Source organism: Halocola ammonii, from assembly GCF_049334165.1.
In the GTDB taxonomy this organism is placed as follows: Bacteria; Bacteroidota; Bacteroidia; order Flavobacteriales_D; family Sanyastnellaceae; genus JBEGHD01.
Map to the genome: position 1 here is coordinate 57,672 of NZ_JBEGHD010000010.1, position 105,814 is coordinate 163,485.

General features: G+C 44.5%; 95 protein-coding genes (1 of these 95 running past the window's edge). 49 read left to right on the forward strand and 46 right to left on the reverse strand.

From position 1 onward, the window contains the following. The 8 genes from ABHV44_RS11220 to ABHV44_RS11255 form a co-directional block, all read left to right on the forward strand. Positions 1-827, forward strand: the 3' portion of a protein-coding gene (locus tag ABHV44_RS11220) for a helix-turn-helix domain-containing protein (protein WP_459074785.1). 955 nt of this gene lie to the left of the window's left edge; 827 of the gene's 1,782 nt are visible here — the last part of the coding sequence; the start codon falls outside the window, past its left edge; its stop codon occupies positions 825-827. A 25-nt stretch (positions 828-852) separates the two neighbouring features. Beyond that, positions 853-1,020 (forward strand): hypothetical protein, encoded by a 168-nt coding sequence (locus tag ABHV44_RS11225; RefSeq protein ID WP_459074786.1) that lies wholly within the window; start codon positions 853-855, stop codon positions 1,018-1,020. A 588-nt stretch (positions 1,021-1,608) separates the two neighbouring features. Next, positions 1,609-2,601 carry an NAD(P)-dependent alcohol dehydrogenase gene (locus ABHV44_RS11230; protein ID WP_459074787.1) on the forward strand — a complete coding sequence of 331 codons (993 nt, stop codon included), beginning with the start codon at positions 1,609-1,611 and terminating at the stop codon, positions 2,599-2,601. A gap of 15 nt (positions 2,602-2,616) precedes the next feature. After that, complete coding sequence (locus ABHV44_RS11235) at positions 2,617-3,336, forward strand: DUF4386 domain-containing protein (RefSeq protein WP_459074788.1); 720 nt, start codon at positions 2,617-2,619, stop codon at positions 3,334-3,336. Further along, positions 3,333-4,028: a DUF4386 domain-containing protein gene (locus ABHV44_RS11240; protein WP_459074789.1), complete on the forward strand. Its 696-nt coding sequence runs from the start codon at positions 3,333-3,335 to the stop codon at positions 4,026-4,028. The genes ABHV44_RS11235 and ABHV44_RS11240 overlap by 4 nt, the downstream gene beginning before the upstream one ends. A gap of 29 nt (positions 4,029-4,057) precedes the next feature. Further along, the gene (locus ABHV44_RS11245) at positions 4,058-4,471 is read left to right on the forward strand and encodes a VOC family protein (RefSeq protein WP_459074790.1); all 414 of its coding nucleotides are present in this window, start codon (positions 4,058-4,060) and stop codon (positions 4,469-4,471) included. Positions 4,472-4,591: 120 nt separating this feature from the next. Next, a complete protein-coding gene (locus tag ABHV44_RS11250; protein WP_459074791.1) occupies positions 4,592-5,248 on the forward strand; it encodes an outer membrane beta-barrel protein in 657 nt (218 codons plus the stop codon). Between the two features lie 39 nt (positions 5,249-5,287). Next, positions 5,288-5,944, forward strand: coding sequence for a hypothetical protein (locus ABHV44_RS11255; protein WP_459074792.1), 657 nt, complete (start codon positions 5,288-5,290; stop codon positions 5,942-5,944). Between the two features lie 52 nt (positions 5,945-5,996). On the opposite strand, the gene ABHV44_RS11260 is transcribed toward ABHV44_RS11255, so the two are convergent. Then, positions 5,997-6,860, reverse strand: a complete 864-nt coding sequence (locus tag ABHV44_RS11260; RefSeq protein ID WP_459074793.1) for a winged helix-turn-helix domain-containing protein — start codon at positions 6,858-6,860, stop codon at positions 5,997-5,999. Between the two features lie 163 nt (positions 6,861-7,023). Between ABHV44_RS11260 and ABHV44_RS11265 the strand changes: the two genes are divergently transcribed. The 4 genes from ABHV44_RS11265 (at position 7,024) to ABHV44_RS11280 (ending at position 10,317) form a co-directional block, all read left to right on the forward strand. Further along, on the forward strand, positions 7,024-8,256 hold the full coding sequence (locus ABHV44_RS11265) for a ligand-binding sensor domain-containing protein (RefSeq protein ID WP_459074794.1): 1,233 nt from the start codon (positions 7,024-7,026) through the stop codon (positions 8,254-8,256). 169 nt (positions 8,257-8,425) lie between these two features. Then, on the forward strand, positions 8,426-8,776 hold the full coding sequence (locus tag ABHV44_RS11270; RefSeq protein ID WP_459074795.1) for a hypothetical protein: 351 nt from the start codon (positions 8,426-8,428) through the stop codon (positions 8,774-8,776). Positions 8,777-9,343: 567 nt separating this feature from the next. Continuing rightward, positions 9,344-9,715: a hypothetical protein gene (locus ABHV44_RS11275; protein ID WP_459074796.1), complete on the forward strand. Its 372-nt coding sequence runs from the start codon at positions 9,344-9,346 to the stop codon at positions 9,713-9,715. A 113-nt stretch (positions 9,716-9,828) separates the two neighbouring features. Further along, positions 9,829-10,317: a hypothetical protein gene (locus ABHV44_RS11280; protein ID WP_459074797.1), complete on the forward strand. Its 489-nt coding sequence runs from the start codon at positions 9,829-9,831 to the stop codon at positions 10,315-10,317. Between the two features lie 71 nt (positions 10,318-10,388). Here the strand turns inward: ABHV44_RS11280 and ABHV44_RS11285 are convergent, their stop codons facing one another. After that, the gene (locus ABHV44_RS11285) at positions 10,389-11,408 is read right to left on the reverse strand and encodes a sodium:calcium antiporter (protein ID WP_459074798.1); all 1,020 of its coding nucleotides are present in this window, start codon (positions 11,406-11,408) and stop codon (positions 10,389-10,391) included. A gap of 770 nt (positions 11,409-12,178) precedes the next feature. Here ABHV44_RS11285 and ABHV44_RS11290 point away from each other — a divergent pair. From ABHV44_RS11290 to ABHV44_RS11335, 10 genes are all read left to right on the forward strand, one after another. Then, positions 12,179-13,723: a T9SS type A sorting domain-containing protein gene (locus ABHV44_RS11290; protein WP_459074799.1), complete on the forward strand. Its 1,545-nt coding sequence runs from the start codon at positions 12,179-12,181 to the stop codon at positions 13,721-13,723. Positions 13,724-13,902: 179 nt separating this feature from the next. Further along, positions 13,903-14,295, forward strand: a complete 393-nt coding sequence (locus tag ABHV44_RS11295) for a hypothetical protein (protein ID WP_459074800.1) — start codon at positions 13,903-13,905, stop codon at positions 14,293-14,295. Between the two features lie 125 nt (positions 14,296-14,420). Next, positions 14,421-15,782: an alpha/beta hydrolase family protein gene (locus ABHV44_RS11300; protein ID WP_459074801.1), complete on the forward strand. Its 1,362-nt coding sequence runs from the start codon at positions 14,421-14,423 to the stop codon at positions 15,780-15,782. A 196-nt stretch (positions 15,783-15,978) separates the two neighbouring features. Next, a complete protein-coding gene (locus ABHV44_RS11305; protein WP_459074802.1) occupies positions 15,979-17,505 on the forward strand; it encodes a lipopolysaccharide biosynthesis protein in 1,527 nt (508 codons plus the stop codon). Positions 17,506-17,559: 54 nt separating this feature from the next. Continuing rightward, positions 17,560-18,300, forward strand: coding sequence for a DUF4476 domain-containing protein (locus ABHV44_RS11310; protein WP_459074803.1), 741 nt, complete (start codon positions 17,560-17,562; stop codon positions 18,298-18,300). Between the two features lie 116 nt (positions 18,301-18,416). Continuing rightward, positions 18,417-19,493: a 3-phosphoserine/phosphohydroxythreonine transaminase gene (gene serC, locus ABHV44_RS11315; RefSeq protein ID WP_459074804.1), complete on the forward strand. Its 1,077-nt coding sequence runs from the start codon at positions 18,417-18,419 to the stop codon at positions 19,491-19,493. A gap of 28 nt (positions 19,494-19,521) precedes the next feature. Beyond that, on the forward strand, positions 19,522-20,496 hold the full coding sequence (locus ABHV44_RS11320; RefSeq protein WP_459074805.1) for a D-2-hydroxyacid dehydrogenase: 975 nt from the start codon (positions 19,522-19,524) through the stop codon (positions 20,494-20,496). A 107-nt stretch (positions 20,497-20,603) separates the two neighbouring features. Then, positions 20,604-21,842, forward strand: a complete 1,239-nt coding sequence (locus ABHV44_RS11325; RefSeq protein ID WP_459074806.1) for a DUF1015 domain-containing protein — start codon at positions 20,604-20,606, stop codon at positions 21,840-21,842. A 45-nt stretch (positions 21,843-21,887) separates the two neighbouring features. Continuing rightward, positions 21,888-22,562 carry a YggS family pyridoxal phosphate-dependent enzyme gene (locus tag ABHV44_RS11330; RefSeq protein WP_459074807.1) on the forward strand — a complete coding sequence of 225 codons (675 nt, stop codon included), beginning with the start codon at positions 21,888-21,890 and terminating at the stop codon, positions 22,560-22,562. Next, positions 22,555-22,809, forward strand: coding sequence for a hypothetical protein (locus ABHV44_RS11335; RefSeq protein WP_459074808.1), 255 nt, complete (start codon positions 22,555-22,557; stop codon positions 22,807-22,809). Before ABHV44_RS11330 ends, ABHV44_RS11335 begins: the two co-directional genes overlap by 8 nt. 1 nt (position 22,810) lies before the next feature. On the opposite strand, the gene ABHV44_RS11340 is transcribed toward ABHV44_RS11335, so the two are convergent. The 3 genes from ABHV44_RS11340 to ABHV44_RS11350 form a co-directional block, all read right to left on the reverse strand. Continuing rightward, the gene (locus ABHV44_RS11340; protein ID WP_459074809.1) at positions 22,811-23,740 is read right to left on the reverse strand and encodes a GSCFA domain-containing protein; all 930 of its coding nucleotides are present in this window, start codon (positions 23,738-23,740) and stop codon (positions 22,811-22,813) included. 68 nt (positions 23,741-23,808) lie between these two features. Further along, positions 23,809-24,810 carry a glycosyltransferase family 9 protein gene (locus ABHV44_RS11345; RefSeq protein WP_459074810.1) on the reverse strand — a complete coding sequence of 334 codons (1,002 nt, stop codon included), beginning with the start codon at positions 24,808-24,810 and terminating at the stop codon, positions 23,809-23,811. A 6-nt stretch (positions 24,811-24,816) separates the two neighbouring features. Next, positions 24,817-25,635: a 2,3,4,5-tetrahydropyridine-2,6-dicarboxylate N-succinyltransferase gene (locus tag ABHV44_RS11350; protein WP_459074811.1), complete on the reverse strand. Its 819-nt coding sequence runs from the start codon at positions 25,633-25,635 to the stop codon at positions 24,817-24,819. 86 nt (positions 25,636-25,721) lie between these two features. On the opposite strand from ABHV44_RS11350, the gene ruvX reads away from it, so the two are divergent. After that, complete coding sequence (ruvX, locus tag ABHV44_RS11355; RefSeq protein WP_459074812.1) at positions 25,722-26,132, forward strand: Holliday junction resolvase RuvX; 411 nt, start codon at positions 25,722-25,724, stop codon at positions 26,130-26,132. Between the two features lie 53 nt (positions 26,133-26,185). On the opposite strand, the gene bshC is transcribed toward ruvX, so the two are convergent. The 8 genes from bshC to ABHV44_RS11395 form a co-directional block, all read right to left on the reverse strand. Continuing rightward, entirely contained in the window at positions 26,186-27,772 is a 1,587-nt protein-coding gene (gene bshC / locus ABHV44_RS11360; RefSeq protein WP_459074813.1) for a bacillithiol biosynthesis cysteine-adding enzyme BshC, read from the reverse strand. A gap of 43 nt (positions 27,773-27,815) precedes the next feature. Then, a complete protein-coding gene (locus tag ABHV44_RS11365) occupies positions 27,816-28,859 on the reverse strand; it encodes a T9SS type B sorting domain-containing protein (RefSeq protein WP_459074814.1) in 1,044 nt (347 codons plus the stop codon). Between the two features lie 92 nt (positions 28,860-28,951). Then, positions 28,952-29,896, reverse strand: a complete 945-nt coding sequence (locus tag ABHV44_RS11370) for a hypothetical protein (RefSeq protein WP_459074815.1) — start codon at positions 29,894-29,896, stop codon at positions 28,952-28,954. Between the two features lie 79 nt (positions 29,897-29,975). Then, positions 29,976-30,674 carry a hypothetical protein gene (locus tag ABHV44_RS11375; RefSeq protein WP_459074816.1) on the reverse strand — a complete coding sequence of 233 codons (699 nt, stop codon included), beginning with the start codon at positions 30,672-30,674 and terminating at the stop codon, positions 29,976-29,978. 3 nt (positions 30,675-30,677) lie between these two features. Beyond that, the gene (locus ABHV44_RS11380) at positions 30,678-31,223 is read right to left on the reverse strand and encodes an RNA polymerase sigma factor (RefSeq protein WP_459074817.1); all 546 of its coding nucleotides are present in this window, start codon (positions 31,221-31,223) and stop codon (positions 30,678-30,680) included. A gap of 459 nt (positions 31,224-31,682) precedes the next feature. Further along, on the reverse strand, positions 31,683-32,693 hold the full coding sequence (locus tag ABHV44_RS11385; RefSeq protein ID WP_459074818.1) for an amidohydrolase family protein: 1,011 nt from the start codon (positions 32,691-32,693) through the stop codon (positions 31,683-31,685). Between the two features lie 92 nt (positions 32,694-32,785). Beyond that, positions 32,786-33,487, reverse strand: coding sequence for a LytR/AlgR family response regulator transcription factor (locus tag ABHV44_RS11390; protein WP_459074819.1), 702 nt, complete (start codon positions 33,485-33,487; stop codon positions 32,786-32,788). Further along, a complete protein-coding gene (locus ABHV44_RS11395; protein WP_459074820.1) occupies positions 33,480-34,508 on the reverse strand; it encodes a sensor histidine kinase in 1,029 nt (342 codons plus the stop codon). The genes ABHV44_RS11390 and ABHV44_RS11395 overlap by 8 nt, the downstream gene beginning before the upstream one ends. Positions 34,509-34,700: 192 nt before the next feature. Here ABHV44_RS11395 and ABHV44_RS11400 point away from each other — a divergent pair, with 192 nt between their 5' ends. From ABHV44_RS11400 to ABHV44_RS11410, 3 genes are all read left to right on the forward strand, one after another. After that, complete coding sequence (locus tag ABHV44_RS11400; RefSeq protein ID WP_459074821.1) at positions 34,701-36,473, forward strand: FG-GAP-like repeat-containing protein; 1,773 nt, start codon at positions 34,701-34,703, stop codon at positions 36,471-36,473. A 109-nt stretch (positions 36,474-36,582) separates the two neighbouring features. After that, positions 36,583-38,046: a T9SS type A sorting domain-containing protein gene (locus tag ABHV44_RS11405; RefSeq protein ID WP_459074822.1), complete on the forward strand. Its 1,464-nt coding sequence runs from the start codon at positions 36,583-36,585 to the stop codon at positions 38,044-38,046. Between the two features lie 45 nt (positions 38,047-38,091). Next, a complete protein-coding gene (locus ABHV44_RS11410; RefSeq protein WP_459074823.1) occupies positions 38,092-38,958 on the forward strand; it encodes a DUF5694 domain-containing protein in 867 nt (288 codons plus the stop codon). Here the strand turns inward: ABHV44_RS11410 and ABHV44_RS11415 are convergent, their stop codons facing one another. Together ABHV44_RS11415 and ABHV44_RS11420 are read right to left on the reverse strand one after the other, a co-directional pair. After that, positions 38,959-40,605, reverse strand: coding sequence for an ABC transporter substrate-binding protein (locus tag ABHV44_RS11415; protein ID WP_459074824.1), 1,647 nt, complete (start codon positions 40,603-40,605; stop codon positions 38,959-38,961). Between the two features lie 67 nt (positions 40,606-40,672). Beyond that, entirely contained in the window at positions 40,673-41,098 is a 426-nt protein-coding gene (locus ABHV44_RS11420; protein WP_459074825.1) for a toxin-antitoxin system YwqK family antitoxin, read from the reverse strand. A gap of 99 nt (positions 41,099-41,197) precedes the next feature. Here ABHV44_RS11420 and ABHV44_RS11425 point away from each other — a divergent pair, with 99 nt between their 5' ends. Together ABHV44_RS11425 and ABHV44_RS11430 are read left to right on the forward strand one after the other, a co-directional pair. Continuing rightward, positions 41,198-43,612: a TonB-dependent receptor gene (locus ABHV44_RS11425; RefSeq protein ID WP_459074826.1), complete on the forward strand. Its 2,415-nt coding sequence runs from the start codon at positions 41,198-41,200 to the stop codon at positions 43,610-43,612. A gap of 70 nt (positions 43,613-43,682) precedes the next feature. Next, positions 43,683-45,602 carry an ABC transporter ATP-binding protein gene (locus ABHV44_RS11430; protein WP_459074827.1) on the forward strand — a complete coding sequence of 640 codons (1,920 nt, stop codon included), beginning with the start codon at positions 43,683-43,685 and terminating at the stop codon, positions 45,600-45,602. Here the strand turns inward: ABHV44_RS11430 and ABHV44_RS11435 are convergent, their stop codons facing one another. Further along, complete coding sequence (locus ABHV44_RS11435) at positions 45,603-47,426, reverse strand: choice-of-anchor B family protein (protein ID WP_459074828.1); 1,824 nt, start codon at positions 47,424-47,426, stop codon at positions 45,603-45,605. It lies immediately after the preceding gene. A 149-nt stretch (positions 47,427-47,575) separates the two neighbouring features. On the opposite strand from ABHV44_RS11435, the gene ABHV44_RS11440 reads away from it, so the two are divergent. Together ABHV44_RS11440 and ABHV44_RS11445 are read left to right on the forward strand one after the other, a co-directional pair. Next, positions 47,576-47,950 carry a hypothetical protein gene (locus tag ABHV44_RS11440; protein WP_459074829.1) on the forward strand — a complete coding sequence of 125 codons (375 nt, stop codon included), beginning with the start codon at positions 47,576-47,578 and terminating at the stop codon, positions 47,948-47,950. A gap of 76 nt (positions 47,951-48,026) precedes the next feature. Next, positions 48,027-49,061 (forward strand): TQO small subunit DoxD, encoded by a 1,035-nt coding sequence (locus tag ABHV44_RS11445; protein ID WP_459074830.1) that lies wholly within the window; start codon positions 48,027-48,029, stop codon positions 49,059-49,061. A 58-nt stretch (positions 49,062-49,119) separates the two neighbouring features. Here the strand turns inward: ABHV44_RS11445 and ABHV44_RS11450 are convergent, their stop codons facing one another. After that, a complete protein-coding gene (locus ABHV44_RS11450; protein WP_459074831.1) occupies positions 49,120-49,674 on the reverse strand; it encodes a hypothetical protein in 555 nt (184 codons plus the stop codon). A 49-nt stretch (positions 49,675-49,723) separates the two neighbouring features. Here ABHV44_RS11450 and ABHV44_RS11455 point away from each other — a divergent pair, with 49 nt between their 5' ends. The 4 genes from ABHV44_RS11455 (at position 49,724) to ABHV44_RS11470 (ending at position 56,827) form a co-directional block, all read left to right on the forward strand. Next, positions 49,724-50,692, forward strand: coding sequence for a TIGR01777 family oxidoreductase (locus tag ABHV44_RS11455; RefSeq protein WP_459074832.1), 969 nt, complete (start codon positions 49,724-49,726; stop codon positions 50,690-50,692). A gap of 108 nt (positions 50,693-50,800) precedes the next feature. Next, on the forward strand, positions 50,801-54,355 hold the full coding sequence (locus ABHV44_RS11460; RefSeq protein WP_459074833.1) for a DUF4397 domain-containing protein: 3,555 nt from the start codon (positions 50,801-50,803) through the stop codon (positions 54,353-54,355). An 84-nt stretch (positions 54,356-54,439) separates the two neighbouring features. Then, a complete protein-coding gene (locus tag ABHV44_RS11465; protein ID WP_459074834.1) occupies positions 54,440-55,741 on the forward strand; it encodes a cryptochrome/photolyase family protein in 1,302 nt (433 codons plus the stop codon). A gap of 9 nt (positions 55,742-55,750) precedes the next feature. Next, on the forward strand, positions 55,751-56,827 hold the full coding sequence (locus ABHV44_RS11470; protein WP_459074835.1) for a CaiB/BaiF CoA transferase family protein: 1,077 nt from the start codon (positions 55,751-55,753) through the stop codon (positions 56,825-56,827). Here the strand turns inward: ABHV44_RS11470 and ABHV44_RS11475 are convergent. Together ABHV44_RS11475 and mqo are read right to left on the reverse strand one after the other, a co-directional pair. Next, a complete protein-coding gene (locus tag ABHV44_RS11475; RefSeq protein WP_459074836.1) occupies positions 56,821-58,473 on the reverse strand; it encodes a T9SS type A sorting domain-containing protein in 1,653 nt (550 codons plus the stop codon). The genes ABHV44_RS11470 and ABHV44_RS11475 overlap by 7 nt on opposite strands. Positions 58,474-58,517: 44 nt before the next feature. Further along, complete coding sequence (gene mqo / locus ABHV44_RS11480; protein WP_459074837.1) at positions 58,518-60,023, reverse strand: malate dehydrogenase (quinone); 1,506 nt, start codon at positions 60,021-60,023, stop codon at positions 58,518-58,520. A gap of 246 nt (positions 60,024-60,269) precedes the next feature. Here mqo and ABHV44_RS11485 point away from each other — a divergent pair, with 246 nt between their 5' ends. Further along, entirely contained in the window at positions 60,270-61,913 is a 1,644-nt protein-coding gene (locus ABHV44_RS11485) for a carboxypeptidase-like regulatory domain-containing protein (protein ID WP_459074838.1), read from the forward strand. A gap of 7 nt (positions 61,914-61,920) precedes the next feature. Here the strand turns inward: ABHV44_RS11485 and ABHV44_RS11490 are convergent, their stop codons facing one another. The 6 genes from ABHV44_RS11490 to ABHV44_RS11515 are packed head-to-tail and all read right to left on the reverse strand — an operon-like array spanning position 61,921 to position 66,663. After that, positions 61,921-62,448 (reverse strand): hypothetical protein, encoded by a 528-nt coding sequence (locus ABHV44_RS11490; RefSeq protein WP_459074839.1) that lies wholly within the window; start codon positions 62,446-62,448, stop codon positions 61,921-61,923. 54 nt (positions 62,449-62,502) lie between these two features. Continuing rightward, positions 62,503-63,153 (reverse strand): DsbA family oxidoreductase, encoded by a 651-nt coding sequence (locus ABHV44_RS11495; protein ID WP_459074840.1) that lies wholly within the window; start codon positions 63,151-63,153, stop codon positions 62,503-62,505. 60 nt (positions 63,154-63,213) lie between these two features. Then, positions 63,214-64,209 (reverse strand): lytic transglycosylase domain-containing protein, encoded by a 996-nt coding sequence (locus ABHV44_RS11500; protein WP_459074841.1) that lies wholly within the window; start codon positions 64,207-64,209, stop codon positions 63,214-63,216. Positions 64,210-64,214: 5 nt separating this feature from the next. Further along, the gene (locus ABHV44_RS11505) at positions 64,215-65,282 is read right to left on the reverse strand and encodes an MraY family glycosyltransferase (RefSeq protein ID WP_459074842.1); all 1,068 of its coding nucleotides are present in this window, start codon (positions 65,280-65,282) and stop codon (positions 64,215-64,217) included. A 25-nt stretch (positions 65,283-65,307) separates the two neighbouring features. Then, entirely contained in the window at positions 65,308-65,859 is a 552-nt protein-coding gene (gene rfbC, locus ABHV44_RS11510) for a dTDP-4-dehydrorhamnose 3,5-epimerase (protein ID WP_459074843.1), read from the reverse strand. 33 nt (positions 65,860-65,892) lie between these two features. After that, entirely contained in the window at positions 65,893-66,663 is a 771-nt protein-coding gene (locus tag ABHV44_RS11515) for a polysaccharide biosynthesis/export family protein (protein WP_459074844.1), read from the reverse strand. A 288-nt stretch (positions 66,664-66,951) separates the two neighbouring features. Between ABHV44_RS11515 and ABHV44_RS11520 the strand changes: the two genes are divergently transcribed. From ABHV44_RS11520 to mltG, 3 genes are read left to right on the forward strand one after another with little or no spacing between them, the layout of a single operon-like run. Beyond that, a complete protein-coding gene (locus ABHV44_RS11520; RefSeq protein WP_459074845.1) occupies positions 66,952-67,311 on the forward strand; it encodes a CoA-binding protein in 360 nt (119 codons plus the stop codon). A 2-nt stretch (positions 67,312-67,313) separates the two neighbouring features. Beyond that, entirely contained in the window at positions 67,314-67,838 is a 525-nt protein-coding gene (locus ABHV44_RS11525) for a GNAT family N-acetyltransferase (protein ID WP_459074846.1), read from the forward strand. Further along, positions 67,835-68,857, forward strand: coding sequence for an endolytic transglycosylase MltG (mltG, locus tag ABHV44_RS11530; protein WP_459074847.1), 1,023 nt, complete (start codon positions 67,835-67,837; stop codon positions 68,855-68,857). Before ABHV44_RS11525 ends, mltG begins: the two co-directional genes overlap by 4 nt. 14 nt (positions 68,858-68,871) lie before the next feature. On the opposite strand, the gene ABHV44_RS11535 is transcribed toward mltG, so the two are convergent. After that, a complete protein-coding gene (locus ABHV44_RS11535; RefSeq protein ID WP_459074848.1) occupies positions 68,872-70,887 on the reverse strand; it encodes a PAS domain-containing hybrid sensor histidine kinase/response regulator in 2,016 nt (671 codons plus the stop codon). A gap of 290 nt (positions 70,888-71,177) precedes the next feature. Between ABHV44_RS11535 and ABHV44_RS11540 the strand changes: the two genes are divergently transcribed. Then, on the forward strand, positions 71,178-71,969 hold the full coding sequence (locus tag ABHV44_RS11540) for a DUF2279 domain-containing protein (protein ID WP_459074849.1): 792 nt from the start codon (positions 71,178-71,180) through the stop codon (positions 71,967-71,969). A 1-nt stretch (position 71,970) separates the two neighbouring features. Here ABHV44_RS11540 and ABHV44_RS11545 read toward each other — a convergent pair whose 3' ends face one another. Continuing rightward, positions 71,971-73,035, reverse strand: coding sequence for an endonuclease/exonuclease/phosphatase family protein (locus ABHV44_RS11545; protein WP_459074850.1), 1,065 nt, complete (start codon positions 73,033-73,035; stop codon positions 71,971-71,973). 530 nt (positions 73,036-73,565) lie between these two features. On the opposite strand from ABHV44_RS11545, the gene ABHV44_RS11550 reads away from it, so the two are divergent. Beyond that, positions 73,566-74,276: a cell division ATP-binding protein FtsE gene (locus ABHV44_RS11550; RefSeq protein ID WP_459074851.1), complete on the forward strand. Its 711-nt coding sequence runs from the start codon at positions 73,566-73,568 to the stop codon at positions 74,274-74,276. A 5-nt stretch (positions 74,277-74,281) separates the two neighbouring features. Continuing rightward, positions 74,282-75,001, forward strand: a complete 720-nt coding sequence (locus ABHV44_RS11555) for a glycosyltransferase family 2 protein (protein WP_459074852.1) — start codon at positions 74,282-74,284, stop codon at positions 74,999-75,001. Positions 75,002-75,006: 5 nt separating this feature from the next. Here ABHV44_RS11555 and ABHV44_RS11560 read toward each other — a convergent pair whose 3' ends face one another. The 8 genes from ABHV44_RS11560 to recR all read right to left on the reverse strand — a co-directional run bounded on the left by ABHV44_RS11560 (position 75,007) and on the right by recR (position 85,580). After that, positions 75,007-75,402 carry a response regulator gene (locus ABHV44_RS11560; protein WP_459074853.1) on the reverse strand — a complete coding sequence of 132 codons (396 nt, stop codon included), beginning with the start codon at positions 75,400-75,402 and terminating at the stop codon, positions 75,007-75,009. Further along, entirely contained in the window at positions 75,389-76,870 is a 1,482-nt protein-coding gene (locus ABHV44_RS11565; RefSeq protein ID WP_459074854.1) for a sensor histidine kinase, read from the reverse strand. The genes ABHV44_RS11560 and ABHV44_RS11565 overlap by 14 nt, the downstream gene beginning before the upstream one ends. A gap of 154 nt (positions 76,871-77,024) precedes the next feature. Next, positions 77,025-78,140: a glycosyltransferase gene (locus ABHV44_RS11570; RefSeq protein WP_459074855.1), complete on the reverse strand. Its 1,116-nt coding sequence runs from the start codon at positions 78,138-78,140 to the stop codon at positions 77,025-77,027. After that, positions 78,137-78,961, reverse strand: coding sequence for an exonuclease domain-containing protein (locus ABHV44_RS11575; RefSeq protein ID WP_459074856.1), 825 nt, complete (start codon positions 78,959-78,961; stop codon positions 78,137-78,139). The genes ABHV44_RS11570 and ABHV44_RS11575 overlap by 4 nt, the downstream gene beginning before the upstream one ends. Positions 78,962-79,158: 197 nt before the next feature. Beyond that, the gene (locus ABHV44_RS11580; protein ID WP_459074857.1) at positions 79,159-81,342 is read right to left on the reverse strand and encodes a hypothetical protein; all 2,184 of its coding nucleotides are present in this window, start codon (positions 81,340-81,342) and stop codon (positions 79,159-79,161) included. Between the two features lie 101 nt (positions 81,343-81,443). Continuing rightward, positions 81,444-82,817 carry a dihydrolipoamide acetyltransferase family protein gene (locus ABHV44_RS11585; protein WP_459074858.1) on the reverse strand — a complete coding sequence of 458 codons (1,374 nt, stop codon included), beginning with the start codon at positions 82,815-82,817 and terminating at the stop codon, positions 81,444-81,446. A 108-nt stretch (positions 82,818-82,925) separates the two neighbouring features. Then, complete coding sequence (locus tag ABHV44_RS11590) at positions 82,926-84,872, reverse strand: glycosyltransferase (protein ID WP_459074859.1); 1,947 nt, start codon at positions 84,870-84,872, stop codon at positions 82,926-82,928. Positions 84,873-84,959: 87 nt separating this feature from the next. Next, the gene (gene recR / locus ABHV44_RS11595; protein WP_459074860.1) at positions 84,960-85,580 is read right to left on the reverse strand and encodes a recombination mediator RecR; all 621 of its coding nucleotides are present in this window, start codon (positions 85,578-85,580) and stop codon (positions 84,960-84,962) included. 139 nt (positions 85,581-85,719) lie between these two features. Between recR and ABHV44_RS11600 the strand changes: the two genes are divergently transcribed. Beyond that, positions 85,720-87,204, forward strand: a complete 1,485-nt coding sequence (locus ABHV44_RS11600; RefSeq protein ID WP_459074861.1) for a sodium:solute symporter — start codon at positions 85,720-85,722, stop codon at positions 87,202-87,204. On the opposite strand, the gene ABHV44_RS11605 is transcribed toward ABHV44_RS11600, so the two are convergent. Next, positions 87,154-88,041 carry a diacylglycerol/lipid kinase family protein gene (locus ABHV44_RS11605; RefSeq protein WP_459074862.1) on the reverse strand — a complete coding sequence of 296 codons (888 nt, stop codon included), beginning with the start codon at positions 88,039-88,041 and terminating at the stop codon, positions 87,154-87,156. The genes ABHV44_RS11600 and ABHV44_RS11605 overlap by 51 nt on opposite strands. 75 nt (positions 88,042-88,116) lie before the next feature. Continuing rightward, complete coding sequence (locus ABHV44_RS11610) at positions 88,117-88,971, reverse strand: T9SS type A sorting domain-containing protein (protein ID WP_459074863.1); 855 nt, start codon at positions 88,969-88,971, stop codon at positions 88,117-88,119. A gap of 206 nt (positions 88,972-89,177) precedes the next feature. On the opposite strand from ABHV44_RS11610, the gene ABHV44_RS11615 reads away from it, so the two are divergent. The 5 genes from ABHV44_RS11615 to aroA are packed head-to-tail and all read left to right on the forward strand — an operon-like array spanning position 89,178 to position 95,220. After that, positions 89,178-90,395 (forward strand): pyridoxal phosphate-dependent aminotransferase, encoded by a 1,218-nt coding sequence (locus tag ABHV44_RS11615; protein WP_459074864.1) that lies wholly within the window; start codon positions 89,178-89,180, stop codon positions 90,393-90,395. Between the two features lie 12 nt (positions 90,396-90,407). Beyond that, entirely contained in the window at positions 90,408-91,397 is a 990-nt protein-coding gene (locus ABHV44_RS11620) for a bifunctional heptose 7-phosphate kinase/heptose 1-phosphate adenyltransferase (protein WP_459074865.1), read from the forward strand. Position 91,398: 1 nt separating this feature from the next. Further along, positions 91,399-93,225 (forward strand): TrkH family potassium uptake protein, encoded by a 1,827-nt coding sequence (locus ABHV44_RS11625; protein ID WP_459074866.1) that lies wholly within the window; start codon positions 91,399-91,401, stop codon positions 93,223-93,225. Positions 93,226-93,234: 9 nt separating this feature from the next. Further along, positions 93,235-93,969, forward strand: a complete 735-nt coding sequence (gene ubiE, locus ABHV44_RS11630; protein ID WP_459074867.1) for a bifunctional demethylmenaquinone methyltransferase/2-methoxy-6-polyprenyl-1,4-benzoquinol methylase UbiE — start codon at positions 93,235-93,237, stop codon at positions 93,967-93,969. A gap of 6 nt (positions 93,970-93,975) precedes the next feature. After that, positions 93,976-95,220 (forward strand): 3-phosphoshikimate 1-carboxyvinyltransferase, encoded by a 1,245-nt coding sequence (aroA, locus tag ABHV44_RS11635; protein ID WP_459074868.1) that lies wholly within the window; start codon positions 93,976-93,978, stop codon positions 95,218-95,220. Between the two features lie 88 nt (positions 95,221-95,308). Here aroA and ABHV44_RS11640 read toward each other — a convergent pair whose 3' ends face one another. The 8 genes from ABHV44_RS11640 to ABHV44_RS11675 form a co-directional block, all read right to left on the reverse strand. Continuing rightward, positions 95,309-96,868 (reverse strand): T9SS type A sorting domain-containing protein, encoded by a 1,560-nt coding sequence (locus ABHV44_RS11640; RefSeq protein WP_459074869.1) that lies wholly within the window; start codon positions 96,866-96,868, stop codon positions 95,309-95,311. Between the two features lie 72 nt (positions 96,869-96,940). After that, the gene (locus tag ABHV44_RS11645) at positions 96,941-97,762 is read right to left on the reverse strand and encodes a hypothetical protein (RefSeq protein WP_459074870.1); all 822 of its coding nucleotides are present in this window, start codon (positions 97,760-97,762) and stop codon (positions 96,941-96,943) included. Beyond that, on the reverse strand, positions 97,755-98,660 hold the full coding sequence (locus ABHV44_RS11650) for an ABC transporter ATP-binding protein (RefSeq protein ID WP_459074871.1): 906 nt from the start codon (positions 98,658-98,660) through the stop codon (positions 97,755-97,757). The genes ABHV44_RS11645 and ABHV44_RS11650 overlap by 8 nt, the downstream gene beginning before the upstream one ends. Positions 98,661-98,663: 3 nt before the next feature. Next, positions 98,664-99,176 (reverse strand): DUF4252 domain-containing protein, encoded by a 513-nt coding sequence (locus ABHV44_RS11655; RefSeq protein ID WP_459074872.1) that lies wholly within the window; start codon positions 99,174-99,176, stop codon positions 98,664-98,666. Beyond that, a complete protein-coding gene (locus ABHV44_RS11660; RefSeq protein WP_459074873.1) occupies positions 99,157-99,684 on the reverse strand; it encodes a DUF4252 domain-containing protein in 528 nt (175 codons plus the stop codon). The genes ABHV44_RS11655 and ABHV44_RS11660 overlap by 20 nt, the downstream gene beginning before the upstream one ends. Then, a complete protein-coding gene (locus ABHV44_RS11665; protein ID WP_459074874.1) occupies positions 99,681-100,208 on the reverse strand; it encodes a hypothetical protein in 528 nt (175 codons plus the stop codon). Before ABHV44_RS11665 ends, ABHV44_RS11660 begins: the two co-directional genes overlap by 4 nt. Further along, positions 100,189-100,707: an RNA polymerase sigma factor gene (locus tag ABHV44_RS11670; RefSeq protein ID WP_459074875.1), complete on the reverse strand. Its 519-nt coding sequence runs from the start codon at positions 100,705-100,707 to the stop codon at positions 100,189-100,191. The genes ABHV44_RS11665 and ABHV44_RS11670 overlap by 20 nt, the downstream gene beginning before the upstream one ends. A gap of 54 nt (positions 100,708-100,761) precedes the next feature. Beyond that, positions 100,762-101,583 (reverse strand): EI24 domain-containing protein, encoded by an 822-nt coding sequence (locus ABHV44_RS11675; protein WP_459074876.1) that lies wholly within the window; start codon positions 101,581-101,583, stop codon positions 100,762-100,764. Between the two features lie 136 nt (positions 101,584-101,719). On the opposite strand from ABHV44_RS11675, the gene ABHV44_RS11680 reads away from it, so the two are divergent. After that, entirely contained in the window at positions 101,720-103,567 is a 1,848-nt protein-coding gene (locus ABHV44_RS11680; RefSeq protein ID WP_459074877.1) for a PAS domain-containing sensor histidine kinase, read from the forward strand. Here ABHV44_RS11680 and ABHV44_RS11685 read toward each other — a convergent pair. Further along, entirely contained in the window at positions 103,564-103,998 is a 435-nt protein-coding gene (locus tag ABHV44_RS11685; RefSeq protein ID WP_459074878.1) for a hypothetical protein, read from the reverse strand. The two genes, ABHV44_RS11680 and ABHV44_RS11685, sit on opposite strands and share 4 nt — an antisense overlap. A gap of 158 nt (positions 103,999-104,156) precedes the next feature. Between ABHV44_RS11685 and ABHV44_RS11690 the strand changes: the two genes are divergently transcribed. After that, positions 104,157-105,515: a UDP-N-acetylmuramate--L-alanine ligase gene (locus ABHV44_RS11690; RefSeq protein WP_459074879.1), complete on the forward strand. Its 1,359-nt coding sequence runs from the start codon at positions 104,157-104,159 to the stop codon at positions 105,513-105,515. The last annotated feature ends 299 nt before the right edge of the window (positions 105,516-105,814 follow it).

Consider the following 105,814-nt stretch of genomic DNA (forward strand, 5'->3'; position numbering starts at 1 on the left):
TTCTGAACGACATCCTCGATAAAAACGACAAGAACATTCCGGCAATAGTCGTCAAGTCGTACTGCCTGCTACAATTGCAGCGATTTGATGAAGTTATCGAGTTGTTGAACAGCATCCCGGAAGAAATGGTAATTCCAAACGAAGATCTTGGAAGCCGTTGTCTGACTTACATCCTGAGTGGCGAAAGCAGAACTGCATCTGAGTTTTTGGTAAAACTCGAAAAGGCAGCAGAAGATCCGATGGCATTTCAGGCTCACTCTTACTTGTTTTGGGCTTATGCCAACCTGGGAGAAAATGACAAAGCTTTTGCCTGGGTGGAGAAAGCGATGAAGATCAAATCATCAATTTTCCTGCTTGCTTTCAGCGATCCGCTTGTGAATGACCTGAAGGAAGATACACGCTACATGGAGTTTCATAAAAAGCTCTACCCTCCGATCTCTCCCAAGCAGCGAGTTGCTGAAGAGAAATCTTCTTTGTTGGACGATGAAACGGCAGCGGCTTACGCTAAAAACCTGGAGCAGTTGATGACAGACGAGGAGCCCTACCTTAACCCCGGTCTGACACTGAGGTCGCTGGCAGCTCAGGCGGAAATTCATCCAAATCAGTTGTCGTGGTTGCTCAATGAGCGCTTTGGGAAAAACTTCAACTCTTTCGTGAATGACTACCGAATCGAGCGCTTCAAGCAACTCGCTAAAGACGACTCCAACAGTCACATCTCCCTGATCGGCCTGGCTTACGAAAGCGGCTTTAACTCCAAAACGGTTTTCAATACCTATTTCAAAAAAACAGAGGGAATTACTCCGCGAGAGTATTTGAAGAGAAGCTAGAGGCTCAATTTTGAATGGTTCAATTATGAATTCTTTCAGCTACGGAAACGTGCAGCCACAGATGTTTCTCACAGAGATCACAGAGCACACAGAGAGCTTACAGCTATGGGAACTTCCAGCTACGGATTTTTCTCGCAAAGACGCGAAGGCGCTAAGGCAAACAGCTACGGGATCTTTCAGCTACGTTCTTTAACATTAAGTCATTAAGATTTTCATTAAGAGCTTAATGCTCTCAATCTCTTCATGTCCTTAATGTTTCAAAGTCCACTGTTGTAAAGAAAAGCGTAGCTGCACGCTGTCCTCCTTTGGAGGAGGTGCCCGCAGGGCCGGGGAGGACTCAGAGATTACTTTCGAATTTATTTTTGATTGAACGATGGCCACTGTTTTCCCTCCCTCCTTCGAAGTACTCCCTCACGCTGTCGCCATAGCTTTAGCGCAGGCGCCCAGAGGGAGACTGCAAACAGCTACGGGATCTTTCAGCTACGTTCTTTAACATTAAGTCATTAAGGTTTTCATGAAGAGCTTAATGCCCTCAATCTCTTCATGTCCCTAATGTTTCAAAGTCCACTGTTGTAAAGAAAAGCGTAGCTGTACGCTTAGCGGTCTTTGCGCCTTTGCGCGACCCAACACTAGCTGCACGCATTCGTCACTCGTAATTCGCAATTCAACTCGTTCTCTTTTATAATTCCGAACTCCTTCCACAAAAACCCGAACTCCAGAGCGAATAAGCTGGCGTTCATTTGCAGTGTCAATCATTCATAAACCACTAAAAACAAACAAGATGACAGCAATAAAAATGAACGCAGTGGTAGCTCTGAGTTACGGAACTTCGGAGGTGCTCCAATTCGCGCAGGTCAAAAGACCAACAGCAAAAACAAATGAAGTTTTAGTAAAGGTACACGCGGCTTCAGCAACACGAGCTGACCAACAAATGCTAACCGGCAAACCTTACATTGCAAGACTTTTTGTGGGACTCACAAAACCAAAGCACAACATTCCAGGAACTGGGTTTTCGGGTGAAGTTGTTTCTGTTGGCAGCGAAGTCACAGACTTCAAAATCGGAGATGAAGTTTTTGGAGAAACCACTCTTGGATTTAGCACCAATGCCGAATTCGTAGCCGTGCCCGAATCTAGAGTTATCCTCAAGAAACCCGAAAACCTCAGTCACGCTGAGGCCAGCACACTGGGTGATGGAGCAATCACTTCTCTAAACTTTCTAAGAGAGATCGCTCAGGTAAAGGCCGGTCAGAAAGTGCTGATCAACGGAGCTTCAGGAAGTCTCGGTACGGCCGCAGTGCAACTAGCCAATTATTTCGGAGCTGAAGTCACTGCCGTTTCCAGCACTAAAAACATCGGACTGGTTCGATCGCTGGGAGCACATCACGTGGTGGATTACACGAAGTCAGACTTCACTCAATCACATGAAAAATACGATGTGATCTTCGACACCATTGGCAAAAGCTCCTTTGGAAAAACCAAAAAAGTGCTCACTCAAGATGGGCAATACATCTCTCCTGTGATGAAATTCCCGCTCCTTATGCAAATGATGTGGACTTCTATGTTCGGCAGCAAAAAAGCAAAATTTGCCGCCACCGGACTGAAAAAAGACCACGAGCTAAAAGCCATGGCCAGCGACCTTTTGGAAATCATCAAAGAAGGAAAGCTGAAAACAGTTATTGATCGCCAGTATCCACTTGAGAAAGCAGCCGATGCGCATCAGTACATCTCTGCCGGTCACAAGAAAGGCAATGTGGTAATTATAGTTCATAACTAAAAAACGAAGACAACGATGAAAAACATGAATACAACAGCCCGACTTACAGGTCTTGGATACCTGATCATTTTCCTCACCGGTTTTTTCGCCAACTTCTACACCCTCGAAAGTTTGGTGGTTAGCCGTGATGCAACTACTACAGCACTGAACATAGCCTCCAATCAGTCGCTATACGAAATGGGAGTAGCCGCTTTTACGCTAATGGTTTTGGTGGATATCATTCTCGCTTTTCCGCTTTACCAGCTACTAAAAAGCGTCAATGAAAAACTAGCAAGGCTTTCGTCAGCTTTGCGATTGATCAACGGAGCTGTGTTTGCAGTGGCCCTAATCAGCCTTTATCGAATTGCACTACTAGCAAAAGGAGGAGCTGAAACTCTCGAAACGACCGTGATGCCTCTAATCCAAAACTTCGATGCGATCTGGAATCTGGGTCTGCTCTTCTTTGGGGTTCACCTCCTGCTCCTCGGATGGCTGATTTTTAAAGCAATCAACTTCCCAAAAATCATCGGTCTCTTTCTGCTCGTTGCAGGAGCCGGTTACCTCATCGACAGTGGAGCGCGACTTTACTTGCCGAGCTATGACCAGTTCAAGGACATATTCGAAATGATAGTTGTCATCCCCGGAGTTGTTGGAGAATTCTCGCTCACACTCTGGCTCTTGATAAAAGGCACTGACAGAAAGAAGGTAAAAGCTTCAAAAACACGATCTTTCAACCTCCAAAACCAAAAAGCATGAAACTGACTTCTCAACGTAAATCAGCTCTCACAGCCGGGCTTTCACTTATAGTGATGGCCCTGGCTGCGGGCTTTTCCTTCGGATTTGTCTACAACGAACTGGTAGATCCCGAAGATGCAAAAGCGACCTTCGACAACCTATCTCTGAACACTGGTTTGTTTGCTGCAAGTGTTGGCAGCTGGATTTTGATATTCATTCTCGATTTGATCGTGAGTATTGCTTTGTTGCGCTTTTTCAAACCCGTGCACAGAGTTGGCTCCATAATAACGGCAGGCATCAGAATCATTTATTCTATCGTGCTGGCTGTAGCAATTTTTCATTTGTGGAAAGCGCTTGAACTTTCTGTATCGGCAACGAGACCCTCAGAATTGGCAAACAATTCCGTCATGGGTTTTCTAAATCAATTCGAACTCATCTGGTCCAACGGACTAATAATTTTTGGAATCCATCTCATCGGCCTTGGACTCCTCGTCTGGCGAGCTGAGTTGATCCACAAAATCTGGGGAGTGCTTTTGCTACTGGCCGGAGTCAGCTACACTTTTGTCCACACGGGACGATTGTTTCCGGAGTTCACCTCAACAGTAGATTTGATTGAACCTTATCTGGTAATCCCGATGACCGTTGGCGAGCTGGGTTTTGCAATTTGGTTGATTGTGAGAGGCGGCAAACAAAAGTCGAATCAGAAGAGCTAACTTTATCAAACACCTTTAAGACCAAAACCATGACCAACAAAAATGGAAATCCGTTTGAAGACTCGGCATTGACGACCATTCTGGTTGTTTCCGACATGACTAAATCAAAAGCTTTCTATGTCGATGTTCTGGGAGCTAAAGTTTTCCGTGAGTACGGTGGCGACTCTCTAGTACTGGAGTTTTTAGGAAACTGGCTTCTCCTGGTCACTCCAGGAGAGCCAACTGAAGACAAGCCAGATACTCACTTTCTTCCGCCTGAGGATCCAAACAAGGTCAGCCATGCCTACACCATTCGCGTGAAAGACTGCAGAAAATCTTACGAAATATTGAAGTCCCGAGGAGCTAAGTTTATCACACCTCCTTTTGAAAGAGGAGCCGAAACCAGATGCTTCTTTCGCGACCCTGACGGACATTTGTTTGAGATCAGCGAGTACAGAGGATAGGCTTTTCTCAAAGATAGCTGATCTCTCAGGTTGCACTCTATCGCAAAGGGAAAAGAGAAATCCACATATTGCAAGAAAATTCTTACATTTCTTATAATTTGACATTCAAAAACACCAGCTATGAGATTAGTACTTCTGATCGCAGCAATCCTCTTCTCCTTTTCACTTTGTGCGCAAAATCACCTTTTAGGTATCAAAGGTGGATTGAATTATATGTTTGTTGAAACCGATCACATCCTGGAACCTGATGAATACAAACCTGGAGCTGTCTGTGGCATCTCTTACGAATACCAGTTCAAAAAGCCATTTCAAGTTGGTATCGACTTGCTTTATTCTCAAAGGGGCGCTAAAATGGATCTTCGACTTAGCGATCAAACCGGAGCGATAATCGGAGAGACTTCACTGAGCTATAATTTTGATTATTTGGCAATGCCTGTTAAAGGAGGTATGCACTTTGGCGACAGACTAAAAGGCCTGGTTAATATTGGTGTTATTCCTGCGTTCATTTTGAAAGCCGAGAGGGTACTACCAGAAATTGATTCGGATGGTGATGAGTTTAATTCGCGATCGGAGTTTACTGACGAGGTAAATCAATTTGACCTTGCTGGCTTATTCGAACTGGGCGCTAACTACGGACTAACCGACCGACTTTATCTGTCGGCTAATCTTTCGTACCAATACAGCTTCACTTCTCTCAGCAATGATGAGTTCTTTCCAAACAGCGAATCCTACCACAATGGAATGAGACTTTTACTGGGAGTCACCTATTCTCTTTAAAACTTGACTAATAAGGACATTATAACTATTTTACAGAAAATGAAAGAACAATTCGAAATAAACAAGGTCAGAAACAATCTCATCTTCATTTTCATGATTCTTGTCGTTTTGCTCTCATGTGGTAAAGAAGAGGATTACACTCCGTATCCTGTTATCAAACCTTTGGAGTATTTTCCTGTTTATCCAGGTTCCTGGTGGCGGTATGTAGATTCAAATAACGATACCACAACTATAAAAACCGCTCCTGAATATCAACTGGATGCTTACAAAATAACCTCTGCAGCCTTTGAGTCCGATTCATTTTATGTCCCTGTTTATGACGGTACACCAATTTGGCAATATCACGCTCATGTTGGACCAATTTCTCACTCAGGTTCAACGCCACTCAGACGCATTTTGTATGATACTACTGCTATAGGATACAATTGGTCGGTTTACAACTGGGGCGGCACAGCCAAAAGAAGAAAATTAGTTGCCAGGGATACTTCAATCTCCATTTCTTCAACAATCTATCATCCAACTATCCTGATTGAGGAGTACTATACTCAAGGACCACCGAATTACTATCCCGGTTACATTTGGGTAGCAAGAAGATACTATACGAAAGACATAGGGCTGATTAAAGAAGACCTCTATGACTATCAAAATGATTCCGTAACTACTAAGGAAATTATTGATTTTCATATTAATCAATAGCAAATTGGCAGCTTCAAAAGCTGATATGGACTAAAGCTTCTGGTTCAAAACGTCAGTTCTTGTTCAAAACCAACTTATACCCAACTCCGCGAATATTTACAATGCGAATGTTTTGATCGCCTTCTAGCTTTTTGCGAAGTTTAGAAATGAATACATCCAAAGTTCTGCCGATGTAGTCGCCTTCATCGCCCCAAACGTTTTTCAAAATCTCATCTCTCTCCAGCGTGCTATTGGCCGAAGAGTGAAGTAAAAAGAGCAAGTCGGCTTCTTTCCCAGTGAGTTCAATCTTGCGATTGTCGAACGACAATTCCATGTTACGCTGGTCAAACTCGTAGTTGCCGATTTTTATCAGATGTGACGAGTCGGGACTTTTAGTCTTTCGCTTTCTGAAATAAAGCAGCAAGGCAATCACAATTGCTACGAGTAGCATCACCAGAACAATCACTTCGGTTTTTGCAGTTTTAGTTTCTGTAGGGTCACCTCCTGCTCCATTAGTCTCTGCAATTAGCGACTCGCCTCCATCGTCCATCACTGTGACCACAATGCTGTAACATCCTTTTGGCTGAATGCGCCCTTTGCAAGGCAGCAGATCGGCATTTTCTCTCTTCTGCATTTCGAAGCTGTAGACTGTCTTATCGGATTCGCAGCTGTCGACTGCTACATGGTAGCTTTCCAGTATTTCGCTCCTGTCGGCAACGTTGTTGATTGTTGCAGCCAAAAATCCTGGATCAAACTCAAAGTCATTCTCAAACTCAATGCGGTACTGATTGCCATTTGCCTGAATGGGTAAAACCCGCGAAGAACTGTCACCTGAAAGCAACAGGAGCTCGTGGCCAATGGTGCGCATCACCACTTTGAGGTGATCTTCGTTGCTTCCCACCTGCGCACTTGTCGAAAGCACTGAGAAAGCCCACAACAACAGAAAGCAAAAACTTTTGAAAATGACTTTAGCCACCATCTAACAAATCTACGCGATCGAAGCTTAGCCTGAAATGATTTTCAATCAATTTACACTAATTTACATTCTGTAACTCAGTGATGGCGAGCCTCCAGCTACTTTTCGGGAAAAACAAGAAACCATGAAAAAGTCAATTCTTATTCTCGGGTTTATAGCAACTGTAGCCATCACTTTTGCTATTAGCTCTTTTACTAGTAAAGAAAAAACAAACGACCTCGGTAAATGCCAGGTGAAGAAAACGCTATCCGCACAAGAGACGCAAGCAAATGCAGAGTTTGTCAGAAGCGTCTTCCCGGATCTCGAGGAACCGCAGGTCACCGATCCGCCCAGAATGCAGGTCGATAAGTACGTGCGTGAAATTTTTGAAGACAGCAAAGGGAATGTTTGGTTTGGAACCCTCGGAAGAGGAATTGCCAGACTCAATGCGGATAAACTGAACGATTACCAAAACCACCCTCTGAAGTACTACACCGAAGGACATGGACTTGCCGCAAATCAGATCAACGGGATCGATGAAGACAGCAAGGGGAACCTCTGGCTCTCCACTACGAACGGTGTTTCGAAGTTCGATGGAACGGCTTTTACCAACTACCGGGTTGAGCAAGGTCTGAACGACAACAGTACGTGGAGTATCCTCGTGGACAGTCGCGATAGAGTTTGGGTGGGAACGTTCGAAGGGGTTTGTCTACTCGATCGCAGTCAGGTAGGAACTTTCGGTTTCGAACCTTTTCACATTCCGATTCCCGAAGGCGAGTTCAACTACTCAGCGCTGAGTCCACTCTGTGTTTTCGAGATAATCGAAGACAGCAAAGGAAACATTTGGTTTGCCCGCGATGGATTGGGAGTCAGCATGTTTGATGGAAAGAGCTTTAAGCACTACACCGAAAGTGATGGATTGTGCTCCAACGTGGTTCGCTCGGTGTACGAAGACAGCAAAGGAAACATCTGGTTTGGTTCAGAAGAAACTCGTGAACTACAGGCTAACAGTGAGTTTCACTATGTTGCTGCCGGCAATGGTGGACTGAGTCGACTGAGCGCATCTACTGAAAATGGTCAATGCGGCAAGCCGATCGAAACTTTTGAGAGTCACACCGGTCTGGCGAGCAGCGATGTCTACCCGATTTACGAAGACCGTTCAGGAAACCTGTGGTGCGGATCGAAACACTACGGGACTTTTCGATTTGACGGAAAGGAGTTCGAGTTATTCAACGAAAAAACAGCCCTCACCAATAATTGTATTCAAAGCATGCTTGAAGACAGCCAGGGCAACCTGTGGTTTGGTTTCTCCGGAGGTCTGTTCCGCTTTGATGGCAAAGAGTTTCAGAATGTGAGTTTTGTTGTTGGGGGTTGTTAAAAATTCCGAATTCATTCTGAACCCTATTAATTCAGTAAGGGTGTCAGGTTCAATCGATGCAAATTAGTATTAAGTTAGAAAGTTGTAAGCGAATCGATTAAAACCCCGCAGATACATCTTGGAAGTCGATTTCAAAACCAAAGAGTATTCTTAATCAAAATCAAAACAAATGAAAAACGTACTTAAGTTTTCAATGGCCGCCTTTGCAATTGCACTATCAGTTGCGTTTACCACGACAAGTAATGACGGACTCGAGATCACCTATGGTGTTTCTGAGGATGATCCTTCGCAAATCGAATTGCAGCTCAACTCAAATTTTGAATTCACCTATCAGGATTTTTCGGATCCCAATCAGAAAATCATGACTGCGGGCACTTACACTCTGGACAAAAACACAGTTGTGTTGTCAGCGAAAAGTGATGTCATCAAGTTCCACGACAAATGGAAACTCTCTGACGACATGAAAACAGCAAAATCGAGAAAAGGCATGACGTTTTATACCTTGATGAAAGTCGAATAGCTGGAATAGCTCCTTCCTGCACTTTTTAATCAGCTTGGTATTAGAGCATTGATCTTACAACGAGAGCACATAGAAATTGGCGCTGCAAGCTTCAACTCTATGTGCTTTTGTCTTTTATGTGCACGCAGCTGCATGCTTTACAATACAGGTAAGTGAACCATTAAGCTTATGAAGGTTTTAAGGGGCATTAAGAAGTTCCCCCATCGGTCTGTGTGTCTCGCCTTTCCGTAGCTGCTTGCTTTGCGAGCCTTCCGGCTTTGCGAGAATGTATCTGTCGCGCAAAGTCGCAAAGAGCGCCAAGTCTTACGCACACTGCTACAACGCTGGAAAGTGAAACATTAAGATGCACGGCATTTCCATAAAACTGAAAAATGGTCGAGAGCTTTTTAAAAATACTGGCGAAATCAATTTAATCACAACCAACGCTGCCCTGGATGAGCTGAATAAAATGATATTTCAAGACTAGTGTATTTCACTGATATTGAGCAGTAAACACCTCCTTTTGGAAAAGAAAAAATCTTTCTCTGACTTTGATAAACCGATTTCGAATTGAGCTAATTTTACTCTATGAAAATTAGTATCAGGTTACTCGGTTCTACGATCTTGGCAGCTCTATTCTGGATTGCTGTTGTCCCTATTCCCAGAGAGGCAGATCATTCTGATACTAAATCTTTCCAGGCTTTCGAATCCGATCAGGTTCAGGCTTCGAATTTCATTGACCTAATTTTTGACGCTCCACATATCGAACTTGCTTTAGTCAGCTCAAGTGGATTCGTTCCTTTAGTCGTAAAGTTCTCACCCGAAAAAGTGGGAGTTCTTGCAGCTGCAAGTAGTGCAATGCTGCAAGGTGTTCTTGACCAATGCAACAGTTTTTTAATCACATTTTTCTTACAGCTTCGCAAAGCTGAACTCGTTTACCCATTCCATTCTTTTTGGTAGTTCATTTTTAGACAGTCGGCTACACTCAATCAAGCTGACTGGATTTTTACTGGCTTTGATCTGCGCAAAGCTCTTCTTTCTAATCATGAATTTAACAAGACAAAAAAATGGAAATGGATTTTGGAACGGCAATAGTTGGTGCTATTGCTATCCTTTTATGTGCTCTGCCTTTCGCAATGATGAACAGAAGCAAAAGCCAAAAGAAGAAACAGTTTTTGGCTTCACTTTCGAAAATAGCTTCTTCAAAAAGTTGTAAAGTAGACCAGCACGAGATCTTTGGCACCTTCGCAATTGGATTGGATGAATCCCGAAACATGGTTTTCTTCTCGAGGGCGAAAAACAACCAATATGAAGAACAGCTTATTGACCTTCACGAGATCGGTAGCTGTAGGGTAATCAACACAACCAGAACTTTCAGAAATTCTGAAGGAGTTCAAAAAGTCATCGACCGACTCGAGTTGAGTTTGACTCCGCTCATTCAGAGTCAACCGGAAATCAAATTGGAGTTCTTTAATGCAGATGTGAGCCTGCAGTTGTATGACGAACTACTGTCCATCGAACAATGGGCAAGTAAAATCGGAGAACGATTGAAAAATAAATAATGGAACTCAAAAGCCTTGTCGTGTCGACAGGGCTTTTTCTTTCTGCAACTGACGAGTTTTCAAATCTCAAATCACCCCAAAAACAAAATAGTATAACCGCCAAAGAAAATCACGGTAATGAGAACAGTTTCCCAGCCGAGCTTGGCAAGACCGGCTTTTTGGCGAAACAATAGTCCAAGCATCAAAACCGATGTCATGGCCAGAGTCATGGTGAGAATAAACAACTGATCGCTGCTGATGGCGTGATAAATGGAGCCCTCGGTATAGGCGAAGTCGGAAAAGACGGCAAACAGCATATCGAAGCAGTTGCCTCCTATCACACCGCCAACAGCAAGTGTCAGCGCTCCTCGCTTCACGGCAGCAACGGTAGTGATCATCTCCGGCAGTGATGTTACAACAGCTGTCATCAGAGCGCCCACTAATGTTTCATCAATTCCTGTTTCAGTGGTAATTGTTATGGCTGATTCGGTGAGAAGATAGCCAGAACCGCCAACCACTACTCCCAAAGTCACAAACTTCAGTACTAGCACCCACAATCTGTTTTTCAAGTGCTTTTCATCGGGAATATCAGGGCGTGTTTCTTTCGTGTTTCGCGGTCGCCACATTGGTTCCTGTCGACTGGAGGAAATCATCCGAATACCAAAAAGATACATTGCAAATAATATCACCGACCCCGGATGAAAGCTCAGGAAAGTAACGTTTGGCCCAGTCATCACAAGCAGCAAAAGAGAGAGCAGGCACAGCAACAGTGCACTAAACATGAGATTTGTAAACGAAGCGGCTGCGTGTTCAAGGTTGGCTTTTTTGTAAGCTACATCGGCCAGCACCAGGAAAAATGTCTGAGCTGCAATTCCACCCAGGGCGTTGCTCATACTCAATTCGGGGAATCCCTCGAAAGCTGCTGTCACAGATGTCACCACTCCTGAAATCGAAGTTGCTGCTCCCAGTAAAACGGCACCTACCAGCGCTTCGCCCCAGCCTGTTTTATCCGCCAGTATATCAGCTACCTTAGTCAGGTACGTACCTCCCACTCCGATAACTACCGAAAAGATTATGAACAGATAAATACTCGTTTCGAGGCTGAGCTCCATAAATTGATTTTGTTCTGGGTGGCTTCAATATAAGAAGAGTACATGACTCAATTACTGAATCCGGTTTAAGGAAAGACAGAAATTCAGCAAGGTTCTGAGTTCGACTAAAGTTCAGCAACCTGAGCCTTAATGCTGCTTAAAACCTTCATGTTCTTCATGTTAAAATCACGTGGCTATACGCTAGAAAACCCAAACGGAAAAAAACCACAGTAGAGGTTCTTCTCCTTTCACCAGAAGTTTTTAGCCGAAGTAAACCTCACCTCAATTCACAGTTGTTCGAAGGTACATAGAAATAAAAGCATCTAACTATGTGCCTTAGCTTTTCTATGTCCCTATGTGTTTCCTCTACAGTAGCTGAAAGCCTTGCGAACTTTGCGGCTCTGCGCGCCCAGTCACAACTGCAAGCCAGCCGGACGTTTCTCGCTAAGACGCTAAGACGCCAAGACTACGAGAACTTCAAAAACTTCTGAGTAGCATTCCTTCTTGCTCAAATAATCCAAATTCGCCAGGTGTGCCAAATCAATGAAGCCTACGTAGCTGCGTGCTTTGCGAACTTCGCGGCTCTGCGCGACCAACCGTATCTGCAAGATGTGCGTCAAAACAGCAAGATGATGAATCAGTTTGCCTCCATCTCCCAGGGTTTTACAACCGCAGCTTTAAATCTCAGCCCTTAATCTTTCGCGATAATTTTGTGCTATTTGAAGAACTGACATTGAATAACTTGCAGCCGAGAATACTTAAACGCCAATCTCAAAAGATCGCTCAACCCCATGAAAGCACTTTTTACCTTAGCTCTCACTTTTGCTATTTCATTCATTTCAAATGCACAGCAATTTAGTTGGGAGCTGGATTTCGATAGTTCTATCTCAGTTAACGAAATGGCAGTCGGCCAATCCGAAAGTGCATATTTCATTTCAGCAACGAAATACGAAGAAGACAACGATTTTCGGAATACGGTTCTACTGACCAAAGCCAATCTCGATGGTGAAATTATCTGGTCAAAACAGCTTGCAACTGCAGACGAAGATCACTCGGTATCCGTTCATGACATGGAGGTGACGATAGATGGCAACTGCTTTCTTGTTGGAGAATTCAGCCTCAATAACCAAATCCCAAGAAATCCTTTTGTTCTTGCAACGGATGCTGACGGGAACATTCTTTGGAACCGGAAAATCGACTACTCTCTTACCTCAGATATCAAAATTGATAAGCTCGGTGACGGCACAATGCTCCTAACCTTCACTTATTTCGATGATGGCCAACACCGACTTTTTTGTAAGATGAATACCGAAGGAACCTTCTCTAATGAAAAAACACTCAACTCGACTCAGCACGTCCCCTGGCAGGTATTGGCAAATGAAACTGACTTTGAAGTTCTTTTCCATAGCGGGAATTTGATGAACATTTCCAATGACCTGAACACCACCAACTGGCAAAAAAAGTACTTTCACGAAATCGGAATGGTATTTAATCGAGCTGCTAACGGTGACTTCATCTTTGCCTCGGCTACGACAGCTTTTCCCGGTTATGCCAGTGTTTTCAGAACTGATCCGAATGGCAACCTGATTTGGATCAAGCACATCGAAACATGGTTAGGGTCAACTCAAAGTCAGACCACTATTTTCGACATTGTAGGCTTTCACTTTATCCACGAAAATGAGCTCGGAGAAATCGTGGTTTGCGCAAACAGCGAAGGCGGACTCGTTGGATCGATGAATTTGGTTTTCGATGGTTCAGGGAATTACCTGAGAAACTTCAAAATATTCGAATATCGCCACAGGATCGAACTCACTTCTGACGATCAGTTTGCACTTATCGGCTTCACCAACCAGGCGACTTTAAATACGCACCCAATGGTTTTTGAAAGTCGGATCTCATCAGTGAGTTACCCGTGCGACACTAGCTTGAGTCATTCTATTTCCATTCCTGAAAATCCTGAACTCGAACCCGACTCCATAGTTTTCTCTGATGCTGAAGAGCTCACTCACGAATCGGTAAAGCTCACCTCTTCTGCTTTCTCACCCGAATTATCGCAACATTGTGATTTTTCTATTACGGTAGATGAGATCTACCAAAGCCCAGAGCTAAGTGCTTACCCAAATCCAACAAGTGGTTTTTTGACCGTAAATACTGGAAACAGTGGTACGAGTGCAATCGAAATTTTCGATTGTTATGGAAAGTGCGTTTTGCTAAGGAAAAAACTTACAGCAACTTGTGAACTTAACCTTTCATTTCTCTCTGCAGGAATCTACTTTTTGGAAGTAACCAGCGAAGAAGGAAAAACGCAAGTAAAAAAGATTGTGATCGCCCGATGACTAAGCTGGACAAGTAACAGCTACTGAAAGGTAAACACAGAGGCACCTTACGCTAGAGTATATCCGAGGCATTCACCCCCAATTACCACAATCAACTTAGTAACCCAATTACCTCAAAAATTCTCCTCCGTAAATAGATTACGAACTGCCTCTTTTCTTTTGTATCAAACGAAATAATCATGACCAGTACAATAGAAGAAACACTCGACCGGCTCAACCTCACTCTCAGTAGCCAGCAGTTTGACGCTTACCTTTTTATGAAACTCATCGAAAAGCTCCTCACTGAGCAAGCCACCGAGCTAAAAATCATCGACCTGAAAAACAACACCGAAGCTGCGCTCACCGAAACGCAGCAACAGAAAGCACTTCTCGTTAAAAGTAACAGCTATGAACAGGCGGCCATATTGCGGGACAAAGAAAGATTTATTAAGGAACACATTGAGCTACGCAAAACTCTAGAAATCGAATTCTCACAGTTCATGCTAAAAAGAAGCACACTCTTCTACTTCTACCTCGGCACGGAAAAACACGATGACATTGCTTTTCACTTGATTTCGAGAAAGGAGTTTTGATAAGTTGGTGGTCTTCTTTACCAAAAGAAAGCTCTCAATGCGAAGATCCGTTTCCACCAGACAGACTGAAAACAATTTCTGATTTTACGAATTATTGAAATTGTACTTCATCAATCTTAATCAGAATGAAAAACGTATTCCTCTTTCTTTTCCTGTCGGTGGTAAGCTCCGCAGTGTTTGCTCAAAACAATTCCTACGAAACAGATCAGGAGCTCACGGGCTACTGGACTGGCGCTCTCATTCGCTCCGGCAACTCAGTTCAAATTTTGGAAGCTGAGATTTACGAAGAAGAAGGCACCACAAAAGTCGCCAGTTCCATTCCAGACTGGGCCTATTACCCTCCCCGGATCTCGAAGATTGCCGTGAGCGGTGACTCACTGATCTTCGAAACTTACTACGGTGAAGCTGTGGTTTTACTCGATTCCACTTATATGGAAATGGTCGGAACGATTCCCGGCAAAACTCCTGTGATAAACATCCATTTGAAGAAGAGTCTGAAGCCACCAAAAAATGAAATTGCTTCTTCGGAAATCGAGATCTCTAATGAAGGTGCCAACATTAGCGGAACGCTTTACTACCCCAAAAACTCGACTATCGACAAGCTTCCATGTGCAGTGATTGTACACGGCCGTGGATGTGCACCGCGAAGATATAAAGCAAGTCGAGCCAAAAAGCTTGCTGAGTATGGCATGGCCGCTTTCGTCTACGACAAGAGAGGGAGCGATCCCAGTGGTTTTCCATGTGGTGAATCTACTCACGATCTAAACGTGTCCGATGTATCAACCATCGTGAAAAAACTGAGCAAAGACAAACGCATTGACGACAGTAAAATCGGACTGATCAGCTACAGTGCCGGTGGGTGGATTATTCCTGATGTTGCCTCTACTTCTACTGTTCCAATTGCATTTATGGTCACAATCGTTGGCCCTCCAACATCTGTGAAAGAGCAACAAATGGACGGAATGGAAGCATTCATGGTAAAAGAAGGAATGGACGAGTCTGCAATCCGCGATGCTCAGCGGTACATCGAGTTGTTGTTTGTAGAAGAAAACCTGGATGAGACATACAATGAACTGCAAAGCTTACTTGAAAAAGGTGATGACTCAGGCTGGTCGCAATGGCTGGTAGAAGACGACTACGTGGAATCTCCCGATGACTTTGACAAACTCTGGGTGCAGCGATTTGCCTACGATCCGGCCGAGGATCTAAAGAATTACGAAGGTCCTTACCTGGCGGTTTTTGGTGAAAATGACGACATCGTGCCTTACAAAAAGCAGTTGGATCGGCTTTACCAAATCATGGACGAAGCCGACAAAACGAACTACGAGGTAAAAGTAATTGCCGCTGCGGGACACGGAATGGAGCACGGCTCAGATCTAAAGATCATAGGTTCTGATAGCTACTACTACAAATTCGATCGAGTGGCTTTTGGCGCAATTCAGTACATCATTGACTTCCTGAGCGAAAATGAAATTATAGAAAAGTAAAGAATGGAATCTGATAAGCTTGTTTAAAAGTCTTTCGTTCAAATCCAAGGATCACACTAGACTCAAATTAAAAGTGTTAGCATAAATATCTTCACAGACGGCTTTTGAAAAGCCTTTCTGAAAAGTGAAGAATGGTGTGCAGTAAAGATTATCTTCACATCTTAGCACTCCGAAAAGGAAAACAGCAAAGCACAACTTGAGTCTCAAAAACAAATTCATAGCGGGATTCGGCTGGAATACGCTCACCGTGGCCAGCCAGTCGATCATCCAACTTGTTTACGTTGCCTTTTTAGCGCGATTGATCAGCCAGGAAGCCTTTGCGCTCATGGGTGTGGCGCTCAGTCTCGTTGGCTTTGCAGAGATCTTTTCGCAAATCGGTTTCGGACCAGCACTGATCCAGCGAAAGGAAATTACTCAGGAACACATCAACGGTGCGTTTTTCACCTCCGTGATTTTGGGAGTTGCCTTCACACTGGGCTTTGTCCTTGCAGCACCTTCCATTGCCGAGTACTACGCCATTCCCGAGCTCGAACCGGTCATCCAGGTGATCAGCATCAGCTTCACGCTTTCCGCCCTGGCAATTGTTCCCAAGTCGTTGCTGTTTAAGAAAATGGATTTCAAGAAATTCTTCACCGCGGCTGTGGTAAGCATCGTTGGTGGAAACCTGATTGTCGGTCTCACCCTGGCTTTCCTTGATTACGATGTTTGGGCTTACGTGTGGGCGCTATTCGTTCAGGGTGCTCTGATGGCAATAATGACCTGGGTTTTAAATCCGATAAAAATCACCTGGAAATGGAGCTGGGAACATACTCACCAGCTCGTGCGCTACGGAGGTGGCAGCACGCTTTTCAATTCGCTCAACTACCTCGCCACAAGGCTGGATGTTTTGCTAGTTCCTAAGCTGACAACGGGCACCAGTCCACGCCACAACGAAAATCTCGGTCAGGCCGGTGTTTACGAAAGGTCGACCTACATGATGATGATCCCGGTGACGATCATGGGAAAACTGGCCGATAACGTGATGTTTTCCGGAATGTCGATCATTCAGGAAGACAAAGTCCGGTTGAGAAAGGCTTACGCCAGTGCGACTTACATCATTTCTCTTTTACTGATGCCCGCCTGTGTTTTTGTGATTCTCTTTGCCGAAGAAATTGTTTTGCTCTACCTCGGGAAAGGCTACGTTTCGGCAATTCCTGTTGTGCAGGTGCTTTTCGCTGTGGTAGCTTTTCGCTCTCTGATAAAACTCTCGGATTCGCTCCTGAGAGCTGTAGACGAAGTTTATCGAGGCAGCATCATTAAGTTCCTCTTTCTCGCATTCATAGCTCTGGGCACCTGGATCGGAATCGACTGGGGAATTACCGGAGTTGCCGTTGGCGTTGCCATTGCAACAGTGTTGCAGTACATCATGATGATGGTGTTTTGCAAATCACTCATCGGTGTGAGCTACTCAAACTTGCTTCGCAAAATGTCTCCCGGATTGGCCGTTTCGGCTTTCGTAGCTCTAATTTCGTGGCCTGTGTTTTGGCTTTCCGAAACTTACGAGCTGGCCAACTGGCTCACGCTGCTCATTGCAGTTGGCGTAAACGGACTCGGAGTCATCGTCCTGATTTTCGCCATTCCCACCATCCTCGGCCAGGGCAACGATAACATCCTAATGCTGGTGGCCCAAAAATTGCCTGACAACAAAATCATTCGTTCAGTTTTAACGCGATTGAACCGATAAACTGCTCAATAGTTTTTCTCAATGACAATTCAATTTACTTTTGCACCACGCAAAATGAAATACCTTTTTTCTCTCATACTCCTATTTGTTCTGCTGCTTGGGACAAAGAACCTCTCGGCTCAAAAAGCCAAACTCGTAGTGCAGTCGAAAGACACACTGCGTTTTCACCTGATGATTGGTGGGATGCAGGTGAATGACTCCGCTCAGCAAAAAGTCTCCAAAGTGGTTGAAGCAGACGATGTGTTGATCGACATGATTTTGAACGACTCGCTAAAAACGCACGTGAGTACTTCGGTTTATCTCGAAGAAAACCGCGAAGTGACTTACCAGCTGAGAAAACTGCGTGGAGAATATCGCCTTCTGCCCTTTAGTGAAATCGAATGGGAACCTACTCCGGCCGATAGCGCTGCGATTGAAGAAACCACCGTTCCAACAGATTCGCTAAGCGCAGTGAGCGACAGCACTGCCGTAGATTCTACCATGATTTATTCAGGAGAAAAAGGCTGTTCCCTCCCAGCCTCTTCAAGAGAAGTGCGCCAGGTCATCAGCGCCATGCAGGAATCTTTCTTTGAAAGACAAAAACGCGAGATGGCCATCGAATTCGTACAAAATAATTGCGTCAGAACTTCTGCCCTACGAACTATTCTAGAGGAAATATCTTATGAGGACAAAAGACTTGAAGTGCTTTCAAAAGCGAATATTTACGATCTTGACAATTTAGATTCCCTGCGCGACTTGTTTTTGCTCGATTCGATGAAGGCTGAGTTTGATGATTTTGTCGATTCAACCCGCTGATAATAGGTCTATAAGCCGGACTGTTACTAATTCTTCATACTGACTTCATGCTAAATCCGAAATAATTCACAATTTTGCTGTGAATCAAAACTCAAAACAGTCACAAATCTGTTAAAATGAAAAAAGTCCACAACTTCAGCGCAGGTCCCTGCATCCTTCCTCAAACTGTTTTAGAACAAGCCTCAAAGGCCGTAATCGATTTTGACAACCTGGGCATGTCTCTGGTTGAAATCTCCCACCGAAGTAAAAACTTCGTTGCTGTGATGGACGAAGCCAGAGCGCTTGTAAAAGAATTGCTCAACGTTCCCGACAACTATGAGGTGCTGTTTTTGCAAGGTGGTGCCAGTCTCGGTTTTTACACTGCTGCCCTCAACTTCATGAAAAATGAAAACGGAAAAGCAGCATACATAAACACCGGAACCTGGTCGAAGAAAGCCATTAAAGAAGCAAAACTTGTGGGCGATGTCGATGTTCTTGCCGATTCTTCTGACAAGAACAACACTTACATCCCAAAAGGATGGACCATCCCAACTGACGCGGATTACTTCCACTTCACCTCCAACAACACGATTTTCGGAACGCAGTTTCAGGAGCTTCCAACTTCGCCAGTTCCAATGATCTGCGACATGAGCTCCGACATTTTTAGTCGCGAGATCAACGTTTCAGACTATGCTATGATTTACGCGGGAGCGCAAAAAAATATGGGCCCTGCAGGCACTACCCTTTATATCGTAGACAAAGATCTTCTCGGGAAAACAGGAAGAACCATCCCATCGATGCTCGACTTGGAGGTGCATATCGGCAAAGACTCGATGTTCAACACGCCATCGGTGTTTGCTGTGTACGTCTCTATGCTTACCTTACGTTGGCTCAAAGCTTTGGGCGGAGTTAAAGAAATTGAGAAAATCAACAACGAAAAAGCGGAAATAATGTATCGCGAGATAGACGAGAATCCGCTCTTTGAAGGTCATGCAGAGAAAGACAGTCGCTCTAAAATGAATGCTACTTTCCGACTGAAAGACGAAAGCATGGCTGAAGAGTTTGACAAAATGTGGAAAGAAGCTGGAATAAATGGCCTAAATGGACACCGCTCTGTTGGTGGCTACCGAGCTTCCATGTACAATGCTCTTCCGAAAGAAAGTGTTGAAGCGCTTGTTAACGTAATGAAAGAACTGGCTGCAGTAAAAGCCTGACGATTCAAATATTTGAAAATTTCAAATCATGAAAATACTCGCCAACGATGGCATTAGCCAATCCGGAAAAGAGAAATTGAAAGCTGCCGGTTTTTCGGTAGTAACCGAGAAAGTAGAGCAAGACCAACTTGCCGATGCCATCAACAATGAAGGCTACGTGGGTTTGCTCGTTCGTAGCGCCACTACTGTCCGAAAAGATCTTATCGATCAGTGCCCGGGCCTCAAGCTCATAGGGCGCGGTGGTGTAGGGATGGACAACATCGATGTGGAGTACGCCCGCGAAAAAGGACTGAAGGTGTTTAACACTCCGGCTTCTTCTTCTCAATCGGTTGCAGAATTGGTCATGGCTCAGATGTTTAGCCTCTCCAGAAGCTTGCACGATGCCAACCGTCAGATGCCAAAAACAGGTGCTGAAGAGTTCAAAGGGCTCAAGAAGAAATACGGAAAAGGAACCGAGCTTCGTGGAAAAACACTCGGTATCGTTGGATTTGGAAGAATCGGTCGCTCGCTGGCTCAGTATGCTTTGGGCTGCGGAATGAAGGTTGTAGCTTACGATATGTACTGGAACGACAAGCCGGTGAAATTCAAAATTGAAGGCCACGGTGAAATCGAAGTGAAAGTGCCTTTCTCTGAAATGGACCAGCTGCTCGAAAACAGCGACTACATTTCACTTCATGTTCCAAAACAAGATGACGGACAGGCTGTGATTGGAGCTGAGCAACTCAAGAAAATTAAGAGAACTGCGATTCTAATCAATGCTTCTCGCGGAGGTGTGGTCGATGAAGATGCCCTGCTTGAGGCTTTCGAAGAAGATGAAGTGCGCTACGCTGCGCTCGATGTTTTTGAGAACGAGCCCAATCCGCGCAAGGATTTGCTCACTCACGACAAAATTTCTGCAACGCCTCACATCGGTGCGGCTACTGTTGAAGCGCAGGACAGAATTGGAATTGAGCTGGCTGACCACATCATCGAAACCCTCGGTGAATCCGTTCAGCAGCAATAAGATTGAAACTATCGTTCTAAAAAATCAAAATCCTTTTCTGGACCGCTTCGATTGAAAACTGAAGTTCCGGAAAAGGATTTTTTCTTTCAAACCTACACCAAACGCAAATGGCCAAAATCATTCCCTTTTCAGCAGTGAGACCAGCGCGTGACAAAGTTCATCTGGTGGCATCGCGTTCTTACGTAAGTTACACACCGGAGAAACTGCACGACAAACTCTCGAGTAATCCTTACACTTTTATTCACATCATCAACCCCGACTTCGGAACTGACGAGTTCACCGAACCAGCGTCTTACGATCGGTTTGTAAAGGTGAAAGACCGCTACAGAGAGTTTCAGCAAAAAGGAATTTTGGAGAAAGACACAAAGCCGGCACTCTACATCTACCGACAAATAAAGGAAGGTCACGAGTATATCGGAATAATTTGCGGAGTTTCGATTGACGATTATCTCGATGGAAGCATCAAAGTCCACGAACATACACTCACCGAGCGCGAGGAGATGTTTAAGGAATATCTGGATGTTACCAACTTTAATGCAGAACCAGTGCTCCTCACCTATCCCGACAGTGAAGAGATTGAAGAAATCACAAGGCACTACCTCCAAAAAAGACCCGAATACGATTTCACCACGACCAATGAGGTGCGTCACTCGCTCTGGCTGATCGAAGATCCGGAACACATCAGCTCGGTGGAAATCGGTTTCGCCAACATTCCTCACCTATACATTGCCGATGGGCATCATCGCAGCGCGTCTTCTGTGCTTCTCGGTCAAAAACGAAGAGACGAGCAAAACAACAAAGAAGTAGAACTCCTTTCCGACTATTTCATGGCTTGCATTCTTCCAGAAAGTAGACTGCAGATTTATGAGTTTAATCGCCTGGTGAGGGATCTCGGGGAACACACTCCTGAGTCTTTCCTTGAAACGCTGGAAGAATCCTTTACCATCCACTCACTAAGAAAAGCTCACGAACCGGAGCGTATTCACGACTTCACGCTCTACCTCGATGGCAAGTGGTATCTGTTGCAAACCAAAAGCGATAAAATTGCCGATTCCATCATCGGGCGGCTCGATCCACAACTTCTGTCCGACCTGGTGCTCGATCCAATTCTGGGAATAAAAGATGCCAAAACCGACAAGCGTGTTTCTTTTTCAGGAGGTAAGACAAACCTGGAAGAGATTAAAGAATGTGTGGATCGGGGCGATTTCGCAGCAGCTTTTATCCTTCATCCTGTCACAGTTTCGCAATTAAAAGACGTTGCGGACAACGGATTGATCATGCCGCCAAAATCTACCTGGATTGAGCCCAAGCTTAGAAGCGGCCTGACGATTTTCGAACTGGATTAATCAAAAGCGGCACTCTATTGTTGATTTGGACAAAACCCTCGTGAAATGACTGACATCAAATCAAACCTGGAAAAAATCAAAGCTCAACTTCCCGACCACGTCAAACTGGTTGCAGTTTCAAAGACGAAACCCAACGAAGACATTCAGGCGGCCTACGAAACCGGTCAAAGGATTTTTGGAGAGAACAAGGCCCAGGAAATGCAAGGCAAAGCAGAAGAGTTACCCAAAGACATCGAGTGGCACATGATCGGCCACCTGCAGCGCAACAAGGTGAAATACATCGCTCCCTTCGTGAGTCTAATTCATTCAATCGACAGCTGGCGCCTGCTCAAGGAAGTCAACAAGAGAGCAAAAAACGAAGACCGCGTAATCGACTGTTTGTTGCAAATTCACATTGCCAAAGAAGAATCAAAATTTGGCCTTGATGAAGATGAATTGGCAGACATTCTTTATTCAGAGGAATTCGAAAACCTCGAAAACATTCGCATCGTGGGACTGATGGGCATGGCCACGCTCACTGAAAACGAGGAACAGATCAGAAGGGAGTTCAAAAGTCTCAAAGACTTGTTCGACAAGCTAAAGAAAGACAAGTTCGCTTTGGAAGACAGTTTTAAAGAGCTTTCGATGGGCATGAGCAGCGATTTCAAAATTGCCATTGAAGAAGGCAGCACAATGGTTCGTATCGGCAGCGACATTTTCGGAGCCAGAAACTATGGATAGCACCGAGCGCAAATATCTGATCATCTATGTGGTCACTGCTGCTGTGATTTTTAGCGTGACTTACTATGTTACCGACTTCGTAAATCTGAGGGCCAAACAAATCGCTGAAAACACGTTGGACGTGGAATACAAAAGTCGTGGTTTCCACTACGCTCTAGGCATCACCGGAGCTTACAGTTTGCTCTATCTGTTTTTCACCAGAGACATGATCAAAACGAAAAGAGAGATGGAAGACCCGGAAGATTAAGTTATTTACTGAGAAGTTCTGCTTTCTGTGCAATCAGCTTCCTTCTCCAATTTTGAAAATCTTCGTCTTTCTCTTCTGTAGGTTTGTGCGCCAGCGAGCGATTGATGTTCTCAATCTTCACTATTTTTTCTCTATCAGAAGCGCTAAAGAAAACCGTCTGAAACTTCTCCCAAATGTAATCCTGCGCTTGCTTGTTGGGATGCAGCAAATCCGACTCGAAAAAACGGTAGTCGCGCAAATCGTCCATCACAAGTTCGTAAGCCGGGAAGTAGTGAACCTGCTCGAAAGCTTCCGAAAGCTTGTGAGCGAGAATTGTCAGGTGGCTTTTGCTGAGCTGGTTTTCCGCAAAACCGTCTTTCCAGTGGCGCACCGGACTGACAGTGAAAACAACCTGTAGATTTTCATTGAGTTTAAACAGTTTTTCCAAAGCAACTTGCAGAACGAGGGCTGCCCGATCGTGGCTGATCAATTCCTTGTCAAATTCTTTCTGAGGAACCTTGTGGCAATTGGCTACAAACTTGTTTTTCTCGATATGCCGATAGGCCCAGGCCGAGCCGAGTGTGATAAAAAGTGTTTGAGCTTTGCCGAGAACAGCTCGGCCATTTTTAATCGACTTGTTAATCCTCTCGAGAACTTCGGCCTTATCGCTGCCTGAAAACGAGCCGTGATGCATGAAGCTGACGAACTTCCCTTCTACTTCATCGAGGTCCTTTTCGGAATAAACCTTCTTCTCGATCAAATCTGTGAGACTATGCACCACCGAAACCGGATTGAACAGAATCCCGTGTGGATTGGCAGTGATTTCCATTGCCAAGTCGCTGAGCCTGGAGCTCATGTGCTCGCTAAAGCACGAGCCCACAAACATCTGGTCTTGAGTGAGATTAATCTCAAATGGCGATGGCGCAGGATTTATTTCTGTTCTAAATTTCAAGGGGTGGAATTTTGATTCAAAGGAACAAAGATTCCTCGAAGACCATCATCACGGATTTGTCATAAAAATTAACCTTGTCCGGGCAGAGGAATATTCTCCGTTTTTATGTCGAACGCACACTTAAAGTGCCCTTTAGGACAAGCCTTGTAGCCGTGAAGTCCGCATGGTCTGCAAGGCAGGTCTTCTTCGATTTGCACAACGTAGCTTTCCTCCGAAAGAGGTCCAAAACCAAACTCAGGAATGGTAGAACAGTAAATGGCGGTGACAGGCGCGTTCATCGCGCTGGCCATGTGCATTGGAGCGCTGTCGTTTACGTAGTTCATGGCGGCTGTCGACATCAGGGCCGCTGATTGCAGCAGACTGAGTTTTCCTGCGAGGTTTTCGATTTTTGAATGATTCGACTCTTGTCGAATAGATTCGCAAGCATCAAAGTCTCCGGGAGCTCCCAACAAGAAAATGCGATAGTCGGAAAGTCGCCCGATCAGTTCTTGCCACTTTTCCGGTGGCCATTGCTTCGTAAACCAAACCGATGTTGGAGCAATGGTCACAAAAGTCTCTGACTGAAACTTTTCAACTGCTTGGAAGTCCTGCTCTGAAGGATAAAGCTTTGGCCTTTGTGATGACCTGTCTGTGAGATGCTCGATAAGCTGCAGGTTTCGCTCTGTTTCGTGCGGAGCGTCCTTTTCTTCCTGCTCTCCGATACGGTGTTCAAATTTTCTATCGAAAGTGAACGAGAACGGGTTCTTGCTAAACCCAATCTTCTCTTTAGCTCCTGAGAAAGCCGTCATCATTCCCGAAGCACCAAACCGCTGCAGGTTGATCAGATGGTCGTACTTCTCTCCGCGAAATGCTCGGGTGAGCTTTCTCAGATTACTGTACTTGCCACTTTTCTTATCCCAAATCCAAAGCTTGTTGATTTTCGGGTTATGCTCCAACAGTCCCTCGTTTCCCTTTCTCACCAACACATCGATTTGCGCTTCCGGGTAAAAACGGTGCAACTTTTCGATGATTGGAGTGGCCAGGATCACATCGCCCAAAAAGGCCGTTTGTATGACGAGGAACTTTTTCACTTCTGCTTAAACAGCAATTTCAAAATCACGCAACACTTTGTTGAGCGAAGTTTTCAGATCCGTGCTTTCTTTTCTCTTCCCGATGATGAGGGCACACGAAACATTGAAACTGCCGGCAGGAAACTCCTTGGTGTAAGACCCGGGAATCACCACTGAACGCGCTGGAATGCGGCCTTCGTAGTGAACGGGTTCGTCTCCGGTTACGTCAATGATTTTGGTGGATTTGGTAAGCACCACATTGGCTCCCAGCACTGCTTCTTTTTCAACTCTAACGCCTTCAACGACAATTGAGCGAGAGCCGATGAATGCTCCGTCTTCGATGATTACCGGAGATGCCTGAAGCGGCTCCAAAACTCCGCCAATGCCAACGCCACCGCTCAAGTGTACGTCTTTGCCGATTTGCGCACAAGAGCCAACTGTTGCCCACGTGTCTACCATGGTACCACTGTCCACGTACGCACCGATGTTCACGTAACTCGGCATCATCACCACACCAGGAGCTATGAAAGCACCGTAGCGCGCCACAGCGTGAGGAACCACACGAACACCGCGCTCAGCGTAGTCGCGCTTCAATTTCATTTTGTCGTGAAACTCAAATGGTCCCACCTCGATGGTTTCCATTTTCTGAATCGGGAAGTAGAGTACCACAGCCTTCTTCACCCACTCGTTCACTTGCCAATCCCCATTCTCGAGAGGTTCAGCAGTGCGCAGTTCACCAAGATCAATCGCGTGGATCGCATCTCTCACGGCCTGGATTGTCTCCCCGTCTTCCAATAGCGAACGGTCTTCCCAGGCTGCCTCAACTAGTTTTCTCGTTTTTTCCATTGTGCGAATAGATTTTGCTCAAAAATAGAATTTCTTGGCCGCCTGAGCTAACTCAGATTTTCAATGAGATGAGCTATTTTTGCACCATGGGAAAAATCCTGGCTATCGATTACGGAAAGAAAAGAGTTGGTATTGCCGAAAGTGACGAAACCAAAACTTTCGCATTCGGTCTCGATACGGTCGAAAATCAAATGATTTTTAAGTTTCTCAAAAAGTATCTTCAGGAAAATGATGTGGAAACGATTGTCGTTGGAGAGCCGACCAGACTCAATGGCGAGCCTACTCACATCACCGAAGAAGCAAACGAATTTTGTGACAAGCTCCGCAAGAAATTCCCCTCAATAAATGTTGATCGAGAGGACGAGTCTTTCACTTCCAAACTGGCCTTCGATGCTATGATAAAGGGTGGTCTTAAAAAGAAGGACAGAAGAAACAAAGCCATGGTCGACAAGGTCAGTGCAACGCTCATTTTACAGTCTTATCTTGAGAACATATAAATCTGTATGCCAGATTTTTATAATCGAACAACTCAAGTGTAAGTTTAGGCTAGCTATTCCTGTACAAAAATGTAGAATTGCCCCTCCAGGGGATCGAATTTTTGTTCAAACATGGACAGAAATTCGGGTCCGTGCTTGAGGTAATATTCCATGAAATTATCTCTTCTTTCCTGCAGTCCATTATCGGGGAAGAGATGCTGCTTGAGTCCACGGATTTGTCGCACCGTAGTCTCTTCTTTTTGCTTGGCAGCTTTGATCAATCTCTTCTCCAAATTCTCCAAACTGTTGAGCTGACTTTGCTCTTCGGCTTTGGCTTTCTTTTCCAGAGTTGGATCAATGTCTTTTGCCTTGCGAATGACTCTTTCAAAAGCTTTTTGGATTTGCTCTTTTGCCTGATCGAGTTCCACATCAGCGTGCTCAGTGATGTAGTGTTTCACCAACCACTCCTCGTCCTGAAAAAGATCGGGGATGGTAATCTCAAGCTTCTTCATTTTCCGGGCGTTTCCACCATCTACTATCAGGCACGAGTTTCTGAGAATCAAAAGAGGAAAGTTGGCGTCAGCGGCATCGAAAACGGGCTTGAGCTGTAGCCAGTAGCTGAGCTCTCCTCCACCTCCGATGTAAGCGAGGTTCGGCAAAATGACCTCCTGATAAACCGGACGAAGCACCACATTGGGACTAAACTTTTCAGGAGTTTGTGAAAGTGCCTTCTTGATTTCCTCTTTAGTAAAGGTGATATCCGTGTTCAGCACCACAAACTTTCCGTCTTCCTCAACTATGCGTTCACGGAGTCCGTCTTCAATGAAGAAAAGATTGATTTCTCGCGCGTGAACCTGAGTGCTGTAACCCAGGTTTTCTAGCTTTTGGTTGGCCTTTTCGATTTCCTTCGATGAGAAAGACTCAAAGAGTTCTTTCGTCATGGTCGGTTCGAAAACCGACTTCATCTCTCTGCTATCGGCATCCAGGATAACGAGTCCACGGTCGCCAAAAAGAAAGTCAACCAGAGTCGCTGTGGCTTTCGCAAGATTTTCTGAGGAGTAAGCCTTTTTAAAAATAGCTTTCAGCTCTTCAGCCGTGTCTTTGTCACCAAGAATTTCATAAACCTCTTCAAGCGTTCTATCAAAACCTGAAAGGTTCATCCGCCCGACAGGACCACTTTGATCAGTTTCCCACTTCAGTGGCTTGTTGAATACCCAGGTGTGATCTATCTCCGCGAGATCGTGGTCCTCCGTTGCCATCCAGTAAACCGGAACAAATTCATATTCAGGAAACCAGCTTTTCAGCTGCTCGCACAGTGCCAGCGTTGAGGAAATCTTGTAGATGAAAAACAGCGGCCCCGTGAAAATATTTAGTTGGTGGCCTGTAGTGACAGTGAAGGTTTTGTCATCATTGAGCTTTTTAATTTGAGCACTATCAAGCTTTGGCTCTTCGAGTTCCTGGTACTGTTTTGTGAGGTATTCTGAGAGGAACTTTCTCTTTTCGCTTGAAAAGTCGGAGCGCTGATCGATCAGCTTCCCGAAATTCTCTTTAGATGGAAAGCCTGCAATTAGCTCACTGAGCTCTTGTTTTTCTGACAGGTAATCAATTATTGTGGAAGGGAAAAACCCGGTATCTTCGAATGAGATCTTGTTTAAATTCATGCCGCAAAATTAGGCATGTAAACCGGAAAATTATCGCTTTTGTTTAACGAAGCAGATTGACAGTTCCGCTGAGGGTTCTCAGGACAGGCTTACCGTCTTCAGATTCATCTTCGTAGTAGAGCTTCCAGATATAAACTCCACACTCGGCAAAGTTGCCGTTGTTATCTCTTCCGTCCCAGCCGTGGTTTGCACTACCGTTTGAAAAAATGGAAGAGCCCCAGCGATCAAAAACCTCAAAGGTGTAATCTTCCATCTCTGGAGAATGCGGCTTGAAAACCTCGTTCACGCCATCGCCATCAGGTGTGAATGCGTTTGGGATAAAAAATCTCGAGTCATCTGAATACACCTCGTCATTCGGCAATTCACTGTCATCTTCTTGTGGTGGATCAGCACGGCCAATATCGGTCAGGTCTTCCACAGCGGACAATGGATTAAATCGCTCGATTTTAAATTCGTCAACAAAATAATAAGCCACGTTGGCAGAAGTATTTTCCACTCTATCCATATCGATGTCTTCATCTGTTTCAAAGACTCCTATTGTGAAAAACTGAGCATTTGAAGGAGCGGTAAACACGAACTCGATCTCTGTCCACTCTTTACTGTAAAAAACAGTGTCTAGCTCAAAGAGGCACTGAGCGTCCAGCACCTGATTCCATGCCTGATCAGGAGCGCTGCTGGTAAAAGAAACTCCCAGTTTGGAAACTCCTGCACCGCAATTAGAAGAGGTGGTAACAGAACCATTGGTGATAAAAAAAGTCATTTTGTACTGCTCACCTTGCTGCAAAGCTGTGGTAAGCTCGTTTGTGATGTACTCGCGAAAATCTGGCTCAGAGTACTTGGCAGCGGTAAACCCCATGATTCCTTTCCCAGAGTAGGGCTGCACAATAGCTACAGGAGTTTCGGGCAAATCGGCAGCCATACTGCCACCTTCGTGAAAATAATCGGGTGTGGAAGTGTCGCTTCCCGCATTGGTCCAACCATCGCAATTGCCCCAGTCACCGAGGTTTTGAGGTAGCCCAAAGTAGTACTCAAACCCACCGTTGTATACAAGGTTTTCCGTTTGAGCAGTAACTTGTGCGGTTGACACTGCAACTAGAATTAGAAAAAGTAGGCTCTTTGCTTTCACAGTGGCCAAGATACAAACTTTTGAGGAATGGTCAGTTCAGAAAAGTTGGCTTCTTACGGCTCGAATTGATATCGAAGTCCGAGCTGAAGACCTGCCTGATAGAAATTGAGTTGCACTCTACTTACCGGATCGGTGGGGCTATTGAGGGGTAACTGCAGATGAATCCTGGCGTAGCCGTAAAAGTTGGATGCCAACTTACGATTCACCCCGCCAGCTGCCTGAACTCCAAAGAGCGTTTTTGTAAATCTCTGGCCCGACTCAGGAACTGTCTCAAGATCAGCTTCTTTGTTCAACAGGATTAGATCAGATGTTGAAGTGCTGTAAAGAAATTGCGCTTGAAGGCCAAACTGAAAATCGAGCTTCCAGAGTCTGGATTTTGGCAGAGAAGGTGAGAAGTTAAAAAGCAAAGGTACCTCGAGATAGCGAAGTTCTATTTCTCGCTCTGATAGAGATATACTCAGGGTATCAAGCTCCGCTCCCAGCTCACCAAAGTCGTAGCGGGTTATTTGGGAAAGCTCTCCGTCTTCGAAAGACTCGAACCTGTAAAGACTATCATCGAGTTGATCGGTGTTGAAGTGGGAGTAGGTTGCGGTAATGTTTTTTGCTCCCAGCCCAACCATTACTGACCACTGATCGCTGAGTATGAGGCCACCGTAAAAAAGAGCTCCTGGATTCACGTCAAACCTCAACTCTCTGCCAATCATATCGTCCACGGTTCTCAGATTGTTGAGATCGCTCTCCAAAATGGTGCTCGTAGCAAATGCTCCCCCTTCAACCCCAAGCAGCCACGGAATTCCCTGCTTCGGCCGTTTAATTTCTGAAGGTTCGCGGGTATTGTTGACACTCACAGTGTCGTATTCAATGACTCTGTTGATTATGACTTTTTTGCCATCGACTATAAGAGTGTCTGTTGAAAAGGCCTGCAAGCTTGAAAAGGAAAATGTTAAAACACAAAGAAGCAGCAATCTAAACTGATTACTGCTTCTCTTATATTTCATTCTTTTTACCGATCCCATCGCAATGCTTCCAGTTTGGGCTAAAAATAAAACTTATGCGATGCGACAGACAAACAAAAGATCATTTCTCTTTTTCCACTTCTCTTTTTTCTTTCAAAGTAATTGTGATGCTGGTGCTCTTAGGATCTTTAATTTGTTCGAGCAAGTTTGGCAGAATTATGTAAGACGCTCTGTCGAAAGGAAGTGACTCGATACTCTCTGTCGAGTTTGGCTCAATGCGTTTCATTGGGACTTCCGCAACTTCAACAGGCTGCTCAACTTCGAGTTTTGGCGTTTCTTCTAAACTTTCTTCAGAATTTGCTCTTTTCTCTACCAACTCTTCCTGGTTGGCTTGCTCTTCATTAGCTGTTGTAGTACTTGCAGCCACTTCCTGTGACTGAAGATCACCTTCACTGGATTGAGATTCTGAAGCCATTTGCTCTTGAGTGTGTGTGAAGCTTGCAGCTTCTTCAGCAACTTCATCCTGACTAATTATGGCTGACTGAACCACTGATCGCTGCAGTTTTGCATCATTGAGAGTGCGATTTGAAAAATCACCAGTGGTTGAATTTTGAGCTGGAGTGGCATAAATCGCAGCACCTGTAGCACCGGCCACTATGAGTCCAACGTAATAAACATTGAGTGAAGCCAGGCTAAAGCTCATAAACTCCGACCACCAGAGTTTCTTCCGAATTCCTTTGTAGACACTTGCAGGAGGCTGCTGAGAGTAGTTCTTCAGCCCCTGAAACATTTCTGTCATTTGTTGTTCTCTGCTATCCATTCGTTACAGATTTATCTTGCTTAGTTCTTTCAGTTCGCGTTGTAAATATTTCTTTGCTCTTGACAGTTGGGACTTAGACGTGTTGATGTCAATATCCATCATGTCAGCAATTTCTTTGTGTTTGTAGCCTTCAATTACATAAAGGTTAAAAACCATTTTATACCCGGGTGGAAGGTCATTTATCACATTCATCAATTCCTCTTCCGTAAAATCAGACTGAAATGGAACATCCACTTCATGGCCTGTAGAGGGAATTTCGGTGACATCCTCGTGATAGGCGTGTTTTTGATTTTTGCGATAGTTCGTAATCGCTGTGTTAATCATTATTCGCCTAATCCACCCTTCGAAGCTCTTGTTTTGCGAATACATTCCAATGTTTTTGTAAATCTTCACAAACCCCTCCTGCATCACGTCTTCTGCTTCAAACCTGTTTTTGGTGTAGCGCAGACAAATACCGAACAGCATGCCCGAATATTTGGCGTAGAGCAGATCCTGATACTTCCGCTTCTTCTTCTTTACTCCTTCTATTATTTCCTTAAGGTCTGCCATTCACATTGGATGTCTGTGTAAGAACAACGCGAGTTGAAAAATGGTTGCTCTGCGAAATTAATTTGGTAAATCACCTACAAGATAGTGAGGAATTCACTGACATATGCTATTGAGAAAACGTATTTTTAATGTTTTGAAAGAGAATCTTGTGTTCATGTTTAAGTCAATGTCCAAAAGCTTTATCCTTAAAACCTTCGCATTTTTAGCGATACCAATTTTTTGGATTGTACCCTTTTTTACCAATATCAATGAACACGGAGTGCTCAAGAGAGATTTTCCAATGGATTGTCTTTTCAACAGTAATCGATTGACTTCAATCGTATTAAAGCCTGCTATTTCTCAGATTGAAATAATGATCTGCTTGAGTCTGGCCATTTTCTCATTTTTTTTAGCCACGAAACTTTTTTGGAAATCGTTTTGAAGAAAGAACTTTAATTCAAAAGGTAGTCTAAAATTTATCTATTCGAAATCCTCTTTCTTCATATCCAACCAACCCAAAGCTGAATTGCAGAAAATGTCTTCTACCGTCTCTTCGGGAAGTCCCATTTCTTCGATGAACTTACCGTGTTCGAGATCCCCCAATGGAAATGGATAATCCGTTCCTAGGCAAACCTTGTCGGCACCTTGCAGATCGAGCACGTACTCGAGCATTTTCGGATCGTGTGTGATACAATCCACCCAAAACTTACCAAGGTACTCGCGCGGGTTCACGGGATTGTCGATGGCAACCAGATCTGGACGGCAGTTGAAACCGTGCTCTACCCTACCAATCGTGGCCAGAAAAGAACCGCTGGCGTGAGAAAACATCCACCTCAACTTAGGGAGGCGTTCGAGTACTCCACCAAAAATGAGCGAACAAATTGCTCTGGAAGTTTCTGCCGGCATACCAACAAGCCACGGAAGCCAGTAGCGTTCCATGTCCGATTTACCCATCATCTCCCATGGGTGAACCATCACTGCCATGCCGAGTTCTTCGCAAGCTTCCCAGAGTGGAAAGAAATGCGGCTCGTTTAGATTTTGATTGTTGATATTCGACCCAACCTGAATTCCTTTGAGTCCCAGTTCCTTTTTGCATCGGTGAAGTTCTTCGATAGCCAGGTCGATATCCTGCATCGGAAGTGTGGCAAGGCCTACATAGTTTTTAGGATACTTGTTGGTCAGTTCGGCAAGATCATCGTTGAGAAACTTCGCCACTTGAAGCGCATCGTCAGGATTCGCCCAGTAACTAAACATCACCGGAATGGTGCAGACAACCTGCACTTGCGTACCATATTTGGCGTACTCCTCAATTCTCACTTCCGGATCCCAGCAATTTTCTGCAATCTCTCTAAAAAAACGCTCTCCCTGCATCATTCGGGCTTTACCAGGCTTGTGGTGATCGAGGTAAATGAACTTGCCATAGCCAAACTTCTTTGTCCAGTCGGGTAAGTGCTTCGGAATTATGTGAGTGTGCGTGTCTATTTTTAGCATGAGCGGAGTTTCTGAATTCAGCTCCGCAAATTAATCAACCTGGGTGATTGCGGCAAGTGTCAAGCGAAAACCATTGAGTATTGGTGTAGGTCTCATCTCCCCCATCTTTCCTCGACCAGCTTTTTGTAAGCCCGCCCTATTGGAAGCCTTTGATTTCCCAGAACTACTTCAGTCGAAGTGGTTGCTTTTATAAATGGGATTGAAACAATGAATGATCGATGAATCTGCATGAAATCACCTTCAGGGAGCTTTTGAAGAGTTTCAGTCATCGTCATTCTGGTGGAAATCTGAGTTCCGTCTTTCAGGTTTATCAAAACATATTCTTTCTGACTTTCAATGTAGCGAATACTCTCAACAGGGATTTTATAATCCTCTCTCCCACTTTTGACGTGAATAGACTGCGAACCCTCTTCCTCTCCAGATATATCGTAAACCCTAAAATGTCGGCAGATTCGTTGAATAGTTTTGGTGAATCGAATGAGTGAATAAGGTTTTAGCAAGTAGTCAAAAACCTCCAGGTCGAAGGCTTCTAAAGCGTGCTGTTCATAAGCACTTGTAACTACGATTAGAGGCTTTTGCTCAAGCGTTTTCAAAAAATCCATTCCCGACATTCCCGGTAGCTGAATATCCAAAAAGATGACATCAACTTTATGCCTGTGCAGGTATTCCTGAGCTTTAAAAACATTTACAAAGTGTTCTTCCAGTGTGAAATTCGGAAAATTCCCGAGGTAGTTTCTGAGAATTTCAGAAGCAGGCTGTTCGTCCTCAATTAATATGCACCTGAGATTATCCATGCTGTTTGGGAATTGTCAATTTAGTAGAAAAGAAATCACGATTCTCTTGTTGTATCAATTCGTAATTTGAATCGAAAATAAGATCAAGCTGATTTCGAATGTTTTTTAGCCCGATCCCTTTCTGATGGCCACTAAAATCAATTTGACTACTGAATGATGAGTTAACAATCTTAAAGACAAGCCGATCGCTTGATTCACCTATTTCGATATGAACAAAGCTGTCTTCTACCTGACTGCCGACTCCGTGTTTGAAGCTATTTTCAACAAAAGCGAAAAAGACTAAAGGTGGAATAAGTTCTTTCCGCAAGCTTTCTTTCTCGATATTAAAACGAACATCAAGCCGGCTACCGTAGCGCAATTTCTCAAGAGAAATAAAATTGTCTATTAGCTCAATTTCTTTTGAAAGTTGGATTCGTTCATTCTGACATTCATAAAGCATGAACCTGAGAAGATCACTAATCTTAAGTAGCATTTCTCCAGCTTTGTCGGATTTTTTTATCACTTCGCTGTAGATGCCGTTTAGCGTGTTGAACAAAAAATGCGGATGCACCTGAGCACGCAAAAAGTCGAGTTGCACAGACCTCTTTTCTCTTAGAAGCATCTCGTGTTTCTTTTGCCACTGTATTCTATCGTAAAGAAAGACTACACTTCCGTGCCCGCCAATAGCCGCAATGTATATAATGAACTGACCGGCAATCTTATACCAATTGAAATATTCAAAAGTATATTCCCCTGCAAAATAGTGCGGGTATATAAATAGTCCGAATAGCACTCGGTTCATAACTCCAGCAATAACCAGAGAAGAAATAATAGCCAGTGCTTTCAATATAGGATGCCATTTTGCAGACTTGAGGATATAGCTAAAAATCAAGATACTGATGACTATCAGTGTGGGGGTCCGAAGTAGGTTGATCAGAAAGTTGCCGAGCCATAGCCCCAGATAAGAAGCATTGATAGCAGTGAGCAGCACAACGAAACTACTCCAATAGATTATCAACCATTTATTTCTGGAATTTTTCACGGAATAAAAATAAAGGATTCCATGTGTAGCCAGAAGTGAATGCTACGAACTACCTCAACCTGCAACGAATGTCGATAATATGAAGACGATCGCCCTTCAAAAAGCACAAGAAGAAAAGCATTGCAACAACCTGTCTTCCATTGATTTAGTTTGGATTTTGAGTTGGAAAGTATTCAACTTTGAAAACAAAAAATGAAAAACTTAATTCTGATTTCTACAATTCTGATTTCTTCTCTTTCTGCAAGATCCCAACTTTTCGAACTGAGGACTGACATGCCGTTTTCGGAAGTGGCAGATGACAGTAGAAGCGCCAATTGGGTTGATCCGTACAACTTAGGAAAGCCAGGCATCTTCTTCAGCAATGGCCCCAGCTCGGGTCAGGATAATACTTTTTATTTCTACAATGAGGGCACCGGAGAGTACGTAGCTTCTGCAACTTCACCATTCACATCCGATGGAGCCCCTTCCGATGGAGCCACTTTTGCAGATGTTTTAAATGATGGCTACCTCGGTTGTTTTGTCGCGAACTGGTATGGAGAAGACAATCTGCTATACCTCTACTCCGAGGAGTGGAACTGGCTTGAGCCAGTGACAGATGGCCCGGTAACCAACACACCCAGTTATTCCGAAACAGGTGCCTGGGGCGATGCAAACCTCGATGGTTTTGTCGATCTCTACGTTACTAACAGTGCTGATGATAACACCAAAAACTTCTTCTATCTCAATGAAGGAGACGGCACTTTTACAGAAGTTGAAACCGGTGCCTTCGTTACTAGCCAGGGAAAATCGAGATCAGTCACCTGGGCAGACTTTAACAATGATGGTGTAGAAGACATTTTGGTTACTAATGAGGACAACGAACAAAACATCCTCTATCGAAATGACAATTTCCTCAACTTCACCCCAGTGGATGCTGGTGACCTTACCAACGACACTGGTAACTCAATGAGTGGAACGTGGGGTGACTATGACAATGACGGAGATTTGGATGTATTTGTCAGTAACTACGGTCAGAACAATATGCTTTACCGGAACAATGGCGATGAAACCTTCACAGCAATGGAAGAATCTGTTGTAAGCCAGGATGGTGGACTCTCATTTGGAGCAAACTGGGGTGACTTTGACAATGATGCAGACCTGGACCTGTTCGTTGGCAACGCCTTTTCTGACGGTGACGAGCTTGCCGATTTTCTATACCTGAACAACGGTGACGGAAGCTTCACAAAAGTTACAGATGACGAAACGGTGACGAACCTGGGATGGACCTTTGGCAATGCCTTCGGTGATATGGACCTGGATGGAGACCTGGACCTGATAAAAGCCAAGTGTTTTGATGGAGGTGAACCGAATGAACTCTACGAAAACAAAAGCAGCCAACAAGACGATCCGAATAGCTGGATAGTCGTCAACTGCATTGGCACAGCGTCTAATAGATCGGCAATTGGTGCTCGTGTCGAAATCACCGCTATAATAGATGGTGAGCAGGTTAGCCAGATAAGAGAGGTTACTTCGCAGAGTTCTTATTGCGGTCAAAACATGCTTCCACTCCATTTCGGCCTGAAGGATGCAGATGCCATAGAATCTTTGATTGTTCAGTGGCCAATTGGGCTTGAAGAAGCCTACGGAAACCTAGAGGTAAACCAATATTACAACCTCGTGGAAGCAACAGGCATAAGCACGGATATACCAGAGATCAGAGAAGATATCTCAGAAGGTGTAAATGTTTACCCAAATCCGGTAGATGATAAATTCACACTTTCAACTAATCTCTCCGACAATACCTATGTAACTCTCACTCTACGTAATATTTCAGGACAGGTGGTTCAGGATTTTGGAACAAGAAAATTTCGTTCGGGAGATCACTCGATTGAACTAAATCTTAAAGATGAGATCGCACCTGGAATATATTTTCTAAATGGGGTTTCGTCTAATACAGCCTTCACAAGGAAGCTGGTCCTAAAATGAAGTTGCACATGGTATTTCTGTGGAGGTTTCTAAGAAAACTTCACCCATAAATAACAATGGATCTCTGTCTACTTTGATCGTGTGATCCTAATAAAAAAACCGAAAAAACATGAAAACAATAGTCACATTCTCTTTCAAAAAAGTCTTTTTCCTAATCATTCTAGTAGGTCTACTTGCACCACAGTGTCAGGGACAAACAGTTGTTTTCGAAAATGGCTCTCCCACCCCAGGAACCGACCTGGGCTACAGTGTAATGGAAGCTCCGGACAGCACGTTGATTGTTGTCGGATCTACAACTACTAACACCAGTGGGCTGGCGGATATCGCAGTTACCAAAATGACTTCTGGAGGCGAAGAGATATGGTCAGTCATTCACGGAGGATTCAACAATGATTTTCCCAGTGCCAGCATTATGCTTGAGGATGGGAGTTTTGTTATTGTAGGAACCACAGGTAGCTTCACCTCCTCTCCTAGTCGGGATGTGTATCTACTTAAAATGGATTCGGAAGGCGAAATCCTATGGACAAATTCATACGGAGGACCTGAAACTGATGAGGGCACCGATATCAAACTAACACCAGAAGGTGATTTTATTATTTCTGCATACACAGAAAGCTATGGGGCCGGGGAAACAGACGCCTGGCTTTTTAAGACAGATAGCGAAGGCAATCTTTTGTGGGACCAAACTTTCGGTGGCACTGAAATGGACAATGCTCTGGGTGTAGACCTCTCTCCGGATGGAGGGTACATCTTGACCGGTGGTACCCGAAGTTTTGCCAGTGGATCAGAAGAAGATCTTTGGTTGATAAAAACTGATTCTGCCGGAACTGAAATATGGACTCAGACCTTTGGCGTTTCTGACCAAGTAGATTGGGGCTGGGATGTGGCTGCCACGGATGACGGATACGTAGCAGTGGGAATCTACGACAATAACCCGCTTAATCCACCTCCGATTTCCGGAGAGGCATTTTTTATGAAAGTCGACCTGGACGGCAGTCTGGTGTGGAATGAATCTATTCCCGGTGACTTACGAGTTGAAGGGTTTAGCATCTTCCCTACTCAGGACGATGGTTGGTTGATAAGTGGAACCAAATGGCTGGGACCTCCATCAAACGCCAGTTTTTGGGTGGCAAAAGCAAGTGCAGAGGGAGAAGTTGATTGGGAAGTAAACCTGGGCCAGCCAAATACAATTAACATTGCTTTGGATGTTATTCAAACCCGCAATGGCGATATTGTAGCTACTGGCTTCTCAGGAGCGGACCAATTTTCTACACAGGACCTACATGTTGTTCGTTTGACGGAGCAGACTATCTCTGTTTTTGAAAGTTCAAAAAACTCAATGTTTACCGCTGCACCTAACCCGACTCATGGACCTATTAAAATTTTATTAAGTGAAAATTACTCTGAGTGTGATATAAAGCTATTTAATGGAAATGGACAAGTGATGAAAGCAAAGGAGTTCGTGTATCAAGAATCAATAGAACTCGACCTTTCACTTTTTCCTGCAGGCTTATACTTCCTGGAAGTCACTGCCGCCAGAGAGACGGAACGAATTAGAGTCGTAAAGCTTTGATTTCGAATATCTTTTATCTCGAAAACTCGCTATGGCAACTCCGTTATGAAAAGTGTGTATCGAGCAATTTTGGTTTCTCTCGTTGGGCTCTTCGTAGTAGGCATCACCTACTATTTGATTAGTGCGGAGAACCTTGATTTGAATCAAACCCATGAGTTTTTGACCTATGACGGAATTCCCAAATCTGAAGTGTTAGTTGTGGGTACTTATCACTTCGACTCAGAGATGGAAACGGATGAGTTAAGCTCTGAATCGCAGCAGGAAATAGAAAGATTGCTTGATGCACTTGGTGCGTTTCAGCCAACTAAAATATTTATTGAAGTTGAGCCTGAGGCCACGGTAACTTTCAATCAGCGGTATCGTGATTATCTGAGGAGTGAATTTGAGATAAAGAGTCGACCAAACGAAATCTATCAGTTAGGTTTTAGATTGGCCAGGAATATGGGACATGACTCAATCTTTTTATTCGACAACCAAACTGAATTTATTGGATCGCTTGAAAACTTCTCCTTCTCATCCTTTTTTCATTATGCCGATAGTTTGGATGCAGGGTACTACGACCGACACCTGGAAAAAATAAAGAGAACATGGTCTCACAATGACAGCACACTAAAAAGTCTGCCGCTTTATGACCGAATTCGCTTGATGAATTCTAGTGAGTTGTGCTCTACAAATGCCCAAAGAATGCATATGCTTGAACTGAGGGTTGGAATAGGTGAAAGCTGGGTAGGAGCCGACTGGTTAGCGAGATTTTATCAAAGGAATATTCGCATGATGGGAAATGTTTTGAAATCATCTACAACTGAAGACAGAATTATAATAATTGTTGGGGCGAATCATAAATGGATTCTAGATCAATTATTTGAGAATACCCCAGATTTCAAGGTCATGGACATTCAGAAATATCTTTAACTATTTCCTCACCCTTTTCAAGTCTAATAAATTGATCGAGTTGGTCTCAAGGTCTTTTACCTCTTTTCTCACAAAATGAGACACCTGGTCGTAAAAAAGAGGAATCACTGGAGCTTCCGACATCACGAGTGAATCCATGGTGGTGTAGTAGCTCTCTCTCAATTTTTCATCGGTGATCGATTGGGATATTTCGTAGAGTGAATCAAATCTGGAGCTAGAGAAATGCGTGTAATTCGGCCCTTCCGGGCAAAAGTTTTCGCTGTAGAAAAGACTTAAAAAATTCTCCGCATCGGGATAGTCTGCGAGCCATGATTTCCGGAATAAGAGCAACTTTGACTTTGCCACAAACTCGCGGTGAGTCGAAGTAGGTAGCACATCAATTTTTGCCTTCACTCCTACCAACGACCACTGGTGCTGAATAAATTCGCAGAGGTCCACGTAGTCGCTCGTTGTGGCTATAGAAATTGTTTCCAAACCACGGCCGTTGGGAAATCCAGCTTCGTTCAGAAGCTGTTTTGCTTTTTCGGGATTATGATCGAAACCATAACTGACTTCTCCCTCAAACGACTGTAAACCCCGTGGAATAAAACCGGCATTGGCAGGATATACAGAGTTGTTTCTGAGAAAACGCACCATCTCTTTTCGGTCTATTGCATAGTTGAGTGCTTGTCGAACCCGAACATCTTTCAAACCACTTTCACTAGACAACTTCAGGCTGTCGTCCACCAGAATGCCCAGATAGTCAGTTTTTAGAAAAGGTGTTTTCTGAAAACGGAGCACATCTTCAAAAGCTGGGTTCAAATTTCCCATCGGATCGAGCAGTTCGTCTTTGTAGGCCGGATGAAGTCCAGACATGAAGTCGTATTTTCCCTGGAGTAAATTGAGGTAGGCGACTGATTTATCCTTCACAAAATCCACCTTCACCGCATCGAGGTATGGCAGGGCTTCACCACTTTCATCTTTTTGCCAAAAGCTCTCATTCTTGTGCAAAACCAAAGAGACATTTTCAATCCAAAAAGCAAACCTGAAAGGTCCTGTTCCCACAGGGTGTGATCGAAATTCATCTCCGTACTTTTCAATGGCTTCTCTCGGAATCACTGTACAGTACTGCATCGCCAATATCCCCAAAAATGGTGGGAATGGCTGCTTGAGGTGAATAACCAGCGTTGTGTCATTTGGAGCTTCAAAACCACCGTTCTTTTTTCTGTCAACCTGATCGAAAACCCAAACTCCTGGCGAGCCGGTTTCGGGAGCCAAAAGCCTATTGAAAGAGTAAATGAAATCTTGCGCTACAACTCTCCTACCGACTGAATCGGGAAAGCAGGCATCGTTGTGGAAGTACACGTCATTTCTGAGATGAAAGGTATAGCGAGTGCCAGTACTGTCAATTTCCCAGCTCTTGGCGATGAGCCCTTTTGGCTTCAAAGTGCTGTCGAGTTCGAGCAATCCGTCAAAGACCTGATTGCAACCCCAAATATTTTCGAGATTGTTGGAAAACGCAGGATCGAGCGATGAAATGCCATTGGACTCGTTGTAGCGAAACACTGTCTTTTCGGAATCAACAGGGGAGTTTCCGCACCCGGGGAAAAGTGCTAGCGAAAAAAACAGAATTGAAAGAAGCGATGTGAGTCGGACCAGTAATTTCATGCGGTTCAAAAATAGGAGAATCGCTGATTATGTCCTGAAATCATTCAACAGAAAGCCGATAATTTATTTACTCTAAACCTACTTTGGACAGCCTGAGCAGGATTTTCGCTGACTCGGGATCGTAATACCTTTCCGGAAGCTTTTCACCATCTTCTGTAAAGCGCTTCCAAACTCCGGACTTGTATCCCAGAACAAAGTGTCCTGTCGATTCTATCTGATCGTGCGAATGATAGTATGTGAAATGTCCATTTTCGAACAATTCTCCATCTATCAGGGAATAAACTCCAGTCATTTTTAACTCTCCAGATTTCACGGAAAAAACCTGACATTCGATGTGGGTAGAGGATTTTTTCACAAGTATTCTGCGGTAAACGGCCTCAGAAGAATCTGTAGGTTGCAATACCTCATCTAGGTAAATCTGGTCCATTGGATTTTGCCCATGAGCGCTGATAGAAAGAATAATCACAATTAAAGTCAGGAAGAGAGATTTCATTGAATAAAACAGTTTTCCTGATCTACGGTGGAAAATTGATAAGGTTGGCAAAAACAGATTCATCAAAAAACGGTTGTTATACATTTGGAAGTTGAAAAAATGACATCACGTTTCTTATCCACGTTCACTACTTTTTTGTTTCTCTGCCTGGCTTTCCTTGCCAGCGGTCAAGAGCGTTTTACTCTCAGTGGCTACGTGAAAGATGAAGCGTCAGGTGAGTCAATTATCGGTGTCAACATCATTGCCGAAGGTCCACAAGTGGGTACAGCTACGAATGAGTATGGCTTTTACTCACTGAGTCTGCCTCGTGGGGAGTATGCTATCCGTGTCTCTTTTATCGGTTATCAAAATGTGAGAGACACGATTAATCTCGTGGACGATATCACCCGAAACTTCGAATTGAAACTGAGCTCGATTGAAACGGAGGCTGCAGAAGTTGTAGCCGACCGAAACAAGAACGTGGACGATGCTCAAATGGGAACGGTCAACCTGGAGGTGGATAAAATAAAAACGTTGCCGGCTCTGCTCGGTGAGGTCGATATCCTGAAAACCATTCAATACCTGCCGGGAGTTCAGTCCGGTGGTGAAGGGAACACAGGGTTTTACGTTCGCGGTGGTGGCCCGGATCAAAACCTTATTCTGATTGATGGAGCGGTAGTTTACAATGCATCTCACCTGCTCGGTTTTTTTAGTGTTTTCAATGCGGATGCGATAAAAGACATCGAGCTGATAAAAGGTGGTATGCCTGCCGAATACGGTGGGCGACTGGCTTCAGTTTTGAACATTACGCAAAAAGATGGAAATGCCAGAGAGCATCAGTTTGATGGAGGAATTGGATTGATTTCTTCTCGTTTCACAGCTCAGGGGCCGATTAAAGAGGACACGGCCTCTTACCTCATTTCCGCCAGGAGAACCTACATTGATGTGCTGGCTCGGCCGTTTATCAATCCTGAAAGCGAGTTTGCCGGAAGCAGTTACTATTTCTACGACCTCAATGCAAAATTCAATTACAAGTTTTCTGATAAAGATCAGCTCTTCCTGAGCGGATATCTTGGAAGAGACATCTTCAACTTCGCGAGCAATCGCTCTGGATTTTCTGTTGACATTCCCTGGGGCAACACAATTGGTTCACTTCGGTGGAATCACCTCTTTAGCGATAAACTCTTTTTGAATACTACGCTCTCTGTGAGCAACTACAACTTCGGTTTGGAAGGAGGACAGGAACAATTGAGTTTTGAGCTTTTCTCTGGAGTACGCGATTACACGGCACAGACGCAGATCAACTTTTTGCCAAACCCACGGCATACCATCAAAGCCGGAATCGATTACACTTACCACAAGTTCACTCCCTACAACGTGACTGCTTCTTCCGAAGATGTTACTTTTAATACCGGTAGCGATCAGGAAATATTTGCTCACGAGGCTGCTGTATACGTTCAGGACGAGTTCGCCATTACTGACAAACTGCTTGTGAATGCAGGACTTCGCTATTCCTGGTTTGGACTCGTTGGACCGTTCACTCGATTCATAAACGATGAGGCCGGTGACAACTTTGGCGCTCCTACTCCACCGGAAGCAATTGTCTACGAAACTGGTGAAATCGTGGAAGATTACGGAGGCCTGGAACCGAGAATTACAGCAAGATGGAAAGTTCACAAAAATGCATCTATCAAAGCTTCGTTCACTCAAAACTTTCAATACATCCACCTTGCTTCGCTTTCTCCAACGGGACTTCCAACAGACCTCTGGGTGCCAAGCACCGACAAATTATTGCCCCAAAAAGGCAGGCAGTACGCACTCGGATATTTCAGAAATTTCAAAGAAGACCGCTACGAAGCTTCAGTGGAAATCTACTACAAAGACATGCAAAACCTGGTGGAATATCAGGCCGGAACCAGACCTGAAAACACATTAAACACTAATATTGACGATCCTCTTCTGTCGGGTGATGGTTACTCTTACGGTGCGGAGTTTTTTGTAAAAAAATCTCGTGGAGATCTCAATGGATGGATTGGCTACACCTGGTCCAAAACCAATCGCACGTTCGAACTAATTGACAATGGAGCTGAGTTTCCGGCTCGCTTCGACCGAAGACACGACCTCTCCGTTGTGGTGAATTATCAACTCAACCCGATGTGGACTTTCGGCACTACTTTCGTTTACGCCACAGGAAATGCCATTACGCTGCCGGTAGAGCGCTACATCGTAGAAGGACAAATTGTGAATGAGTACGGAAAGCGAAACGGCTACAGAATGCCGCCTTACCACAGACTCGATTTGTCAGCTACGTGGTATCCGTCAAACAGACCAAATGCCAAAGAGCGATCTATTGGCAGCCGGCCATTTGAGTCGAGCTGGACGTTTAGCGTGTTCAATGTTTACAATCGTCAAAATCCTTACTTCATTTATTTTGGCAATGAAGGCGATCTTTCTGCCGGAACTCTTGACATCACTGCCTATCAGGTTTCGCTGTTTCCGATTTTACCATCCGTCACCTGGAATTTCAGTTTTTAATTAGGCAATTCATGGTGGCAACATATCTTTGCATTCTCGGTTTTAGTTTACCGACATCTCAATCGACCCAATGAAAGCACTTCAGCATCTCAATAAATATTTCTGGAAGTACAAATGGAGATTCCTCCTGGGGATCTTTTTTATTGTGCTCACCAACATTTTTGCGGTTTACTCTCCTCAGGTGATCAACGAAGGTGTTGAGTTTCTGCGAGAGTCGGATAGCCAGGTCTTTAGCACCGTACAGGAAAAAGATCGAAAAAACCCTGATTTCAACAAGGACGATTATTTCGATAACAAAACGCTGGATATCCCTACCAGTCTCGAGTACATCGCTAAATACACTGGACTTCAGGTAGACGAAGCCAAAAACATTAACACCTTTGACCAGTACCTCAAAGCCATTTCGGCTGTGGCTGTGCTGCTCGGGCTACTCTACCTGGTCGTCTTTTTGATCAAGGGAATTTTTCTCTTCTTCACCCGTCAGACCATCATTGTGATGAGTCGACTGATTGAGTACGACCTTAAAAACGAAATTTTTGATCAGTACCAACGACTCAACCTTTCTTTTTACAAAAGGAATAACACAGGTGATTTGATGAATCGCATCAGCGAGGATGTGAGCAAGGTGCGAATGTATTTGGGGCCGGCTATTATGTACACACTCAACCTTTTGGTGATGGTTGTTTTGATGGTGAGCGTGATGATCACTATCGATGTGGAATTGACGCTTTACGCATTGGCACCACTTCCTTTTATGTCGGTTGCAGTTTACTATGTCAGTAGAACCATCAATAGAAAAAGCGAAAGAGTACAGCGACAACAATCGCGGCTGAGCACCCTCGTTCAAGAGAATATTTCAGGAGTTCGGGTTCTGAAAGCTTACAACCGAGAGAAATATTCGAAAGATTATTTTCAGGCAGAATGCGATGATTACAAAGAGAAAACCCTGGACCAGGTAAAAGTCGATGCACTTTTTATGCCCATCATTGTGATGCTCGTGGGATTGAGCACTGTGTTAACCATCTACGTTGGTGGAATGAAAGTGATCAACGGAACACTTGAAGTGGAGAGAATTTTCCAGTTTGTGTTTTATGTAAACATGCTCACATGGCCCTTTGCGTCAGTGGGTTGGGTAACCTCTCTTGTTCAAAGAGCGGAAGCCTCTCAGGAGCGCATCAACGAATTTCTGAGAACGGAACCTGAAATAAAAAATGAAGTACAGCAACCGGAAGAAATCAAAGGGAAAATCGAATTCCGGAATGTTTCATTTGTTTATCCAGACTCGGGAATAAAAGCCCTTAAAGAGATGAGCTTTATTATCAAACCGGGCGAAACCGTTGGAATCATCGGAAGAACAGGAAGTGGAAAATCTACTCTCTCAGCTTTGATCGGCCGACAGTTTGACGCTACAGAAGGCACAGTCCTTATCGATGATAAGCCTATTGATCAAACTAATCTTTACTCGCTTAGGTCGTCCATCGGTTACGTCCCTCAAGAGGTATTCCTCTTCTCCGACACCATTTACAACAACATCCAGTTTGGCGTAGACAACGCTGGGCGAGAAAAAGTGGAGCAAGCAGCCAAAGATGCTGATGTACACGAAAATATTATGCAGTTCCCTAAGCAGTACAGCACATTGCTGGGAGAACGTGGATTAAATGTTTCGGGAGGGCAGAAACAACGGATTTCCATTGCAAGAGCGATCATTAAAGACCCAAAGATTTTGATTTTTGACGATTGCCTTTCGGCAGTTGACACTGAAACAGAGGAAAAAATTCTCGGCAGCCTGAGACGTATTATGCAAGACAAAACCACCTTGTTAATTAGTCATCGTGTGAGCACTTTGAAGTCAGCAGATAAAATCCTGGTGATGGATGACGGTCACATTGTTGAACAAGGCACGCACGAGTCGCTCATCGAACAGGGCGGACTCTATGCGGAGTTGAATGAAAAACAACTATTGGAGCAACAACAGGAAGTGGAGAATTGATTATTGCGCGCAGTTTTCTCCGAAGAAAGAAAGCATAATCAGGATGTCACTGGTGCTCACTTGTCCGTTACTGTCGAGGTCGGCAATACAATCGCCTTCGCAGCCGATATCACCCAAAAGTATCAATACATCCGCTGAGTTGATGAGCAAATTTCCGTCAAGATCCGCCACGCAAAAAATGAGTTCATCGCCAGTTATCGATCCGTCACAGTTGTTGTCGATGTTTTGTTGTGTCCCAGGTGCATCCGGAAAAACCAGGTCGTTGTTGTCATTGCAGTCACCAGCGATATCCACAAATCCGGATGGCTGTTGACAAGCCTCTACTGAGGACTGCTCCGAGCCAAAACCATCGCCATCAAGGTCTTCATAAAATGTGCTGAAGTCATCGGTAATCACAATTAGTGAGTCGGTAAAACTGAAAAACTCTCCCTGTCCTTCAATTTGAATCGTCACCGTTTCACCTGCCGGGAAATTGCTTAAAGTGAAATTGAAAGTCGCAGGAGCTGAGAGGTCTTGTTCGGCAAATTCGACTGACGCTCCATCCGGTAAATTGGATGCACTTAGTTGAATTGGTCCGGCAAAGCCATCTTTCAAAGTCCCCGAAAGCGTCACCTCATCTAAAGCGCAAAATTGAACGGTGTCGTCTTCGAGCTCTAGCAATTCTGGTTTCAATAGAAACAGACCTTCACCGATATGCGTTACAGCTACCACTCCACTCTCGAAGTACGGATAGTTACTCCAGCTCCCCTGAAAACCAGGGTTGTCATTGGCTGGATAGACATCGAAAAAAGCCACTTCTGAAAGGTTTCCATTTGCCACGTCATCAAGATCCATTACTCTGAGTCCTGCACGGTAATTCGATTGGAAAAGAAGGTTTCCGTTGACGTACTGGTTGTGATCGATGGCCGGTGTTTCAGCCAGGTGCTCGCCTATCAAAACGGGATTGTCGAGATCTTCGCAATCCCAAATCAACGTTCTGGTGTTGTTGCCCAACTGAATTTCATCGAGCTCGTCACCCAACAAAAAGTATCGGTGATCTTCGGTAAGCCAACCCTGATGCGCGTAGGCGCTTCCCTCGTATTCAGTTCGCGAAAGTTGCTGGCAATCCGTCTTATCCTCACAATCCACAATTGTAAGCGAGTTCTGGTTGCAAGCAAATGCGATTTCTTTGCCCACATGCTCAGCATCCAGCCCATTGTAAGTTACCACATGAGCATCGTGTGTGTAGCCGTCTTGTGAAAAATCTCCAGCGATCACTGGATTTAATGGATCCTGAATGTTGACAATGTGCAAACCACCGGCAAAAGTTCCGGTTCCAACTCCGTAAGCAAAACCAGACTCTGGATTGATCACGATGTTGTGCGCATCGCCAAAACCGCTGTAGTGCGCATCCTCTTCAAAAGTAACTGGTGGATTTTCGACCGAGCTGAGCTGAGTGAGATCAAACACTTGCATACCGTGTCCCCCAGCCTCACTCACCACAAAAGCGTAATTATCATAAACCTTCAAATCTCGCCAGGTAGAGTTGGTTGTGTGCGTTGGCAAATCTCCCAGATAAACGGGATTCAACGGATCCGAAATGTCGATAAATGAAACGCCTGAAGACCTGCACAGCAAAACATACTCAGTTCCATCTGCCGGATCGGTCCAACCCCAAATATCATTCATCGAACCACCGCCAACCTCCGAAGATGGCATCATGGAAAGCATATCTACATTCTCGCAAGGGTAAATGCCGGCAAAGCCATCTTCACATGGAGTTTGCGATATCACGGTTAGCGAAAGAGAAAAGAAAAGAGCCAAAAGTAAAGTTCGTTGGAGCATCCGGATCAGTTTAGATTCTTTCAAAGATAACCATTGTAGAACCAAACCGTTGCATCTCAGGTAGCAATTCACGTCAGTCTCAATTAACAGATCTTAAGTCAAAAGGCTACTTTCATCTTGAAGATTGTCATTCCTTTGCGAACCGAACGATGACAAAACTGGAAAAATATCAAAAGAGCGCTGTAGCCATTCTAACTGTGGGAATGGTTATGTTGGTTCTGCTTTCTTCCTGTGACTTACGCAAATCGTTCACTTCCTATTTCGATCTGCCTTTTGTAAAAGCACTTAATGTCTCCAAAACCACAATCTCTTCCTCCCACTGCGATCTCTCTACACAATCTCAGGACGAAGTAACGGTGCAGAGTCCAAAGACATTTTCCCCCTTTGCAATTCCAGTCGAGAGAGTTTCCAGTCTTTTCTCTCATCTCTCAGTAAAGAATATTCCGCTGTTCTCGCCTCCTGATGAGTCGACTCAGCAAATTCCAATCTACATTCTGTTTAAACGATTGAAAGTTTACGCCTAGTCGATTTCCATTCGATTACGTCAGGCTTTTCTGAAGCCTAAAAGCACACTTTTCAAATTTTCAGAAACAGAATTAAATGAACACGTATAAATCTAACGCTGTCCAAAACAGCGAATTCAACACTGCCGGAGTGATTACTCTGGCCATCCGACTCGTTGTGGGTTGGACCTATTTTTCAGCACTTTGGCGCAGGCTGGTTTTAGCCGACAAACTCGATCCGGAATCTGCCGGCTACATCGGTGAAAAGTTCAATCATTTCTTACCCAATGCGTTGGGGATTCAGCCAATTATTGAATATCTCGTAACACATCCAGACGTACTCTGGTGGAATATGTTGGTCTTCACCGTAGTCGAAGGAATTGTAGGACTCTTCATCATCTTCGGTCTCTTTACAAGGCTTATGAGCGTTGGTGTATTCGGTCTTGCCATGGGTATTTTACTGGGCTCCGGCTGGATTGGCACTACCTGCCTCGATGAGTGGCAGATCGGAATTCTCGGAATCGCCACAGGTTTTGTTCTCTTCCTCTCTGGAGGTGGTCACTTTTCGGCCGACAACTTGCTAATGAAAAGAAAGCCTAAACTGGCCGACAAGAAATGGTTCAGCTGGGTTGGCTCGGGACGTTTTCCACTTTCTAACCTCAAGCTCAAGAAACTCGCACTTATCGGTTCGCTTTCAATCTTTGCTATGAGCCTTTACACCAACCAACACTTCCATGGTGGGCTTTGGGGTGCACTTCACAACAAGTCCGTGAGTCCAAAAATTGAAATCAATGATGCGGAAGTTATCGATGGCTCACTGAATTTTGAAGTTTACCGAGTTGAGGGAGTTGACGTCTATGGGTCGTTTTTGATAGGAGTGAAACTCGAAGACTCAAAAGGCCAAAAAGTCTTTGAACTTGATGGCGATCAGCTTTCAAAACTCAGTGAACAGCAAATCGAAAACCATTATGTAACCAAGGTTAAAGCGGGCAAGCACAGTCTCATTATTCCTCTTGGTGCTCGAGCGACTATTTCACTTACGGATGATGGTCTCAAAAACGCAGTCGGAAAAGAATATAAATTAACACTAACCGATATCAGTGGAAAAGAATGGACTGCTGACATAAAGTGATCAATTACACTTCATCTAACGGAGAGGGTTGCGGAATTCAGGTTTCGCAACCCTTTTTTCATAAAACATTCACCAGCCTGAAGTAATCTTTCAGAACAATACCAAATCTCTTCTTTCTTTCCTCACCATGAAAAAGTGGTTGGAGCTCACCATCAACAAGAAGAAAAACATCTTGCTCTAATTCTATTGCATTGTAAATACGAATGGCCAAACGAAATTGCTCAACACGTTGCGGAAAGCTTTCGGTGAGCGTGTCGGTCTCATTCTCAGACTTAAAAATGAGTGAATAGCTATCGGACTCAAAGTTTGGCTCGAGCTGGATGTAGGCCAGGTTGTGTCGCCAATTGTTAACGATTAGAGGAACCAGAGTGCGGCTTGATGAATCTACTTCAAAAGATTTCAGTTGGTAGATATCCACATCTTTTGGCGTTCCGGTTCGCAAGTAATAAGAGTTGGATCGAATGTTTCTAAAATAAAGCTCACTGCTTTCAAGCGTTTGCAGCACGGGTTCGGTAGGAAGCTTTTTGCCATCGCTGCCGAGGACGAAGCTCAAGGCGATCATGATCACAAACCAGCCGATGAAAATTCCAAAGAGATTTTTCTGAAACCACATAATTCCCAAACAATACTTGAAGCAGACTTGTTGAAGAACCGAACAAAAAATGAAAGAAATGAAAGTCGTCATCAGCGGAGGAACTGGATTAATTGGCAAGCGCCTCACACGTCATCTTCTGGCTCAAAATCATCAGGTTATTATTTTGTCGAGAAACAAGGGAGGTAACAGTGCCGCTCCTGTTGCTGGTATGACTTATTCTAAATGGAGCCCCTCGGATGGTGAAGTTGACCAAAAGGTGATTGAAAACGCAGATGCCATCGTCAACCTGGCTGGTGACTCCATCAACCAGCGTTGGACGAAATCCAACAAAGAGAGTATTTTAAATAGCCGACTTGACAGCACCCATACCCTGGTTGAAGCTGTGAAAAAGGCAGAAAAGAAACCAGGTATTTTCATTTCAGCTTCTGCTATCGGCTATTATCCCGACAGTGATGAACTAAAGACGGAAGAAGATCCTCCGGGAGAAAACTTCCTCTCTTCTACCTGTGTGGCCTGGGAAAACGCCACCAAGGGATTAGATGATCTGGAAATTAGAAAAGTCATTGTGCGGATTGGGGTAGTCCTGGCCAGAGAAGGTGGTGCACTTGATGCTATAAAAAAGCCAGTGAAATTTGGAGCCGGAGCTCCACTTGGAAGCGGTAAGCAGTACCAGAGTTTTATCCATTTGGATGATCTCTCTCAACTGATTATTCACGCTCTCACTAGCGAAAAAGTTAATGGCGTTTACAATGCCGTAGCCCCTCATGCCACAACCAATAATGAAATGACTGAGCTCATTGCTCAAATGATGAATCGACCGTACTTTCTGCCACGAGTTCCCGCATTCTTTCTAAAGCTAGTGCTCGGAGAAATGGCCGCTGTGGTGCTCACAAGCAATAAAATTTCTTCCAAAAAGATTACAACTACTGGATTCTCATTCACATATCCAGATATTCGGTCGGCTCTCGACCACTTGCTGCATCCTGCTAAAAACAGGCGCAAAGGGAATTTTAAAAACGAAAAACAAACCGCTTGAAGTAAATTTTACTTGAAAACCCATTGTTTAACTATAATATAAAAACATTAAACAATTCTATTCTCAACCGGTTAATCGAATCAGTTAATCATCAAAATCAATTTAATTATGAAAACACTAATTACTTATCTATCAGCTTTAGCCTTTATTTTGGCTTCAACTGTGGCGAGTGCCCAGACAGCCAATGTTCAGGTTATTCACAATTCGCCCGATGACGCTGCATCGATAGTAGATATCTATGTAGACGGTACACTAGCATTTGACGACCTGGCATTTCGCGAAGCAACAGCTTTTACAGAGGTTACTGCCGAAACTGAAATTGAGATCGGTGTTGCACCATCTACAAGCGCAGGTCCTGAAGACATTTTGGCAACTTTTCCAGTAACATTAACTGAAAATGAGAACTACATCGCTATGGCCAGCGGCCTCATTTCTCCACTAGGTTACGATCCACTTCAGGATTTTTCACTTGAAGTTTTCCCAATGGCCAGAACAGAAGCGTCTGACCCGGCTAACACGGATGTGTTGGTTTATCACGGATCTACTGATGCTCCAACTGTAGATGTAGAGGAGTTTGGTGCCGGAGCCGGAACGATTGTAGACGATATTTCTTATGGAGAATATGCAGGCTATTTGGAATTAGCCAATGCTGATTACCTCCTTTCTGTAAACCTCGCTGACGGTACACCTGCAGGACTCTTTTACGAAGCACCTCTCGCAGACCTCGGTCTGGAAGGTGGAGCAGCAGTAGTTTTCGCATCTGGTTTTTTAGATCCCAGTGTAAATAGTGATGGACCCGCTTTTGGATTGTGGGCCGCATTGCCTGATGGAACTACTCTTCCACTACCCGTTTATCAACCGACTGCTAACGTACAGGTGATTCACAATTCTCCTGATGCCATGGCAGCGGTAGTAGACATTTATGTAGATGGAGCGCTTGCTCTTGACGATGTTGCATTTCGCGAAGCATCTGCTTTTACCGAGCTCAATGCAATGACTGAAATTGAAATTGGAGTTGCTCCAGGAACCAGTGCAGGATCAGAAGATATTATTGCGACTTTCCCTTTTACTCTTGAAGACGGAGAAAACTACATCGTTATGGCAACTGGCCTTTTGGATGACACTAGTTACGATCCATTCCAGGCATTTGACCTCGCAGTTTACCCAATGGCCAGAACTGAAGCATCTGACCCGGCAAACACCGATGTATTGGTTTATCACGGATCTACAGATGCGCCAACTGTAGACGTTGAAGAAATTGGCGTTGGTGCCGGTACAATCGTAGATGATATTTCTTACGGTGAGTACAACGGATACCTTGAGCTTGCTAATGATGATTACGTTTTGTCGGTAAATGCTGCTGACGGAACACCACTCGACCTATATTACGAAGCACCTTTGGCAGACCTCGGTCTTGAAGGCGGTGCAGCAGTTGTTTTCGCCAGTGGTTTTGTAGATCCAAGCATGAATAATGATGGTCCTGGTTTTGCTCTTTGGGCAGCACTTCCAGACGGAACTACGCTCGCCTTGCCAGTATTCCAAAACACTGCTAATGTGCAGCTCATTCACAACTCACCAGATCCAAACGCATCTACAGTTGACGTTTACGTTGGTGAAGAGCTTATTGTCAATGACCTTGCTTTCCGCACGGGAACTGAATTTGTAGAACTTCCAGCAGGTGACCTCTCTGTAGGACTTGCCCCGGGAAACAGCTCTAGCTCAGAAGATGTTATTGCTACTTTCGACTACATGCTCGAGGCTGGTGAAAACTACATTGGTATTGCATCTGGATTGCTTGACGGTACAGGCTTCGATGACGCTGAACCATTTGACATCGCAATTTATGAAATGGGCCGTACTGAAGCGTCAGTAGCTGGAAATACAGACCTATTGGTTTATCACGGTGCTCTCGGAGCTCCAACAGTAGACATTTACGAAGATTTTATGCTCGACAATGTTGAGTTGATCAACGATGTATCATACGGAGAGTTTGGAGGGATGCCTGCTGAATATCTGGAGCTAGCAACAGATAACTACGGCATTGACGTGCGTCTCGCAGACGGTACCACTGTAGTTCAGTCTTACAGCGCTCCACTTACCGACCTTTCGCTAGATGGTCAGGCGGGTGTAGTTTATGCTTCAGGGTTTCTGGAACCAGAAAACAATCAGGACGGACCCGCATTTGGACTTTGGGTAACGCTAGCCGATGGTACAACCTACGAGCTGCCTATCCTACAACAAACTGCAAATGTTCAGATAATTCACAATTCACCAGATCCACTGGCTAGTGAGGTAGATATTTACATCAATGGTGATTTGGCTGTAGATGACCTCGCCTTTAGAGATGCAACACCTTTTGTGGAAGTTCCTGCAGGAGAAGAAATCACAGTGGATGTCGCTCCAGGAAACAGTTCGGATGTGAGCGAATCTGTTGGGACATTCTTATTTACCCTTGAAGAAGCATCAAACAACGTGATTGTTGCCACAGGCCTTGTGGACGGAACTGGTTACGAAAATGATGAGCCATTTGCATTGGTCCCTTTCACATCAGCTCTTTTGGAATCTGGAGATCCTAACGAAACTTCAATTCTTGCGTTCCACGGTTCGCCAGATGCTGGTGAGACAGGTGTAAATAACCTCGGAGCTGTGGATATAAATGAAGTAGGAATTGGAGCAGGAAATCTTGTGGATGACCTTCTCTACGGTCAATACACAGCCGGTTACCTCGAGTTGGAAACACGTGACTATTACATTCAAATTTCTGATGATGACGGGGTCACTGAGTTAGACACATACTTTGCTCCACTCGAAACAGCGGGACTAGCAGGTTCAGCGTTAGTTGCGTTCGCATCAGGTTTCGAAGATCCTTCAGTTAACAATGACGGTCCGGCACTTGAGCTGTGGATTGCACTTCCTGATGGAACTACCCTCCCACTTTCTGATCTCGGAGAAACTCCAGTGAATAACATTTGCTCAATGGCAGAGCCTATCGATGTGGAAGATCTCGGAGAATGCGAAGGAAACTATGTTGAGGGTGACCTCACTGCAGCTTGGAACGAAGCAGGAATTGACAACATTCCAGAATGTGAGCTTGAAGGGATTTTACCAAGTGTTTACTATTCATTCAACACAGGTAATTTCAATCAGCTTGTGATTGATATAGAAAGTCTTGTAGGCGCCAACAACGAAGTTGGATTTGAGCTCTATACCGAATGTGGTGAATTGGCCGGACTCGAAACAAACTGTGTTTTCAACGCTTCGGTACAAGGAGAAATCACCATTGACGGTGTACCAACAGATACAGATATGGTGATTAGAATTTTCACCAACCTCGACTTTGGAAGTGATGCAGGAGCATTTGAACTCTGCGTTTCTGGTCAGTTCGTTGACAACATAGACGAGCTAAGCTCAGAAAATCTGATCGAAGTTTATCCAAACCCAAGTAATGGTAATTTCACTATCGACAACGGAAGCGATGCTCAAAAACTCGCTGTTGATTTGGTAGACCTTGAGGGAAGATCTGTTTACAGCAAAGAATTTGAGGTGACGCCACAGAGCCAAACTCAAATTAATTTATCAGATAAACTCTCAACTGGAATCTACATGATGAGAGTTACTCGCGATGACGGCTTCTTCGAGATGGAGAAAATTGTTATCGAATAATTGAAAACTCACACTATCTAACTGACAAGGTAAAAATGGTCTGTGCCAACTGGTGCAGGCCATTTTTATTTTAAATTTTCGGCTATGAGCAAACCAACTACAATATTTTGGCATCGCAGAGATTTGCGAACTGACGACAATCACGGATTATATCAGGCTCTGAAAAACGAGGAAAGCGTTTTGCCCATCTTCATTTTTGACACTGAAATTCTGGACAAGCTGGAAGACAAAAAAGATGCAAGGGTTGAGTTCATTCACCACTACCTGCAACAAATCAAAACGTTTTACCAGAAACACAACTCTTCACTTCTCGTTCTTCATGGAAAGCCAAAGGAAGTTTTCGAAAAACTTACTGACGACTACAATATCTCCTCGGTTTACACCAATCGCGATTATGAACCTTACGCACAAAAGCGTGACAGAGAAATGTATGAGTTCTTCAAATCGAACGACATCGAATTTAAAGGCTTTAAGGATCACGTTGTTTTTGAGAAGGATGAAGTTTTAAAAGACGATGGCGATCCTTACGTGGTTTTCACTCCTTACTCCAGGAAATGGAGAGAGGCGTTTGAAAAACAAAAGCTACCCTTCTATAAAATTGACGACCTCACTCCTAACCTGTTCACCACTGACTCCTTTGAAATGCCTTCGCTCAAAGACATTGGATTTGAAAAAACTGATGTCGAGTTTCCAGAATTCGACCTCAGCAAAAGCACCTTGAAAAACTACTCGGAAGATCGCGACATTCCCGCAAAGCGCGGGACTTCCAGATTGAGTGTTCACCTGCGCTTTGGCACCATCAGCATTCGCGAAGCAATTCGCAGATCGATCGAAAAAAGCGACTCTTTCGTCACAGAACTCATTTGGCGTGAGTTTTATCAGATGATCATTTATCACTTCCCTAAATCTGCAGAGGAGTCATTCAAAAAGAAGTACGATAAGATAGAATGGCGCAACAACGAAAAAGAATTTGAAGCGTGGTGCGAAGGGAAAACCGGCTACCCGATAGTCGATGCCGGAATGAGACAGCTCAACCAAACCGGCTACATGCACAATCGCGTGCGCATGATCGTAGCGAGTTTTCTCACCAAGCATCTGCTGATCGACTGGCGGTGGGGAGAGGCTTACTTTGCACAAAAGCTGCTCGATTATGAATTGGCCTCCAACGTGGGAGGTTGGCAGTGGGCCTCAGGAAGTGGTTGCGATGCTGCGCCCTACTTCAGGATCTTTAATCCATACACACAAACCGACAAGTTCGATCCACAAAAAAAGTACATCAAAATGTGGGTTCCCGAATTTGATTCTGATAAGTATCCGGATCCAATTGTGGAGCACAAAAAAGGAAGAGAGCGGGCGCTTGAAAGATACAAGTCGGCACTTTCCTAAATTTGCCGCATGGAGCAGAAATTATTTGAAGGGTTAAAAGTCGTAGAGTTAGCCAGCGTGCTGGCAGGGCCGGCAGTGGGAATGTTTTTTGCTGAGCTCGGGGCAGAAGTGACCAAGATCGAAAACCGGAGAACTGGTGGAGACGTTACTAGACAATGGAAGTCGAAAACAGAACCGGCCGAAGCTACAGTGAGCGCTTACTACTCTTCTGTGAATTACAACAAGACCTCTCTCCTGCTCGACCTCAGAGAAAGCGATGAGCTGAACAAAGTCTACCGGTTGGTGAAAGAGGCCGACATTGTGATCAGCAACTTCAAAAAAGGAGACGACACCAAACTGGGTCTCGACTATCACAGGCTGAAGCAAATCAAACCCAACCTGATTTACGCTCACCTACTTGGGTTTGCTTCTGCACCTGATAGAACAGCCTACGATGCAGTGCTTCAGGCAGAAACCGGATTTATGAGTATGAATGGCACTGAAGAATCAGGTCCGCTCAAATTTCCCGTGGCCATCATGGATTTGTTTGCTGCCCACCAGATGAAAGAAGGAATATTAGCTGCACTGTGGAGAAGAGAAAAAACAGGAAAAGGAGCCAAAGTGGAAGTCACGCTCGAAGAATCAGGAATTTCGTCTCTCGTCAACCAGGCATCCAACTACCTGATGAACGGAACGGTTCCCGGACTGTCAGGATCACTCCATCCCAACATCGCACCCTACGGTGAAACCTTCAACTGCAAAGATGGCAAGCCGGTGGTTTTAGCCATTGGCAACAATCTCCATTTCGAAAAAATGTGTCGACTGTTAAATGCTTCAGCGATTGCAGAAAACCCCAACTACAAAGACAACCAGAGTCGTTTGAAAAACAGATCACAATTGGCAAAAGATCTTAAATCGGCCTTCGCTAAAATGAATCGATCAGAAATCATGGCTGCTATGATTGCCGAAAATGTACCTGTTGGTGCAATCAAAACGCTCGAAGAGGTCTTCGCAGAGCAGACAGCAAAAGACATGATCCTGGAATCGGATATGGAAGGACGGAAGACTAAACGGGTTTCGGGAGTTGGGTTTCGGCTAGGTCAATAATCCATGACAATAACCTTCTTTCTAATCACAGAGTCTGCAGTTGACAGAATTACATAAAACAATTCCGCTTCAGAATATTTTCTAATATTTATTTTGAAATTATCTTGAGATGGAGTGATGCTCTTAGAATACACCATCCGGCCCTGCATATCATAAATACGTAAAGCTACCTCCTCACGAGGAGAGCTCAGATAGATATTCAACAATTCGCTTGTCGGATTAGGATACAGTTGAAAATAAACACCTTCAATTTCAGAAATACTGGTATAGGAAACACAATTGGTGTCTATTTCATACTTCCAAACATCTGTCATTAGCTTAGCGCTTGAAGGAGTTTGATGATTATACTCATATCCACCAAAAATGTATGCTGAGCCAGCTTTGTCGTACCATGCAATCGCGCCCATTCTACCCAAAGGCTTATTTTCAGGTGCAGCAATTCCTTTTGTTCCGTAAACTGCTGGCTGATTACCAATTGAGTCCCCTGCTATCCATGTCCAGGAGTTATTTTCTACACTGTAAACCCATAAATCATTTAGCATTTGATTATTACTCGAATCAGAATCGTGATAGCCCCCAAACATAAAGAAGTGGTTATTAATTGCCCAATTCGCTCGATTCTCAAATCTTGACGAGGGATTAGCAGCATCCGTTTCTAAGCACATATTGCCACTATAGCCAATATCATTTGCGTTAGAAGTACCTTTCAACCATGTCCACATATTCGTTTCTGGATTATACCTCCACATATCGTTGTGAAGCAAGTAGGAACTATCCCAATCATTTCCTCCAAACAAATAAAAACGGCCTTCGGAGTCTACCCAGGTTGCGTAAGACATTCTTGCAGGTGGTTCATTCTCTGGAGAAGGCACCCCCAAAGTTCCATAATTACCGTCTGCATCTTCATAGGATTGACCTTTCACGAAGGTCCATTCATTTGTTTCAATGTTATACTTCCAAAGGTCATTCAGCATATGCCATTGCGGTGTATTCACATCAGAAGAAGCCCCTCCAAAGAGCCACAAGTTATTTGAGTCATCCACCCAAGTGGCTCCAGTCTCTGCTCTTGCACCGGGAGTATTCATTTCTGAAGGTACGCCTTGAATACCATAAACAGGTTGCTGATTCGGTGTACTCGAACCACTTACCCAAGTCCACGTGTTTGTAGTTGGATTGTAATTCCACAAGTCATTGTAAAACCTCTCTCCATCAATATTTGCATAGCCACCATAAAGCCATAAAAGTCCATCATTCCCGGTCCAGGTCAAGGTGCCGAATCCTCTGGCAGGTGGAATATTTTCTGGATCAGGCACACCCTGTGATCCATAATGCCCCAAATTATTACCTTCACCTGGCCCTTTCATCCAGGTCCATTCGAGTGTTTCAGGATTGAATCGCCATAGATCATTTTGCCAACCGAAAGAATTCCCACCGCCAAACGACCAAAACATCCCTTCCTGATCTACCCAGCCAACACAGTTATATGCACCCGCAGGTGTGTTTACTGGTGAGGGAACACCTTTTACTCCATACACCGCAGAGTCATTTGAAATGGTATCGCCCTTAATCCAGGTCCACATTCCAACCTGAGCAGTAGAGAGATTCGAGAGAAGAATAAAGTTGAAAAATAGTAGGTAATATTTCATAGCGGTTTTGCGAGGTGTTGACTTAAATATACTATTTCTTCAACTTATTTGCTTTCTATAGAGCTTTTTAGTCCCAAAATATCTGCAACGAGTTCTCTTTTCTTTCTAAACTGTACTTCATTCTCTGCAATCGACCGGTTCCAGAAAGGAACCATTTCAGTCAGTTTTTCTCTCCAGGCCTTTGCTTTCATCTTTTCGGGAAATGCAGTTTGTAAAATCCCAATCATGATGTCGACAGCAGTTGAAGCTCCAGGGGAAGCTCCGAGTAATGCTGAAATTGAGCCGTCTTTGCTGTGCACCACATCCGTTCCGAACTCCAAAATTCCACCCTGGTCTTTGTCTCTTTTAATAATTTGAACCCGCTGACCGGCACGCATAAGTTCCCAGTCTTTCGATTTTGCATCGACTACGAACTCCCTCAGTTTCTCCATGCGGTCTTCATGATCCATAGAAATCTGTCCGATCAAATACTTTGTTAGGTCGAGGTTATGCCAAAAGGCACCCCAGTAAGCGGGAATATTGTTGAAGGTAATTGACTTGGGAAGGTCGAGATAAGAACCTTCTTTGAGAAACTTGGTGTTGAATGCAGCAAAAGGGCCAAACATCAGTTCTCGTTTGCCGTCAATGTGGCGCGTGTCGAGGTGAGGGGCAGCCATGGGTGGAGCGTCTACTCCGGCTTTGCTGTAAACTTTGGCGTCAAACTTTTCAATGACATCGCGGTTGTTGCAGACCAACCACTCTCCACTCACCGGAAATCCTCCGTAGCCTTCTTTTTCGTCTATTTCGACTTTTTGCAAGAGGGAGAGTGCCCGACCTCCTGCACCGATAAAAACGTGGTCTGCATCCAGGCCAAATTTTTCGCCACTGTTTAGGTTTTCAACTTCCACAAGCCAATCGTTACCTCGCTCAGGATCTATATCCTTCACTTCGTGACCTGTGAGCACTTCGGTGTCGAATTGCTCGGTGAGAATTTGGAAATACTTTTTAGTGATCACTTCAAAATCGAGCTCAGTGCCCTGCTCTGCCCTGGTAGCAGCCATTACGTCATCTCTTCCTCGACCTTGAGTGATTAGCGGAAACCAGTCTGTCATTTCCGCCAGATCTTCAGTAAACTGCATGTCTTCAAAATGGATGTGCTTTTTCAAAGCTTCGAATCGCTTCTTTAGAAATTCGACTTGCTCCTCACCTGTTACCCAGGCGTGGTGAGGAACAGAGCGGATGAATTCTTCCGGGTTTTCAATCATTCCCTCTTCGACCAAAAAAGCCCAAAACTCTTTGGACTTCTCAAACTTCTCATAAGTGTCGAGGGCTTTGGTTACATCGATAGAGCCATCTTTTTTTTCGGGTGTATAATTCAATTCGCAAAAGCCAGAGTGTCCAGTCCCCGAATTGTTCCAGGAGGCCGAGCTTTCCTGGGAAACTTCATCAAGTCGTTCGAGGATCAGAATCTTTTTATCGGCATCAAGAAGCTTGAGAAGTAATGCGAGCGTGGCACTCATGATTCCTCCTCCTACACAAATCAGATCGTATTTTTCTATGGATGAATTCATTGAAGACATATTTTCCTTTCACTCTACTACAAAAGAGATTGGTGATCGTTTAGAAACTTGATATCAAACTTGGGGAAAACTGCTCTGCGATTTTTTTTGAAACTGTTATCTTGCAAACAGAGAATGATTCGCGGATAAACTATGAAACTATCACTTCATCTCATATTACTACTGAGCCTATTTTTAAATTTTGCTTTAAACTCATTAGGTCAAAATCAACAGGAAGAAGTTGAAATAACTCTATCTATGCGTGTTCTGGACGCTGTTGCTGAAACTCCACTGGAATACGCTACAGTTTACAACAAGCGAAATGGAAAGGCCACTATCACCAATCAACACGGTTTTTTTACGCTAAACGAACTTCTGCCAGGTGATACGCTCGTAGTCAGTTATGTTGGATACAGCACCTTTAAATCGGTAGTGAGTGAAGTCTTGAAGACGAATTTCATTCTGCTTGAACCGCGGTCCGAACTGGTTGACGAAGCAGTAGTAATCGGCAGTACTGGCGATCTTTACGAACTATTTGCAAAATCCAGACTCAGCTTTGACGATAATCAAAAGACAGCTAAGACTTACTTCTCTCTAGAATCGAGAACTCTCGGAAAACGCGTAGAATTACTCGAGTGCTACTACAACGGAATTTACAGCACATATAATGTAGACGCACTGCTGCTCAAAAATGGACGACTCGCTCTGGAGAAGTACGCCAATAAGTATTTTATCTCGCACGAATCGTCTGACGCCATGTGTATGCACATGCTGTTCGTACCCAACGATCGCTTTCCGGAATCGCCATTTGGCATGAACAAAAGGAAGCTAAAGAGCATCTACGAACTCAATCTTGAGTCTGGATTTGAAACAGAAGATGGCCGAGAAGCATTAGTTGTTCGCTTTGAACCCAAAAAGGAAAAACGCAAGCACTTTGCCGGTAGAGCATGGCTAGATGCAGAATCCCAACAGTTGCTTAAAATTGAGCTCGAAATCAAAGAAGCGGGAATCCATCCTTTCACGCCAATTTTCCTTGAAGACGAAGTGGAACTAGTGAATATGAACATCACCAAAACATTTAAGGAGATGGAAAAACGCATGTTCGTAGAGTCCATCAATTTTGAGTATCAGGTCCATTACCTCCACACTGATGGGCGCACGGATGTAATCGATACGAAAGCTGTTCTATACGCATACGATTACAACGATAGATTTCTCTTACCTATTTATTCTCATGGAAGGCCGAGGGACAACGATTATCGGAAGATTAACTCTATTCCCTACAATCATCTATTCTGGAAGAACTTCGATGAGTTTAAGATCAACGATATTCGTACCAGAAACCAACAGTTCATTAACAGTACAAAGTCGATTACAAATCAAACGCTCTTTGACCAAAGGGCTGCCCAAAAGCGCAGCATCCTCCCCAATCCTCTTCATCACTGGGCACACCAACGATTCATTTTCAACAATCGGCCTTCACCGCGAATGTGGCCCAACCGCCACTCAGATATTGCCCAGATTTTCCTGGATGTAAATCAGTTTGAAGACAGCTTGCAAATCGTAACGAGCACGCTGATTGATGCGCGAGAAGTGGTAGTGCGAAACAACGGTAAGTTCACCGACAAGCTCAATATTTATTTCAATCTGTACTTCGATCTGGTTGAACTAGAAAGGCGAAAACTTCAAAAAACGCTGGAAGAAAACTGCTCGAGTCAGGAAGAGGTGGTTTCTCGATTTCAGCAATTGTGGCAAGACATCGACAAGAGACTAAAAGACTTTGAGCACGAAACCAACAGAGGTGAATATATGAGTGGCTTAAAGAAATACAACGAACTCATCAAGAAAGAGCTGGGCGTAGATAATTTTTTGTTTTTTGGTCTGAAGATGGATGGGGAGTGACTAACATTTAATTACCAGCCTTAAGGTGCATTTTTATTCTTGACACCAAATTTTCATACTTAACAGTCACACGCGGAATAAAAATGCGATCAGGTGAGTCCAATGTTGATCCACTCACTTTTGGTCGATAGTATTCCACTTTAGACCAAAAGTTACCTTTAACTATAATGGCACCTTTTGAAGTCTGATCAACCAACGCTATCTGTTCCAAAGGAATCTTTCTTTCTTTTAAAAGTGTTCCTGTCATTTTGATTCCTTCAGAGTCAACACTAAAATTTGCATCTCGAAATTTGAGGAGTGTTTTTTTCAGGCGCTTTTGACTCCACACAAAGGATATGATAAAAATGAAAGAGGTTCCAATAGAAAAAAGTAAGACTGGGAAACTACTGTCAAGCTGTATTATTACAAGACTGAATAAGACCAAGATCACTGTGAATAACACCCAAGCGATAATCGCTCTTCTTTGCATAAATAAGTTCAGATAACGGTCAAAGCTTCTTGAATCGACCTGAAATACTTCCTCGGTAGGTGTCATGTCAATCAGATTACTTTTTCAGCTGCAGCATCAAGTATGATAACCAGCTGAGATTTACTCCTTCACCGTCTGCCACTCTTCAAAAGATTGGCGGAGTGCACCCAAAAAAGTCTCGGGTTGCTGGGCTCCCGTCACGCTGTACTTATCATTGAACACGAAATAAGGAACTCCAGAGACTCCAATTTGCTGTGCTTCGTAGATGTCGTGACGGACTTCCTGCTCCAGTTCTTTACTGTTCTGAGCGCTTTTCCATTCGTCTTCACTGAGTCCTAATTCTGAAATCAATTCGTTTAGAACGGCAGCATCATCAACGTTTTTTCCGTCTCTGAAATAAGCTTCAAAGATTAACTCCTTGGCTTCATTTTGCTTTCCGTGATTTTTTGCAAAGTGTAAAAAGCAATGTGCCCTGAAAGAATTGGCAACAACAACGTCATCGAAATTGTAAGTCAGCCCGACTTGCTTTCCTGCTTCAGACAGCTGAGCGTTCATCTTCCTGGCTTGTTCTACCGGGAAACCTTTCACCTTTGCAAGGTGCTCAGCAAGGTTGGCAGTCGTATCGGTTTCGATGCCTGGCTGCAGCTGAAAGCTTTTCCAGACCACTTCCACCTGATCACTGTGCTCGAACTCTTCCAATGCCATTTCAAACTTCCGCTTTCCCAGGTAGCAAAAAGGGCAAAGCACATCGCTCCAAACTTCTACTTTCATCTTCTCCACTTCTAAAAAATCTTTATTGGTTTCAACACCACCTGGAACAGACACGGAGTTTCAGTTGTTCGGCATCACTTTCTCTGTTGGCTCAACCTTCTCCTCTTCTACCTCACCAAGCCATTTCGATTTGTCTTCAGGAAGCTTCACCTCGTAAGCCTTTCCAGTGCGGTTATTCAGGTAAGACTCACGCAGCCAGGGATTCAGGGTTTTCAGTGTTTTGTAGTTAATGCCGCGTTCGTTGGCCCAGATAGCAAAATTCTCCACCGAGTAGTCCACAGTGTCAATCACTGTTTCGTAGGGAGGATAAAGATCTTTTGGACGAAGGTGGAAACCATAATTTCCTGAGTTGTTGAGAATTTCTTTGACGGCAAGAATGCGGTAAACGTAGCGTCCTGTTTCTGCATTGAGCAGCAAATCCCAGTAGCGATCAACCTTTTGACGGGCCAACTGGCGATTCACTCCCGCTCTACCCATGTTGTAGGAAGCAGCCACCAGTGACCAGTCTCCGTAAATTTCATAGGCATCTTTCAAATACTCACAAGCGGCTGCTGTAGACTTCTCCACGTTGTAGCGCTCATCGACTTCGTTGTTGATTTCAAGTCCGTACTCGCGACCAGTAGATTCCAAAAATTGCCAGAATCCTGTAGCTCCTGCTGGAGAAACCACATTTTCAAAACCACTTTCGATCAGCGACAGGTACTTAAAATCTTCGGGCACGCCATTCTCTTTCAAAATTGGTTCGATTACCGGAAACCATCTGTTAGCACGCTTGTGCATCAAGAAAGTGTTCGAATGCCAGTAGGTGTTTACCAGCAACTCGCGATCAAGCTTTTCCTTAACATCAATTTGATTCAGCGGAACATCTTCTCCTGCAAAGGTCATCTCCTCAGGAGTGGAGAGGCTGTAAACTTTATAATTACTTTTTACATGGTCGTTGTAGAGGTCATCTTCACGCTTTTCTTCAGCAGAAAAACTAGACAAATAAAGGATTCCAGAAATGGCAAGGACTCCTCCAAAAAGGAAGGCCCAACGAGAGGTGGATGCTGTTTTCATTTTATTTAATAAGAGTACTTTTTTCGTTGTAAATTCTTACGTGCGATCAATAAGAAAGTTAAAAATAGGAAGATTGGATATCCGATAAACACAAGAGACAAAATAGTTGTCCACTGACCGATGTAGTAAGCCGCGTAAACCGCCATCACAAAGTGTATAACGGTGAGAAAGCTAAAAATGGATGCCACCAGGTTTTTCTCTACTCCGAAGTAGTGGAGTTGCCAGGCAAGCTGGTCCTTTTTCTTCGCTTTAAGTGAATATTTAGAAATCATCCTGTTGGCAAAAACCAATGCGCTGGCGAGCAAAGGCAAAAGAAACACGTAGAGTGCAACGGCCAGCCCGTTGTAGCCTCCGGTCGTGGCTTTCACTCCCTGTCCATTCCAGCAAATCAGGATCGAGAAAACAGCGAGAAGAAATCCCACAAGCTGACTTCCGCTTACGCCAAGGCCCAGCCTGGCGGGAAACCAGTTGAAAAACAAAAATGCCATCAGGCTGGCCCAAAGCGAGCCAAGCAAAATAAGTGAAAGTGAATCGGCAAAACCTGTGACCGACAGGTGAAGCATAAAAAAGACTGAGGTGAAAGCGGCAACAAGAGTGGCTATCGCGTTCATGCTGTTGAGCCACCGAATGGCGTTCATCAGCCACATCACCCAGATTACCGTAATTAGTGAATTCACCCAGTCCAGCTCGGATATTTCAATCTTAAGGCTACTCACAGCAAGAGCCAATCCGCACAGTAGTTGAAAGAGAAAAAGAAAATTCAGTTTGAGCTTTCTCAGGTCTATGAGGAAACCAGTGACAAAAGCCAGGATTGTGAGGATTGAAATAATTAAAAACTGGGATTGATTCAAAAAATGGAGTTCGAACTGAATGCTTCCACTCACAGCTCCAAGCACGAGCACAAGGATAATTCCTACCCCTCCGAACCACGGAGTTCTGAGTTTTATAAACTTTCGGATTCTACCGGATGGAACCTCTCTAATACGATCGAAAAAATTTCTGAGAAGAATTTGATAGGTGGCCACGGCCAGAGCGAAGAGTACGAAAAGCAAAATTGCAAAGTAGGTCTTCATCACCCTGGTGTTTTCATTTTAATAGTTAGTAGCGAAAGGGAGAACGAAATTTGCTCAAAGACATTGCTTGCTGATCTTTCTCAGAGAGAAGCGGCTTTTCTACTTCCCAGTCGATTCCGATTTCAGGATCGTTCCAGGCGATTCCATTCTCTGTCTCGGGATGGTAGTAGTCTGAGCACTTGTAGGAGAAAATTGTGTTTGGCTCCAGTGTCAAAAAGCCGTGAGCCATTCCCTTCGGTACAAAAAACTGGCGCTTGTTTTCTGCCGAAAGCAAACACTTTTCAAATTTGCCATAAGTCGGTGACCCCTGGCGCAAATCGACAACAACGTCAAGAACGCTTCCCTGTACTACCCGAACCAACTTGTCTTGCGCATGTGGCGGCTCCTGAAAGTGCAAACCGCGAAGTACGTGAGCTCCAGACATCGATTCGTTGTCTTGCACAAAGTCGATATCCATTCCTGTTTTTTCCACAAAAGTCTTTCGATTGAAAGACTCGAAAAAATAGCCACGTTCGTCTGCAAACACTCGAGGTTCGATGATCAAAACATCTCTGATGGCTGTCTTCTCAATTTTCATAAAGCAAAAGTTACCCCAAAGGGTCGTTAAAGTTTAAAAGTCTCGGTTGAGGATCGTGTAGAGCAAAGCTAAACTGGAGACTAGTGACACAATTGGCGCTACGTCTCTCAGAATCTCACTAGCAAGCTGTGGCACTGGTTGTACGTAAATAATGTCGTTTGCCTGCACCGTCATGTTCGCGTATTCTATTCCCTCGATTGTGGAAAGATCCATTTCAAAGATCTCCTCTTCCTGTAATTTTCCACCTCGTCTAATCAATTTGATTTTACTGGCGTTTCCGCGGCTCGACAATCCGCCAGCCAAAGCCAGCGCTTCAATCACCGTGGTGTTGTTGTTCTCCAGTGTGATCACCATGGCGTCACCTCCACTACCTGGGAAAACGATCACCCGGTTGTTCATTACATCGATCTGAACGTATGGTTCATTGTAGAATTCAGAATAACGCTCTTCGAGCATTTTCTTTGCCTCCTTGAGTGTGTAGCCGGCAATCTCAATTTCTCCAATTTCCGGGAAATCGAGACTACCATCCGAGCGAACGATGTATTGGATGTCACCAAGTCTTCGGGTCATATTGGCATTTCCACCAGATCCACCTGCAGTCATTTCAATGAGCTGGTGTCCTTTATTGGTGTACACCCTGAGCATAAGAATATCGTTGGGAGAAATCTGGTAATCTGCGCTAACGCTATCTACCGGTGCCTGGTCAAACTCGTAGCCTCGAGGAGTTTTGAACATCAGGTCGCTGTTTACTCCACAGCTCGATGCCAGAACTGAAATGCACAAAAACCAGAAAAAGTATTTCATTGATTTCATTAAATCTCACTCTAATTGTGTGAAACGAAGTCCGCCTCAAATTTTTAGCTCTTTCATTTTGGCGAAGGCAAAATCGTGAAGCGCTGCTTCCGGCAAAAGTAACAAAATGAGTCTCCTTGCCTACTTTTCGAGTGAACAAAAGAATCGCGAGAGCTCTCAAAAAACATCACCCAACCTTATTTAGTTAGAATGGTGAAACAACACATTGAATGTCGGCCATGGTGAAATGCACAGAATTTCACGATGTTCGCAAAGCAAAACGTACAAAAGCTAATGGCAATGAAGAAAACAGTAGTGATCGGAGCAAGCCCAAACCCAAACAGATATGCCCACAGAGCCACTATTCAACTGGCTAAAAATGGCCATGAAGTAATTCCAGTTGGGTTGCGAAAAGGCGAAATCAACGGAATTGAAATAGTGACAGATCGGCCGGAAATTGAGGACGTGGACACAGTAACGCTCTACGTTGGGCCGAAGCATCAGGATAGCTGGAAAGCTTACATCGACAAGCTTCGTCCAAAGCGTATCATTTTTAATCCCGGGACTCAAAACCCTGAATTTGAAAAGCATTTTTCTGACCAGGGGATCGAAGTGGAACACGCCTGCACTTTGGTGCAACTTTCAATAGGAAACTACTGAGAATGATCAAAGGCGAAAACGTTTACCTCCGGGCACTGGAGCCAGCCGACCTGAAGTTTCTCTATCAGGCAGAAAATGATCGTGAGATTTGGCGAGTAAGCAACACTACCACCCCATTTAGCAAACAAGTCTTGAAGAACTACATCGAAAGCGTTCAGGATATTTACACAGACAAGCAGCTTCGACTCATCATCTGTCGGAAATCGGATAGTGAGCCACTGGGAATGATCGACTTGTTCGATTTTGAAGCGCGTCACGAAAAAGCTGGCGTTGGAATTTGGATCGTGAGCGCTGCTGAACGGAAAAAAGGTTTTGCTGAAGAATCCCTTCGACTTGTAATCGACTACGCCTTCAATACGCTGTTTCTACATCAGCTCTACTGCGGTGTCTTAAAAAACAATGAAGCAAGCATTAATTTGTTTGAGAAATGTGGATTTTTGCAAACCGGAACAAAAAAAGACTGGGTAAAAACGCCCTCGGGCTGGGAAGATGAAATCCAGTATCAGTTGATCAACACAGGTGAATGAAAGCACTAAAGATTCTTTTTGTAATCCTAATTATTGCTGCTGCAATTGCAGGTGGTTACGCGTACAAGTCAATCTACATGTCGAACACATCTTTTGAAGAAAATGAAAAGGTGGTTTTGATCTATACGGGCCAGAGCTATGGTGAGGTTGTAGCTTCGCTAGAAGAGAAAGTTCTGAAAGATGTGTCTTCATTCGACTGGGTGGCGGATTTGAAATCTTACCCGGAGCTAGTTAAACCCGGTCGATACAGTATTCCCAAAGGATCTTCGAACAATGACATTGTAAATAAATTGAGACTGGGAGAGCAAGACCCGGTGATGGTCACTTTTAACAACGTTCGGACTGAGGAAGAACTGGCCGGTAAAATTGCTGATGACCTGGAAGCCGACTCTCTTATTTTTCTAGAAGTACTTAAGGACCGAAAGCTCATGCGGGAATTGGGTTTTGAAAAAGAGACTTACCCTGCAATGTTTATCCCAAACAGCTACGAAATGTACTGGACTACCAAACCGGAAAGTTTTGTAGAACGAATGAAAAAAGAGTACGACCGGTTTTGGAATGACGAAAGAAGAAGAAAGGCCGATGCAATCAAGTTCACACCTGAAGAAGTAGTTACGCTCGCGTCCATTGTTCAGGCTGAAACCTCACAAAAAGACGAAGCACCAAAAATTGCCGGAGTTTACCTGAACCGTATTAGAAAAGGAATCCCATTACAGGCAGATCCAACGCTGATTTTTGCCCTTGGCGATTTTAGCATCAAACGCGTGTTAAACAAGCACAAGGAAATCGACTCTCCGTACAATACTTACAAATTTGCAGGTCTTCCGCCAGGGCCTATCAACTACCCAATGCCTAATTATGTGGATGCTGTTTTGAATGCAGAAAATCACGACTACTATTATTTTTGTGCGAAGCCAGATTTCAGCGGATACCACAACTTCTCAAAGTCTTACTCACAACATTTGATTTACGCCAGAGAGTATCAAAGAGAACTAAACAAGAGAAGGATTTATCAGTAAACCAGATCGAGGTTTCATGAGGCCTTTTGGTACTTTGACTTGCGACTTACGAATTCGTCCAGTCGCTTCAACAAAGTATCATTCAAAACTGGTTTTCCCAGAAAACCGACCATACCAGCTTCGAGACACCTGTCGCGGTCTTCACTGAGCACGTTGGCTGTCATTGCCACAATGTAGGCGTTGGGATCGACTTCACCGAGAATAGCTTCGGTAGCTTCGAGCCCGTCCATCTCGGGCATTTGCACATCCATAAAAATCAAGTCGAAGTCTTTTTCTTTGGTAGCAGAAATTGCTTCCAGACCTGTCTCCACAATAGTCACATCAACATCAACACTTTCCAGCATCATTCTTATCACTTGTTGATTAACCTTGTTGTCCTCTGCTACAAGCACTTTCAATCCCTTCATCTTTTCTCTGTTAAAAGTTTTGCTTACAACTTCCTTTTCTTCTTCTACATTAAGATCTTGCACTACTTTGCATTTTATGTCAAACGTAAATGTAGAGCCTTCTCCCAGACGACTTTTCACTTCTATTTTTCCGCCCATCAATTCTACCAGGCGCTTGCTGATACTGAGACCAAGCCCCGTTCCGCCATATTTTCTTGTAGTTGAAGAATCCACCTGAGTAAAGGCGTCAAAGAGGTGGGCTCTCTTTTCATGTGGAATTCCGATTCCTGTGTCGGAAACTTCAAAGAACAACTGGCACTGACCATTTGAACCATTGTGTTTCTTCACTTTCAGGTTCACGACTCCATTCTCCGTAAACTTTATCGAATTGCTGAGTAGGTTGAGTATCACCTGACGCAATCTGTTGCTGTCTGCTGAAATCCTATTCGGGATTTTCTCGTCTACTTCAAATTTGAGGTCAATCCCCTTTTCTTGTGCCTGATGTGAAAAAAGCCCGTGGAGTTCATCCAATGCTTCTCTCAAATCAAATTCGTGGGCTTCAATCAACATCTTTCCCGATTCAATTTTCGAAAAATCGAGGATGTCGTTTAGGATGACCATAAGATTTTCTCCACTTCGCTTAATGGTGCGCACCTGCACAAGTTGTTCGTCATCGAGGTTAGACCTCATCAGCATGTCCGACATTCCAATCACACCATTCATAGGTGTTCGGATTTCGTGACTCATGCTCGCAAGAAAAAGTGACTTAGCTTTGGTAGCCATTTCCGCTTCTTCTTTTGCCTTAATGAGCTCCTGCTCCGCCATTTTGTTTTTGGTGATATCCATTATCCTAATCACCAAATACTCTACATCGTTGAAGTTAACCAGTGTTATAGAAACAAAACCGATAAACTCACTTCCGTCCTTACGCTTAAGAGGCACTTCATCTTTCCAGAATTTATCCTGTCGCAAAAGCTCAATTCCTTCTTCAGTCTCCTCATCCGAAATCTCCTCCTGTCGAAATGTGTTAAAGTCAACAACTTCGAGTTCTTTTTCAGAATAGCCGAAAAGTTCCACCGCCCGGGGATTGAAATCAATCACAAAACCTTTCATATCTGTGATAAGAATAGCTTCCTCCGTCTTTGAAACCACTGTTCTCAAAATCTCTCTTCTGGCCTTCAGATTTTTCAAAACATCACTTTTGCTCACGAGTAGAAAGTAAGTCATAGCGCCAAAAACGAGTAGCCAGGAAATCATCTGAACTTTTTCTGTACCGTCATGAATTATGGCAACCGCCAGAACGCTTGAGGTGACCGAAATGATTACATAAATGATGGCATTCGAACGTTTTTTGATCGTTACACCTAGCGTGAAGATGATCAGGATGAGTGCAAGGAAATAACTGACACGAAAGTTATTGATCGAAAAATTAACTATGGTAACAAGCGTGTAGAGCACACCTGTGTAGAAATATGCAAGATGATAGAATGAAGGTGAAACTCTCTTGACAAAAGTGAGACACAAGAGCAATAAGTAAAGGATAGCCAGGGCCGCTTTATCCCACCAATATTCTATTGCACCTGGTATGGCATAGAGGAAAAGTGGAGGCACAACGATCACTGACAGCAATGCAACAGTCATCATTAACCTATAGAACTTTATCCCCCTTCTGCCGGAGTCTTTCCGGAGCAATCTATCCCTCATCAAGAACTTCTATCTTTGATTTCACTCTTTTGTAGTAGCACTGAAAAAATCAGCTCGGTAAATATATGTTAATCGGACGGCACCTTAAACGACTTTCCTCACCTTCGTGGCTGATTCATTCCTTTCTTACAAGCCTCCTTCTCTTTTTCCTACAAGCATTAGATGCTGATTGTCAAATCCCTAAAGAGGCTGACTCCACGGGCATTTTTAAAAAAAGACGGGCCATCCTGATGACCACTGGAACTAGTGTTGCTGCCGGTTCTTATCTCGCACTAAATGAACTTTGGTACAAGGATCAGGGACAAGCCAATTTTCACCTTTACAACGACAACGATCAGTGGCTGCAAATGGACAAAGCCGGGCATGCCATGGCCTCGTACTACCTGGCATCTTTAGGCTATCAATCGCTGAAGTGGGCCGGAATAAAAAACAAAACTGCGCTTTACCTCGGTGGCAGTTTCGGACTGATCTACCTCACCGGAATTGAAGTTTTAGATGGTTTCTCAACTACCTGGGGATTTTCTGTTGGCGATGAACTGGCGAATCTAGCAGGTGCAGGTTTTTACATCGGTCAGGAAGAACTTTGGGGAGAACAGCGAATAAAACTGAAGTACAGCTTCCTCCAATCGAGCTACGCATCTAAACGTCCCAATGTACTCGGCAGCGGGCTTTCCGAACAATTCATCAAAGACTACAACGGTCAGGCCTACTGGTTTTCGATCAACATCCACTCTTTTCTTCCAGAGTCGAGCCGGTTTCCGCGCTGGCTCAATTTTGCAGTAGGCTACGGAGGTGATGGAATGATCTACGGTTCGCCACAAGATCAACTTGCTGATGACAGTTTTTCTCAAGTGCAGCGTCAGCGTCAGCTCTATCTCTCGCTCGACATCGACCTTTCAAAAATTGAAACAAACAGCAAGGCTCTGAAGACAGTTTTTGAAGTTTTCGGATTCTTGAAAATCCCCGCTCCTGCCGTGGAGTTCAACCAGTTTTCCAGTCCAGAGTTTTACTGGTTCAGATGATTTATTTGAGCTCCAGCCTGATGTAAATCGGTAGGTGATCGCTAAACCCACCGTAGTAGTTTGGGCCGCCATAAGTGCGGCTTGGATAGGCTTCACCAGCTTCGTTGATGTAGAGCATCCACTCTTTTTTTATGATCTCCACATCACTGGTAGAAGTGCTAAAGCTCTCTTCGTCCATGAGCATTGAACTCGACACCCAAAACTGATCGAGTGCTCCCCACTCACCGCGGTAGTTGTAGGTTCCCAGCCCAGCTTCGTGCAAAGTGGCCATCATGTTGTAAAGTCCCGAAGTAGAATCGGTGTTGGCTTCCATCACTTCCACCACGCTCTTGTTGATCGGGTAATCATTGAAGTCGCCCATCATCAGCATATTGGCTTCTGGGTCTTGCTTTCGAATCTGATCCACTTCTTTTCTCAATGCCTCTGCTGCAGCCAGCCTTTTTGGCTCCGACTTTTCCTGTCCACCATAGCGCGATGGCCAGTGGTTTACAAAAACGTGAAGCGACTCATCGCCACTTTTTAGTTCAGCATGTAGAATGTCGCGCGTAGCTGGTCTTTCGGCAAAAGGAATTTCAACTGTATAGAAATCTTCAGCGGCCACTTCAAAAAGATCGGCATCGTAAACCAGTGCAACGTCTATTCCTCTTCCGTCAGGAGAATCCTTGTGAACGATTTTATAATTTCTTCCAGCCAGATTCGATTCACTGATGAGTTGCTGAACAACCAATTTGTTTTCCACTTCACACAAGCCAATTATTGCTGGCAAATCTCCGGGAGAGCCTTCAGCAATCACACGACTTAGATCTTCCAGTTTTTTTCTGAAACGCTCCTCGGTGTATTTCTTTTCACCTTCTGGCAAAAACTCATCGTCATCTATTGCTGGGTCGTTTTCGGTATCGAACAGGTTTTCAACGTTGTAAAAAAGCACACCGAAGTCTTTAGCTTTCTGAATTGAATTAGATGTGGGCGCCTGTGCTTCAGCACCATTATCTGGTTGGCCACTGCAGCCGGTAATAATCAGCAGAGTGAAGATGGTGAAAAGGAGGTTCGAAACTATTTGTCGCATGATGATGGGTTATCTAAAATTCATGGGCAAAAATAGGGATAGTCGGGGATGAATTACGAATTGGCAATTACGAATTACGAATGGTTGTCCATCCCTAAATATGATTGACCGTTTAAGGGCTTTACTACAGCGGGAAGCTGGAACCTAGTAGGTAATTGAGGTAATTCTGGTAATTGGGGAATCACGAAAGGCCGTCCGTTTCTAAATATGGTTGACCGTTTTTGGAAGTTTACTGTATGAAAGGCTTTACAACAGCGGAAAGCTAAAAACATGAAGATTCATTAAGGAGTGAAGGTGCAAAGGAGTGAAGGTGCATTAAGGAAGCTTAATTGATCTTAATGAAATCCTGAATTTCTGAAACCTGTGCTGAACTTGTTTCAGTATGTTAAAAACCCCGTAGCTGCAAATTTTGAATTTTCACCGGACACTTTTACACCATGCCACCGTTAAGTACTTTTCATTCCCATTCTAAAAATCGGTAAGTGATTTTTTACTTTTACCATCATTAAGCAATTCATCAACACCACCACATGGCGGAAGAAGAAGTAACACCGGTTTGGCTGAAAGACGCCCTGATTGCCCAGCACGAGAACATCGTTTTGAGCAACGTGAACCTCACGATCGAGAATGGCGAGTTTGTTTACCTCATCGGAAAAACAGGAAGTGGAAAAAGTAGCCTGCTCAAAACAATCTACGGTGAGCTTCCGCTGAAGCACGGCCAGGGAAGCGTTTGCGGTTTTGACCTACCAAAACTCAAACGCAAAAAGATCCCTTACCTGCGTAGAAAACTCGGAATCGTTTTTCAGGATTTTGAACTGCTCTCTGACAGAACGGTGAACGAAAATCTCAACTTTGTGCTGCGAGCAACCGGCTGGAAAGGAAAAAAGGAACGACAAATCCGCATCAAGGAAGTGCTTTCGAAAGTGGGGCTCGATACCAAAGGCTACAAAATGCCGCACGAGTTGAGTGGAGGTGAGCAGCAGCGAGTGGGAATTGCGAGAGCATTGCTCAACGATCCGGAACTTATTCTTGCCGATGAGCCGACAGGTAACCTTGACCCAAAAACGACTGACGGCATTCTCAACTTGCTTTTTGAAATCAGCAAGAATGGAAAAGCAGTACTCATGGCCACTCACGATTACTCCACCATGAAAAAATTCTCTTCGCGGACCATCATTTGTCGCGATGGAAAACTCGTAGAAGCCGAAGCCGTGAATCATCTGTCGGACTTTTCAGACTAACACTTATGGGCGAATTGCGACTGAGCGTGATTGTTCCTGTCTACAATGCCACTGGCACCCTGGCGCGGGCTCTAAATTCCGTTCGTTCGCAAACCTGGAAAAATATTGAGCTGATTGTAGTTGATGGAAAATCGACTGACAACTCGAGAGCTATTGCCAGAGAGTTTAATCCCGACACTCTTATTTCCGAAGAAGACGAAGGAGTTTACGATGCCATGAATAAGGGCCTCGAACACGCCACTGGCGACTGGATCTATTTTTTGGGATCAGATGACAGGCTGGCGGCTGACGATGTTGTAGAAAAATTGCTTTCGCAAAATCCCGAAACGGAACTGATTTGTGGAAAAGTGAAAAACGTAAACCGTCCTACAAAGCGAATTCCGGAGATGTATCACAACCGCTTTACTCCTGCTCTTAAATGGCGCAACACGCTCCACCATCAGGGAGTTTTTTATCACAAGTCGTGTTTCGATTCTTTCCGCTTCGACAAAAGGTTTAAAATTCTGGGTGATTACGATCTCAACCTTCACCTTCTCAAGTCTGGAGCTCGTGCATTTCACAGCGAAGTGCTGATTGCTGTAAGTGATGCATCAGGATTGTCTAAAAATTTCGGAAAGTTCCTTTACCGGGAAGAACTGCGGGTCAAAAAGAAACATTTTGACGCTGGTCAAATGCTACTGCAAAAAATTTGGGTGTGGATGAAATGGATGTACAAGAACTTGTAAATGCCTCAGGTCATCAAAACCTCTTTCAATCTTTGCATAGTGACAGGCTTGATAAGGTAATCGCTAACCTGGCTATATTCTTTTGCTTTTTCAATATCTGACGGATTGACCGATGAACTCACTATGAATATTGTAATTTTCTTACAACACGGGATCCTGGAAAATTCTTCTAAAAATTGCCAACCGTCCATGATCGGCATATTCAGATCTAGCAAAATGAGATCTGGCAACGCTTCTTGATCCCCTTTCTCGATCAATGCAGAAAGCTGATTTAAGGCATCTTCACCATTGTGAAAAATGAGATAACTTTTACAAAAGTCTGCCAGCTCCATCACCCTCTTTGCACCAAAAACGTAAATCGGGTCATCGTCTATAATACATGCTATGTCAATCTTTTTCATAAGGTAAGTACGTATGAAAAGTGGTTCCCTGTCCTGGTTCGCTTTCTACTTCGATTCTACCGCCCATTGCTTCTACCTGATTCTTTGTTATAAACAAACCTATTCCCCGGGCATCCTTGTGTTTGTGAAACACCTTGTACATTCCGAACAGTTTTTCCCCGTGTCGGTTCAAATCTATTCCGCGTCCATTATCTGAAACAGATAATTTGATAAAGTCACCTACTCTGTCGGTGTCAACAACAATTCTCAGCTTCCTATCTTCAGAACGATATTTAATACTATTGGTCAAATAGTTTAAAATCACACTCTCCAGATAAGCGGGAATTGCCTTAACGGTGTAATCTTGTTCTGCCTTATCGACTAACTCACCTTCTGAATCGTAAAGTAGCGCTTTAACATTCCCTATTGCTTTTGCAATAAAAGAATTCAGCGAGAGTGGCTCCAGCTCTTGATTTGCCGAAAGATTCATAACCGCTACCTGGTTGAGATGTACGATCGTTTCTTCCAAATTTTCTGAAGCCTGATCTAACAAAGGGAAAAACTCGTTTCCAGTGCATTCCTGAGCTTGCTCTTTTGTCAGGTCAATGAGCAACCTGATGTTGCCAGAATGTGACCTGAGGTTGTGAGAAACAATGTGAGCAAAGTTTAGCAGGCGATTATTCTGCTCATTGGTGACTTTCAGCAATTTCTTTTCCTGCATTTCTGCCTTCTTTCTTTCGCTGATGTTGGTAATTTGCGATACGAAGTGCAGAGGTTTGTTGTCAGCATCTTTCACCATGGAAACAGACAAGACAGCCCACACTATTTCACCGTTCTTGTGGAAATATCGCTTCTCCATTTCATAGGAGTCTAATTGGCCCTTGAGCATCTTGCTCACATTCTCTAAATCCGCATTGAGATCATCTGGGTGAGTAATATCCTGAAATGTCAAATCCAAAAATTCCTCTTTGGAGTATCCCAGCATTTCGCATAGCTGATTGTTGACTCTCAACCAGTTTCCTTTGAGTGAAACCAGTGCCATCCCAATTGCAGAATAGTCGAATGTTCTGCGAAACTGCTCCTCTTTCAGCTCTAGCCTCTTTAAGTTTTGCTTGCTTTCTGTAATGTCCTGAAGCAGACCGTAAACTCTAGTGCATTTTCCATTTTCGATAACCGGGGTCCCGATAGACCTGACCCACACGGAATTGCCCTTTGCTGTGATTATCTCCAGGTCTACGTCAAATTCAACCTGTTCGGTAATGCACTTATTGAAAAGCTCCCGAATTTTCTCGCGATTTTCGCCTTCCTTGTAAAAGAAAATACCCTTCTCTATAGTGGGCGTGTAGTCATCTTCCACCTCATGTATCTTTCGAGTCACGTTACTCCACTCCACAGTCTCATTGACCAGGTCTACCTCCCAGGTCCCCATCCGAACAATTTCTCTAACCCTTCGAAAGAGATTTTCTGTTGTCTCAGCTCGCATATTCATTAGTTCTTCAGATTGAGCAAAACTATTAGATCTATTTATCCATCCTGTAAGAAGTAGGCTTACAATTTTGTCGAGCCACTTCTTTAAAATGTTAAAGGACTGAAAAACACTATTAGTTAGGGACGTTAGCAACGAAGACGAGCTTAGCTGTCTACTACAAAAAAGATTTAAAGATTCTCTCCAATCGCTTCGACTCATTTTCCCAATTGAATTCATTGGCAGCACGCTGCAAATTTTGCTTCCATTGCTTGTAGCGAGCTTCGTTAGAAAAGCACTCTTTCACTTTTAAAGCGATTTCTTGAGGATCGTGCGAGTCGATCATCATCCCAATATCATATTGGTTGTGAACGCGAACGAGCTCCTTGAGTCGAGAAGTTAGAACAGGAACTCCGGCCTGGATGTAATCGAAGAGCTTGTTGGGCAAACTGAACTTGTAATTCAGGTGCACCGGTTTGTCGAGGGAAATACCCAGGTCGACAACCGATGTATATTTCTGAAGCACTTCAAATGGCTGCTTGTCCAACAGCATGATTTTATCCTGAAGGCCTTTCTCTTCGCGAATTTGGCGAACGGTCTCTTTTTCTGTGCCAGAACCGATGATCAAAAACAAGACTCCTTCGAGGTGCTCCATGGCCAAGGCCATCTCTTTCGCTCCACGATCCGGATCGATAAATGCTCCCTGAAGCAGAACAATCTTTTTATCCTCAGGCAAGCCGAGTTCTTTTCTGGTTGACGAAATCTGCTCAGTTCGTTTGGGCGGCATGTTTCGAACTACTTTCACAGGGGCATCGTACTCATCGCGATAAATCTTGGCGATCGATTCGTTGACTGTGTAAACGTGGCGGAGCTTCGGGAAAATCCATTTCTCAAGCGTCTTCCAGACTTTCTTAGGAAACGGACGCCCTGTGAGTCCTTCGGCTTCGGTAAAGTATTCGTGACTGTCGTAGACAATTTCCTTCCCTTTCAGTTTGGCCACCAGAAAACCGGTCGGAAGTGTGTCGAGATCATTACACAAAATAATGTCCTGATTGGAAAACAGCAGATGGAAAAACAATCTGAAGTTGAACGCTGCGTAGAACAGCGCACCGCTTTTGAAAAGCATCCCAAAGCGGTGGGTTTTGTACGGACGATCGATCGGCTTGCTGTCGGGCAGTTTTCTCCCAACAAGCTTAATCTCAAAGCCCATGCTCTGAAGAGTGTCACAAGTTTTCTTTACTCGCTGATCGAAAGTCAGATCGTTAGAAACACAGACGCTGATGGTTTTCATCATCCCATAGAGTTGCGGACGTCAGTCAGCACTTTTTTGGTGTAGAGTGGAAAATCACCTTGCATCATCCAGCCGTAGTAACCCGGAGCCTCCTGGAGTACATCTTTTACTTTTCTGCCTTTGTACTTTCCAAAGTTGAAACAGACTTCGTCTTCGTCATCGTAAACTAGCCTTCCCATCAAGTCTGCATTGTTGTGATGCTGGAAGAATTCGTGAATCTTTTCCATGTCGTTCACCACTGGCTTCACAACATTTCCTTCTTTGTCTTTCACTTCAGTGTCTTCATAGCGCTCGAGCATAGCTTTAAAAATCTCGTAAGTCGCCATCGTGTCCGGCAGCGCTTCGTGGGCATCTGGCAATTCTTTACCACAGTAAAATTTGTAACCGGCTTCGAGTGTGCGTTTTTCCATCAGGTGAAAAATGACCTGGACATCCACAAGGTTGCGGTCTTTGACATTGAAGTCGATTCCAACACGCAAAAATTCTTCTGCCAGGAGCGGAATGTCGAATCGGTTGGAGTTAAAACCTCCCAAATCGCAGTCGTGCAAAAACTTAAATAGCCCCTTTGAGATTTGCTTGAAAGTTGGGGCGTCTTTCACGTCTTCGTCATAAATTCCATGAACCATACTCGACTCCGTGGAAATCGGCATTTCTGGATTAATCAGAATTCGATTTTCCGATCCAGGATTTTCGGGTTTACTGTGAATGGTGCCGTCTGGCATCACTTTCACCACGGCCAACTCCACAATTCTGTCGGTTGCTACGTTGGTTCCTGTTGTTTCGAGATCGAAAAATGCCAGAGGTCTTTTGAGGTTTAACTTCATGCTGCTAAATGGGTGTTTGTCACCTGTTTGAATTGGGTCGCTTTAAATGAGGGTGCTAAGTAAAAAATAATTTCGCAGCTGCGAGCGTTTTAAGCACAAGTAGAGTAGTAGGTTTTCAATTTGACGAAAGTTGAATTGACCTCAATTAGCAGAACAGAAAGCCCGGACATGCTCAGCATCGTCCGGGCTTTTTGATTTTACTTGGCAGTGACTTTTATGTACTGAAACCTTTCGTACACTTTGCGATTCTCGTTCACATCGTTGTTGTAGTTGGGCCCCTGAACACTGGCCTTAAGCTCTTCAAAACGGATGGCACTCTCTGGCACACCAGCTTCCTTAAGCTTTTGAGAAATAATTTTCTTGGCATTCTGAGCGCGGCTCATCGCTAGCTCGTAGTTGCTCGCGTAGTCCGAAGTTGGGACTTTCGAGGCGCTACCTTCGATTGTGATGATCACCATCCGGTCGTTTTCAGTAATCTCTTTCACCGAGTTTACGAATTGTCTGAAGTTCGCATCGTTCCCTTCAAAAGTATTGTGAGCGTAGTTGAATCGTCTGCTGAAAGTAACTTCAAACTCTGAGAGTTCATCGATGCCGATTTCTTCCTCCTCTTCAGACTCCACTACTTCAACTTCTGCAGTTTCGGCTTCTGATTCTTCGGTCTCATCAGTCTCTTTGTCTTCCTCTTTTTCATCCATTGCTTCTGCCGCACCTTCGTCTGTCTCAAGCTCCAGTCCGGTGTTTGGCTCTGCACCGTTCACATAAACCGGTTGCAGAAAAACCTCTTTCTTCAACTCTCTGTAGTTCGAATTGCAAGGAAGTTCCATTTCTTCTGAACTCACAACGTTGCCATTGGCAAAATACTCGAGTCTGTATTTTTTACATGGAGGAAGTATGGCCACGTAGCCGCCATCGCGCTGTCGAGGATTGTAATCAAAAACCTCGTTCGTCTCCAGATCGGTAACCTGCAAGCTCGCATCAGGTGGAAGCGACTCGCCCTCAGGAGCATAAATAAATCCTTTGAGAACAGTGAAATTCGCTTCGATGTCAAGGTTCGGCAAGTCGATAGAGTAAATATCTTTCAGTCCGAATCCACCTTCTTTACGAGACGAATAATAGGCCCGACTTCCATCAGCTGTTGGTGAAAAAAAGAGGTCATCATCTGCAGTATTCAGTGGATAGCCAATATTTTCCGGCTTGCTCCACTCTCCGTCTGTTCCCAGTGAAGAGTAAAAAATATCAAAGCCTCCCATGCTTTTGTGCCCATTCGAAGAGAAGTAAAGTGTTTTGCCATCGGGAGCGATGTACACCGCGTCTTCTTCGTAAGGCGTGTTGATCGACTGGCCCAGGTTGAGCGGTTTGCTCCAATCACCCGTTGGAAGAGTTGTAACTCTGTAAATGTCTCTTCCACCCTGTCCGCCTTCACGATTAGACACAAAGAAGATTGTTTCTTCATCTGCAGTCATAGAAGCGTGCGATTCCCAGGCATCGGAGTTGATCATGGGGTTGAGCGGTTCTGGTTCGCTCCAGGTTTCTCCCACGAGCTCCGAAATGAATAAGTCTCCATTTCCCGAATCGTCAAAATAAATAATGAGTTTTTGACCATCCGGACTCACGCTCACCGTTGCTGAGTGCGCGTTTTGTTTATTAATGTTCAACAATTCGGGCTTTTGCCACTCTCCTGCCCTGTTTCTGTAAGAAACGTAAATATCTTCGTAGACCAGCGGTGTGGATCGAGGTCCCTGGAATACATTAGAACTGTCATCTCTCACACGTGTAGAAGTGAAGAAAAGTGCATTCTCATCGATTGAAATGACTGGGCTGTGTTCTTCAAAGCGAGAGTTAACAATCGGTCCCAGAGTGTTGATTCCAAACTCACGTGGATTGGCAACTAATTTCTTAGCCACCTTGCACATCGCTATCTGGTGCTCGGCCTCAGCAAAGAGGTGGTGCTTTCTCTTTACTCGTTTCTTGAACTCTTCAAAAATGTCGATTGCCCTATCTAGTTGATAATTGAGGTGCAGCGAATGCCCGAGATAGTAAAGCGTCTCCACTGGTGCTGTCTCCTCCTTCGGTTCGTAAGGGTCGTAGTTCTTCGACATCTCAATTTCCGCGGCCTTCTCAAGGTATTTGAGCGCCTTGTCCTTATCGGTAGCCGTCTGCAAGTAGCAGTAGCCCAACTTAAAGTTGAGATTGGCGTTTTCGGGATTTGCCTTCACCAGGTCAAGCCATATTTGGATAGACTCTCTCCAGAGCCCTTCCTCCATTAGTTGATTGGCCTCAGTAAACTGGTCTCCAAAGTTGTTGGGAGCAGCATTTGCGTGCTGAGGTGAGGCAAAATAAAGCGCAAAAAACAGTAGTAATAATGGTCTAAGGTGCGTCATGGATGATTAAGATTTCCTAACGCGATAAAATTAAACCTTTACCACTGAATTTCAAAAGGTAACTTCGGAAATAGATTTCGAAACTATCTCGAACTCAAGCACTAAATTTCTCTGTTCGGATCGAAGCTCTCGAGAATATCGGCTACTTTTTTCACAAAAGTTCCACCCAACATTCCGTCAACCACGCGGTGATCGTAAGAATGAGAAAGGAACATCATGTGTCGGATTCCGATGAAATCACCTTCTTCTGTCTCAATTACAGCTGGCTTTTTGCGTATAGCTCCAACGGCCATAATCGCTGCCTGAGGCTGATTGATGATTGGTGTTCCCATCACGTTTCCGAACGTACCAACATTAGTAAGGGTGTAAGTACCTCCCTGAATTTCATCCGAAACAAGCTTGTTTTCGCGAGCTCTTCCGGCAAGGTCGTTCACCTTCTTTGTGAGGCCAAGCAGGTTGTACTGATCAGCATCGTGAATTACAGGAACGATCAAGTTACCAGTTGGCAAAGCTGCTGCCATTCCGATATTGATGTGCTTGCGCTTGATAATGTTTTTACCGTCAACAGAAACGTTCACTCCCGGGAGTTCTTTAATTGCTTTGGCGAGTGCCTCAATGAAAATAGGCGTGAACGTCATTTTTTCACCTTCGCGCTTCTGGAATTCACCTTTGATTTTGTTTCTCCAGTTGACGATGTTGGTCACATCGGCTTCCACGAAAGAGGTTACGTGCGGAGAAGTGTGCTTGCTGTCCACCATGTGGTCGGCAATCATTTTGCGCATGCGGTCCATCTCAACGATTTCATCGTCTGGTCCAACTGAAACTTTGGATGTTCCTGACTGACCTTTAACTGATGGCTTTGGAGCAGCTGCACTAGCAGCCTGTCCGTTTGAAGATGGAGCCGGAGCGGCTTTTTCTTCTTTTTTGGTTGGTGCCGGTGCGCCACCAGCTTTGCGATTTTCAACGTAAGAAAGCATGTCGTCTTTGGTTACACGACCGTCTTTACCGCTGCCGTCAACTTTTTCAAGCTCGTCCATTGAGATGCCTTCTTCTTTGGCGATGTTTCTCACGAGTGGTGAGTAAAATCTTCCTGACGGGCCAGTTTTTTCAACACCTTCGGAAAGCGGTGCAGAAACAGTTTCGAGCACTTCTTCGGCTGGTTCTTCTTCTTCAACTGCCGGAGTTGCTCCTGCAGCAGCTGCATTCGAACCAGAGCCAGAGCTGTCGCCTTCTCCCTCTACCTCTATCATTGCTATCACTTCGCCTACCTGAACCACATCATCTTCATTTGCCATGCGCTTCACGAGCACTCCGTCTTCTGGGGCGGGCACTTCCGAGTCAACTTTGTCGGTGGCAATTTCTACAATCGGTTCATCAGCTTCAATGGTATCACCTTCTTCTTTGAGCCACTTTACGATGGTGGCTTCGGCAACACTTTCTCCCATTTTGGGCAATAGCAATTCTATCTGGGCCATACTCTTCTGGAATGTTTTTTTGGGTGCACAAAATTAAACGAAAAATTGGGACGGGCAACAGTGTTGACGACCTGAAAAGAAGACAAACGAGGTTGCAAAAAGTTGAAATCAGCTTCCCAGAGAAGCGATGTTTTTGAAGATCACATTGATGTCGTTACCTACTCTGTAATCCCTTGCGTAAACAAGGTTGAGCTTTTGCCTGGTTTCGGAATTCAGCTCGCTAGGGTGAATTCTGGACACCGGAGGAAGCACTCCATTTTTGATTTTAGGTAGCTTTTGGCCAGAGGCCTCATCGCTGAAAAACCCTACCCAGGTCTTTTTACCGAGCAAAACTGAAAAGCAATTCGCGAAGAAGCCAGCTTTCTTTCTCACCCACCAAACGAGCAACGGACTGGTGATGATGAAAAGTAAGGCCAGCGTGAAATCCAGCAAGCGTTTGTTTCGCTGGTTGACGGTCTTCGAAACAGAGTTGACATCGAGGATAAAAAGGTCTGCACTCGACTCGATGGAATTGCTGCCTATGATGAAAAGACTTTCGGGAGGAGCGATTTTGAAGTCGGTCTTGCGGCTATCGAGACTGCTCATCGCCCCAATAATCTCACGGGAGCTCACATCTTTGGCGCAAAATATAACCTCATCAATGTTGTAGATTCTCAAAACCTCGTTGAGTTGACTGAGTGTTCCGTTGTAAAACTCCTCATCGCTAATGTCCTCCGGACTGAGAAAAGCTGTAAACCCTACCTGAGATTGAGTTTGTGAGAGAAGGTTTTGCACTCGTTCAATTTCACTTTTTGAACCAACGATTACAAAACGCTTTTTTCGAGCTCTGCTAAATGCGTAGCGCTTTGGACCAATAAAATGTAGCAAACTGCGAACAATTAAAAACTCCAGTAGTGCCAGGCCAGTCCCGATCAGAATCAGTGCCCGGGAGAATCGGTAATCCTCGGGCAAGAGCGAGTAGCCGATGAGGATCACAGCAGAACCAATGGCAATTCCTCTAATAATTTTCTTCCAACTGAAGGGTCTGTCGTAGCCTCCACTAAAAAACACTGACAGCTGCCAAATGACCGCGTAAACTACAAATGCCACGCTCACCATCTGTTCATCGTAATTTTTGTGCTGAGCTTCTTCGTAATAATTTTTGGCGAGTTCCATCAAACCAAAGATCAGCAGGAAATCGAGTACCGGAAGCCAAACTCTCTTGACAAATCGATTGACAATGGCCACTCCTGCGCGCAGATAAATTGCCATGTTGATGAAAAACGAAAACAACTTTGCGTTTTTGGCGCTGAAATGTTTTTCGGCAAAAATCACCATCGCCCGGTAAAAAACGAAAACGTAATTAAGACTCCCTTTTTTAGTGCTTTCGCCTTTGTAGTGGATAATTCGCGTATCTGGGAAGTAGTAATTTTTGTAACCGCCCTGAGTGATGCGGTAAGACAAATCAATGTCTTCCCCGTACATAAAAAACGCCTCATCGAGAAGTCCCACTTTATCGAGCGCTTCTTTTCTCATCAGCATGAAAGCGCCCGAAAGCACATCGATTTCGTGCACTTCGTCTTTATCGAGGTAGCCGAGGTGGTATTGACTGAATTTTTTGGATTTCGGAAAAAGTGCCGAGAGACCAAAAATTTTGTAAAACGCCACAGCGGGAGTTGGCAAACCTCGCTTGCTTTCCGGCAAAAAATTTCCTTTCCCATCTACCATCTTCACTCCCAGCCCACCTGCATCGGGGTGCTCGTCCATAAAACTGACGACTTTCTGAAAGGTGTCTTCCTGAACCACGGTGTCGGGATTGAGCAGTAGAACGTACTCGCCTTCGGCCATTCTCATCGCCTGGTTGTTGGCTTTGGAAAAGCCGAGGTTCTCTTTGTTTTCGATTCTTTTAGCCCAGGGAAATTTTCGTTTCACCATAGCCATAGAGCCATCCACCGAATTGTTGTCCACCACAAATACTTCCACTTCCAAATCCTTAATGGATTTTTCAACAGAGTGCAGGCACTGCTCCAGAAAGTGCTCTACGTTGTAGTTGACAATTATTACAGAAAGCTTCATTGACCGGATTGTTGACTGCAAACCTAAGATTCAATTTTTAAAATTGATCATTTAACCTCAACGTCAATTGGGCCAATGCATTTTTCACTATTGCTTAGAAAGAGAGTTTTCGTAGGGTGTTCGATTTACGATTGACCTACCCAGGGTGACTTCATCAGCAAACTCGAGCTGATCGCCCATGGAAACTCCACGAGCGATACTCGAGAGTTTTACGCCCATTGGATCGAGTTTTTTAAACAGATAAAAAGCTGTTGTTTCACCTTCCATAGTAGTGCTGAGCGCAAATATGACTTCATCCACTCCTTCGTCTTTCACCCTTTCGATGAGACTGTCGGCATGGATGTCTCCAGGACCAATGCCGTCCATCGGAGAAATGATTCCACCCAGTACGTGATACTTACCTCTAAATTGCTGGGTACTTTCAATCGCCATCACATCGCGAATGTCTTCGACCACGCAAACGAGTTTATCTTCTCGGTGAGGATTGCTGCAGATTGAGCAAATTTCTTCATCACTCAGGTTGTGACATTGCTTGCAGTAGTTGATATTTTCGCGAAGTCTCAGAAAAGCCCCGGCAAAACTCTCCACCTCGCTCTCATCGCGCTTTAGCAAGTTGAGAACCAACCGTAGCGCTGTTTTTCTTCCAACTCCTGGCAACGAAGCCATTTGATCTACGGCTTCTTCAATCAATTTTGACGAAAGATTCATGGAAGCAAAGATAATCAAGTCTTATCGCTCAGCGCAGTTTCTCAACCCAATGAATTACCAAAAGACTGTGAACAATAATATTACCCGCTGAACTGAGTTTGTATCGAAATGCATTTTATTTGCGGTCAAACCGTTCTCAATGTCTCCACTACTCATTTTATGTATCGTCCTGGCCTATTTTCTATTGCTGGTAGGAGTTTCTTTTCTTTCCGGAAAAAGTGACGACAACGATGCATTCTTTCTGGGCAATCGCCAGAGCCCGTGGTACGTGGTTGCCTTTGGGATGGTGGGTGCTTCGCTGAGTGGAGTTACTTTCATCTCTGTGCCCGGCTGGGTGGCAGACAGCCAGTTTGGCTACATGCAGGTTGTTCTTGGATATGTGGTAGGCTACATCATTATCATAAAAGTGCTGCTCCCACTCTACTATAAGATGCAGCTCACCTCGATCTACACTTATCTGGAAGGCAGGTTTGGGCCGTCATCGTATAAAACCGGATCGTTCTTTTTCCTGCTGTCGAGAATCATTGGTGCTTCATTCAGGCTTTATCTCGTAGCAATCGTTTTGCAGCTCGCAGTGTTCGATCAGATAGGCATTCCCTTCTGGGTAACAGTGATGGTGACGATCCTTTTGATTTGGATCTACACGGCCAGAAACGGAATTAAAACCATTATCTGGACCGATACGCTGCAAACCACCTTTATGCTCGCTGCAGTAATCTTAACAGTGATCATCATCAAGCGTCAGGTTTTCCCGGAAACCGGAATCGTGGAGTACGTGAGCAACTCCGACATGTCGCGAATCTTCTTTTTTGACAACTGGAAAAGTGGTGATCATTTTTGGAAACAGTTTCTGAGCGGGATTTTTATTACGATTGTGATGACCGGACTCGACCAGGACATGATGCAGAAAAACCTGAGTTGCAGAAACCTGAAAGACGCCCAGAAAAACATGTTTTGGCTGAGCATCGTGCTCGTATTTGTGAACCTCATTTTCCTTTCACTCGGAGTGTTGCTCTACGACTATGCCGAAATCAACAACATCGCTTTCAATAAAGCAGATGAGCTTTTTGCGAATGTGGCACTGACGGGAGAACTGGGAATTGGTGTGGCCATCTTTTTCATTATCGGTTTGATTGCCGCAGCCTACAGTAGCGCAGATTCAGCACTGACAGCACTTACAACTTCTTTTTGTGTTGATATTTTGGGTGTTCAGAAGAAAAAAGCTGAAGAAAGCAAAAGGCTCCGGAAACTCGTTCACATTGGTTTTTCGGTGGTGCTCTTCGTAGTGATTATCATTTTCCGCTATTTGATTGATGCGAGCGTCATTGAAGAGCTATTCGTTGCAGCCGGATACACCTACGGTCCGTTGCTCGGACTTTATGCTTTCGGCCTTTTTACAAAGCTAAAAGTGAGAGATCGGTGGGTTCCTGTAGTTGCTATCCTCGCCCCAGTTTTGAGCTACATTCTCAAAGACAATTCCCAAGATTGGTTCAACTATAAATTCACATTCGAACACCTGGTAATCAACGGAATTCTGACCTTCGCTGGATTGTTGCTTCTGGCTAAAAAACCGTCAGGCGATAATCCTCAGCGCCCGACTCTCGATGCTGATTTCGACAGGTAAGGAAAGTCCCATTTGACCGTCTTTTTCGAGGTCGCCCTCACCGGATATTTCCAATTTACTGGAGCGGTAGTAGCGAATCTTGGGGTGATCGATCACAGCGCCCTTTCTGAGTTGGGGAAGGTGCTGCAGGAAGTCCATTACTGTTACATTACCTATGATCACCACATCCAGCTGACCGTCATCCAGTTTTGCTTCTGGCGCGATGCACAGCCCACCTCCGAAAAATCTGCCATTGGCCGCAACAATTGCCACTGCCGGGCCAGAGAAATGAAATGAATCTCCAGAGCAATGCAGAATGCGTTTTTTAAATGTGAAAAAGGTTTTGATGATGGCGGATGCAAAAGTGAGGCTGCTGCCAAAGCGGCTCTTGCTCTGCGCCACTTTTTCGATTACCTGCGGACCGATTCCCGCATCGGCAATGTTCACAAAATATTCCGTTTGTCCATTGCTATAGTTGAGGACTCCCAAGTCAATTTTCTTCTCGCTGCCCCTGATAATTCTATCGTAGAGCGACTCGAGACTGAAAGACCAATCGGCTGATTTTATAAAATCATTACCAGTTCCGTTTGGAATGATCCCGAAAACGGGCATTGGAAAATCCGGGTTCTCCTTTTTGTGGTGCACCAAAGCGTTGATGCACTCATTGATAGTGCCGTCTCCTCCGATTGCCACAAGGTGAGTAAACTTTTCTTTTGCCGCTTTTAGTGCAAGGGACTTTTCGTCTCCTGCAGCCTCGGTTGGCCACAACTCAAAATCTCCCGCAAATTCCGACTCCAGTTTCTCCCTCCACTCTGACAACCCGCTTTTCTTGGTGTTAAGTATAAAAGCTGTCTTCAACGATTCTTATGTTTTGCGCAAAGAAAGCGAAAAGCAGCTAATATTTTCAAGAAATTTTTGCTTCGCTAAAGGTCACTAATTCTTCACCACTCTCGAAAATAATGTGCTCGATTGGTTAGTAATCTTGACAACATAAATACCAGCTGGAAATTGAGAGAGGTCCAGTCTTAGTCCACCTGATTGGCGTTCGTGTGGTACATTCAACCTTTGACCAAAACTGTCGAAGACTGAGACTGAGCCCACAAAATCATTTTTTAGATTCATAAGAAACTGCCCTTGGGTAGGATTGGGATAGGCTTTTACATTTCTCGATTCGATCTCCTTTAAATTTTGAATGAAATCTGTCGGACAGCTTTCTCCTTCAGACTCTTCCGGGTAGAGAATTGAACTATCGACACTAAAGCAACTCAGATACAATACAATATCAAGCTGCTCTGAGGGGTCTTGAAAAAGGCCAGAGGTACAACCAATTCCTTCGATCCAATAGTTCGATTCAATTTGAATTCGCTTTCTGTATTCCCCGCCAATCAAAATAGAATCGACAATACCGGCCTGAAAACTCATTAGGATAGCATCATCGATAGCCAGATGGCCTGTATAAACGCTGTCCACTGTTTCCGCTTCTTCCAGTGTGAAGTCGTAGAGAAGGTATTCCTCTGAAAAATCTGCTGGAACAAAAAATGCCTTTCCGTTCTCGCTCCTTATTGCTCCTTTGTAGCCCGTTGCGCATGAGTCAATTTTCGTGTAAGGCTGTGAGTTTATCAGCGTATCGCCAGCGGTGCAGTAGCTATAAAAATACCCTCCATCGATAAATTGAACCTGATTTTGCCAAATGGCATTTTCAGAAGGAAGCGGAATGTAGTCCTGAGATTGAGCTGTGGTAAATTGAGCGATGAGAATAGTCGTCAGCAGTAAATTTGATAGTTTCATATTTTAAAAATAAGTGGGTTACAGAGCAAGCTAAAAATTAATCAAAAAACAACTGGCACAGTTTACCGTCTATTCTAACAATCCAAACATTTAATCTCTCTTGAAATAAAACCTCAATCAGATTTCCCTGCCTAAATTTAACCGAATGACCAGAACACCTTAAATTCGCACTCTTCAATTGTTTCCTCAAAAGAGAAAAAGCATTCATGAGCAATTCAACAGCAAAACGCGAAGGTCAGGTTTCAGAGCTTTTAGGCAGATTGTCGGAATCAGCCACATTGGCGATGGCGCGCATCAGCCGCGAGCTGGCAGAGCAGGGTCACGATGTGATCAGCCTCAGCCTGGGAGAGCCTGACTTCGACACGCCAGATTTCATTAAAGATGCCGCTAAAAAAGCCATCGATGAAAACTACACGCATTACCCACCGGTAAACGGCTACGGCCCGCTGAGAGAAGCGATTTCTAAAAAGTTTAAAAGGGATAACAACCTCAATTACTCTGCCGACCAGATCGTAGTCTCTACCGGAGCCAAGCAATCCCTCGCCAACACCATTCTCAGCCTGGTGAACCCTGGCGATGAAGTGATTTTACCTGCTCCATATTGGGTGACCTACGAAGAGTTGATAAAGCTTGCAGGAGGAAAACCTGTGATTATTCGCACTTCTGTGGACAATGATTTTAAGATTACTGCCGAAGAGTTGAAAAACGCACTAACCGAGAAAACAAAGCTGATGATTTACAGCTCTCCGTGCAATCCTTCCGGTTCGGTTTACAGCAAGGACGAGCTCAGATCTCTGGCGGATGTGATTGTTACGAAACCAGACTTTTACGTGATTAGCGATGAAATTTACGAGCATATCAACTTCACTTCCCAGCACGCCAGCCTTGCTCAGTTCGAAGATATCTACGATCAGGTGATTACCGTGAACGGTGTTTCTAAAGCATTTGCCATGACCGGCTGGAGAATCGGCTACCTCGGTGCCCCACAGTGGATTGCAAAAGCCTGCTCAAAAATGCAGGGTCAATTTACTTCAGCTCCTTCGGGGATTTCGCAAATGGCTGCAAAAGCTGCCGTGGAAGCGGATCCGTCAGTGACAGGCGAAATGAAGAAAGCCTTTGAAGACCGTAGAAAACTCGTTTTGGATTTGCTCGAGGAAATTCCCGGGATTAAAAACAACGTGCCCGAAGGTGCATTTTACGTATTCCCGGACGTGTCGCACTACTTTGGAAAAAGCGATGGCGAAAAAATGATCAAAAATGCAACGGACGTCACCAACTACATTCTCGAAAGCGAGTACGTGGCTCTCGTTACCGGTGATGCTTTTGGAGACCCCAACTGCGTGAGGATTTCCTATGCCGCATCCGAAGAACAACTCAAAGAAGCATTACTTCGCATCAAGCGCACGCTTGCCAAATTGAAATAAAACCAGCTGGCAGTGAAAGAAAAAAACCTCAGCAGCATTTTCGAAAGTTTTAACGACCTCACCGTTTTGGTGGTGGGCGATGTGATGATCGACTCTTACTACTGGGGTCGCGTAAATCGCATTTCGCCAGAGGCTCCAGTGCCTGTGGTGAGCATTGAAAATAAAGAAAGTCGACTGGGAGGAGCCGCCAACGTGGCGCTCAACCTGATGACTATGGGCGCCAAACCCGTGATTTGCTCGGTGATCGGCAGCGATGAGAAAAATCGCGAGTTTTATGATCTGCTCGCTAAACGCGACTTTTCGAAAGATGGCATCATCGAATCGGAAGACCGGGTGACAACAGTGAAAACCAGGGTGATCAGCGGTGGTCACCACATGCTCCGAGTGGACGAGGAAGTCACCACTCCCCTTTCGCAGAAAGACGAAGAAGCTTTTGTAACCCGCATTCAAAAAATTGTAGAAGAACAAAAACCTGCTGTAATCGTCTTTGAGGATTACAACAAGGGCGTGCTAACCAAAGGAGTTATCGAAAAAACAATCGCCATTGCTCAGGAAAATGATATTCCGACTACGGTAGATCCCAAAAAGGATAACTTTTTCGAATACAAAAATGTGACGCTTTTCAAGCCGAATTTGAAAGAGCTGCGCGAAGGACTCAACAGGCCGCTGCCAGCAGGAAATTTCTCAGCTCTCAGCGATGCCATTGCCGAACTCGAAGGAATTCTCGAAAACCAGATCTCGCTGGTAACGCTTTCCGAACATGGAGTTTACGTGAAATCTCAAGGACAGGAAAAGCAAATTCCGGCTCACCTGCGCGAAATTCTCGATGTGTCAGGAGCTGGGGACACGGTGATCAGCGTGGCTTCTCTTGCGCTGGCAGCCGGGATGGACCCCGAAGATATTGCGGAGTTGTCAAACCTTGCAGGTGGATTAGTTTGTGAGAAGGTGGGAGTGGTTCCCATCGACAAAACTTTACTTTTGCGCGAAGCACTGAAACTGTAGTATGTCACTTCAATCTTTTCGTGAAAAAGCCAATCTGTTTCTTTACGGGAACAAAAAACTCGCACTGAGAACGGGCAAGGCCCTCAACGTGGTAGTGACCATCGGTGCAGTTATCACGCTTGTCTACCTCTACGGATATGAACACAAGGACGAAGAGGAAGCCGTTTTACTCAACATCATTCAAGGCAGTTTTGGGTTCTACGTTTTTCACTACATCCTGCGGTTTGTCTACGATTTTCATCCACAAGAATTTTTCCGAAAAACGTGGTTCGAGGGCATTGCCATGGCCATTCTGTTGGTAGAAGGTATTGCATTCAACTTTTTCGACACACTTCTTTTCCAGGAGCTTTTTAAGCAAATCGGAATTTCTGATGCAGCGAGTGTCAGCACCGTGCTGATTCAATTTTATTTTGTTTGTGTAGTGGTCATTGAGGCGCTGCGAGCATCTTCCATTTTCCCGCGTTTCAAATTGCATCCGGCCACGGTTTTCATTTTTTCCTTCATGGCCATCATTGTCTCTGGTACTGGGCTTTTGCTCTTGCCAGAAATGACCACCAAGGGCAGCAATTTGAGTTTTCTCGATGCGCTTTTCACCTCTACCAGTGCGGGGTGTGTAACTGGATTGATGACAGTTGATGCTTCCACGGAATTTACCTTCAAAGGGCAGATGGTGTTGCTATTCCTCATCCAGGTGGGAGGTTTTAACATTATTGCATTCGGTTCATTCATCGCGCTTGCTTCCAAGTTAGGCCTGGGTGTGAAGCACCACGATGTAATTGAAGATTTCGTGAATCGCGACACTGCGTTGAGCGCCCAGGGTATGTTGAGGAAAGTGTTCTTGTGGGCTTTTACGATAGAAATTCTGGGAGCTCTTGGATTCTACATTTTTTGGGGAGAGGTGACTTTCGCCAATCGCGGAGATCGGATCTTTAATTCGATTTTTCACTCTGTCTCTTCGTTCAACAATGCCGGGATTTCACTTTTCTCCAACGGCTTCTACGAAACCGGAATTAGAGAAAATTACATCATTCACTGGATCATCATCATTCTCATTTTTGCCGGAAGCATCGGGATGGTTGCCCTTTTCGACATGTTTGATATAAAGAGGCTGAGAGACAGAATGCGCAACTCCTGGAAAACCATTTCATTTTCCACCAAAATTGCGCTCTACTTTACCATCGCCCTGACGATCCTTACAGCTGTCCCCTACTTTATCCTTGAATACGACAATACCCTGGCGGACAAAAGCTTTTTCGGAAAATTTACAGCAACCATGTTTCAGGCTGTAACTCCGCGGTCGTGTGGATTTAATACCGTTGACTACCACCAGATCGGTATGCCGATGTTGTTTGTGACTATCGTGATGATGTTCATTGGGTCGAGCTCTTCGTCCACAGGTGGAGGAATCAAAACATCAACACTTGGAGTCATTTATGCCGACCTCCTTTCAACCATTAAAGGCCTGAATTATACCGAGCTTTTTAAGAAGACTATTCCCGCTGTGCTGAAGTCGAGAGCTTATGCCGTGCTCAACATCTTCCTTGTCGGAAACCTTATTTGCATTTTCTTGTTGACCATCAGTGAGCAGCACATTTTGGAGATGCCAGACAGAGATTTTATGGACCTTGTTTTCGAACAGGTTTCGGCACTTTCCACTACAGGGCTCTCCACAGGAATCACACCGATGCTCACGCCTTTCGGCAAGTCGGTGATTATGGTTTCGATGGTTGTTGGTCGTGTCGGCACGCTCACCGTTGCTTACGCTTTTGTAGGTAAACTGATTAGTAAAAATTACAAATACCCCGAAGGTCACACGATGATCGGGTAATAAAAAAGTATGGGAACAAAAGTTACACCCTACGAAAAGGAAAAAGGGAGCAAGAAGAAGCAGGTTGCTGAGATGTTCGATAACATCGCCCACAGCTATGATTTTCTGAATCACTTCTTCTCTTTTGGGATTGACATCTTGTGGAGAAAAAAAGCGATTCGGATTCTCAAAAAAGAAAATCCTGAATACGTGATGGACGTGGCTACTGGAACTGGTGATTTTGCGCTCGAAGCCGTGAGGATGGGGCTCGATGTAAAGAAAGTTGTCGGTGTGGACATTTCTGCGGGGATGCTCGAAATCGGCCGTCAAAAAATTGAGAAAAAAGGTCTTTCGGATAAGATTGAAATGAGACTCGGTGATTCGGAGGACCTGCCTTTCGAAGACGACACCTTCGATGCTTACACTGTGGCTTTTGGAGTTCGAAACTTTGAAAATTTGGAAAAAGGACTCACTGAAATGAGAAGAGTACTGAAACCAGGCGGACTTGCGATAATTCTCGAATTTTCAAAACCGAAGTACTTTCCAATCAAACAGCTTTACTGGCTCTATTCCAGAAAGATTATGCCTTTTATCGGAAAGCTCATTTCGAAAGATAATCGCGCATACACCTATTTGCCTGAAAGCGTGGAGGCGTTTCCCGAAGGGGTTGATTTTCTCACAATCATGCGAAAAGCGGGCTACAAGGACACGCGAAAAAAGGCGCTTACCGGTGGAATCGCTTCAATCTATCTGGGCAGAAAATAAAGCGGTATGGACGTTACTGTTTCACCATCGAAGCTGAAAGGAGAAATAAAAGCTCCCCCGAGCAAGAGTGTGATGCAGAGAGCAGTGGCCGCTGCAATTTTGTGCACAAGTCCAACAAAAATTAAAAACCCGAGCTACTGTGACGATGGTCTGGCAGCTTTGGAAATGGCTGAGCAACTTGGCGCCAGAGTTGAAAAGGGCGAAAATTCGTGTACTATTTTTCCCAATGAAGTCAAAGCCGGAGGCAATCTAAACTGTGGAGAATCAGGACTGGGCAGCAGACTTTTCACTTGTCTGGCAGCCCTTCAAAATCACGAGATTCAAGTCGATGGAAAAGGTAGTTTGAGGAACCGTCCTTTCAGCGACTTCGAAATGATTTTACCTCAACTTGAAGTCGAGTTCAAAACGACTAACGGACATTTGCCACTCAGCGTGAAAGGGCCGGCCAAGGCTGGAGAAATCGAAGTAGATGCCAGCAGCTCTTCTCAATTTCTGTCTGGTTTGCTCATGATTTTGCCAACTCTCGAGGGCGATTCTACGGTGAAAGTGAAAAACCTGAAAAGCCGACCTTACATCGACATGACGCTGGATGTGATGAAGCACTTTGGAGTCGAGGTTGAAAATCAGAACTACGAGATATTCAAAATTAAAGGAAAGCAAAACTACAGTGCCTCAGAGATAGAAATCGATGGCGACTGGAGCGGAGCTGCATTTTTGTTTGTTGCTGCGGTTGTGACTCAAAGTGAATTGAAGATCGCTTCACTGAAGAAAAACCCCAATCAGGGCGATAGTCAGATCGTAGATGTGCTCCAAAGCATGGGTGCGCAGGTCAAAGAGGAGAACGACAGCTGGATGGTTTCTGCAAAGACGCTAACTTCTTTTGAGTTTGACGCCACCAATTGCCCCGACCTCTTCCCTCCTCTTGCTGTGCTGGCTGTTCTTGGAAATGCACCAAGCAAAATAAAAGGCGTTCACCGATTAAAACACAAAGAGAGTGATCGGGGAAAAGTGCTAATAGAAATGCTCTCCCAAGCTGGGATTCGTTCAGAAATCGAAAACGATGAGATGATCATTTTTCCTGGCAAGCCAAAAGCTTGCACGATCAACTCCTACAACGATCACCGCATAGCCATGGCCGCAGCAGTTTTGGGCTTAGCCGGTGAGGGAGTAACTATCGAAGATGCAGAAGCTGTGAGTAAGTCGTGGCCCGGTTTTTTTGAGGATTTGGGATTGCTCAGAGCGAAAATCTGATTGTTGTAGTTCTTGACTTCTAAAGTCATTCAGCAAAAAAAAGCGACACTCTCATGTCGCTTTTATGTCCATCAAAAGTTCTTTTTAATTATTGTTGAGTACGTATAAGCTTCCCATTTGCAACGTTTTTGCCTTCAATACTTATCGAGTAGTAATAAATTCCATTCGACAATAAAGGCATCTCGATTTGTGAAGTGCCTGGTTCAAGTCTTTTTTCAAACACTACCTGACCAACGCCTGAATAAATTTTGATCTCCGCTGTTTGGTTGAGCTCACCTTTGATTTTAAGCACACGATCGAAAACAGTTGGATAAACTGTAATCACGGATTTTTCTCCCTCAACGACTCCCACAGTTCCGCACTCGCCATCTTCCCAGCTAGTCACGCCACCGTAGTAATAGGCGTAACAATCGTTTGAGTAAGTCACGCTGTCGCAACCGCAAACAGGATCGTAGACTTCATAACATCCGTATTCTTCATCCACCTGATCGGGGTTTTCGCAATTCTCAGCACAACCGGCACAGTCTTCAATGTCCTGATAAAAATATTCGCTGTAATCTACGCCATCGTCACCAACGTAATCACAACCGGAAATCGCCTCGCAGTAAGAGCCGTTCCAGATAATTCCCAAAGGCATGGCGCACTCGCCAAAATCTATTTCACTTAAGTCGATACAACCGGAGGCGTCTCCACAGAGCACCTCGCAGGCAGCCGGTGAAGGGTGGATGGCATCATCGTAATCCACCTGATCATCGCCAACTGTGCTACATCCGCTAATCGCCTGACACTCTCCGTTAACAGGGCCGTAGCCTAGCAGAAGTTCACAGTCACCAAAGTCAACTCCGGCAAGATCAGTGCACTCATCTACTCCGTCTCCGCAAGTTGCTTCACAAGCTGATGGACTTTCGTGAATGGCGTTTGAGTAATCGATTTCATCATCGCCCACTGTGCTGCAGCCACTGATGGTTTGGCATTCGCCATTAATAAGGCCGTAACCGAGCACTGCATCGCAAGGTCCAAAGTCAACTCCGGCCAGATCGGTGCACTCCTCTACTCCGTCTCCGCAAGTTGCTTCACAAGCGGCTGGACTTTCGTGAATGGCGTTTGAGTAATCGATTTCATCATCGCCCACTGTGCTGCAGCCACTGATGGTTTGGCATTCGCCATTGACAAGGCCGTAACCGAGCACTGCATCGCAAGGTCCAAAGTCCACTCCGGCCAGATCTGTGCATTCTTCAACTCCGCCTCCTCCGCAAAGTGATTCACAGTCTTCCTGAGAGTGAAACGCATTTGCATAGTCGGTGCCATTGCTCGCTGTGGTACTACAACCGCTAACTCCCTGGCAAGTGCCATCTACAATAGCATAACCTAAAAACAATTGGCACAAGCCAAAATCGAGTCCTGCCAGGTCAGTGCATTCATCTACTTCGCCTTCACTGCACTCGCCATCTGTCCAGCTTGTAACTCCATGATAATTCAGCGCCACACACTCATTGGAATAAGTGACACCATCACAACCACAAACGGGATCATAAATCCCTGGACAAAGTACGTCCTGATCAATTATATCCGGATCGATGCAGTCGGACTGAGCAAAATTCAGAGAAATGATAAAAAGAGAAACAAATAAGGTGAGAAAAGTACGCATGACGAATTTGTTTTTTGGTTTAATTCTATGACGCACTTCACTGGTTTCTCGTTGCTCGCAACAAAAGTTAATTTATTGCAAGTCTCTCTTAGTCAAAAGCAACCAGGAGCAGAGCAAATAAATACCGATGTAGCCCAGTCCAATTGACAGATCCTGAAAGCTGACGTAATCCTGGATCTCTCTGAAAAAATACTTTTCAATCGGCATCCTGATGAAGTTCCAGGAGGATTCTACAGGAAACATGTCTCCCAAAAGTGGCATTTCAAAATTGTAGGTGACCATGGCGGCACCAATAGGCTCAATGATGTAGACCCAAAAAATGATCAGTGCGATGGCAAAACCCGCTCTTTTGATTAAAAGTGCCACAACGAAGCAGAACATCAGGAAACTGAAAACTTGCAGGAAATAGGCACCCACGAATTCAATGTTCCTGACGACATACTCGAAACCTGTAACTGGAGAAAGGGAATAACCCGCAACCAGTCCGAGAGCGAAAAGTGCCAGTGTCGCGACAACGCTGACGGCAAGTATGAAGTAGATCTTTGATCTTAGGTACTCTCCCTTGCTCAGTCCATCGATTACATTCTGACGAGTCACGCTGTAGTCCAGATCGTTGGTAACGCTGATGATTATTATAAAACTCAGCAGGATCGTAATGCATTTGTAAACGTAGGCGAGGTTTTGCCAGATGTCCACAAAATCGAAGATTGGAAGCTGACTGGGCAGGATGGGAATTTGCTCCGAGATTACACCTTCCTGGGTATCCAGCCAGTTTAGAAATCCGTTGGTCACTACCGGAATCGACAGGAAAGCCAGAACCCACAAAATGGTGAGGACTTTGAAATAGCGCGTATGTCGCAGTTTCTGAAATTCAATTGATAGTAGCCTACTCATGATTGTCCTCCAGTATTTTTAAGAATTGATCTTCGAGACTTCGATTTACTTTTTGCAGGTGACTTACCACAATTCCGTTGTCTACCAACTGTCGGTTGATCTGCAATGGTTCGACCTCACCTTTTGTCATGACTTGCAGATGTGGACCGTTGCTACGGATCGACTCTACTTCGGGCATTTTCTGAAGAGCTTGCTCCAGACCAGCCAGATCTTCAGCCCCAATTTCAATAGGCGAACCGGAGCTAAGGTCAGTAGCGACATTTCCAGTGTAGATCAGATCTCCTTTTCGAAGGACGCAAAAGTCGGTGCAGATTTTTTGAACCTCAGAGAGAAGGTGGCTCGCAAGCAAAATGGTTTTGCCACTAGAGGCAATGTCCATGATCAGTTGACGAATGCCGGCAATCCCCTGCGGATCGAGGCCGTTGGTAGGCTCATCCAAAATGAGAAGCTCGGGATCACAAAGCAAGGCCGATGCGATAGCCAACCTTTGCTTCATTCCCAAAGAGTAGGATTTAAACTTGTCGTCTTTTCGTTCCAGCAGTCCTACTTCTTCAAGCCTCGATGGGATTACGGCAGGGTCAATCTCTTTAATTTTACAAACGATCTTGAGGTTTTGAACTGCCGAGAGATGCGGATAAAAAACCGGCTTTTCGAGAATTGCTCCTAATCTTTTTCGCACTTCCTTATCATCACCTTTTTCGCCAAACCATGAAAAGCTTCCACTGCTCGGATTCACAACTCCGAGCAGCATGCCCAGGGTTGTGGTTTTTCCACTTCCGTTGGGTCCAAGAAGCCCGAAGACCTGACCGCGCATCACTTCGAGGTTGAGATTGTTAACCGCCCTCACTTTTCCGAAATTTTTGCTGAGGTCTTTTGTAGATAAAATCACTTCCGACATTGGCTAAAAGGGGTTTGAGAATTTGGAAAAATCGTTCATCAGCTTGGGAATCAAGGTCATGAGTTTTCCAAGGTCAATTTCACCTGTGAGCTCGATTGCTGTCCACTGTTCGGCTGAATCCATCAACAAGAGTATCCGACTCTGGTCGCCTCCAATCTCCTCCTTGTAAACTTTGGCTCTGGTATCACCATCTTTCAGACTCATCATTTCTTCAAAGTCAGTTTTCAGTACCTCTTTCTCCACAGGTTCTGTGAGCTCCGGTCGGTAATCTTCGTGCAATTTGTTGGCCGAGCAGTAGACCACCAGTCTGGCACCTTCTACCATTTGGCTCATGGAGCTGTCCAACAAAACCGTGGTGGCCGTGCGAATCATACTTTCATACAGGAAGTACGTTGAAACGCAATTGTAATTTTTGTCCTTGAAATTTTGGATTGCCTCGCTTTGTGCTTTCACCGAGAGGGACAGGAAAAGCGCGGCCAATACGAAGAGAATTTTCTTACTGTTTCTTGCCTTCATCGTCAATGTGGTCGAGGTATTTCATTCCTTCAATGTTCATTTGTCGCGACAACTTCGATAGCTCCTGCAGATTTATCAGCCCGCGGATGCTCATCAAAACTACCGACTCCTTATCTCCGAAAATCATAAAGACTTCGTGGATATTGCCATCAACTTCTTTGATGAAAAAAGTGAAGTTTTCATCGGGTTCGCTCACAGACAAAAGCTCTTCGTAATCGGAAGAGGGCTTTCTCAATGCCTTTCTGTAATAGGCAAGTCCATCGTCCATATTTTCCTTGGTGATGATTCTCATGCCGCGCAAGTCAGAAATGGTTTCAAGCAGCTGGCGCTCTTCCTCGGTTTCTGGCTCCACGTGCATAAACATTTCGAACATTTTGCTGGAAATAGACACCCGGGTCACGTTTTCATCCGAATCGATATCCGGAAAAAACTTCGAGATGGCATCGTCTTGTCCCAGAGCCAGTGCAGCAAAGGCACAAAAGAAAATTGTGATTATTGTATTTTTCATTTTTCTGTCGGTTTTATCTTATTCTGAGCCTGATCCAGTTTTTTAATTTTCATGATTTCACTGCTGCCTTCATTGAACTTAGAAGACATCATAAACAGCGCTTCTTTGGTAGCCTCAAAAGCTTCTCGAGGATTCTCGTAAGTATCGGCCGTGGCTTCAACTCCAGCCATTTGGTCTACAGGGGTTTTCTCCTGTGCCCAATACCAAAGTGTTGCTGAAAGTGCCACAATCAAAACTGCCGCTGCCGCTCTCCAGGCAAATCTGATATTCACAACGCGGCCTCCAGAGCGGCCATCACTTTCATCGATTTTATTGAATAGCTGTTCTTCAAAATCGACTGGCAGTTCGGCCATTTGCGACCTTTCCTTTTTTACCAGAAAGTACTGCTCTGCATCGGCAAACTCTTTAGGGATGTTCGTAGAGTAAAGAAAGTACTCTTCGAGCGTTTTCTCTTCCTCCAGAGAAGTTTCTCCTTCCCAAAATTTGTCGATGAGTGGCGCTATTTTATGCTTGTCGTAATCCATGTTCATTCAATTTTTTTATGGCCTGTCGGATAGTCGTCCTCGCTCGATGAATATTCACCTTCACCAGGTTGATATCAGCATTGCAGGCCTCTGCGATTTCACTATAGCTCATTCCTTCAAAATCTCTGAGCTCAATCATTTCACGCTGTTTATCGGGTAGAGATTCAATACACTTTTCAACGTTTTTAAGCATTTCCTGCTGTTCAAACTTTGCCTGAGGACCGGGATCATTGTCAGATAAATCGTACTGCCCGGCCACATCAAAGTGGTTTCTGCCCTTCCGCTTCAGCTTGTCGATCGAAGCGTTTTTTACCATCGTTACACACCATGCTTCCACATTCGAGAAAGCACTCATCGGTTTTTCACTTTCCCATACTTTCAGCATCACATCCTGCACGATGTCGGCTGCTTCTTCGCTACACTTCATGTACCGATAAGCAAAGCCGAAAAGCTTGTTTTTCAGCGGGATAATATGTTCCGTAAATTCCGATTTGGTCATGGCCGGAAGGAAGACGACTCTTCGTTGGTTTTGTTACAAGGTATTGGAAATATTCTATTTCTCTATCTCCATCGGCTCGACTTTGCGCACTGCCAGGGTGGCTCCCACCGTGCAGGTCACCGGAGCGATGATCATTCCCGCAAATGGAATGTACATCCAGAGTTGGAAAAACAATCCATTGGAGATTGCCAGTCCGCGATTGCGATGGAGGTAGGCAACGCTCTCTCTGACCGAAAGCCGATATCGCTCTGCATTGAAGTCGATAGAAGCTGCACCGTAATAAAACGAACTGAGTAAAAAGAGAAACACAACTGTGGCAGGAGCAACCACAACCGAGAGTGGAGAGAAAAACAAACTAACAGCAAGATTTACGATCCAGGCAGCCAAAATGAGTCCCATTTCTATGGCGAAATTTCGAATTGATATCACTATCCCTCGCCAAACATCTTTGAAAAACTGAGGCCAGGAAAATGGAAATTCTCTACCCGTTAGAATTGCATCGACCCGTTCGCTCAAAAGCGCCATCAGCGGAGCCATTAGAATGAGGACAATGTATTTCTGCAGTTTGAAATAGAGGTAGATAAGGAGAATGTAAATGACTACGACCGTTGCGTATTTTGCAAAATTTGCCAGCCAGTATTTGATAGTTTCCCATTCGTAAAATGCACCTACAACGGGATTTTCGATTTCGAAAAATCGGAAAACAGGTGTACTCACTAAGTCAACCAGCTCTACCAAACTGAAAGTGAAAGCCGTAATCATAATAATGGCCAGCACAAGGGGATAAATGAAAAAATGTAACAGTCTGTGTCTGAAAATAAAACTGATTGCGTTGAAATATTCCCTGATCCCGGTCCAAAATCCAGTGAAATGCATAGGCATTAAAGTTGTTGAATTTTCTTAAACAGAAAATAAAAGGTTGATCTATTCATTATCAGTATTTTAATTAACTTTATTTTTGCCGGTTCCTATTGCGGCACATACTGACACTACAAACATGAACATTTTTGAAATGAGATTGAGCCAAAAACAATCTCCTAAAGCTAAACTAGTAAAAGGGGAAACTGCATGGACCTTAGACAGCGATTATAACCTCGTAAGTTGGAACGATTCGTTTTCATTGCTTTCTGCCCGAATGGGGTTAACACAGCTACCGGCTAACTTCTTCGACCTGGATCTCACAGACGACCAAAAAGCAGCATTCGAAACTTTCTTTAAGAAAGCTCTGAGGGGTGAATTTCAAACCAGATTTATTTCAAAACAAATTTCTCTTCAGGAAAGTCCCGGGTACCTTCGTTTTGAGAAAATGAAGAGCACTCAAGGCGAATGGCTCCTCTGCACTTTTTCCCCCATCGATGAAATTCACCAACATAAATTCCTGCTTAATTATCTCGAAAGCCTGCCCTCATCGAGAGATGAAAAGAAGATGTGGTTTTACTCGATAGACAACGAAGGGTCTATCACATACCTGAGCGAAAACGCTGAAAGATTAACCGGATACGCCAATCGCGACAGAATTGGGCAACACGTTTTGGGTAAACGAAATGAAAAGGAGCAAAAAGAACTACTCGAGTTTTGGGACAGCTACGTGAAACGTCCGAGACCTTTTGACAACCTGTTCACGAGCCTCACAACCAGTGATGGTAAAAAGCTCTATCTGAGAGGAACTGGCGTACCAAGCTACGATAATGAGGGAAATCTGCTAGGATACTCAGGAACTATGAGCAATATCACTGAAGAAAAAAAGCTTTACGAAAAGCTGATTTCTTCGGAAGAACTGAACAGAACCATAGTGGAGACGCTCCCTTATTCTTTCATGATTTTGACGGCTGACGGCAAGCTAATCGACTACCACCCACACAATGCAGAAGAAGACCTGGGACTCACGAACGACAGCATAGGAAAATCCATAGACCAATTGCTCAAAACCAAGAAGCAGGATTTTTTGATAGCGCCAATTGACAAAGTGCTCAAATCGGGTAAAACGATAACCCTTAATGTAGAGCTAACGAACAACGTAGGGAGACCTGTAGATTACGAAATTCGTTACATCCTCCTACACAGCAGCAAAAATCAGGTGCTGGCGGTGATGCGCGATATCACCGACTCCAAGGAGGCTCAGCAAGAGCTGGTGAAATCGATGAATGAGTTGAATCTCTCGAATAGAGAATTGGAACAGTTCGCATACACAGTTTCTCACGACCTCCAGGAGCCGATGAGACTGGTCAGTAGTTACCTTCAGCTCATTAAAATGAAGAGCAGAAACGAGCTCGATGAAAAAAGTCAGACTTATTTGTCGATGGCTATCAACTCCTCGGATCAAATGCGCAACCTGGTGACCAATTTGCTTGAATACTCTCGACTTGGACATCAAAAATTGAAGGTGAAACCCTTAGAATTCGGCAAGCTTTTGGAATCTCTGAAGTTGATCTTTGACAAGAAGCTTCAGGAAAAACAAGGGAAAATCGAAGTTGGTGAAATTCCAGATTTTGTTTGCGACCCGCTTCACTTCTCATTGCTTCTCCAAAACCTGGTGGGCAATGCGCTCAAATTTTCAAAAGAGGACACTCCACCAGTCATCAAGATTTCTGGAAGAGATACAGCAGATGGAAAAGTTGAACTCTGCGTGGAAGATAATGGAGTCGGCATGGAGCGTTCTCGCAAAGACTCGGTTTTTGGAGCTTTTGAGCGACTCAACAATACCGCCCACATCGAAGGCCACGGTCTGGGAATGAGCATCTGCCGAAAAATTGTGATCAGCCACGGAGGCAAAATTTGGGTTGAGTCAGAGCTCGGAAAAGGCACTCAGGTTTATTTCACAATGCCAAAAGATTCCAGTCAAATTCCGACTGACAGTTAACCCGCAGCAGCTACCTTTGCCTGACCCTGACTGTCGTTCGATTTTTCGTTTCCGGAATTCGACTTTACGATGTACATAAAAAAGTAGATCACTTCCGCGATAAAACCGATAAGTACAAAAAGCAATATCCACACTACGCGCTCAGTGCTTGAGAATTTCTGCTGCTTTACTGCGTGAAGAATGTAGACGATAAGCACTACAAGACTGGCGGCCGAGAGCACAAGGCTGGTGATAATCAGAAAACCTATTCCAACAACAGAAGTCGTCCCGATAATACTTTCTACAAAAGCTTCTGGGTTACCGCCCATGCTTTCTGTAGCAGCCACAGACATGGCAAAAGTGATGGCCATAATGGCTACAATAATTCCGAAAATGGCCGGCAGGAAAGTTCCAATGCCCAACCAGATTTTTTGTGATTTAGTAAGATTCATGGTTTGTGTTTTTTTGGTTTAGTGAGTCTAATCTACCGAGTTTTTTACACGCCACTATTCATAAATACACGAACCGAATGAAATCAATGGCGAATCGTTTTAGACCTTTGGTTAGTGGTAAATCCCTTTTGCTCATCTAAAGCACGATTTTTACAGTTATGAAAGTACACTTCATCGCCATAGGCGGCAGCGCCATGCACAACCTCGCCATTGCTCTTCACGACAAGGGCTACGAAATCACAGGATCCGATGACGAAATTTTTGAGCCCTCAAAAGGAAGGCTACAAAAGCGCGGACTGCTGCCTGAGAACATCGGCTGGCAGCCAGAGCTGCTCGATGAAAGCTACGATGCTGTGATTATCGGAATGCACGCCAGGGAAAACAATCCAGAATTGGCAAGAGCAAAAGAACTCGGACTCAAGCTCTACTCCTACCCGGAATACATTTACGAGCAAACGAAGGACAAGACGCGAGTAGTGATTGGCGGTAGCCACGGCAAAACGTCCATCACCTCCATGATTTTGCACGTGCTCAACAAAAATGAGATCGATCACGATTACATGGTGGGCGCCCAACTCGAGGGTTTCGACTGCATGGTAAAACTGACCGAGCGCGCTCCAATAGCTATCCTCGAGGGTGACGAGTACCTCTCCTCTCCCATCGATCGCAGGCCGAAGTTCCACCTCTACAAGCCGCACATCGGTTTGATTTCGGGAATCGCCTGGGACCACATCAACGTGTTCCCCACTTTTGAAAATTACGTGGATCAATTTCGGGTTTTCACAGAGGTGATTGAAGAAAACGGAACGCTGATCTACTGCGAGTCGGACAGTGAAGTGCACCGCGTTGCAGATGCAGCTCCAAAGCATCTCAACAAAAAAGCTTACCGTGCACATACCCATGAAATCCGCGAAGGCGTCACTTACCTGAAGACTGAGTTTGGCGAATATCCGCTGCAAATTTTTGGTGAACACAATCTTCAAAATCTAAGTGGAGCGCTCGAGGTTTGTCGTGCGCTGCGTGTTCCCGATGAAAAGTTTTACTCTGCGATCTCGAGTTTCAAGGGAGCTTCAAAAAGGCTGGAGCTGGTAAGGAGATCTCCAAAATCTGTCGTGTACAAGGACTTTGCTCACTCACCTTCAAAGCTGAAAGCTACCACAGAGGCGGTGAAAAAACAATTTCCCGAACGTGAATTGATCGCCTGCATGGAGTTGCACACCTTTAGCAGCCTCAACAAGGAATTTTTGCAGCAGTACAAGGGATCGATGGCGCTGGCCGACTGGGCTTTTATTTACTACTCGCCTCACACATTGGAGCACAAAAAGCTACCCCCAATTTCGCCCGAAGAAGTCAAGAATGCTTTCAACAGTGACAACGTCACCATTTTCACGGATTCGCAGAAAATGCGCGTGGAGCTGTCGCAAATGGATTGGACCGATCGGAATTTGTTGTTGATGAGTTCGGGAAATTTTGACGGGATTGATTTCGAAAAGCTGGCAGATGAGCTGATCGGTTGATTGGAATAATGTCACCCCTTCGGGGTTTTCTTTTACGTGTTGATCTTTTTTACAATAGTGTCATCCCTTCGTGATTGGCTACTCAGTGATGTAGATTCCTCTCCATACCTTCGCTGAGCTTTTGTCTACAAAGAAAGCCGCACTTGTCCTTCAAAGCCATTGGGCGAAGGTGGATAAGGCGCAAAGCATACAGCTACGCAAAGGAACCACAGTAGGCACAGTAGAATGCAAAAGCCTTTTTCTATGTGTCTAATGTGAGGTTGATCAGGCTGCATCCGATTTGGGAAAGTAGCTAAGGC

Bases quoted from the DNA above. Each gene is read 5' to 3' on its own strand.
- ABHV44_RS11685 (WP_459074878.1), bottom strand. From the start codon at position 103,998: ATGAATCTTACTAAATCACAAAAAATCTGGTTGGGCATTGGAACTTTC.
- ABHV44_RS11565 (WP_459074854.1), bottom strand. From the start codon at position 76,870: ATGAATATGCGAGCTGAGACAACAGAAAATCTCTTTCGAAGGGTTAGA.
- ABHV44_RS11535 (WP_459074848.1), bottom strand. From the start codon at position 70,887: ATGATGACTGTTGCATTGCTGTCAGTGATCGTTGTGCCTCCACTTTTC.
- ABHV44_RS11410 (WP_459074823.1), top strand. From the start codon at position 38,092: ATGAAAAGTGTGTATCGAGCAATTTTGGTTTCTCTCGTTGGGCTCTTC.
- mqo (WP_459074837.1), bottom strand. From the start codon at position 60,023: ATGAATTCATCCATAGAAAAATACGATCTGATTTGTGTAGGAGGAGGA.
- ABHV44_RS11245 (WP_459074790.1), top strand. From the start codon at position 4,058: ATGACCAACAAAAATGGAAATCCGTTTGAAGACTCGGCATTGACGACC.
- ABHV44_RS11225 (WP_459074786.1), top strand. From the start codon at position 853: ATGAATTCTTTCAGCTACGGAAACGTGCAGCCACAGATGTTTCTCACA.
- ABHV44_RS11555 (WP_459074852.1), top strand. From the start codon at position 74,282: ATGGGCGAATTGCGACTGAGCGTGATTGTTCCTGTCTACAATGCCACT.
- ABHV44_RS11505 (WP_459074842.1), bottom strand. From the start codon at position 65,282: ATGAAGACCTACTTTGCAATTTTGCTTTTCGTACTCTTCGCTCTGGCC.
- ABHV44_RS11290 (WP_459074799.1), top strand. From the start codon at position 12,179: ATGAAAGCACTTTTTACCTTAGCTCTCACTTTTGCTATTTCATTCATT.
- ABHV44_RS11440 (WP_459074829.1), top strand. From the start codon at position 47,576: ATGACAAAACTGGAAAAATATCAAAAGAGCGCTGTAGCCATTCTAACT.
- ABHV44_RS11285 (WP_459074798.1), bottom strand. From the start codon at position 11,408: ATGGAGCTCAGCCTCGAAACGAGTATTTATCTGTTCATAATCTTTTCG.
- ABHV44_RS11520 (WP_459074845.1), top strand. From the start codon at position 66,952: ATGAAGAAAACAGTAGTGATCGGAGCAAGCCCAAACCCAAACAGATAT.
- ABHV44_RS11665 (WP_459074874.1), bottom strand. From the start codon at position 100,208: ATGGATTACGACAAGCATAAAATAGCGCCACTCATCGACAAATTTTGG.
- aroA (WP_459074868.1), top strand. From the start codon at position 93,976: ATGGACGTTACTGTTTCACCATCGAAGCTGAAAGGAGAAATAAAAGCT.
- ABHV44_RS11280 (WP_459074797.1), top strand. From the start codon at position 9,829: ATGGATTTTGGAACGGCAATAGTTGGTGCTATTGCTATCCTTTTATGT.
- ABHV44_RS11380 (WP_459074817.1), bottom strand. From the start codon at position 31,223: ATGGCAGACCTTAAGGAAATAATAGAAGGAGTAAAGAAGAAGAAGCGG.
- ABHV44_RS11240 (WP_459074789.1), top strand. From the start codon at position 3,333: ATGAAACTGACTTCTCAACGTAAATCAGCTCTCACAGCCGGGCTTTCA.
- ABHV44_RS11470 (WP_459074835.1), top strand. From the start codon at position 55,751: ATGGAGCAGAAATTATTTGAAGGGTTAAAAGTCGTAGAGTTAGCCAGC.
- ABHV44_RS11560 (WP_459074853.1), bottom strand. From the start codon at position 75,402: ATGAAAAAGATTGACATAGCATGTATTATAGACGATGACCCGATTTAC.
- ABHV44_RS11325 (WP_459074806.1), top strand. From the start codon at position 20,604: ATGGCCAAAATCATTCCCTTTTCAGCAGTGAGACCAGCGCGTGACAAA.
- ABHV44_RS11610 (WP_459074863.1), bottom strand. From the start codon at position 88,971: ATGAAACTATCAAATTTACTGCTGACGACTATTCTCATCGCTCAATTT.
- ABHV44_RS11415 (WP_459074824.1), bottom strand. From the start codon at position 40,605: ATGAAATTACTGGTCCGACTCACATCGCTTCTTTCAATTCTGTTTTTT.
- ABHV44_RS11670 (WP_459074875.1), bottom strand. From the start codon at position 100,707: ATGACCAAATCGGAATTTACGGAACATATTATCCCGCTGAAAAACAAG.
- ABHV44_RS11580 (WP_459074857.1), bottom strand. From the start codon at position 81,342: ATGACGCACCTTAGACCATTATTACTACTGTTTTTTGCGCTTTATTTT.
- rfbC (WP_459074843.1), bottom strand. From the start codon at position 65,859: ATGAAAATTGAGAAGACAGCCATCAGAGATGTTTTGATCATCGAACCT.
- ubiE (WP_459074867.1), top strand. From the start codon at position 93,235: ATGGGAACAAAAGTTACACCCTACGAAAAGGAAAAAGGGAGCAAGAAG.
- ABHV44_RS11545 (WP_459074850.1), bottom strand. From the start codon at position 73,035: ATGCGACAAATAGTTTCGAACCTCCTTTTCACCATCTTCACTCTGCTG.
- ABHV44_RS11250 (WP_459074791.1), top strand. From the start codon at position 4,592: ATGAGATTAGTACTTCTGATCGCAGCAATCCTCTTCTCCTTTTCACTT.
- ABHV44_RS11680 (WP_459074877.1), top strand. From the start codon at position 101,720: ATGAGATTGAGCCAAAAACAATCTCCTAAAGCTAAACTAGTAAAAGGG.
- ABHV44_RS11585 (WP_459074858.1), bottom strand. From the start codon at position 82,817: ATGGCCCAGATAGAATTGCTATTGCCCAAAATGGGAGAAAGTGTTGCC.
- ABHV44_RS11690 (WP_459074879.1), top strand. From the start codon at position 104,157: ATGAAAGTACACTTCATCGCCATAGGCGGCAGCGCCATGCACAACCTC.
- ABHV44_RS11265 (WP_459074794.1), top strand. From the start codon at position 7,024: ATGAAAAAGTCAATTCTTATTCTCGGGTTTATAGCAACTGTAGCCATC.
- ABHV44_RS11430 (WP_459074827.1), top strand. From the start codon at position 43,683: ATGAAAGCACTTCAGCATCTCAATAAATATTTCTGGAAGTACAAATGG.
- ABHV44_RS11485 (WP_459074838.1), top strand. From the start codon at position 60,270: ATGCGTGTTCTGGACGCTGTTGCTGAAACTCCACTGGAATACGCTACA.
- ABHV44_RS11435 (WP_459074828.1), bottom strand. From the start codon at position 47,426: ATGCTCCAACGAACTTTACTTTTGGCTCTTTTCTTTTCTCTTTCGCTA.
- ABHV44_RS11515 (WP_459074844.1), bottom strand. From the start codon at position 66,663: ATGAAATACTTTTTCTGGTTTTTGTGCATTTCAGTTCTGGCATCGAGC.
- ABHV44_RS11640 (WP_459074869.1), bottom strand. From the start codon at position 96,868: ATGCGTACTTTTCTCACCTTATTTGTTTCTCTTTTTATCATTTCTCTG.
- ABHV44_RS11475 (WP_459074836.1), bottom strand. From the start codon at position 58,473: ATGAAATATTACCTACTATTTTTCAACTTTATTCTTCTCTCGAATCTC.
- ABHV44_RS11350 (WP_459074811.1), bottom strand. From the start codon at position 25,635: ATGGAAAAAACGAGAAAACTAGTTGAGGCAGCCTGGGAAGACCGTTCG.
- ABHV44_RS11445 (WP_459074830.1), top strand. From the start codon at position 48,027: ATGAACACGTATAAATCTAACGCTGTCCAAAACAGCGAATTCAACACT.
- ABHV44_RS11335 (WP_459074808.1), top strand. From the start codon at position 22,555: ATGGATAGCACCGAGCGCAAATATCTGATCATCTATGTGGTCACTGCT.
- recR (WP_459074860.1), bottom strand. From the start codon at position 85,580: ATGAATCTTTCGTCAAAATTGATTGAAGAAGCCGTAGATCAAATGGCT.
- ABHV44_RS11655 (WP_459074872.1), bottom strand. From the start codon at position 99,176: ATGAAGGCAAGAAACAGTAAGAAAATTCTCTTCGTATTGGCCGCGCTT.
- ABHV44_RS11495 (WP_459074840.1), bottom strand. From the start codon at position 63,153: ATGAAAGTAGAAGTTTGGAGCGATGTGCTTTGCCCTTTTTGCTACCTG.
- bshC (WP_459074813.1), bottom strand. From the start codon at position 27,772: ATGAATTTAAACAAGATCTCATTCGAAGATACCGGGTTTTTCCCTTCC.
- ABHV44_RS11540 (WP_459074849.1), top strand. From the start codon at position 71,178: ATGACCACTGGAACTAGTGTTGCTGCCGGTTCTTATCTCGCACTAAAT.
- ABHV44_RS11460 (WP_459074833.1), top strand. From the start codon at position 50,801: ATGAAAACACTAATTACTTATCTATCAGCTTTAGCCTTTATTTTGGCT.
- ABHV44_RS11385 (WP_459074818.1), bottom strand. From the start codon at position 32,693: ATGCTAAAAATAGACACGCACACTCACATAATTCCGAAGCACTTACCC.
- serC (WP_459074804.1), top strand. From the start codon at position 18,417: ATGAAAAAAGTCCACAACTTCAGCGCAGGTCCCTGCATCCTTCCTCAA.
- ABHV44_RS11310 (WP_459074803.1), top strand. From the start codon at position 17,560: ATGAAATACCTTTTTTCTCTCATACTCCTATTTGTTCTGCTGCTTGGG.
- ruvX (WP_459074812.1), top strand. From the start codon at position 25,722: ATGGGAAAAATCCTGGCTATCGATTACGGAAAGAAAAGAGTTGGTATT.
- ABHV44_RS11625 (WP_459074866.1), top strand. From the start codon at position 91,399: ATGTCACTTCAATCTTTTCGTGAAAAAGCCAATCTGTTTCTTTACGGG.
- ABHV44_RS11295 (WP_459074800.1), top strand. From the start codon at position 13,903: ATGACCAGTACAATAGAAGAAACACTCGACCGGCTCAACCTCACTCTC.
- ABHV44_RS11270 (WP_459074795.1), top strand. From the start codon at position 8,426: ATGAAAAACGTACTTAAGTTTTCAATGGCCGCCTTTGCAATTGCACTA.
- ABHV44_RS11255 (WP_459074792.1), top strand. From the start codon at position 5,288: ATGAAAGAACAATTCGAAATAAACAAGGTCAGAAACAATCTCATCTTC.
- ABHV44_RS11230 (WP_459074787.1), top strand. From the start codon at position 1,609: ATGACAGCAATAAAAATGAACGCAGTGGTAGCTCTGAGTTACGGAACT.
- ABHV44_RS11525 (WP_459074846.1), top strand. From the start codon at position 67,314: ATGATCAAAGGCGAAAACGTTTACCTCCGGGCACTGGAGCCAGCCGAC.
- ABHV44_RS11615 (WP_459074864.1), top strand. From the start codon at position 89,178: ATGAGCAATTCAACAGCAAAACGCGAAGGTCAGGTTTCAGAGCTTTTA.
- ABHV44_RS11645 (WP_459074870.1), bottom strand. From the start codon at position 97,762: ATGAGTAGGCTACTATCAATTGAATTTCAGAAACTGCGACATACGCGC.
- ABHV44_RS11570 (WP_459074855.1), bottom strand. From the start codon at position 78,140: ATGATGAAAACCATCAGCGTCTGTGTTTCTAACGATCTGACTTTCGAT.
- ABHV44_RS11500 (WP_459074841.1), bottom strand. From the start codon at position 64,209: ATGAAAACAGCATCCACCTCTCGTTGGGCCTTCCTTTTTGGAGGAGTC.
- ABHV44_RS11450 (WP_459074831.1), bottom strand. From the start codon at position 49,674: ATGTGGTTTCAGAAAAATCTCTTTGGAATTTTCATCGGCTGGTTTGTG.
- ABHV44_RS11330 (WP_459074807.1), top strand. From the start codon at position 21,888: ATGACTGACATCAAATCAAACCTGGAAAAAATCAAAGCTCAACTTCCC.
- ABHV44_RS11600 (WP_459074861.1), top strand. From the start codon at position 85,720: ATGTCTCCACTACTCATTTTATGTATCGTCCTGGCCTATTTTCTATTG.
- ABHV44_RS11675 (WP_459074876.1), bottom strand. From the start codon at position 101,583: ATGCATTTCACTGGATTTTGGACCGGGATCAGGGAATATTTCAACGCA.
- ABHV44_RS11425 (WP_459074826.1), top strand. From the start codon at position 41,198: ATGACATCACGTTTCTTATCCACGTTCACTACTTTTTTGTTTCTCTGC.
- ABHV44_RS11370 (WP_459074815.1), bottom strand. From the start codon at position 29,896: ATGAAATATAAGAGAAGCAGTAATCAGTTTAGATTGCTGCTTCTTTGT.
- ABHV44_RS11455 (WP_459074832.1), top strand. From the start codon at position 49,724: ATGAAAGAAATGAAAGTCGTCATCAGCGGAGGAACTGGATTAATTGGC.
- ABHV44_RS11420 (WP_459074825.1), bottom strand. From the start codon at position 41,098: ATGAAATCTCTCTTCCTGACTTTAATTGTGATTATTCTTTCTATCAGC.
- ABHV44_RS11550 (WP_459074851.1), top strand. From the start codon at position 73,566: ATGGCGGAAGAAGAAGTAACACCGGTTTGGCTGAAAGACGCCCTGATT.
- mltG (WP_459074847.1), top strand. From the start codon at position 67,835: ATGAAAGCACTAAAGATTCTTTTTGTAATCCTAATTATTGCTGCTGCA.
- ABHV44_RS11575 (WP_459074856.1), bottom strand. From the start codon at position 78,961: ATGAAGTTAAACCTCAAAAGACCTCTGGCATTTTTCGATCTCGAAACA.
- ABHV44_RS11590 (WP_459074859.1), bottom strand. From the start codon at position 84,872: ATGAAGCTTTCTGTAATAATTGTCAACTACAACGTAGAGCACTTTCTG.
- ABHV44_RS11390 (WP_459074819.1), bottom strand. From the start codon at position 33,487: ATGGATAATCTCAGGTGCATATTAATTGAGGACGAACAGCCTGCTTCT.
- ABHV44_RS11490 (WP_459074839.1), bottom strand. From the start codon at position 62,448: ATGACACCTACCGAGGAAGTATTTCAGGTCGATTCAAGAAGCTTTGAC.
- ABHV44_RS11660 (WP_459074873.1), bottom strand. From the start codon at position 99,684: ATGAAAAATACAATAATCACAATTTTCTTTTGTGCCTTTGCTGCACTG.
- ABHV44_RS11275 (WP_459074796.1), top strand. From the start codon at position 9,344: ATGAAAATTAGTATCAGGTTACTCGGTTCTACGATCTTGGCAGCTCTA.
- ABHV44_RS11650 (WP_459074871.1), bottom strand. From the start codon at position 98,660: ATGTCGGAAGTGATTTTATCTACAAAAGACCTCAGCAAAAATTTCGGA.
- ABHV44_RS11465 (WP_459074834.1), top strand. From the start codon at position 54,440: ATGAGCAAACCAACTACAATATTTTGGCATCGCAGAGATTTGCGAACT.
- ABHV44_RS11235 (WP_459074788.1), top strand. From the start codon at position 2,617: ATGAAAAACATGAATACAACAGCCCGACTTACAGGTCTTGGATACCTG.
- ABHV44_RS11300 (WP_459074801.1), top strand. From the start codon at position 14,421: ATGAAAAACGTATTCCTCTTTCTTTTCCTGTCGGTGGTAAGCTCCGCA.
- ABHV44_RS11400 (WP_459074821.1), top strand. From the start codon at position 34,701: ATGAAAAACTTAATTCTGATTTCTACAATTCTGATTTCTTCTCTTTCT.
- ABHV44_RS11320 (WP_459074805.1), top strand. From the start codon at position 19,522: ATGAAAATACTCGCCAACGATGGCATTAGCCAATCCGGAAAAGAGAAA.
- ABHV44_RS11405 (WP_459074822.1), top strand. From the start codon at position 36,583: ATGAAAACAATAGTCACATTCTCTTTCAAAAAAGTCTTTTTCCTAATC.
- ABHV44_RS11375 (WP_459074816.1), bottom strand. From the start codon at position 30,674: ATGGATAGCAGAGAACAACAAATGACAGAAATGTTTCAGGGGCTGAAG.